Annotated in this window: 97 protein-coding genes, 1 tRNA gene and 1 other RNA gene (2 of these 99 running past the window's edge); 37 read left to right on the forward strand and 62 right to left on the reverse strand. The window is 66.7% G+C overall.

All coding sequences use genetic code 11. From position 1 onward, the window contains the following. From tkt to AC5P6H_RS00815, 13 genes are all read right to left on the reverse strand, one after another. A protein-coding gene (tkt, locus tag AC5P6H_RS00755) for a transketolase (protein WP_014648248.1) crosses the window boundary here: on the reverse strand, window positions 1-1,602 show its 5' portion. It extends 396 nt beyond the left edge of the window; the window shows 1,602 of its 1,998 coding nt (coding positions 1-1,602); its start codon is at window positions 1,600-1,602; its stop codon lies off the left edge, out of view. A 216-nt stretch (window positions 1,603-1,818) separates the two neighbouring features. Continuing rightward, a complete protein-coding gene (locus AC5P6H_RS00760; RefSeq protein WP_014648249.1) occupies window positions 1,819-3,138 on the reverse strand; it encodes a dicarboxylate/amino acid:cation symporter in 1,320 nt (439 codons plus the stop codon). Window positions 3,139-3,195: 57 nt separating this feature from the next. Then, window positions 3,196-4,911 carry a BatD family protein gene (locus AC5P6H_RS00765; RefSeq protein WP_495202228.1) on the reverse strand — a complete coding sequence of 572 codons (1,716 nt, stop codon included), beginning with the start codon at window positions 4,909-4,911 and terminating at the stop codon, window positions 3,196-3,198. Next, window positions 4,908-6,746, reverse strand: coding sequence for a VWA domain-containing protein (locus tag AC5P6H_RS00770; protein WP_495202229.1), 1,839 nt, complete (start codon window positions 6,744-6,746; stop codon window positions 4,908-4,910). Before AC5P6H_RS00770 ends, AC5P6H_RS00765 begins: the two co-directional genes overlap by 4 nt. Beyond that, window positions 6,743-7,747, reverse strand: a complete 1,005-nt coding sequence (locus AC5P6H_RS00775; RefSeq protein WP_197621441.1) for a vWA domain-containing protein — start codon at window positions 7,745-7,747, stop codon at window positions 6,743-6,745. Before AC5P6H_RS00775 ends, AC5P6H_RS00770 begins: the two co-directional genes overlap by 4 nt. Further along, entirely contained in the window at window positions 7,744-8,193 is a 450-nt protein-coding gene (locus AC5P6H_RS00780; protein WP_495202230.1) for a DUF4381 family protein, read from the reverse strand. Before AC5P6H_RS00780 ends, AC5P6H_RS00775 begins: the two co-directional genes overlap by 4 nt. Beyond that, entirely contained in the window at window positions 8,190-9,119 is a 930-nt protein-coding gene (locus AC5P6H_RS00785; RefSeq protein ID WP_032962159.1) for a DUF58 domain-containing protein, read from the reverse strand. The genes AC5P6H_RS00780 and AC5P6H_RS00785 overlap by 4 nt, the downstream gene beginning before the upstream one ends. An 8-nt stretch (window positions 9,120-9,127) precedes the next feature. Further along, a complete protein-coding gene (locus tag AC5P6H_RS00790; RefSeq protein ID WP_014648255.1) occupies window positions 9,128-10,153 on the reverse strand; it encodes an AAA family ATPase in 1,026 nt (341 codons plus the stop codon). 186 nt (window positions 10,154-10,339) lie between these two features. After that, window positions 10,340-12,310, reverse strand: a complete 1,971-nt coding sequence (locus AC5P6H_RS00795) for a type IV pilus secretin PilQ (RefSeq protein WP_495202231.1) — start codon at window positions 12,308-12,310, stop codon at window positions 10,340-10,342. Between the two features lie 21 nt (window positions 12,311-12,331). Further along, window positions 12,332-12,865 carry a pilus assembly protein PilP gene (locus AC5P6H_RS00800; protein ID WP_495202232.1) on the reverse strand — a complete coding sequence of 178 codons (534 nt, stop codon included), beginning with the start codon at window positions 12,863-12,865 and terminating at the stop codon, window positions 12,332-12,334. Then, window positions 12,865-13,521: a type IV pilus inner membrane component PilO gene (locus AC5P6H_RS00805; protein ID WP_005418916.1), complete on the reverse strand. Its 657-nt coding sequence runs from the start codon at window positions 13,519-13,521 to the stop codon at window positions 12,865-12,867. The genes AC5P6H_RS00800 and AC5P6H_RS00805 overlap by 1 nt, the downstream gene beginning before the upstream one ends. Continuing rightward, window positions 13,518-14,399 (reverse strand): PilN domain-containing protein, encoded by an 882-nt coding sequence (locus AC5P6H_RS00810; protein WP_014648259.1) that lies wholly within the window; start codon window positions 14,397-14,399, stop codon window positions 13,518-13,520. The genes AC5P6H_RS00805 and AC5P6H_RS00810 overlap by 4 nt, the downstream gene beginning before the upstream one ends. After that, window positions 14,399-15,457 (reverse strand): pilus assembly protein PilM, encoded by a 1,059-nt coding sequence (locus tag AC5P6H_RS00815; protein ID WP_014038321.1) that lies wholly within the window; start codon window positions 15,455-15,457, stop codon window positions 14,399-14,401. Before AC5P6H_RS00815 ends, AC5P6H_RS00810 begins: the two co-directional genes overlap by 1 nt. Window positions 15,458-15,676: 219 nt before the next feature. Between AC5P6H_RS00815 and AC5P6H_RS00820 the strand changes: the two genes are divergently transcribed. Then, window positions 15,677-18,097 (forward strand): penicillin-binding protein 1A, encoded by a 2,421-nt coding sequence (locus AC5P6H_RS00820; protein ID WP_046432301.1) that lies wholly within the window; start codon window positions 15,677-15,679, stop codon window positions 18,095-18,097. Window positions 18,098-18,309: 212 nt separating this feature from the next. Beyond that, window positions 18,310-18,954: a hypothetical protein gene (locus tag AC5P6H_RS00825; protein ID WP_043034094.1), complete on the forward strand. Its 645-nt coding sequence runs from the start codon at window positions 18,310-18,312 to the stop codon at window positions 18,952-18,954. A gap of 357 nt (window positions 18,955-19,311) precedes the next feature. Here AC5P6H_RS00825 and AC5P6H_RS00830 read toward each other — a convergent pair whose 3' ends face one another. The 15 genes from AC5P6H_RS00830 to gmk form a co-directional block, all read right to left on the reverse strand. Beyond that, on the reverse strand, window positions 19,312-20,058 hold the full coding sequence (locus tag AC5P6H_RS00830; protein WP_164077201.1) for a hypothetical protein: 747 nt from the start codon (window positions 20,056-20,058) through the stop codon (window positions 19,312-19,314). A 69-nt stretch (window positions 20,059-20,127) separates the two neighbouring features. Continuing rightward, a complete protein-coding gene (locus AC5P6H_RS00835) occupies window positions 20,128-24,732 on the reverse strand; it encodes an ESPR-type extended signal peptide-containing protein (RefSeq protein WP_495202233.1) in 4,605 nt (1,534 codons plus the stop codon). Between the two features lie 61 nt (window positions 24,733-24,793). Beyond that, window positions 24,794-25,501 carry a pilus assembly protein gene (locus AC5P6H_RS00840; RefSeq protein ID WP_495202234.1) on the reverse strand — a complete coding sequence of 236 codons (708 nt, stop codon included), beginning with the start codon at window positions 25,499-25,501 and terminating at the stop codon, window positions 24,794-24,796. A 17-nt stretch (window positions 25,502-25,518) separates the two neighbouring features. Further along, window positions 25,519-26,652: a CblD like pilus biogenesis initiator family protein gene (locus tag AC5P6H_RS00845; RefSeq protein ID WP_169412293.1), complete on the reverse strand. Its 1,134-nt coding sequence runs from the start codon at window positions 26,650-26,652 to the stop codon at window positions 25,519-25,521. Then, window positions 26,649-29,375, reverse strand: a complete 2,727-nt coding sequence (locus AC5P6H_RS00850; RefSeq protein WP_495202235.1) for a TcfC E-set like domain-containing protein — start codon at window positions 29,373-29,375, stop codon at window positions 26,649-26,651. Before AC5P6H_RS00850 ends, AC5P6H_RS00845 begins: the two co-directional genes overlap by 4 nt. 60 nt (window positions 29,376-29,435) lie before the next feature. Then, window positions 29,436-29,933, reverse strand: a complete 498-nt coding sequence (locus AC5P6H_RS00855; protein ID WP_046432313.1) for a CS1 type fimbrial major subunit — start codon at window positions 29,931-29,933, stop codon at window positions 29,436-29,438. Between the two features lie 460 nt (window positions 29,934-30,393). Beyond that, complete coding sequence (locus tag AC5P6H_RS00860; protein ID WP_445391887.1) at window positions 30,394-31,458, reverse strand: hypothetical protein; 1,065 nt, start codon at window positions 31,456-31,458, stop codon at window positions 30,394-30,396. A gap of 345 nt (window positions 31,459-31,803) precedes the next feature. Then, window positions 31,804-33,081, reverse strand: coding sequence for a citrate synthase (locus AC5P6H_RS00865; RefSeq protein ID WP_049440467.1), 1,278 nt, complete (start codon window positions 33,079-33,081; stop codon window positions 31,804-31,806). Window positions 33,082-33,377: 296 nt separating this feature from the next. Further along, window positions 33,378-33,620 carry a type B 50S ribosomal protein L31 gene (locus AC5P6H_RS00870; protein WP_010484049.1) on the reverse strand — a complete coding sequence of 81 codons (243 nt, stop codon included), beginning with the start codon at window positions 33,618-33,620 and terminating at the stop codon, window positions 33,378-33,380. A gap of 88 nt (window positions 33,621-33,708) precedes the next feature. Beyond that, window positions 33,709-34,647: a nucleoside hydrolase gene (locus AC5P6H_RS00875; protein WP_495202236.1), complete on the reverse strand. Its 939-nt coding sequence runs from the start codon at window positions 34,645-34,647 to the stop codon at window positions 33,709-33,711. Window positions 34,648-34,967: 320 nt separating this feature from the next. Further along, a complete protein-coding gene (recG, locus tag AC5P6H_RS00880; protein WP_046432316.1) occupies window positions 34,968-37,079 on the reverse strand; it encodes an ATP-dependent DNA helicase RecG in 2,112 nt (703 codons plus the stop codon). A gap of 7 nt (window positions 37,080-37,086) precedes the next feature. Continuing rightward, window positions 37,087-37,473, reverse strand: coding sequence for a RidA family protein (locus AC5P6H_RS00885; protein WP_005418954.1), 387 nt, complete (start codon window positions 37,471-37,473; stop codon window positions 37,087-37,089). A 149-nt stretch (window positions 37,474-37,622) separates the two neighbouring features. After that, complete coding sequence (locus AC5P6H_RS00890; RefSeq protein ID WP_005418955.1) at window positions 37,623-39,785, reverse strand: RelA/SpoT family protein; 2,163 nt, start codon at window positions 39,783-39,785, stop codon at window positions 37,623-37,625. A 106-nt stretch (window positions 39,786-39,891) separates the two neighbouring features. Continuing rightward, a complete protein-coding gene (rpoZ, locus tag AC5P6H_RS00895; RefSeq protein WP_005410877.1) occupies window positions 39,892-40,191 on the reverse strand; it encodes a DNA-directed RNA polymerase subunit omega in 300 nt (99 codons plus the stop codon). A gap of 110 nt (window positions 40,192-40,301) precedes the next feature. Further along, complete coding sequence (gmk, locus tag AC5P6H_RS00900) at window positions 40,302-40,967, reverse strand: guanylate kinase (RefSeq protein ID WP_014648271.1); 666 nt, start codon at window positions 40,965-40,967, stop codon at window positions 40,302-40,304. Window positions 40,968-41,257: 290 nt separating this feature from the next. On the opposite strand from gmk, the gene fdnG reads away from it, so the two are divergent. The 8 genes from fdnG (at window position 41,258) to selD (ending at window position 51,696) form a co-directional block, all read left to right on the forward strand. Further along, window positions 41,258-44,326: a formate dehydrogenase-N subunit alpha gene (gene fdnG / locus AC5P6H_RS00905; protein ID WP_288496530.1), complete on the forward strand. Its 3,069-nt coding sequence runs from the start codon at window positions 41,258-41,260 to the stop codon at window positions 44,324-44,326. 10 nt (window positions 44,327-44,336) lie between these two features. After that, window positions 44,337-45,254 (forward strand): formate dehydrogenase subunit beta, encoded by a 918-nt coding sequence (gene fdxH, locus AC5P6H_RS00910; protein ID WP_346601716.1) that lies wholly within the window; start codon window positions 44,337-44,339, stop codon window positions 45,252-45,254. After that, window positions 45,251-45,898 (forward strand): formate dehydrogenase subunit gamma, encoded by a 648-nt coding sequence (locus AC5P6H_RS00915; RefSeq protein ID WP_049440476.1) that lies wholly within the window; start codon window positions 45,251-45,253, stop codon window positions 45,896-45,898. The genes fdxH and AC5P6H_RS00915 overlap by 4 nt, the downstream gene beginning before the upstream one ends. 231 nt (window positions 45,899-46,129) lie before the next feature. Continuing rightward, window positions 46,130-47,113, forward strand: a complete 984-nt coding sequence (gene fdhE, locus AC5P6H_RS00920; RefSeq protein ID WP_032956068.1) for a formate dehydrogenase accessory protein FdhE — start codon at window positions 46,130-46,132, stop codon at window positions 47,111-47,113. Window positions 47,114-47,117: 4 nt separating this feature from the next. Further along, window positions 47,118-48,542: an L-seryl-tRNA(Sec) selenium transferase gene (gene selA / locus AC5P6H_RS00925; RefSeq protein WP_111206031.1), complete on the forward strand. Its 1,425-nt coding sequence runs from the start codon at window positions 47,118-47,120 to the stop codon at window positions 48,540-48,542. Then, entirely contained in the window at window positions 48,539-50,470 is a 1,932-nt protein-coding gene (selB, locus tag AC5P6H_RS00930) for a selenocysteine-specific translation elongation factor (protein ID WP_495202237.1), read from the forward strand. The genes selA and selB overlap by 4 nt, the downstream gene beginning before the upstream one ends. Window positions 50,471-50,494: 24 nt before the next feature. Further along, window positions 50,495-50,590: transfer RNA gene (locus tag AC5P6H_RS00935), tRNA-Sec, on the forward strand. A 26-nt stretch (window positions 50,591-50,616) separates the two neighbouring features. Then, on the forward strand, window positions 50,617-51,696 hold the full coding sequence (gene selD / locus AC5P6H_RS00940; protein WP_241887081.1) for a selenide, water dikinase SelD: 1,080 nt from the start codon (window positions 50,617-50,619) through the stop codon (window positions 51,694-51,696). A 57-nt stretch (window positions 51,697-51,753) separates the two neighbouring features. On the opposite strand, the gene AC5P6H_RS00945 is transcribed toward selD, so the two are convergent. Further along, window positions 51,754-52,614: a YicC/YloC family endoribonuclease gene (locus tag AC5P6H_RS00945; protein WP_495202238.1), complete on the reverse strand. Its 861-nt coding sequence runs from the start codon at window positions 52,612-52,614 to the stop codon at window positions 51,754-51,756. Window positions 52,615-52,738: 124 nt separating this feature from the next. Between AC5P6H_RS00945 and rph the strand changes: the two genes are divergently transcribed. The 7 genes from rph (at window position 52,739) to pepQ (ending at window position 59,987) form a co-directional block, all read left to right on the forward strand. Continuing rightward, window positions 52,739-53,464 carry a ribonuclease PH gene (gene rph / locus AC5P6H_RS00950; RefSeq protein ID WP_014648280.1) on the forward strand — a complete coding sequence of 242 codons (726 nt, stop codon included), beginning with the start codon at window positions 52,739-52,741 and terminating at the stop codon, window positions 53,462-53,464. Continuing rightward, window positions 53,461-53,850: a VOC family protein gene (locus tag AC5P6H_RS00955; RefSeq protein WP_126411321.1), complete on the forward strand. Its 390-nt coding sequence runs from the start codon at window positions 53,461-53,463 to the stop codon at window positions 53,848-53,850. The genes rph and AC5P6H_RS00955 overlap by 4 nt, the downstream gene beginning before the upstream one ends. Further along, window positions 53,847-54,443 carry an RdgB/HAM1 family non-canonical purine NTP pyrophosphatase gene (gene rdgB, locus AC5P6H_RS00960; protein WP_014648282.1) on the forward strand — a complete coding sequence of 199 codons (597 nt, stop codon included), beginning with the start codon at window positions 53,847-53,849 and terminating at the stop codon, window positions 54,441-54,443. Before AC5P6H_RS00955 ends, rdgB begins: the two co-directional genes overlap by 4 nt. Before the next feature lie 58 nt (window positions 54,444-54,501). Further along, window positions 54,502-55,728: a radical SAM family heme chaperone HemW gene (hemW, locus tag AC5P6H_RS00965; RefSeq protein ID WP_014648283.1), complete on the forward strand. Its 1,227-nt coding sequence runs from the start codon at window positions 54,502-54,504 to the stop codon at window positions 55,726-55,728. 201 nt (window positions 55,729-55,929) lie between these two features. Continuing rightward, window positions 55,930-58,209 carry a DUF1631 family protein gene (locus tag AC5P6H_RS00970; RefSeq protein WP_126411322.1) on the forward strand — a complete coding sequence of 760 codons (2,280 nt, stop codon included), beginning with the start codon at window positions 55,930-55,932 and terminating at the stop codon, window positions 58,207-58,209. Then, window positions 58,206-58,580: a PilZ domain-containing protein gene (locus AC5P6H_RS00975; protein ID WP_014648285.1), complete on the forward strand. Its 375-nt coding sequence runs from the start codon at window positions 58,206-58,208 to the stop codon at window positions 58,578-58,580. The genes AC5P6H_RS00970 and AC5P6H_RS00975 overlap by 4 nt, the downstream gene beginning before the upstream one ends. Window positions 58,581-58,655: 75 nt before the next feature. Next, a complete protein-coding gene (pepQ, locus tag AC5P6H_RS00980; protein ID WP_126411323.1) occupies window positions 58,656-59,987 on the forward strand; it encodes a Xaa-Pro dipeptidase in 1,332 nt (443 codons plus the stop codon). Window positions 59,988-60,508: 521 nt separating this feature from the next. On the opposite strand, the gene AC5P6H_RS00985 is transcribed toward pepQ, so the two are convergent. Continuing rightward, complete coding sequence (locus AC5P6H_RS00985; protein ID WP_495202347.1) at window positions 60,509-61,831, reverse strand: aminopeptidase P N-terminal domain-containing protein; 1,323 nt, start codon at window positions 61,829-61,831, stop codon at window positions 60,509-60,511. 5 nt (window positions 61,832-61,836) lie between these two features. Beyond that, window positions 61,837-62,385, reverse strand: coding sequence for a YecA/YgfB family protein (locus tag AC5P6H_RS00990; RefSeq protein WP_014648288.1), 549 nt, complete (start codon window positions 62,383-62,385; stop codon window positions 61,837-61,839). 154 nt (window positions 62,386-62,539) lie between these two features. On the opposite strand from AC5P6H_RS00990, the gene AC5P6H_RS00995 reads away from it, so the two are divergent. The 8 genes from AC5P6H_RS00995 to AC5P6H_RS01030 all read left to right on the forward strand — a co-directional run bounded on the left by AC5P6H_RS00995 (window position 62,540) and on the right by AC5P6H_RS01030 (window position 66,688). Continuing rightward, window positions 62,540-62,761: a TIGR02449 family protein gene (locus AC5P6H_RS00995; RefSeq protein ID WP_005410898.1), complete on the forward strand. Its 222-nt coding sequence runs from the start codon at window positions 62,540-62,542 to the stop codon at window positions 62,759-62,761. After that, window positions 62,758-63,054: a cell division protein ZapA gene (locus AC5P6H_RS01000; RefSeq protein WP_005410899.1), complete on the forward strand. Its 297-nt coding sequence runs from the start codon at window positions 62,758-62,760 to the stop codon at window positions 63,052-63,054. Before AC5P6H_RS00995 ends, AC5P6H_RS01000 begins: the two co-directional genes overlap by 4 nt. Window positions 63,055-63,207: 153 nt before the next feature. Then, a non-coding RNA gene (gene ssrS, locus AC5P6H_RS01005) (6S RNA) lies at window positions 63,208-63,393 on the forward strand. A gap of 83 nt (window positions 63,394-63,476) precedes the next feature. After that, entirely contained in the window at window positions 63,477-64,070 is a 594-nt protein-coding gene (locus AC5P6H_RS01010; RefSeq protein WP_049440492.1) for a 5-formyltetrahydrofolate cyclo-ligase, read from the forward strand. Continuing rightward, window positions 64,067-64,546 carry an EVE domain-containing protein gene (locus tag AC5P6H_RS01015; RefSeq protein ID WP_014648290.1) on the forward strand — a complete coding sequence of 160 codons (480 nt, stop codon included), beginning with the start codon at window positions 64,067-64,069 and terminating at the stop codon, window positions 64,544-64,546. Before AC5P6H_RS01010 ends, AC5P6H_RS01015 begins: the two co-directional genes overlap by 4 nt. 22 nt (window positions 64,547-64,568) lie before the next feature. Beyond that, the gene (gene rpiA / locus AC5P6H_RS01020) at window positions 64,569-65,216 is read left to right on the forward strand and encodes a ribose-5-phosphate isomerase RpiA (protein ID WP_014648291.1); all 648 of its coding nucleotides are present in this window, start codon (window positions 64,569-64,571) and stop codon (window positions 65,214-65,216) included. 21 nt (window positions 65,217-65,237) lie between these two features. Next, the gene (locus tag AC5P6H_RS01025) at window positions 65,238-65,684 is read left to right on the forward strand and encodes a DUF192 domain-containing protein (RefSeq protein WP_014648292.1); all 447 of its coding nucleotides are present in this window, start codon (window positions 65,238-65,240) and stop codon (window positions 65,682-65,684) included. Between the two features lie 158 nt (window positions 65,685-65,842). Then, window positions 65,843-66,688 (forward strand): SirB1 family protein, encoded by an 846-nt coding sequence (locus AC5P6H_RS01030; RefSeq protein WP_024957828.1) that lies wholly within the window; start codon window positions 65,843-65,845, stop codon window positions 66,686-66,688. A 40-nt stretch (window positions 66,689-66,728) separates the two neighbouring features. On the opposite strand, the gene AC5P6H_RS01035 is transcribed toward AC5P6H_RS01030, so the two are convergent. Continuing rightward, the gene (locus tag AC5P6H_RS01035; protein WP_075076014.1) at window positions 66,729-66,953 is read right to left on the reverse strand and encodes a rubredoxin; all 225 of its coding nucleotides are present in this window, start codon (window positions 66,951-66,953) and stop codon (window positions 66,729-66,731) included. A gap of 34 nt (window positions 66,954-66,987) precedes the next feature. On the opposite strand from AC5P6H_RS01035, the gene thiE reads away from it, so the two are divergent. Together thiE and hemL are read left to right on the forward strand one after the other, a co-directional pair. Further along, window positions 66,988-67,614, forward strand: a complete 627-nt coding sequence (gene thiE / locus AC5P6H_RS01040; RefSeq protein ID WP_126411326.1) for a thiamine phosphate synthase — start codon at window positions 66,988-66,990, stop codon at window positions 67,612-67,614. 16 nt (window positions 67,615-67,630) lie between these two features. Continuing rightward, window positions 67,631-68,920, forward strand: coding sequence for a glutamate-1-semialdehyde 2,1-aminomutase (gene hemL / locus AC5P6H_RS01045; RefSeq protein WP_049407023.1), 1,290 nt, complete (start codon window positions 67,631-67,633; stop codon window positions 68,918-68,920). A gap of 72 nt (window positions 68,921-68,992) precedes the next feature. On the opposite strand, the gene azu is transcribed toward hemL, so the two are convergent. Continuing rightward, entirely contained in the window at window positions 68,993-69,442 is a 450-nt protein-coding gene (gene azu, locus AC5P6H_RS01050) for an azurin (protein ID WP_032956045.1), read from the reverse strand. A gap of 123 nt (window positions 69,443-69,565) precedes the next feature. Here azu and AC5P6H_RS01055 point away from each other — a divergent pair, with 123 nt between their 5' ends. Beyond that, on the forward strand, window positions 69,566-70,168 hold the full coding sequence (locus tag AC5P6H_RS01055) for an HAD-IA family hydrolase (protein ID WP_014648298.1): 603 nt from the start codon (window positions 69,566-69,568) through the stop codon (window positions 70,166-70,168). 144 nt (window positions 70,169-70,312) lie between these two features. On the opposite strand, the gene AC5P6H_RS01060 is transcribed toward AC5P6H_RS01055, so the two are convergent. Then, entirely contained in the window at window positions 70,313-71,539 is a 1,227-nt protein-coding gene (locus tag AC5P6H_RS01060) for an acetylornithine transaminase (protein WP_049440495.1), read from the reverse strand. Window positions 71,540-71,602: 63 nt separating this feature from the next. On the opposite strand from AC5P6H_RS01060, the gene AC5P6H_RS01065 reads away from it, so the two are divergent. Next, window positions 71,603-72,475, forward strand: a complete 873-nt coding sequence (locus AC5P6H_RS01065) for an ion transporter (protein WP_014648300.1) — start codon at window positions 71,603-71,605, stop codon at window positions 72,473-72,475. Window positions 72,476-72,577: 102 nt separating this feature from the next. On the opposite strand, the gene AC5P6H_RS01070 is transcribed toward AC5P6H_RS01065, so the two are convergent. From AC5P6H_RS01070 to AC5P6H_RS01080, 3 genes are all read right to left on the reverse strand, one after another. Further along, window positions 72,578-73,519, reverse strand: a complete 942-nt coding sequence (locus AC5P6H_RS01070; protein ID WP_046432346.1) for a YiiG family protein — start codon at window positions 73,517-73,519, stop codon at window positions 72,578-72,580. Between the two features lie 155 nt (window positions 73,520-73,674). Further along, window positions 73,675-74,667 (reverse strand): YiiG family protein, encoded by a 993-nt coding sequence (locus tag AC5P6H_RS01075; protein WP_495202239.1) that lies wholly within the window; start codon window positions 74,665-74,667, stop codon window positions 73,675-73,677. 93 nt (window positions 74,668-74,760) lie between these two features. After that, on the reverse strand, window positions 74,761-75,579 hold the full coding sequence (locus AC5P6H_RS01080; RefSeq protein WP_014648303.1) for an SDR family oxidoreductase: 819 nt from the start codon (window positions 75,577-75,579) through the stop codon (window positions 74,761-74,763). A 108-nt stretch (window positions 75,580-75,687) separates the two neighbouring features. Between AC5P6H_RS01080 and AC5P6H_RS01085 the strand changes: the two genes are divergently transcribed. Then, the gene (locus AC5P6H_RS01085) at window positions 75,688-76,371 is read left to right on the forward strand and encodes a hypothetical protein (RefSeq protein ID WP_197575046.1); all 684 of its coding nucleotides are present in this window, start codon (window positions 75,688-75,690) and stop codon (window positions 76,369-76,371) included. Between the two features lie 155 nt (window positions 76,372-76,526). Here the strand turns inward: AC5P6H_RS01085 and AC5P6H_RS01090 are convergent, their stop codons facing one another. The 5 genes from AC5P6H_RS01090 to AC5P6H_RS01110 all read right to left on the reverse strand — a co-directional run bounded on the left by AC5P6H_RS01090 (window position 76,527) and on the right by AC5P6H_RS01110 (window position 84,637). After that, on the reverse strand, window positions 76,527-77,033 hold the full coding sequence (locus tag AC5P6H_RS01090; RefSeq protein ID WP_041863781.1) for a hypothetical protein: 507 nt from the start codon (window positions 77,031-77,033) through the stop codon (window positions 76,527-76,529). After that, on the reverse strand, window positions 77,030-78,046 hold the full coding sequence (locus AC5P6H_RS01095) for an RHS repeat-associated core domain-containing protein (protein ID WP_080053011.1): 1,017 nt from the start codon (window positions 78,044-78,046) through the stop codon (window positions 77,030-77,032). The genes AC5P6H_RS01090 and AC5P6H_RS01095 overlap by 4 nt, the downstream gene beginning before the upstream one ends. 7 nt (window positions 78,047-78,053) lie before the next feature. Beyond that, window positions 78,054-83,288 (reverse strand): RHS repeat protein, encoded by a 5,235-nt coding sequence (locus AC5P6H_RS01100; RefSeq protein WP_495202240.1) that lies wholly within the window; start codon window positions 83,286-83,288, stop codon window positions 78,054-78,056. Window positions 83,289-83,471: 183 nt separating this feature from the next. Then, window positions 83,472-83,978: a DUF2867 domain-containing protein gene (locus AC5P6H_RS01105; RefSeq protein ID WP_041863783.1), complete on the reverse strand. Its 507-nt coding sequence runs from the start codon at window positions 83,976-83,978 to the stop codon at window positions 83,472-83,474. Further along, window positions 83,975-84,637, reverse strand: coding sequence for a serine/threonine-protein kinase (locus AC5P6H_RS01110; protein WP_014648307.1), 663 nt, complete (start codon window positions 84,635-84,637; stop codon window positions 83,975-83,977). Before AC5P6H_RS01110 ends, AC5P6H_RS01105 begins: the two co-directional genes overlap by 4 nt. 85 nt (window positions 84,638-84,722) lie before the next feature. Between AC5P6H_RS01110 and AC5P6H_RS01115 the strand changes: the two genes are divergently transcribed. After that, on the forward strand, window positions 84,723-86,720 hold the full coding sequence (locus AC5P6H_RS01115) for a bifunctional DedA family/phosphatase PAP2 family protein (protein ID WP_046432354.1): 1,998 nt from the start codon (window positions 84,723-84,725) through the stop codon (window positions 86,718-86,720). 185 nt (window positions 86,721-86,905) lie between these two features. Here AC5P6H_RS01115 and AC5P6H_RS01120 read toward each other — a convergent pair whose 3' ends face one another. From AC5P6H_RS01120 to AC5P6H_RS01130, 3 genes are all read right to left on the reverse strand, one after another. Then, window positions 86,906-87,484: an LON peptidase substrate-binding domain-containing protein gene (locus AC5P6H_RS01120; protein WP_032956024.1), complete on the reverse strand. Its 579-nt coding sequence runs from the start codon at window positions 87,482-87,484 to the stop codon at window positions 86,906-86,908. Continuing rightward, window positions 87,481-88,845 carry a UDP-N-acetylmuramate:L-alanyl-gamma-D-glutamyl-meso-diaminopimelate ligase gene (gene mpl, locus AC5P6H_RS01125; RefSeq protein ID WP_049440504.1) on the reverse strand — a complete coding sequence of 455 codons (1,365 nt, stop codon included), beginning with the start codon at window positions 88,843-88,845 and terminating at the stop codon, window positions 87,481-87,483. Before mpl ends, AC5P6H_RS01120 begins: the two co-directional genes overlap by 4 nt. 331 nt (window positions 88,846-89,176) lie before the next feature. Continuing rightward, the gene (locus tag AC5P6H_RS01130) at window positions 89,177-89,740 is read right to left on the reverse strand and encodes an adenylate kinase (protein WP_032956019.1); all 564 of its coding nucleotides are present in this window, start codon (window positions 89,738-89,740) and stop codon (window positions 89,177-89,179) included. Between the two features lie 136 nt (window positions 89,741-89,876). On the opposite strand from AC5P6H_RS01130, the gene AC5P6H_RS01135 reads away from it, so the two are divergent. Both AC5P6H_RS01135 and AC5P6H_RS01140 read left to right on the forward strand, forming a co-directional pair. Then, window positions 89,877-91,133, forward strand: coding sequence for a 6-phosphofructokinase (locus AC5P6H_RS01135; protein ID WP_134809255.1), 1,257 nt, complete (start codon window positions 89,877-89,879; stop codon window positions 91,131-91,133). Window positions 91,134-91,250: 117 nt separating this feature from the next. Further along, window positions 91,251-91,640, forward strand: coding sequence for a DUF488 domain-containing protein (locus AC5P6H_RS01140; protein ID WP_014648313.1), 390 nt, complete (start codon window positions 91,251-91,253; stop codon window positions 91,638-91,640). Between the two features lie 74 nt (window positions 91,641-91,714). Here the strand turns inward: AC5P6H_RS01140 and AC5P6H_RS01145 are convergent, their stop codons facing one another. Beyond that, window positions 91,715-92,218, reverse strand: a complete 504-nt coding sequence (locus tag AC5P6H_RS01145) for a hypothetical protein (protein WP_227864230.1) — start codon at window positions 92,216-92,218, stop codon at window positions 91,715-91,717. 355 nt (window positions 92,219-92,573) lie between these two features. Between AC5P6H_RS01145 and AC5P6H_RS01150 the strand changes: the two genes are divergently transcribed. After that, entirely contained in the window at window positions 92,574-94,601 is a 2,028-nt protein-coding gene (locus AC5P6H_RS01150; protein ID WP_495202241.1) for a sodium-translocating pyrophosphatase, read from the forward strand. Window positions 94,602-94,679: 78 nt separating this feature from the next. Here AC5P6H_RS01150 and AC5P6H_RS01155 read toward each other — a convergent pair whose 3' ends face one another. Genes AC5P6H_RS01155 through AC5P6H_RS01175 form a run of 5 tightly spaced genes read right to left on the reverse strand, consistent with a single transcriptional unit; the run spans window position 94,680 to window position 97,635 of the window. Then, entirely contained in the window at window positions 94,680-95,402 is a 723-nt protein-coding gene (locus AC5P6H_RS01155) for an energy transducer TonB (RefSeq protein ID WP_495202242.1), read from the reverse strand. Then, window positions 95,399-95,824 (reverse strand): TonB system transport protein ExbD, encoded by a 426-nt coding sequence (exbD, locus tag AC5P6H_RS01160; RefSeq protein ID WP_053495202.1) that lies wholly within the window; start codon window positions 95,822-95,824, stop codon window positions 95,399-95,401. Before exbD ends, AC5P6H_RS01155 begins: the two co-directional genes overlap by 4 nt. A gap of 9 nt (window positions 95,825-95,833) precedes the next feature. Then, a complete protein-coding gene (exbB, locus tag AC5P6H_RS01165) occupies window positions 95,834-96,562 on the reverse strand; it encodes a tonB-system energizer ExbB (RefSeq protein WP_014648318.1) in 729 nt (242 codons plus the stop codon). Continuing rightward, window positions 96,549-97,016 carry a YbaN family protein gene (locus tag AC5P6H_RS01170; RefSeq protein WP_169412120.1) on the reverse strand — a complete coding sequence of 156 codons (468 nt, stop codon included), beginning with the start codon at window positions 97,014-97,016 and terminating at the stop codon, window positions 96,549-96,551. The genes exbB and AC5P6H_RS01170 overlap by 14 nt, the downstream gene beginning before the upstream one ends. A gap of 31 nt (window positions 97,017-97,047) precedes the next feature. Continuing rightward, complete coding sequence (locus AC5P6H_RS01175) at window positions 97,048-97,635, reverse strand: biliverdin-producing heme oxygenase (protein WP_075076023.1); 588 nt, start codon at window positions 97,633-97,635, stop codon at window positions 97,048-97,050. 105 nt (window positions 97,636-97,740) lie between these two features. Between AC5P6H_RS01175 and AC5P6H_RS01180 the strand changes: the two genes are divergently transcribed. Continuing rightward, window positions 97,741-97,998: a DUF2789 domain-containing protein gene (locus AC5P6H_RS01180; protein WP_053495205.1), complete on the forward strand. Its 258-nt coding sequence runs from the start codon at window positions 97,741-97,743 to the stop codon at window positions 97,996-97,998. Window positions 97,999-98,113: 115 nt separating this feature from the next. Here AC5P6H_RS01180 and AC5P6H_RS01185 read toward each other — a convergent pair whose 3' ends face one another. From AC5P6H_RS01185 to AC5P6H_RS01205, 5 genes are all read right to left on the reverse strand, one after another. Then, window positions 98,114-101,032, reverse strand: a complete 2,919-nt coding sequence (locus tag AC5P6H_RS01185) for a TonB-dependent receptor (RefSeq protein WP_495202243.1) — start codon at window positions 101,030-101,032, stop codon at window positions 98,114-98,116. A gap of 256 nt (window positions 101,033-101,288) precedes the next feature. Beyond that, window positions 101,289-102,224: a FecR family protein gene (locus AC5P6H_RS01190; protein WP_495202244.1), complete on the reverse strand. Its 936-nt coding sequence runs from the start codon at window positions 102,222-102,224 to the stop codon at window positions 101,289-101,291. A 105-nt stretch (window positions 102,225-102,329) separates the two neighbouring features. Beyond that, on the reverse strand, window positions 102,330-102,830 hold the full coding sequence (locus tag AC5P6H_RS01195; RefSeq protein ID WP_495202245.1) for an RNA polymerase sigma factor: 501 nt from the start codon (window positions 102,828-102,830) through the stop codon (window positions 102,330-102,332). 88 nt (window positions 102,831-102,918) lie between these two features. Then, window positions 102,919-103,392 (reverse strand): hypothetical protein, encoded by a 474-nt coding sequence (locus tag AC5P6H_RS01200; RefSeq protein WP_227864224.1) that lies wholly within the window; start codon window positions 103,390-103,392, stop codon window positions 102,919-102,921. Further along, window positions 103,392-103,883, reverse strand: coding sequence for a hypothetical protein (locus AC5P6H_RS01205; RefSeq protein ID WP_126411341.1), 492 nt, complete (start codon window positions 103,881-103,883; stop codon window positions 103,392-103,394). The genes AC5P6H_RS01200 and AC5P6H_RS01205 overlap by 1 nt, the downstream gene beginning before the upstream one ends. 188 nt (window positions 103,884-104,071) lie before the next feature. Here AC5P6H_RS01205 and ppa point away from each other — a divergent pair, with 188 nt between their 5' ends. Both ppa and AC5P6H_RS01215 read left to right on the forward strand, forming a co-directional pair. Continuing rightward, window positions 104,072-104,608, forward strand: a complete 537-nt coding sequence (gene ppa / locus AC5P6H_RS01210) for an inorganic diphosphatase (protein WP_005410935.1) — start codon at window positions 104,072-104,074, stop codon at window positions 104,606-104,608. A gap of 152 nt (window positions 104,609-104,760) precedes the next feature. Further along, the gene (locus AC5P6H_RS01215) at window positions 104,761-105,882 is read left to right on the forward strand and encodes an HDOD domain-containing protein (protein ID WP_014038392.1); all 1,122 of its coding nucleotides are present in this window, start codon (window positions 104,761-104,763) and stop codon (window positions 105,880-105,882) included. Between the two features lie 59 nt (window positions 105,883-105,941). Here the strand turns inward: AC5P6H_RS01215 and AC5P6H_RS01220 are convergent, their stop codons facing one another. The 6 genes from AC5P6H_RS01220 to thiC form a co-directional block, all read right to left on the reverse strand. After that, window positions 105,942-106,151: a hypothetical protein gene (locus tag AC5P6H_RS01220; RefSeq protein WP_014648325.1), complete on the reverse strand. Its 210-nt coding sequence runs from the start codon at window positions 106,149-106,151 to the stop codon at window positions 105,942-105,944. A 169-nt stretch (window positions 106,152-106,320) separates the two neighbouring features. Next, window positions 106,321-109,170, reverse strand: coding sequence for a TonB-dependent receptor plug domain-containing protein (locus tag AC5P6H_RS01225; protein ID WP_014648326.1), 2,850 nt, complete (start codon window positions 109,168-109,170; stop codon window positions 106,321-106,323). A 49-nt stretch (window positions 109,171-109,219) separates the two neighbouring features. Beyond that, the gene (locus AC5P6H_RS01230) at window positions 109,220-110,119 is read right to left on the reverse strand and encodes a helix-turn-helix transcriptional regulator (RefSeq protein WP_032955994.1); all 900 of its coding nucleotides are present in this window, start codon (window positions 110,117-110,119) and stop codon (window positions 109,220-109,222) included. Between the two features lie 115 nt (window positions 110,120-110,234). Continuing rightward, window positions 110,235-112,559 (reverse strand): winged helix-turn-helix domain-containing protein, encoded by a 2,325-nt coding sequence (locus AC5P6H_RS01235; RefSeq protein WP_046432401.1) that lies wholly within the window; start codon window positions 112,557-112,559, stop codon window positions 110,235-110,237. A 259-nt stretch (window positions 112,560-112,818) separates the two neighbouring features. Beyond that, window positions 112,819-113,490, reverse strand: coding sequence for an ion channel (locus tag AC5P6H_RS01240; protein ID WP_014648329.1), 672 nt, complete (start codon window positions 113,488-113,490; stop codon window positions 112,819-112,821). 93 nt (window positions 113,491-113,583) lie between these two features. Continuing rightward, window positions 113,584-115,343: the 3' portion of a phosphomethylpyrimidine synthase ThiC gene (thiC, locus tag AC5P6H_RS01245; protein WP_032955989.1), read on the reverse strand. The gene runs 85 nt beyond the window's last position; 1,760 of the gene's 1,845 nt are visible here — the last part of the coding sequence; the start codon falls outside the window, past its right edge — the gene reads right to left on this strand; its stop codon occupies window positions 113,584-113,586.

Consider the following 115,343-nt stretch of genomic DNA (forward strand, 5'->3'; position numbering starts at 1 on the left):
CTCGGCGCTGCGCGGCTGGTGCGGCAGGTTCTGGCGGCTGAACACCAGGCAGCTCGGGCCGTCCTGGCGGGTGATCGCGGCCTTCCAGCTCACCGCCGACTCGACCGCATCGCACGGACGCCACACGTCGTTGTTCGGGATGTAGCGAAGCGAGGCCAGGTGCTCCACCGGCTGGTGGGTCGGGCCGTCTTCGCCCAGGCCGATCGAGTCGTGGGTGTAGACGTGGATGGCGTGCGCCGGGATCAGCGCGCTCATGCGCACGCCATTGCGGGCGTAATCGCTGAACACCAGGAAGGTGGCGTCGAACGGAATGAAGCCACCGTGCAGGGCCAGGCCGTTGGCAATGGCGGTCATGCCGAACTCGCGCACGCCGTAGTACACGTAGTTGGCGTTGGCGTCGTCGCTGGCAACCGATTTGCTGCCCTTCCAGAGGGTCAGGTTGGAGTGCGCCAGGTCGGCCGAGCCGCCGACGATTTCCGGCAGCAGCGGGGCATAGGCTTCGATGGCCAGCTGCGAGGCCTTGCGCGAGGCGATCGTCGGGCCTTCCGCGGCCACCTGGGCGATGTACGCATCGGCCTTGGCAACGAAGTCGGCCGGCAGTTCGCCATGCGAGCGGCGGGTCAGTTCGGCTGCTTCAGCCGGGTACTGGCTGGCGTACTTGTCGAACAGCTGTTCCCACTCGGCCTGGCGCAGGGTGCCGGCGCCATTGGCGCGCCAACCGTCGTAGATCGCCTGCGGGATCTCGAACGGGCCGTATTCCCAGCCCAGCTGCTTGCGGGTGGCTTCCAGCTCGTCCTTGCCCAGCGGTGCACCGTGGCTGGATTCCTTGCCCGCCTTGTTCGGCGAACCAAAACCAATGGTAGTGCGGCAGCAGATCAGGGTCGGCTTGTCGCTCTGCGACAGCGCGGCCTCGATGCCGGCCTTGATGCTGTCCGGGTCATGGCCATCGACGTCGCGGACCACGTTCCAGCCATAGGCCTCGAAACGCTCCGGGGTGTTGTCGGTGAACCAGCCCTCGACATTGCCGTCGATGGAGATGTGGTTGTTGTCCCAGAAGCAGACCAGCTTGTGCAGGCCCCAGGTACCGGCCAGTGAGGCCGCTTCATGCGACACGCCTTCCATCAGGCAGCCATCGCCCATGAACACCCAGGTGCGGTGGTCGACCACTTCCAGCTCCGGGCGGTTGAAGCGCTGTGCCAGCAGCTTCTCGGCCAGGGCGAAGCCCACGGCGTTGGCGAAACCCTGGCCCAGCGGGCCGGTGGTGGTCTCCACGCCCGGGGTCTCGTGGCGTTCCGGGTGACCGGCGGTGTGGCTGCCCAGCTGGCGGAACAGCTTCAGCTGCTCGATCGGCAGGTCGTAGCCGCTCAGGTGCAGCAGCGCGTACTGCAGCATCGAACCGTGGCCGTTGGACAGCACGAAACGGTCGCGGTTGAACCAGTGCGGGTTGCTCGGGTTATGGCGGAGGTAGTCGTTCCAGAGGACTTCGGCGATGTCGGCCATGCCCATGGGCATGCCGGGGTGGCCGGACTTTGCGGTTTCAACCGCATCGGCGGCAAGGAAGCGGATGGCGTTGGCCAACTGGCGACGGGTAGGCTGCGTCATGGTTCTGTCGGAATCGGGAGGCGGCCGCGGACGTGCGGGCGGCCTATTGTCCCATAGTCGCCGGGCGGGGGGTCAGTTCACCTTGCCCGGTCATGCCGGCCGCTGGCCCGCAAGGACGTGATCTCCGCCGGATTCCGCATGTGAAAAGGGGCCGGAGCCCTTTCCCCTGAGGAAAGGAATCCGACCCCGATCAGGTCGCCAGGAGGGGCGTTGGACTCAGTCCTGCTGCGGACCCAGCGCCGGGCCATCGTGCGACTCGCCCTTGGCCACCAGCGTGGTCAGGGCCAGGTCGCCGGTCACGTTCAGCGCGGTACGGCACATGTCCAGGAAGTGATTCACGCCCAGGATCAGGCCGATGCCCAGCGGGTTCACACCGACCATCGCGCAGATCATCGCCACCACCGGCAGCGATCCCGACGGCACGCCGGCGGTACCGATGCCACCGAGGATGCAGACCGCCATCACCATGATCTGCTGGCCGATGCTCAGGTCCACGCCGAAGAACTGGGCCAGGAAGATCACCGTCACACCCTCGAACAGCGCGGTGCCGTTCTGGTTGGCGGTGGCACCCACGGTCAGCACGAAGCGCGACACGCGCTGCGGCAGGCCCATCTGGTCGGCCACGCGCAGCGCGGTCGGCAGGGTGGCATTGCTGGAGGCGGTGGAGAACGCCATCACCGTTGCTTCCTGGGTATCGCGGAAGAACGACAGCGGCGAGCGGCCGGACAGCCACACCGCGGTACCGTAGGTCACGATCATGTGCAGGCCCAGCGCCAGCACCACCACGCCCACATAGGCACCCAGGCGGATGATCAGCTCGAAGCCGAACAGCGCGGCCAGGTTGAACATGAAGCAGGCCACCGCATAAGGGGCCAGGCGGATGACCAGGTTGATCAGGGTCATCGAGATTTCGAACACGCCTTCGATGGCGCGGCGCAGCGGGGCAACCTTTTCATTGTCGGTCAGCACCATGCCGATGCCGAACATCAGCGCGAAGAACATCAGCGACAGGATCGCGCCGTTGTCCGACGCGGCCTGCAGCACGTTGCTCGGCACGATCGACAGCAGCATGTCCATGCCCTTCGGCGTGCCGTGGATGCCAGCGACGATTTCCTTGCTGCGCTCGGCGTTCTCCGAGAGCATCAGTGCCGCAGTCTGCGGATCGACGCCCGCGCCCGGCTTGAGCAGGTTGACCAGCACCAGGCCGATGCCCACCGCGATGCCGGACAGCAGCACGGTGTAGGCCAGGGTCTTCCAGCCGATGCGGCCGAGGGCGCGGATGTCGCCCATCTCCGACACGCCCATGATCAGCGCCGAGAAGATCAGCGGCACGATCAGCATGAAGATCAGGTTGAGGAACAGGCCCGACGCCGGGGTGGTGACGTAGTCCATTACCCACTTGGCACCAGCCTGCAGACCATCGACGCTGCCACCCAGGGCGTGCACGATCAGTCCCAGGACCAGGCCGATCGCAAAGCCGATGCCCATCTTCCAATGCAGGGGCAACTTCTTCTTGTCGGCAGCAGCTGCTGTCATACGCGGGTTTCCTCGAAAAATGAATGCACTCTAACAAAGCGCGCAAGCGGCGCCGGTTCAGGTTCGCCGCGGCGGATACAGCGGCGCCAGGTCAGTGTCGGCGGTGCCCGCAGGCGCCGACCAGTGCGGTCCGTCACGGAAGACCTCGCGCAGGCGCGTGCGCAGCCGCGCCAGATCCCCCTGCCCGCCCCACCGCGCCTGCTGCAGGTCCTGCAGCACTTGACGCTGGGCTGCATCCCCAAGCCGCGCGATGACCTGCTCGATGCGTTCCACACCAGCCATCGCACACAGCTGTGCTTCCACCTGGTCGAAGCCCTCGCCATCCAGCGCGCGGCGCAGTTCTGCCAGGCCGGCACGCCCGCCCGCCGCAGTCGGCACAGAGGCCTTGCCCGCTACTGGCGCCACTGCGCGCGGGCGCCGACCTCGCTGCCAGCCCCACAGGAGAGTCAGCAGCCACAGCAACGCCAGGCCGATGGCCGCTGCCATCCACGGCCACGGACGCTCGGACAGGCCGCTGGCACGCGGATCGGTCGCGGCGATGCGGCTGTCCTGGCCATCGGCGCCCGGCAGCGCGGCATCGGTGTCGATCGGCGGCAATGGCGCCGGTGAGGCAGTGCCGGTGCCGGTGCCGGCCGCGACGGCCAGCGTCAGGTCCGACAGCTTCGCCTCCTGCGCCTTGCCGTTACGCACATCCCACCAGGGCAGGCGCGGCCCCGGCACCACCAGCGAACCCGGCTGGCGCGGCACGATCGAATAGCGGCGGGTGATCTTCAGGCGCGGCGTGCTGCCGTTGAAGGTCTCTTCGTACTGTGCCGGTTCGGCGAACACCTGCGCATTGGTGCCGACATCCGGCACCGGCAGGTCGGTGAACTGCGCGCGCGTCGCGCCTTCGGCAACCGCTTCGACCACCACGTTGGCGGCCTCACCGGTGCGGGCACTGGTCGGCGCACTGGTGTAGCGCAGCTGCAGGCTCTGCAGGGGCAACCACGGCTGCGGCGCCTGTGCCGGCTGGGCCTGCACCTGCAGCGTGCGGTCTGCGCCGGTGGCATTCATGCGGCCGTCGCCACCGCCGAAGAAATCATCGAAGAAGCCACCCGCACTGCGCCCGCTGAAACGGGCACCGGCCAGGCGCAACGCGCCGCTGCGCTCGGGGATCAGCAGGAAACGTCGTTCGACCACGTTGTAGCGGCGCCCGTTGACCTGGCGCACATCGGTGCGGTCGTCGCCCACACGCTGCAACGACGCGCCCGCCGGGGTATCCAGCACCAGCTCGCCGGAGGCCAGCTGCGAGGCGAAGTACAGCCGCACCACCACGCCCACGCTCTGCTGCACATACGGCGTATCGTCATCGACAACGGTTTCGATGAAGGCCATCGCATTGCTGTCGGGCCCCGCCACGGCGGCCGCATCGACCTGCAGCGTCAGCGGTGCGGTGCGCACACTGCCCACCTGCAGGCCCGGTACCACCAGCGCACCACTACGTCGTGGTGTCAGCGCCACGCCATACAGGTTGCGCTGCTGCATGCTGCCATTGCTCCATTCCACCTGGCGGCTGCTGGTCTGCCCGCTCAGGTCGAAGTCGGTGCGCAATGGCGTGAAGTCAGGGGCGCCCTGGTCGCTCTCGACATTGAGCGTGACCGTGTCGCCCATCGCGATGCGGTCGCGGTCCAGCCACGCGCGCGGCTGCGCCCAGGCCAGCAGCGGCAGCCACAACAGCAGCGCCGCCAGTACCTGTCGAGGCCAGTGCCCGTGCATGTTGATCGACCGCGTCATCGCCCTTCCCTCTTCCTGCGTTCGTTTTCCAGCTGGAACTTGGCCCGCAGCAATGCGCCCGGATCATCCGGCACACGCCGCATCCATGCCTCCACCGCCTGTTGCTCCTCGCGCTGGCGCGGCGTGCGGCCCTCACCACCCGGCACTGGCTTGCCCCCCTTGCCGGCCTCACCCTCGCGTGCCTGCTGCATCGCCTGCTGCATGCGCTGGCGCTGCTGTTCATCGGCCTGCGCCTGCGCCTTGGCATCTTCCACCTGCGGTGGTGCCTGCTGGCCATCGCGGCCACGTTCGCCAGGCTGAGGCTCCGACTGCGCGTTGTTGTCACCCGCCTTGGGCTGGCCCTGCTGGCCCGACGGCGGCTGGCCCTGGCCGGGTTGCTGCTGGCCCTGCTTCGGCTGTCCCTGTGGGTTCTGTTGGCCCTGCGGGCCCTGCGGTTGTTTCTGCTGCCCGTTCTGCGGTGGCTTCTGTTGATCCTGGCCTTGGCCGCCCCCGGATGGCCTGCGCTTGCGTGCGGCATCGACCACGGCGCGGTTGGCCACTGCATCGGCCATGCCCGGATGCAGCGCCAGTGCGCGGTCGTAGGCGGCGATCGCTTCGTCGTAGTTGCCTTCGCGTGCAAGCGTGTTGGCCAGGTTGTACCAACCGGCATCGCTGTCGATGCCTTCGAACTGTCTGCGTGCAGTGGCGAAGTCGCCCTTGCGGTAGGCCTGAACCCCCTCGGCCAGGCGTTGATGCTGCAGCTGGTCGCTGCGCTTCCACAGCGTGCCCTGCGCCGGCTGCGAGACAGGCGTCGCAGGGGCCTGCGCCTGCGCGTCATTCATCCATGGCAGCAGACCCACCGCGAGCACCGCGGCCAGCACCGCGCGACGGCGGAAGGCCAGCAATGCCAGCAGCATCACCGGCGGCAGCAACCAGAAGCCTTCGTCACGCCACTGCTTGCCTTCGCCCGGCCGCTGCGCCGCCGTGCCGTCGCGCGCGTCGAGTACACCGAGCGCACGCAGATCGCCGTCATCGGCAGAGATGCGCGCATAGCGGCCGCCACCGGCAGTGGCGACTGCACGCAGGCTGCCCTCATCCAGCGCGGCCTGGCGGATCTGCCCATTGCCATCGCGGTACGCCGCACCGGCAGGCGTGCCCAGGCCCAGCACCGACACCTGCAGGCCCAGGCTGCGTGCCTGCGCCGCCGCCAGTGCAGCTTCGCTGTCCGCCTGATCGCTGACCAGCAGGATCTGCCCCTGCAACGCGCCGATCTGCCGCATCAAGCGTGTCGCCCAGTCGATGCCGCGGTCGGCACGCTGGCCATCACGCGGCATCACGTCCGGCGACAGCGCATCCAGATACAACGCAACATTGCTGCCGTCGTCGGTCAGCGGCGCCACGGTGTAGGCATCATCGGCATACACCACCAGCCCCACCTGCCCGCCCTGGCGCGCGCGCAGCAGCTCGCCCACTTTCGCCCGCGCCTGCAGCAGGCGCGACGGCGGAAGATCGGTTGCCGTGATCCGGCTGGACAGGTCCAGCACCACCAGCAGCGGTGCGCTGGCCTGGAACATCGGTTGTGCCTGCTGGCGCCAGCTCGGCCCGGCCATGGCCAGCGATGCCAGTGTCCAGCCCAGCAGCAGCGCCCATGGCAGGCGCACTCGCCGCTTCACGCCCGCGGCCAGCAGATGTGGCAACAGGTGTGCGTCCACCGCCTGCCGCCACGCATCACTGCGTCGCTGCCGGTACACCGCGAGCGCGAGGATCAGGGGCAACGCCAGCAGCGCCCACAACCACTCCGGTCGTAGGAAGTGCAATGCGCTCCAATCGGGGAGATTCGAAGCAAACGCGATCATCGGCGACGCTCCGGCCACAGCCAGGCCAGCACGCCCAGCAGCAACGCCAGCCCCAACGGCCAGGCATAGCGTTCTTCGCGCGGACGCAAGCTCGGCCCCTTCGCGGCGACCGGCTCCAGGCGATCGAGCTCGGCGTAGATCCCGGCCAGCTGCGCGGTGTCACGCGCGCGGAAGAACTGGCCACCGGTCATGCTGGCGATCTTCTTCAGGGTGGCCTCATCGACCGGATCCTGGTCGGTGGAAATCGGGATACCAAACAGGCGCATGCTGCCATCGCCGCCGAATGCAACCGTGTGGATGCGCACGCCTTCGGCGCGCGCGACTTCCGCGGCGCGCAGCGGCTCCAGCACACCGGCGTTGCTGACACCATCGGTCAACAGGATCAGCACGCGCTGTCCCTCCGGCTGGCTGCGCAGACGCTTCACCGCCAGGCCGATGGCATCACCGATGGCGGTCTCGCGCCCGGCCAGGCCGACCACGCTGTCGCGCAGCTGATCGCGCACGCTGGCCAGGTCTGCGGTAAGCGGCGTAAGCGTGTAGGCGCGATCACCGAAAATCAGCAGGCCGACGCGGTCGCCGGCACGACGATCCAGGAAGTCGGCCAGCACGGCCTTGGCCGCGGTGAGGCGATCAACCGCCTGGGCTCCCAGCACCATGTCACCCTCGCCCATGCTGCCGGACACGTCCATCGCCAGCATCATCTGCCGGCCCTGCTGCGGCGGCGTGATGGCTTCGCCCAGCTGCTGCGGCCGTGCCAGCGCGATGCACAGCGCGCACCAGCCCAGCCATAGCAGCAGCGTGCGCAGCCACGACACGTCGACGTGGCCCCCACCGGACAGCGCTTCGAGCTCGGCGGCGGCGTAGGGCACACGCAGCGCGGCGCCCGGTTCTGCACGGCGCTTCCACCAGCGCATCAGCAACGGCAACGGCAGCGCGAGCAATGCCAGTGGCCATGCCAGCTGCAGGTCCGGCCATGGCCAATAGGTCGTCCAGAGGTTCATCGGCGGCGCTCCAGCAGCATCGCCAGATAGCGCTCGCGGGCCCAACTGCGCACGGCCGCCACGTCGCTGCTGTCGACGCGTGAGCGATACGCGCCTTCGGCCAGCAGGCTGCGACGCGCATCGGGCAACGTGCCCTGCGGGTCTACACGCTGCCACCAGGCATCATCGCGCAGCGATTCACTGCCCGGCTTTGCACGGCGTGCGGCACGGCGCAGCAATCCGGCAATGGCCGCCAGTTCGGCCGCAGCGTCGGTGGTGGCTGCCAGTTCGCTATCGAACAGCTGCAACCAACGCTGGCGGCGACGGCGACGCCGCCACATCAGCACGGCGATCACCAACAGCACCAGCACAACCGCCGCGCCGACCATCAGGTAACCGGGGGCAGGCGGCCACCATGAAGGTGCCGGTGGCAACTGCACATCGCGCAGCGGCAGCGCGGCGCTCACGCCGGCACCTCGGTCGGTGATGGCGCCAGCCACGCGTCGCTGGGCGCATCGGTGGACAGCACCTGCACATCGACACGGCGTGCGCCGAGCTGGCGCCGCAGTTCCTGCAGCGGTTCGACGAAGTGTGCCTGCCAATGCGCCTGCACTTCACTGCGGCGCAGGTCGAGGCCGATGCGCTGCTGTGCGGTCTGGAACTGCAGCGCCGCCGAGGGGGGATGCAGTTCCAGCGGATCAACCAGCAGCACCAGGCTGAGATCGTGATGCTGGGCCAGCGCGCTCCAGCGCGCGGGCGGAATGCGGATGGCCTGCTGCGGATCGGCCAGCACCAGCATGCGTGCCCCCGGGCGCAGCACGCGACCGGCATGATCCAGTGCACGCGCCAGGCCCAGATCGTCGGCCGGCGGCTGTGCATACCAGCGGGTCAGCGCGTCGAGCACGCGCAGCACGCCGCGTGGCCCACCCGCAGGGGCAATCGGCGCTTCGCGATCGCTGCCGCGCAGCGCACCCACGCGGTCGCCGCGGCGCTGCGCCGACCACGCGGCAACCGCACCGGCACGGGCGGCCTGTACCGATTTGAAGCGCACGCGCGTGCCGAAGTACAGCGCCGGCGACGTATCGGCCACGATCAGGCTGACCCGCTCGCGCTCGGCCTGGAACAATTTGGTATGGGCGCGGCCGGTGCGCGCAGTCACGCGCCAATCGATGTGGCGCGCGTCGTCGCCAGCCACATATTCGCGCGACTCGGCGTATTCCATCCCGCGGCCGCGCAGCTGGGACGGTGCCTGGCCCGCGTTGCCGGTGCGGCCACGGCGCGGCGGCGGCGGACGCTGTGCCAGCCGCCGTAGCGCGACCAGTTCGGCCAGCTGCGGGCGCAGCCCGTCACCTTCGAGCGCGGACGGTGCCTGTTCCAGGGATGGATCGGTCATGCGCAGGCTCAGGGTGCCGGCACCCGGGCCAGCAGCTCCTGCACCAGGCGCTCGCCGTCCCAGCCCTCGGCGGTGGCTTCATAGCTGGGCAGCACGCGATGGCGCAGCACGTCGGCGGCGACTGCACGCACGTCGTCGGGCGTGACGAAGTCACGGCCGGCCAGCCACGCCCGCGCACGGGCACAGCGCTCCAGTGCGATGGAACCGCGCGGGCTTGCCCCCCAGGCGATGCGGCGGCCGAGGCCGGCGTCGTAGCGCGCGGGATCGCGCGAGGCCAGCACCAGTTCGATCAGGTAGCGCTCCAGTGCCGGTGCCATGTGCAGGTCCAGCACTTCGCGGCGGGCGTCGAACACGTCCTGCATCGGCATCTTGTCCGGCGCCGGCGCAGCCTCGCCCAATGCACCACGGGCACGCTCACGGGCCAGCCGCAGGATTTCCGATTCGGCGGCCTGGTCCGGGTAACCGATGCGCACATGCATCAGGAAACGGTCCAGCTGCGCTTCCGGCAGCGGGAAGGTGCCCTCCTGCTCGATCGGGTTCTGCGTGGCCATCACCAGGAACAGCGGCGGCAGCGCATAGGTATGGCGGCCAACCGTGACCTGGCGCTCGCCCATGGCCTCCAGCAGCGCCGACTGCACTTTGGCCGGTGCCCGGTTGATCTCGTCGGCCAGCAGGATCGGGTGGAAGATCGGGCCGGGCACGAATTCGAAGCGGCCCTCCTGCGGGCGCCAGATCTCGGTGCCGGTGAGGTCGGCCGGCAGCAGGTCGGGGGTGAACTGCACGCGGGCAAAGTCTGCTTCCAGGCGCGAGGCCAGTGCACGGATCGCCGTGGTCTTGGCCAGGCCCGGCGCGCCCTCCACCAGCAGATGGCCGTCGGCCAACAATGCAATCAGCAGGCGTTCGACCAGTGCCGCCTGGCCGACGATCTCGGCCGACAGCGCGTCGCGCAGCTGGGTGAACGCCGCATGCAGGCGGGAGGTGGCCGGCGCGGGCGGCGGCGAGACGGTTTCGGGCATCGGCGGTGGCAGGTTCATGGGGGCCTTTGACCGGCGCAGGACGGCACGGGTTCCCGACATCATCGCAGGGTGCCCTGCGATTGGCATCAAGAACCGCTGAACAGCCGTCCACGACGGGCATGGATCTGCTTCGTGCATGTCGCCAGCCCAAACGAAAAAGGGCCGCACGCGGCGGCCCTTCTTCGAAGACTCCGGTGCGACGGCTCAGTTCTGCTTGGCCACGCGCAGCACCTTCGGGGTGACGAACACCAGCAGTTCGGCCTTGTCCTTGTTGCGACCGCGCTTCTTGAACAGGTTGCCCAGGAACGGCACGTCGCCCAGGAACGGCACCTTGCTGATGCTGTTGCGATCGGTGAACTCGTAGACGCCACCGATCACCACGGTCTGCCCATCCTCGACCAGCACCGCGGTGTTGACTTCGCGTCGGTTGATCGACGGCACGGTGCCGTAGCCCTCCAGCTGGATCAGCTGGTCGACTTCGTCCTTCTTCACCTGCATGTTGAGGAACACGCGGTTGTCGTTGGTGATGGTCGGGGTGACCTTCAGCTCCAGCACCACTTCCTTGAACTGCACGTTCGGCGTCGCCACGCCGCCAGCGGTACCACCGCTGATGGTGACGTAGCCGATTTCCTTGCCCTGCTTGATCATCGCTTCGCGCTGGTTGGTGGTGACCACGCGCGGATTGGAGATCACCTCGCCTCGCGATTCCTGCTGCATGGCAGACAGCTCCACGTCCAGCAGGTAACCGGCATTGAGGATCGACAGCGCCAGCGAACCCGGGTTGCTGGCGGCGGCCACCGGCAGGTTCCAGTTCAGGCCGCGGGTGATCGCCGAGCCGGACTTCACCGGCGGCGGGCCGACCCGGCCACCGGCTTCCCAGTCACGCTCGGCCTTGGCATTGGCCAGGTCGGTTGCGACCTGCGACTTGCGGGTCTCGGCATTGGCATCCAGGCTGCCACTGAAGTACACGTTGTCACGGCTGCCGCTGACACCGAACTTCGCACCCAGTTCGCGGGCGAAGGTATCGGTGGCGATGACGATGCGGCTTTCGATCAGCACCTGGTCGACCGGGCGGTCGATCACGTTGATCAGCTCGCGCATGCGCGCGATCTTCTTCGGGATGTCGCTGATCATCAGCGTGTTGGTGCGCTCGTCGGCCACGATGCGGCCGCGCGAGGACAGGAAGCCACTGTCTTCCTGCGAAGAACTGCCCGAACCACCACCACTGCCACCACCGCCGCTGCCACCGATGCCCTTGGCCTCGGTCAGCGCCTTGAAGATCTGCGTGGCGCTGTGGTAGTTGATCTGGATGTAGTCGGTCTGCAGGTCTTCGCGGTTCTCGATGGCGATGCGCGCGTCTTCCTTCTCCTGCTCGAACTTGGCCAGTTCGGCCTGCGGCGCCACCCAGATCACGCTGCCGTCACGACGCTTGTCCAGGCCCTTGGCGCGCAGGACGATGTCCAGCGCCTGGTCCCACGGCACATTGACCAGGCGCAGGGTCACGTTGCCCTGCACCGAGTCGGACGCCACCACGTTCAGGTTGGACTCCTCGGCGATCAACTGCAGCACGGTGCGCACCGGCACGTCCTGGAAGTTGAAGGTCACCGGCTTGCCGGTGAAGCCGCGCTGGCCGACGGCCTTGGCCGCCTGGGTGACGCTGCCGGCGGTGACCGCACCCACGGCGGCCTGGGCCTGGCGCGGGCTGATCTCGACCACGTATTCGTTGCCGCTCTGGTAGGCCAGCGACTCCACCGCGCCACCGGTGCTCAGCACCAGCTGGGTACCGGCGCCCGACGGCTTGGCGTCGATGCGCTGTACCGGCGTGGCGAAGTCGGTGACGTTCATCGGCTTCTGCAGGTTGGCCGGCAGCCGGGCATTGCCGACGTCGACCACGACGCTGTTGCCCTGCGTGCGCAGGTCAGGGATCGCGCCCTGCCCGTCGAACTGCACGATCAGGCGCCCGGCGCCGTCATCGCCACGCTTGAAATCGATCTTGGCCACCGACAGGCCCGCCGGCGCGGCGGCCGGTGCCACGGTGGCGCCCACCGGCTTTTCCCCCGGTGCGGCAGCCAGCGCCGGAGCGCAGGCCAGCATCAGCGCGACTCCCAGCGCGCTGACACGGTTCAAGGTAGAGCGCCGGATGGGACGCAGCCCCTTGGCTTGGTGAAAGGTCATCGTGCTATCCCCAGTAAACGATCATTGATCTTCAAGCGAGAGCGTTGCCGGCCGTTCCAGCCAGCCACCCGCGCCATCCGGCACCAGTTCGATCAGCTCCACGCGGTCTTCGAAGACCGCCGTGACCCGCCCGTCGCTCTGCCCCAGGTAACCGCCCGGGCGAACCCGGTAGGTGACCTTGTCCGGCCCCATCACCAGCGCCACGGTACCTGCGCCGGTACCGATGGTGCCGACCATGTCCAGCGCATCCAGCGGGAAGCCTTCCAACGGCTCCTTGCGCCGGTTCGGGTCCGGTCGCAATCCGCCGTTCCCCTGCTGCGGATTGGTCCAGGCATCGGTGAACGGATCGCGCATGCCCTGCGCGGAGTATTCAAAGGTCTCGAACTGCTGCATCACCGGCAGCGGCTCCAGCGGTTGCGCCGGTCGCGCGCGCTCGCCTTCCACCCACTTCTCAAGGTTCGGTGCGTCGCCGGGCGTGCTGGTCACGCCACGGCCGCAACCAGCCAGCAGCAGCACAGCCAGCATCATCGCACCACGTACGGTCTGCGCGCGCATCACTTCTTGCCCTCCTTGCCAGCGTCGGCCGCCTGCTGCGCCTGCACCTCGGTCTCGTCCAGGTAGCGGTAGGTCTTGACCGTACCGGACAGTTCCAGTGCACCGCTGCGGACGTTGCCGCCGGTCTTTTCCTTGGGCTTGAGGTTGATGTCATGCATGGTCAGGATCACCACCCGCGGCAGCGAGGCCACGCCACTGACGAACGCGCCGAACTGGTGGTAACTGCCCACCATGCGCAGCTTGATCGGCTTCTCGGCGTAGAACTCCTTGATCTGCTCCTGCTCCGGCTCGAACAGCTCGTTGGTCAGGCCGCTGGACAGCGCGGTCTGCGAGATGTCGATGATCAGGTCGGGCATTTCGGTCTTGCTCGGCAGCTGCCGCAGCATCTGCTGCAGCACCTGCTCCATCTGCGCCAGCTGCTGCTTCAGCGGCCCCAGGTTCACCGCGCGTTCCTGCTGCTTGGTGAACTCGGTGCGCAGCTCGACTTCCTTCGATTCCAGGCCGGCCAGTTCTTCGCGCTTGCCGCTGATCAGCAGCATCCACGCCACGAACATGATGACCAGCGCCAGCAACGAGCAGAAGACGATCTTGGCCTTCTGCGGCCAGTTGCCGATGTCGTTGAAATCCAGGTTCTTGATGTCGATCTTCTGGCTCATGCGCGGTCCCCCTGCAGCAGCGCATTGAAGGCCTGCGGCGGCTGCGCCAGGCGGCTGCCCTCAGGCTTCGGGGCAGGTGCCGGGGCCGGCGCGGCGGCCGGAGCGGCCGGTTGGTTCGGCTTGGCCGGCGTGGCCGGTGCAGTGGCCGGTGCGGCGGGAGCTGCTGCCGGCTGGCCCGCTGCCGGGGCCGCAGGCGTCGCGGCATCCGGACCTGCGGCCAACGGTGCCACCGGTGCCGGGGCAGCCGTCGCCACCGAGCCATCGGCGTTCAGGCCCGGCGTCGCCGACACCTCTTCGCTCTGTGCCGGCAGTTTCACCTTGACCACGAACACGTAGGGCAGCGCCTTGATGTCGGCCAGCGGGCCGGCCTTGCCGTCCTTGTCCTTCTCCGGGTCACGCGCTTCGATGATCGACAGCTCCGGGTTGGTCATCCAGCCGGAGGTCTCCAGGTTGCGCATGTAGGCCGAAACGCGGGCGTTGGACTGGGTGCGGCCTTCCAGCGTCAGTACATCCCCTTCCTGCTTCAGCGCGGTCAGCACCACGCCGTCGGGAATGGTGCGCACCAGCGCGTCGAACAGGTGGACCATCTGCGAGCGCTTGGCCTGCAGCTCCTCGATCACCTTCTTGCGCGCCAGCAGGCGTTCCTTCTGCGCGTCGAGGCGGTCGATCTCCTTGTTCTGTTCCTTGACCTTCTCGATCTCGGCTTCCAGATAAGCATTGCGGTCCATCTGGCCGCTCACCTGACGGTCGTAGTAGAACCAGATCATCAGCGACAGCAGCAGGCCACCGACGGCGGCCATGCCCAGCATTGCGTAGAACTCGCGCTGGCGTTGCTTGCGCCGCTCGGCGCGCCAGGGCAATAGATTGATGCGTGCCATCAGTCAAAGCTCCTCAGCGCCAGACCGGTCGCGATCATCAGCGCGGGGGCATCCTGGGCCAACGCATGCGCGTTCACCTTCGGCCCCAGGGTCATCTGCGCCAGCGGGTTGGCGACCACGGTCGGCACGCCCAGCTGTTCCTCGACCATCTCCGGCAGGCCACCGAGCACGGCGCAGCCGCCGGCCAGCACGATGTGATCGACGCGGTTGAATTCGCTGCCTGCGTAGAAGAACTGCAGCAGGCGGCTGATCTGCTGGACCGTGGCTTCCTTGAACGGCTCCAGCACTTCCATCTCGTAGCTTTCCGGCAGGCCGCCCTGGCGCTTGGCCAGCCCGGCTTCCTCGTAGCTCAGCCCGTAGCGGCGCATGATCTCGTCGGTCAGCTGCTTGCCACCGAACACCTGCTCGCGGCTGTAGAGGCTGCGGCCGCCGCGCAGGACATTGAGGGTGGTCATGGTGGCGCCGATATCGACCAGCGCGACCACGCCGTCGATGGATACCGGCAGCTCGCTGGCGACCAGGGCGTAGGCGTTCTCGACCGCGAAGGCCTCCACGTCCATCACCTTGGCCTGCAGGCCACCGAGTTCCAGCGCGGACTGGCGCAGCTCGACATTCTCCGAACGCGACGCGGCCAGCAGCACCTGGACCATCTCCGGGTTGTTCGGGATCGACCCGATCACCTCGAAGTCCAGGTTCACTTCCTCGATCGGATAGGGAATGTAGTTGACCGCTTCCAGCTCGATCTGGGCTTCCATGTCGTTTTCGTCGAGATCGGCCGGCATCGGGATCACCTTGGTGATCACTGCCGACCCCGCGACGGCGGCAGCGGCCAATTTGGCCTTGCTGCCTGAACGGTTCATCGCCCGACGGATGGCCTCACCCACGGCCTCCACTTCAACGATGTTTTTCTCCACCACCGCATTGGGCGGCAGAGGTTCCACAGCGTAATGTTCCACGCGGAAACGATTGCCGCTGCGGGACAGCTGCAAAAGCTTTACCGCAGTCGAACTGATGTCGACGCCTACGAGCGGCGACTGACTTTTTGGGATGAGCCCCACGGTTTCTCCCCTGCCGACGGGCACTTGGACGCAAGACCTGCGCCCAAGCATTAATAACGTATTCTTAGCAAATGGCAACGGCCCTGCTGTGAATTCCTTCACGGATTCACCATGCAGCCCCTGACTGTTCCCCTTGCGCTCCCCGGTGCCGACCCCAGCCGGCACCTTGCGTAATCTATACTCTGCGACCACGAAATTCGCAATCGGAATCTGAACCCGATGACTCGACTCCGCCGCTGGCTGCGCTGGATCTTCTTGATTGTCCTGGTCCTGGCGCTGATCGGCGCGGCCGCCGTGGGCGGTCTGTACTACGCCGTTTCCTCCAAGCTTCCCGACGTGCAGACCCTGCGCGACGTGGAAATGCAGGAGCCGATGTACGTCTATGCTGCCGATGGCAAGCTGATGGCGGTTTTCGGCGAGACCCGGCGGACCCCGATCACCATGAAGGACGTGCCGGAGAAGCTGAAGCAGGCCTTCCTGGCGACCGAGGACGCCCGCTTCTACGAGCACGGCGGCGTGGACTACATGGGCATCGGCCGGGCGGTCTGGCTGCTGGCCACCACCAGCGACAAGCGCGTGCCAGGTGGCTCCACCATCACCCAGCAGGTGGCCCGCCAGTTCTTCCTCAGCTCCGAGTACAGCTACACCCGCAAGCTGGCCGAGATCCTGCTGGCGCGCAAGATCGAGTCCGAGCTGAGCAAGGACGAGATCTTCGAGCTGTACCTGAACAAGAGTTTCTTCGGCAACCGCGCCTACGGCGTGGCCGCTGCCGCCGAGTTCTATTACGGCAAGAAACTGAACGAGCTGGACCTGGATGAGATGGCCTCGCTGGCCGGCATCCCCAAGTTCCCCTCGTCGGGCAACCCGATCTCCAACCCGGAGCGTGCCCGCCAGCGCCGCGACAACTACGTGCTGCAGCGCATGGCCGACCTGAAATTCGTCAGCCAGGCCGAGGCCGACGCGGCCAAGGCCGTGCCGATGCACGCCACCGCGCATGAGCCGCCGGTGCAGGTCGATGCTCCGTACGTGGCCGAGCTGGTACGCCAGGAGATGATCGCCCGCTTCGGCGGCGACGTGGTCAACAAGGGCTATCACGTCACCACCACCATCGACTCCACCCTGCAGACCGCCGCGAACCAGTCGGTGCGCGACGGCCTGCTGCTGTACGACCACCGCCACGGCTGGCACGGCGTGGAGAAACAGGTGCAGGTGGGTGCCGGCGAAGACGCCGCCGCCCTGGCCGAGCACCTGCGCGGCATGTACGGCCAGGCCGGCCTGCTGCCGGCGATCGTCGCCAGCACCGGCGCCGACGGCAGCGCCACCGTGGTGCTGGCCAACCGCAGCGAGATCGTGCTGCCGGCCGGCGCCGCCAAGTGGACCAACAAGACCCCGGGCAAGCTGGTGCAGCGCGGTGACATCGTGCGCGTGCGCGCCGGGGCCAAGGAGGGCGAGTGGCTGCTGGACCAGATCCCGCGCGGCCAGTCCGCGCTGGTCTCGCTGGATGCCCACAGCGGCGCGCTGAAGGCGCTGGTGGGTGGCTTCAGCTTCTCCGGCAACAAGTTCAACCGCGCCACCCAGGCCCGCCGCCAGCCGGGTTCGAGCTTCAAGCCATTCGTCTACGCAGCCGCCTTCGACAAGGGCTACAACCCGGCCTCGATCGTGCTCGACGCCCCGGTCGTGTTCCGCGACCGCCGCGGCAAGACCTGGGCCCCGCAGAACGACGGCGGCGGCTTCCGCGGCCCGATGCGTCTGCGCGAAGCGCTGGTGCAGTCACGCAACCTGGTGTCGGTGCGCCTGCTCGATGGCATGGGCGTGGACTACGCACGCAAGTACATCAGCGAGTTTGGCTTTGCCGAATCGGAGCTGCCGCCGAACCTGTCGATGTCGCTGGGCACCGCCTCGCTGACCCCGCTGTCGGTGGCGCGCGGCTACGCCGTGTTCGCCAACGGCGGCTCGCGCGTGGACACCTGGCTGATCGACCAGGTCAATGACCGCGACGGCAACCTGGTGTTCAAGGAAAACCCGGCGCTGGCCTGCCGCGACTGCGCCGGCAGCAGTGACCAGCCGGTCAACCAGGTGGTGGACGGCTTCAACTTCGGCGCTCCGGCCCCGAAGGTGGACCCGGCCGCCGCCAAGGCCGAAGCCAAGGTCGAAACCCCGGCGGCACCGGCCAACCCGGATGCCCGCACTGCCCCGCGCGCGATCGACGCCCGCACCGCCTACCAGCTGGTATCGATGATGCGCGACGTGGTCCAGCGCGGTACCGGCGTCCAGGCCAAGGTGCTCGGCCGCGAGGACGTGGGCGGCAAGACCGGCTCCACCAACGACCACCGCGACGCCTGGTTCTCCGGCTTCGGTGGCCCGTACGTGACCACCGTGTGGGTGGGCCGCGACGACTTCCGTTCGCTGGGTTACCGCGAATACGGTGGCAAGGCCGCCCTGCCGATCTGGATCGACTACATGCGCACCGCGCTGAAGGACACCCCGATCGCGCAGAACGACCCGCCCAGCGGCATGGTCCAGGCCACCCTCAACGGCGCGACCGAGTGGGTGAAGGTGGAAGACATGGACCGCCTGACCGACTACGACCTGAACCTCAATACGCCGCAGGCCGACGCCGCCGCGTTCGATATCTTCTGAGGAAGGGTCTGGTGGGTGCCAACGGTGAGTTGGCACCGATGCAGCTGTAGAGCCGAGCCCATGCTCGGCTCCGGGCGCCTGCGATAGAGCAGCCGAGCATGGGCTCGGCTCTACAGGATCAACGGCACCCGCTTGCTGGCCTCCATGAAATACCCACGCGGATGTCACATCCGTGCGCTAGTCTGTAGCCAGGTCGCAACAGGAGTCATCGCATGCATCGCGCCCGTCAGCATGCTGCCAGCCAGACCCGCGAGCGGCGCCATCGCCTCGCCCACGAAGCCGCCCGCCTGATGGCCGAAGGCGGCATCCGCGACTACCATCAGGCCAAGTTGAAGGCCGCCAGCCGGCTCGGCATCCACGACGATGCCTCCCTGCCCCGCAACACCGAGATCGAAGACGCCCTGCGCGAGTACCAGCGGCTGTTCTCCGGCCCCCAGCACGGCAACGAACTGCAGCGCCGCCGCGAAGCCGCGATGCGCGCGCTGGAGTTCCTGCACGGCTTCGCACCGCGCCTGGCCGGCCCGGTGCTGGAGGGCACCGCCGATGCCAACAGCCCCGTACAGCTGCACCTGCACAGCGACGACCCGGAAGCCGTGCACCGCTTCCTGGACGAGCACGGCATTCCCGCCGAGTCGCGGACGCGCCGACTGCGGATGGACCGCGAACGGAGCCTGGACGTGCCGGTGTGGGTGTTCAGCGCCGAAGAGCTGACCTTCGACCTGGCCGTGCTGCCGTATGACGCCCTGCGCCAGGCGCCCTTGTCGCCGGTGGATGAGAAGCCGATGCGACGCGCGTCTGTCGCACAGTTGCGGCAGCTGCTGGCCGAGGCGGAGATCACCGCGTATATCGGGGGGTGACGGTTGCGCCGACCTTGGATGGTTCCGGCCTTGGCGGGTGCGGACCGTCGGTCCGCACGATGCATCAGGCGTGCGGACACCTGGCCCAAGAGCAGCCGAGCATGGCTTGGCTCTACAGAAGGCGCGCTGCCTGCTTCCTTCTTCTGGTGGGTGCGGACCGTTGGTCCGCACGATGCATCAGGCATGCGGACACCTGGCCCAAGAGCAGCCGAGCATGGCTCGGCTCTACAGAAGGCGCGTTGCCTGCTTCCTTCTTCTGGTGGGTGCGGACCGTTGGTCCGCACGATGCATCAGGCATCCGGACACCTGGTCCAAGAGCAGCCGAGCATGGCTCGGCTCTACAGAAGGCGCGCTGCCCTACCAGACATCATGGTGCTGCTCCTCCGGCTCATCGCCAAGCAGGCGCATCAGCCACGGTGCTCCCACCCGCTGCGGGTACGCCATCATCATCCGCGCGTGCATGTTCTGCAGATCGCCCAGCAACCAAGTCTGGTTGTAGACATCGCCGAACGGGTCCGACCACGCCGTCTGTATCCGCGCGCGCTCACCGCCGTTGAGGTTGGGCATCCTGTCCAACGGCACCTCCAGCACCGGCTCCAGCCCCCGGTTGATGGCTGCGTTCTCCGCCTCCGCCGCACGCATGAGCTCCAGCCGGTGGCTCACCTGCCAGCATGGGAAGGGGAAGCAGCTGCCCGTGGCTTCGATGTATGCCGCCATGTCGGCCAGCATGTGGGCTTTCAGCTGCCACACCCTCTCACTGTCCAGCAGTTGTCGCACCCGCAGGGTGCGCAGCGTTCCCGCGCGGACGTCTTCCGGCGTGGTGAACGGCTCGCCCGGTGTCGGGCCACCATGCCGCACCAGCACGATGCGATGGATCGCCTCCTGGGTGATGTTCTCCACGCGCAGCGCGGCGGCCTCCGGATGCACGCGCGGTGGCGGCACGCTCGCCACCCGCCAGTGGTACCAGAGCACCAGCGCCATGCCCACCAGGCACAACAAGGTGAACTGCACCCAGCGATCGAGATTGCGGGTGTAGTAGTAGAAACGCGCCCGCCACAGATAGAACGTGCGGTAGCTGATGAATCGGCTTACCCATCGATACATTGCCATCTCCTCGGCAAGGACCCCGGCGCGGCGGGGTTCATTACGCGCACCACGCCGGGGCTGCACGGCTTACCAGCCGATGCCCACGCCGACGCCCATGCTGCGCTCACCGCTGTTGGTGAACGCACCATTGAGGCTGAAGGTGGCCGAACCCTTCTCGTTGAGCACGCGCTGGTAGCCCACCGCCATCGCCGACTCACCCTCGCTGTAACCCACGCCCGCACCCAGGCGGTTGTAGGTGGCCAGGCTAGCGGTGTTCATCGCCATCGCACTCTGTGCGCTGCTCATTGCCGCCATGCGGTTGAAGCGCCTGTCCATCTTGTCCAGGCGGCGCTCGAAGTTGCTGATCGCACCATCGGTGTACTCGTTGGCCCGGGCCAGCATCTTTTCCAGGTCGGCGGTATCGACCTGCGGCTTGGGCGTGTCGTCCTGCTTCGGCTTCGGCTGCGGGGCCGGCTTGTCACCTTCACCGGTTGAGGCGATCTGCGGCGAACCGCTGGTCTCCGGTGTCGGCGCGATCTCTTCGGTGGATGGCGAAGGCGTGGATGCTGCCGCCATGGCGTGGGCCTGCGGCTGACCGTCGATGCGCTGCTCCAGCCCATCCATGCGGCCGTTGATCTGCTGCTGCATCGAATGCAGCTGGCCACCGTTGACCGCATCGCGGCTGCCGGCCGCGATCAGGCCGTTGGCCACGTTGGAGATGACCATGCCGTTGGCACCGGCCAGTGTGAGCTGATGGGTACCATCTGCGCGGACCGAGGGGCTTTCCTGGAACACGGAGCGGAGCTGGGATTCGACCTGGTTCACGCGCGAGGTGGTGCTGACGACTGCGCCGTCGAGCGCTTCCAATGCGCCGTTGAGGGTGGATTGGGACTGGCCTTGGACATTGAAGCTGGGACCGACGATGTTGCCATTGGTATCGACTTCGCCGCCGAGTGCGGACAATGCGCCGCGCAGCTGGCCGACGGTGGCGGCATTATGGTTGGCGGTGCCGTTGGCGATGTTTACGAGGCGGCGCTTCGTACCAACACTGCCAAACGACACAACCCCCGCCTCGGCTGCATAAGAGCTGGTTCCGAGCGCTATAGAACCATGTGCCCCGGGTTCGACTCTCGAACCAGCACCAAACGCTATGGCTCCGATTGCACCAGGCTCGCCGGCCCTACCAACCTCAGCTCCAGTTCCGATGGCAAAGCTGGAATCTGAGCCTTGGTAGACAGTGGACGCCCGTCCGATGGCAATTGAGTTTTTGCCCATTGCCTCAGTGAATGTTCCAATTGCCGTGCCCCCCTCAATGCCCGTCTTTGCCAAGTTTCCAATGGCGAGACCACCCGGACCAGCCTGAGCACCGCCATACTCAGGAGCCGTACCCACACTGACGTACTGGCTGATGCCTTCCATGGCCGAAACACGGCTGTTGGTCTCATAGAGCTGACTTCCGCGAACAACGTCCGAGCTGTCAGCCGACAGCTTCGCCTCGGCCACGCCAGTCAAACGTGCACCGCCAAAGTCGATTGGACCGCTCGCATCCAATCCACGCATGGCCTGCTCACCTATCTCCCGCTTCTTACGCATCGCCTCCAGATCATTCCGATTTTGCGAGATCTTCTGTTCTGCGGCGTGCAACTGACTGCCGGTTACGGCATCACGGCTTCCCGCCGCCACTCGGCCGTCAGCCAGGTTGGTCAGCACCATGCCATTCACGCCGTTCAGCGCGACCTGGTTCATGCCGTCGGCACGGGCCGAAGGTGATTTCTGGAAGATCGAACTCAGCTGGCCTTCCACCTTGTCCGCGCGACGGTCTGCGGTGACGACGGCGCCATCGAGTGCCATCAGTGCGTCCTCGACGGTGTTCTGCGTGCCACCCTGCATCGTGTAGGTCGGGGCGATGATGTTGCCGCTGGCGTCCATGCCTGCGCCGCCGCCGAGGGTGGCTAGGGAGTCCTTGAGCTGAGAGACGGTGGTGGCGTTGTGGTCGGCGGTGCCTCGGGCGATGTTTACAAGGCGGCGCTGCATACCACTGTTTCCGAACGATGCAACTCCGGCTTCATTTGCCTGAGCGCTGCTTCCGAGTGCCAGCGAGCCATGGGCTCCACTCCCGATCTTTGCGCCCGCACCAATAGCAACACCGCCATCTGCTCCACCGCCCGCTGCCCCCACCTCAGCACCGGCCCCCATTGCAAAGCCACTCTCGGATTGCTCAAAAACGGTTGCCCCTCTACCAATCGCAGTCGAACTCCTGCCCATTGCCCTGGCTCGAGTACCAACCGCAGTTCCACTTTCAGAACCTGTCTTGGCTGAGTTACCGATAGCGACCCCTCCTGCCCCCGCTGCAGCAGGCTCACTGATGGGCGCCACGCCAATACTCAGGAACTGACTAACCCCTTCCAGAACTGAGATCCGTGAATTGCTTGAATACAACTGCTTCCCAGAGACTGCTTCGGCGCTGCTGGCGCTCAATATCGCGTCCGCTACACCACTGATCTTCCGATTGACATTGGCACTGTTGCGCACGTCCAACGTCGTGCCGCGGTTCTGCTCACCCAGGCGGACAATCCCCGTGGCCGAAACCTGCCCGACGAGCCCACCCAATACGGTAGCTTCAGCCAAGGCCTTGGTGGCATCAACCTGTGCGGCATTGGCCGTTGCCTGCGCGCCGTTCGCAGCATTCTGTGCAGTCGTTGCCCGGCCGTTGGTTTCACTCAACTGCTTGCCCGTAATGGCCTCGGTACTGCTGCTGCTGACAGCGCCATCCGCAAGGTTGACGATCTTGCGCTTGATACTGGAGCTGCCGACCGAGACCTGATTGATGCCGGTGGTCTGGGAGCCGTTGCCCAGAGCGACACTTCCCGTGTGCGATGCCAGGGCGCGGTCGCCCAACGCAACGGCACTTTCGGCACCCGCCTTTGCAAGATTGCCAAGCGCCGTCGAATACAAGGCCGATGCGGCGGCCTCCCGGCCAATGGCGACGGCCTGATTGCCGCTCGCATCTGCCTTGTAGCCCAGCGCGGCGGCATGGGTCGCCGCGGCCGTCGCATCATTGCCTACGGCCACGGCGCGATCACCCACTGCCGAAGCACGCAGGCCTGCCGCCACCGCGCCATTGCCACCGCGCGTTGCAGCACCGAGAGCAACTGCACCGGTGGCAGCGCTCTTGTCGCCGTTGGCGTCGACACCGGCCCGAGCATCTGCACCAACTGCGATGCTGTTGGTGTTGTAGGCCTTCGCCGAGCGCCTCATCGCTACGCTGGCGGTGCTTCCGCTCCCTTCCGCCTCTGCCGCCAGCCCGATAGCCGGGGCGGATGCGTTCAGGCGCGCGGCTGCCGCGTCTGCGACGCGCTGTGCATCTGCCAGCTTGGTGTTGGTGGCATTCAACTGCTTGCCTGACACAGCATCGGTGCTGGACGTACTCAGCGTGGCATCCGCCACGCCCGTGATCTTGCGATTGGCGCTGGCACTGTTGCGGACGTCCAGTGCGGTGCCGCTGTTGCTTGCGCCTATACGGATATTTCCCGATGCAGACGTCTGGCTCAGAAGGCCGGAGAGCGTATTGGCCTTTGCCAGCGCACTGTCGGCATTGGTCTTGGCGGAGTCGGCGACGGACCGTGCGGCCGTTACATTGGTGTTGGTGGCATTGAGCTGCTTACCAGACACAGCATCCGTACTCGTCGTGCTTAGCGTGGCATCCGCCACGCCCGTGATCCTGCGATTGGCGCTGGCGCTGTTGCGGACGTCCAGCACGGTTCCGCTGTTACTTGCACCTAGGCGAACGTTCCCCGAGGCAGACGTCTGGCTCAGGAGGCCGGAAAGCACATTGGCTTTCGACAAGGCATTGTCCGCATTGGACTTCGCCGTATCGGCAACAGTCCTGGCCGCCCTGGCGGTCGAGTAAGCCGAATCCGCTGTGCTTCGCGCCGATGCTACATTCTGATTGGTTTCATACAGCTGACCACCGGTGACCGCGTCCGCACTACCGTAGGAAATGTTGCCTGATGCGACATTCACGATCCTTCGTTTAATGCTGTTGCTTCCCACCGATACTGTGTTGCTTCCGTTGGCTACCGAGTTGGCACCAATGGCCACCGCATTCGATGCGGTGGCCGAGGCGCCGCTTCCAAGGGCGACAGCATTCTCGGCGCGAGCCGTTGAGCTGTTCCCCAAAGCGGTTGCGCCAATGTAATCGGCAAACGCTCTCGTCCCGATGGCAATGCTGTGACCACCATTTGCGCCAGTACGCGACATATAGCCGATGGCGACGCTGTCGACGTCGGAGGTTGTAGAGTGGTAGCCGAACGCGACACTGTTACGCTTCTCGACTCGCGCACCTTGACCGAACGCGAACGAGTAACTTCCGTACATTCTGGACCCCGCACCGATCGCCATCGAGTTCGTCACATCCAAACCCATGTCAGCATAGCCTGTCGACATGCGAGGGTCCCACGAACCTATGAATGGAATGCAATGCCGGATGTTCCCGTTGTCACCCGAACAACCGACATCGAGACCCGCATTCGCGCTGCCCGCCGCACCGGCCAGTGCGATGAAGACAATCAGTGCGGTCCCGCGACGATGAATCAAGGCGCTTCGTGGCTTTCCACGCGCTGCTACCAGCTCGCCCACGACCACCCAACACTGCTTTGCATTGCTCCAGATACGACGATAGATGTGGTTCATGCTCTCTCCCTTAACAGGACATCGAAAATGAGACCCCGCGAACAGCGCGGGGCCAGAACGATCAGGCGCTTGGCGCCAGGGTGGTTACGTGCTCGCGGTAGCCGTCCTTGGACAGGCGGTAATGCAGCTGCACGGTGTTGCCCGGCTGAGGCTGGAACGGCAGCTTCAGCTCCGCGTCCGGGTACAGGCTTTTGGCAAAGTCGTGGGTCGTGCAGGCACCACTGGCGCTGCACTCGGCCAGTCCGGTGATGCCGACCCGCAAGGTCCCCACGTTGCGCAGGGTGTCGCCCTGCAGTTGCAGATCCACGCTGCCGTTGGCGGGCAGCACGTTCACCAGCGCGCCCCAGACCAGGCTGACACCGACGTTGGCCTGTGCCGCCTGCTCGTCACCCTCGAGCAGGGTCCCGTCCGGTCCCCTGACACCCTCGAAGTAGACGCGGTAGGCCACTTCCTTCTCCACGCTGCGCAGTGGAATGACCCGGATCAGGCGATTGCCTCCGCCAGTCAGTGCGAACTTCCCAGGGGTGATGGCGACCGCGGCGTCGGCCGCCTCCATGTCCACCTCTTCCTCGCCAACCTGCGCAGGATTCGCGATGCGCAACAGGCGTGCCTGCACGTACTGCGGCTGGGTGGAGTGCGAGTAGACGCGGATCTGCGTACCGCGCTTGCCATCGACGGCCGCGCGCATCGGATGGATCGAGAGGTTGGCATGTACCGGCGGCGCCAGCAGCGCGCTCAACGGCAGCAGACAGAACAGCAGCTTCTTCATGATGAGGCTCCGTGGGATCAGGGTTTGGCGGTCGGCACGCGCAGCTCTACCGTCAGCTCGCCGTCGTAAAGACCGGGCCGCTTGCTGGCGATGGGGGTAGGCGGCGTTTCCAGCACCAGCGGCGTGGGCACGCAGTACACGGGTTGATTGATGCCCGGCAGCATCACCAGGCGCAGCTGCGCGCTGTCGATGCCGCGCAGCAGCTGTTCCTCGCCGTGTTTCATGGCCAGCAGGTTTCCGCCGTATTTCAGGCCGACCTGGTAGTCGAGGCGTTGGGTGTCGTCACTGCCGCCATCTCCGTGCCAGACCGCGTAGTCCCGCCCAGGCGGGGGCCGTGGCCCGCTGTCGCGCACGGTGACGCCGAGGAACTCGCTCTGCGAGCCCACGCCGTCGTACAGGCACATGTCCACTTCCTTGTAGCCGCCGACCATCTTGCGGATGGGGTCGTAGCGCAGGTCCATGTTGACCAGCGGTGCGATGCCGTCGAAGCCCGGGAAGTAGATCGAGATCGCGTCGTAGTCGGTGACGGTGAAGTCGAAGTTGAAGGTGGCTGTGGCGACGGGTGCTGCGGCGGGGTCGGCCTTGATTTTTAGGCGCATTGTGGCTCTCCAGTGACCAGCGACGAGACGCGTCAGCTCGGATGATGGAAATACGAGCTGGGAACCTGTGCCGATTGGCTGATCGCTACCACAGGTGTAATAGAACGCTTCATGGAGCGCCCGCTGATTTCTGTCCCAATAATCTGGGTTACAACTCCAATCACTCAGGACTCTCTGAAGGCTCCCGAGCACCCGAAGCTCCGTGCGCAGGCCTGTCCGGCTCTCCACAAGCCGCAGGACAATTTCGGACGGTCCGCTAACTATCGATGAATCTCCTTCCGTCGCGCATCGCCCAAACTCACTATCAGAAGCAGACCCACAAACTACGTGGATCTGCCCATACTTCATCGCCAGATCGTGACTGAACCCCAGCACCGTCCGCGGCGCCCACAGCTCCACATCACCCGGCACCGCCGAGCGATCCCAGCTCAGCACGATGTCACGGCTCTGGTCCGTCGGATGCGTCTCCGGCGGCCACTGCGCCCACGCCCGCGGCATCACCAGCACCAGCGCACACACCAGCATCAACACACACATCCAACGCCGGCTCATGGCGTACCTCCTGCAGCAGCGGTCTGGGGCGTAGCGGCAATCAACGCGCGTTCCTGCAGCAGGCGGGTCACGCGGGCCTGCTGGCGAATCTCGGGCGGCAGCTGGGCCACGGCCAGCGGCTCGCAGTGCACGGCGCCGACCAGCAGCACCACCTGGCGGCGCTCGCGCACCTGCAGCGGGCAGTGCAGCAGGCGGTCGTCCTGCAGCAGGTACAGCGTTGTTTCGCGGCGCGGGAAATCGGCAACGAAGCTGCCGTTGGCGCTGGTGCCGGGCACCGGCGCATTGAGGATGCGGGCGCCGCCCACGGGCGCCCCCGCAAGGTCCTTGGCGTTGCCGATGAAGGTGTAGGTCACTTCGATCGGCACTGGCATGCGCATCAGCTTGCCGGGCGTGAGGAACATCGGCCGTGCACCGCCCACGCCGGTCACGCGGATCGCGGCGATGCTGTCCAGCGTGCTGGCATCCTGCACTTCGGCGCGCTGCGACTGATAGGCCTGCAGCGGCAGCAGCCGGCGCTCGCCGATCTGCAGACGCTGTCGGCGCAGCCCACCCACCTGCAATTCCGCGGCCACGCCATGCAGGTCGGCATCGTCGAAACCGTCCACCTGCACGGCCAGGCCGGCCTCGGCGCCGTTGGCACCGCTCCAGTAGAAACCACGACGGCCCAGTGCGAAGCCGGAGCTGTGGCTGCCGCTGTAGCCGGTCTCGCCACGCCCGCGCTGCTGATAGTGCGCGATGCTGGCGGTGGTGTTGCCGATGCCGTTCTGCAGCTGGCCACTCAGTGACGCGCTGTAGCGATCGTTGTTGTTGGCGCGCAGTTCGGCGTTCAGCTCCCGATAGTGCGTGTCCCGGTCCTGGCGCAGGCTCTGGCCCACGCTGTAGTCGATGGCCGGGCGCTGATGCTGCGGCTGGCGCACGTCCACCGCGTAGCGGCGCTGGCCGCTGCTGTCATGGTTACGCTGCAGGCGGGTCAGGCTGAGGTTGAAGTAGATGCCACGGTCACGCTCGTTGCTGCCGCGCACGCTGTCGGTGCTGCGCTGCTGCCATAGCCCCACGCGCGTGGACACGCTGAAGTCCTGCCAGCGGTGGCTGCGGCTGAAGCTGGCCTGCCAGGTCCGGCTGAGCACGGGCTCGCGGCGCGGCTCCAGCGGACCGGGCGGCAGCAAGGGATCCAGCCCGAACAACGGGTCCTGCTCGAATTCAGGCCGATGCCAGCCGGTGCGCCAGGTCTGGCGCCGGGTGTAGCCCACGTAGACGTTGCCGCCGGCCAGCGGCAGCGATACCGAGCCGCTGAGTGAGTTGGTGCAGCCCAGCTGGTCGCGTGCATCGGCCTCGAACTGGCAGGCCTTGCCGCGCATGCGCTGCTGGTAAAGATTCCACGACGCCTTGCGCCGGTATGACAGCTGGTGCTGCTGACCATTGCTGCCATCGCTTCCACGCATGCCGCTGAGCGAGGCGCGCATTTCCTGGGTGGCCAGCACGCGGCGCAGGTCCAGGCGCAGCTCGCCGTAGCTGTGGCCGCCGAGGTTGGCGGCACCCGCGGTAAGTGCGGCATCGCGGCCCAGCGGCACGCACACGCCGGCCATTGCCACGCTTTCTCCATCGAAACGGTCGCTACGGCGCTCGTTGCGACGGCCACCCTGCACGAACCACTGCCACTGGCTGTTGGTCCAGTCGCCGCCTTTGTCGAACGGCGCCTCCTCGGTGCGCACCAGCACACCGTCCTCGTAGATGCGCATGCGCACCAGGTAGTTGCCGAACGGGAAATTGCGGGTGTCGATCTGGTTGATGCCGGCCTGCAGGTAGAAGGTCTGCAGCAGCCGCTCGCCATCGAACACATCGACGCGAGCGTCGCGCGCCAGCAGCACCGTCAGCGGCGTGGCCTGCACGGCGGCGTCGGTGTCCACGTAGGCCTGGGTGGTGCCCACGCGCGCGCCCTGGAAGCGGTCCAGCGGCAGCATGCTGAAACTGAAGGTGCCGCCCTGCGGGCTGGACAGGTTGCGGCGGTCCATACGCCCGGCCTGCAGGTAGTGCGCCTGGCCCAGGTCATGGCGGTAATAGACGTTGTCGAACTGGAAGTCGTCGTCGCTTCGGCTGCGGTAGCGTTGCTGGGTGTAGTACCAGTCGGCGGACAGGTGAGCGCGATCAAACAGTCCCAGCGTGCCTACGCCGCGCGCGGACAGCGCCTGATGGTCGCGGCCGCCGCTGACGTTGAGCGTCTGCTGGTGCAGGAAGGCGTTTTCGGCGTTGGCCGTGACTGTGTGGTAGCGCTCGGCGGCCGGCTCGCCGGGAATCCACTGCCGCGCCACGAACAGGCGCACCGCACCCTCGCCTTCGTCATACAGCGCGCGCGCGACGGCGGGATCGTCCGGTGGGTCAAGATAGCCGCAACCGGCCGTGGCGCCGCCAAAGCGGCACGCCAGATGGCTGTTGCGCGGCAGCGGCTGCGACAACGCCGGCAGCAGCGCCGCCTGCGCTTCGGCAGGCAGGGCCAGCGCCTGCAGCACGCGCGCGGGGTCTTCCAGCTGCACGTGCTCCAGGGTCACGCGCACCGGCGACAGCCCGGCCGAGCGGCCGAACAGCTGGATGTCGAGTTGTTCGGTCTGGCCTTCGACCAGATCCTCGAAGCCGGCGGGGACGCCGTGGGCCGCTACCGAGGGAGCAGCCAGTGCCAGGGCGAGCGCGACCGCCAACCGTGTAACGGCGGGGGCATGTGGGGTCATGGGGGGTACCGCTGGAGTAGCGGCCGGCCCGGAGTGCGGGCCGGCGCGGGAAGCCGTGGATCAGGGCTTCTGGTTCATGACGATGTAGACCATGCCTTCGTAGCGGCCGTTGACCGTAAGCGGGCCACCGGCACCCGCCTGGGCGATGGTCAGGGGCATCGAGATGGAGGCACCCGGCGTCGAGCTGGCGCCGTTGAACAGGTCAGCCGCCTTGAACTCGGTGACCGCGGTGGTCAGCGCGTCGGTGTTCAGGCTGACGGCCAGCGGCACGCGCGTGGCGCCATTGAGCAGCACCGGATCGTGGCCGAGGCGCACCTCGATGTCCGCGGTTTCGTCATTGGAATGGATGCGCACCTGCTGCGTCGACGGCAGCAGGCCACGCAGCGGATCGTGGGTCAGCTGCACGGTGTCCGGCAGCGGGGTGCCATCGTCGCGCAGCAGCGCCAGGGTCGGGTCGACGTCGGCGTAGACGGTGATCTTGGTTTCCAGCGCGTGCGCGGACAGCGAAGCAGTAGCCAGCGCTGCAGCGAGCGCGGCCTTCTTGATAATGGCGTGCATGATTGTCTCTCTCGGACAAGGGGGAATTTGAAAGCTCCCCTCCCCAAGGAGAAAAGGGAGGGAAGCGCCGCCCGCGGGGATGGGTGCGGGCGACGGAGAGAATGTTAGAAATCCATTGCCATGCAGGCCATTCAAGCATTCCTAAAACGTTGAACGTTAAGGAGAATTTTTGAAGGCGCTCTATGTTTGAGGGTTATGCAATTTCCCTCACTGTTTGAATGCAATAAACCTCATTGCATTGCGTTTGTAGAGTCGGGCATGGCTCGACTCTACTGTGGGGCATCCACGCGTGGCGTGGATCTGCGGGATGGCATCAGGCCGCCTTTCGGCGGCCTGATGATACGGCGCGGTGGTGCGCGATCAGAAGAAGATCGCGTACAGGATCAGCAGCGGAATCGGCACGCCCAGCAACCAGAGCAGAATCATCTTCATGGCAGGTCTCCTTGCATGGAAGGGTGGATTACAGGTCGCGGCGGCGGCCGCCCCAGGTGGCGCTGAGGCTGGCGAAGAACGCGCCGATCAGCAGGGTGATGAAGAGCCACAATGCGGCGTAGGCGGTCGCCTTCCGCGCGTCGTCGGCAGCCTGCTTGGCGGTATTCCTGGCCTTCTGCAGCGCTGCACGCATGCGGGTCTGCACATCGGTCACGCGGGCCTGCGCTTCAGCCGGGCTCATCCCGGTCTCGCGCGCGATCAGCTGTGACAGGTACTGGGTATCGGCCGGATCCAGGCCTTCCCCCTGCAGGCTGTTGACGATGATGCGGTTCACTTCGGCACGCACTTCGCGGCGATCGCCGATCGGACCGTTGCCCGGCGCCGGTCGCGGCGGTGGGGCCATGCGCGCGTCGCGCGGACCGGCGCCCGCTGCCGGCGGTGGCGCGGCATCCGGGTCCATCGGTGCGCCCGGCGGCGGCGCTGCGGGATCGGCCGGCCCTGCGTGGGTCGTGCTGCGGAACAGCGCATCCACCCAATAGTCGAGGTCGCCTTCCGGTGCAGCCGCCACAGCGCCGCTGGCACCGGCTGCAGCCACGCCGACGGTGGACGCAGCGGCACCGGCAGTGGCGCCGGCCACCTTTGCGCCCGCACCCAGCACGCCACCGATGGCCGACGTCAGCAGGCCCGCGGTCAGCAGCGTGGCCACCGCCCACGACACGAAGCCGTGCGCGGTGTCGCGGAAGTAGGTTTCGTCGCCGTGGATCTGCGTCCACTTGGTACGCAGGCGACCCGCCAGATAGCCACCCAGGCCGGAAGCAGCCAGCGCGGTGAAGGTGAGCCAGGCGATGCTGGACCAGCCGAAGGTTTCCTTGCTGACGCCTTCGAACGACCAGGGCGACACCGACGACAACCCCAGGCCCACGCCGAGGATCAGCAGGATGAGAGAGAGCGCAGCGGCGGCGGCGGCGCCAGCGAAGATGGCTCCCCACGACACCGCGCTTTCGCTGGCGGGAGGAACGATGGGGGCAGTGACGACAGCGGCGACGTCAGCGCCGAGCGGGCCGCGCTCGGGTGGGTCGAATCGGGTACTCATCGGGATGGACGCTCCATTTCAGGTGCTGCGGATGCAGCTGGCGTCCTGAGGCTGCGCGAGCGCTTGTGAAGCTGGTGAGACCCCTGAATCACGCGGTCTTGTCGCGTTGAAGAGCGTGCCAACCAAGGTTGGCACCTACCAAAGGCGGGAACGCGGTAACTCCATGCCACGCGTGGATGGGGAGCGTGCCAACCAAGGGCGGGAACAAGTGGATCCACGCCATGCGTGGATGGTTTTTCGCGAGTGTCGAAAGCGTGCCAACCTTGGTTGGCACCCACCAGGGCGGCAGAAAAAAAAAACGCCCCGCGCATGCGGGGCGTTCTCGGCACAACCTACGCGGGGCGATCAGCCCTGGTAGTCGCGCACATCGCTGCCGGTGTAGACCTGGCGCGGACGGCCGATCTTCATTTCCGGATCGACCTGCTGTTCCAGCCAATGCGAGACCCAGCCGGAGGTACGGCCCAGGGCGAACATGACGGTGAACATTTCGGTCGGGATCTGCAGCGCCTTGTAGATGATGCCGCTGTAGAAATCGACGTTCGGGTACAGCTTGCGCGCGACGAAGTACTCGTCCTGCAGCGCGGCCTGTTCCAGCTTCACGGCCACGTCCAGCAGCGGATCCTGCACGCCCAGCTGCTTGAGCACCTTGCTGGTCATCTCGCCGATGACCTTGGCGCGCGGGTCGAAGTTCTTGTAGACGCGGTGGCCGAAGCCCATCAGGCGGAAGCCGGAGGTCTTGTCCTTGGCCTTGACCACGGCAGACTCGACGTTGTCGGCGGTGCCGATCTCTTCCAGCATCTTCAGCACGGCTTCGTTGGCACCACCGTGGGCCGGACCCCACAGCGCGGTGACACCCGCGGCAACCGACGCGTACGGGTTGGCACCGGTCGAACCGACCAGGCGCACGGTCGAGGTCGAGGCGTTCTGCTCGTGGTCGGCGTGCAGGATGAACAGCAGGTCCAGCGCCTTGACCACATCCGGGTTCAGATCGTACTGGCCGTCAGCCGACTCGAAGGTCTGCTTCAGGAAGCGGCTGACGTAGTCCAGCGAGGTGTCCGGCTTGTTGGCGGGCAGGCCCTTGCCATGGCGGTAGATCAGCGCCGACAGGGTCGGCACCTTGGCGATCAGGCGCACGGCGGCCTGGCGGCGCTGCTCGGCGTCGGACAGGTCCAGCGCGTCGTGGTAGATGGCCGACAGCTGCGCGATCGCAGCAGCCAGGATGGCCATCGGGTGGGCGTCCTTGGCGAAGCTGCCGATCAGGGTGTTGATCGAGTCGTCGACATTGGCTTCGGCAGTCAGCTCATCGGTGAAGGCCTTCAGCTGCTCGGCGCTCGGGCGCTCGCCGTTGATCAGCAGGTAGGCCACTTCGACGTAGCTCGACTTTTCCGACAGCTGCTCGATCGGGTAGCCGCGATACAGCAGCACGCCCTTGTCGCCGTCGATGTAAGTGATGGCGGACTTGCAGCTGGCCGTCGCGGTGAAGCCGGAATCGTAGGTGAAGAACCCCGTTTCCTTGGTCAGCTTCGCGATGTCGACGCAGTCGTTGCCAAGGGTGGGTTTGATGACGGGCAGAACGACGGACTTATCGCCGGCGTTGAGCGTGACCTGATCAAGATCGGACACTGTGTGCGCTCCTTCATGGGAAGGCGCCTGCCCAAGCGCATTGGTCAGGCACGTGAATGACGTCCTCGGCCTGTGCCGGGGATCATGCCATTATCGCACAGCAGCATTTGCCCGGCGCTAGACAGAAGTCGTAGACGGCAGGCGGCCAGAACCCGGCCAGCAAGCGGCCCGGATCGGCAAAAGCGTTGTCACACGAACGCAGTGTTCTGTCCATCCAAACGCCCGTTGGGTAGGCGTTGGGGAAAAACAAACGGCCGCGCAGAGCGCGGCCGTCGGTTCGAAGCTGGATCGACAGATCAGCGCGCGTAGCGCTTCTGGAACTTGTCGATACGGCCCGAGGTGTCGATGACCTTGTGCTTGCCCGTGTAGAACGGGTGCGAAGCCGAGGAAATTTCAACCTTCACCAGCGGGTAGTCGTTGCCGTCTTCCCACTTGATGGTTTCCTTCGTCGCCATGGTCGAGCGGGTCAGGATCTTGAAATCGGAGGTGACGTCATGGAAGACGACGTCGCGGTAGTTCGGATGGATATCGGCCTTCATGGGCTCACACCGTAAATGGGCTGGTGGTCAAGAGCGGCATTATAAGCACCGGTTGCCGCCCGGGGCAACCGGTGCCGGTCAATCGGCTTCAGTCCGCGCCCAGGGCCTGGCGTACCAGGGCCTCGAAACGCTGCTGGTCGTAGGTCATCAGCAGATCGCAGTTGTCCGGCTGGCCGGTCTGGCGGTTCCAGTCGACGATGGTGGCGCCGCGGCTGAACGTGCCATTCAGCTCCACGTTCAGCGGACGCGACTCGACCCGCAGCTGCCCTTCCGGGTTCAGTGCCCAGGCCATGGCAACCGCGTCGGCGGTGTACCAGCGGCCACCCTTGCTGTCTTCGGACAGGCCACGGGTCTTGCGCGAGATCAGCTCGTAGAAGCGGGCACGATCGGAGTCGGCCTGCAGCCACTTCTCGGCTTCTTCCAGCGGCAGGCCGTGGGCGACGGTGGCCTCCCAGTCCGACACCAGCAGGTGCTTGAACGAGGTGAACACCACATGCGCCGCTTCCGGATCGAAGGCGATGTTGAATTCGGCCGCCGGGGTGATGTTGCCGTGGCAGGTGACCGCGCCGCCCATCACCACGATGCGCTTGATGCGCTGGGGCAGGGTCGGGTCCAGCTTCAGTGCCAGCGCGAGGTTGGTCAGCGGGCCAAGCATCACCAGCATCAGTTCGCCGGCATGCGCGTGCGACAGGCGCAGGATGGCCAGCGCAGCATGCTCGGCTTCGGCCTGGCGGCTCGGCGGCGGCAGGTCCACGTCGCCATAGCCATCACGGCCATGCACGTGGGCAGCGTCTACGGAAGGATGCAGCAGCGGATCCGGGCTGCCGGCAAACACCGGCACGTCGGTGCGGCCGACGATGTCGCAGAGCTTGAGGGCGTTGCGGACGGTGTACTGCAGGCCGACATTGCCGGCGGCGATGGTCAGGGCGACCACGTCATGCCGTTCATCGGCAAAGGCCATCAGCAGGGCCAGGGCGTCGTCCACACCGGGGTCGGTGTCGATCAACAGGGGGATCTTATGGGTCATCGTTGCCGTCTTCAGATCGGCAACGAAGTGTGGACCGGGATGATGACCGTTGCAAGTATGGGGGGCGGCAGGGCTGCGACCTGCACCCGCGGTAGTGCCGGCCGCTGGCCGACAACTTCAACAGCAACGCCGAAAACGGGTTTCCCGCGGATGGCAGGGAGAGCTCTCTGTAGAGTCGAGCCATGCTCGACTCCCGCGCGCAACGCGCACAGCAGCCGAGCGTGGGCTCGGCTCTACAGTGGATCCACGCCGTGCGTGGATGAGCGTCCCGGGGATGGGGTCAGAGCCCTTTGCTGTGCAAAGGGGCCTGACCCCGCCACTTACGCCGAGGCGTAGCGCACGGCGGTGCCGATCCAGCGCTGCACCACGCGATCGGCCAACGCGGGCTGCTGGGCCAGCAGCCGCTCGGCCAGGTCATGCACGCCGGGCAGCAGGCCGGCATCGCGGGCCAGGTCTGCAATGCGGAAACCGGCCAGGCCGGTCTGGCGGGTGCCCAGCAGTTCGCCGGGGCCGCGCAGTTCCAGATCCTTCTCGGCGATGACGAAACCATCGTTGGTTTCGCGCATGGTCTGCAGGCGCTCGCGCGCCATCTGCGAAAGCGGAGCCTGGTACAGCAGCACGCAGCGCGATACCGCCGAACCACGCCCCACGCGGCCGCGCAGCTGGTGCAGCTGGGCCAGGCCGAGGCGCTCGGCGTTCTCGATCACCATCAACGAAGCATTGGGTACGTCCACGCCCACTTCGATGACCGTGGTCGCGACCAGCAGGTCGATCTCGCCGGTCTTGAACGCCACCATCGTCGCCAGCTTTTCGGCGGCTTTCAGGCGTCCGTGCACCAGCCCCACGCGAACGCCGGGCAGCAGTGCCTGCAGCGATTCGTAGGTGGCCTGCGCCGGGGTGGCATCCAGTTCTTCGCTTTCCTCGATGAGCGTGCACACCCAGTACACCTGCCGCCCTTCCTCGCAGGCCAGCGCGATGCGCTCGATCAGTTCCGGGCGACGGTCATTGTTGAGGGCGACGGTCTGCACCGGCGTGCGTCCCGGTGGCAGTTCATCGATGGCCGACACATCCAGGTCCGCGTACTCGGACATCGCCAGCGTGCGCGGAATCGGCGTGGCGGTCATCACCAGCTGGTGCGGCACGCTGTTGCCGCCCGCGCCCTTGTCGCGCAGCGCCAAGCGCTGGTGCACGCCGAAGCGGTGCTGTTCGTCGACGATGGCCAAGGCCAGATCCTGGAACACCACCGCCTCCTGCATCAGCGCGTGGGTACCGACCACCACCTGCGCTTCGCCGCTGGCGACCTGCTCCATCACCTTGGCGCGCGCCTTGCCGGTGACCTTGCCGGCCAGCCAGGCGATACGCACACCGAGCGGCTCCAGCCAGCCGCGCAGGTTGTTGAGATGCTGTTCGGCCAGCAGTTCGGTGGGCGCTGCCAACGCAACCTGCTTGCCCTGCTCCACCGCCAGCATCGCCGCCAGTGCGGCCACCACGGTCTTGCCGGAACCGACGTCGCCCTGCACCAGCCGCAGCATCGGGCTGGGGCGCGCGAGGTCTTCACGGATCTGCTTGAACACGCGCGCCTGCGCGCCGGTGAGCGCGAACGGCAGCTGCTTCAGCAGCGCCTTGGCCAGCTTGCCAGGACCAGCCAGCGGCGGCGCATGGTGTGCCTGCAAGGCAATGCGCTGGCGACGCAGGCTGAGGTGGTGGGCCAGCAGTTCTTCCATCGCCAGGCGGCGCTGCGCCGGGTGGGTGCCGGCGGCCAGCGCGGCGAGGTCGGCATCCGGCGGTGGCCGGTGCACGGTCAGCAGCGCGCTGCGCAGCGACGGCAGGCCCAGGCCATCGAGCCAACCGCTGGGCAGCAGTTCCAGCGTGCTTTCCTCGGGCAGGCGATCCAGGGCCTGGCCGATCAGCTTGCGCATCGTCATCGGGCCCACGCCTTCGACGGTGGGATACACCGGGTCGAGGCGGTCGCCGAGTTCGGGATCATCGTTGCGGCCCAGCACCTGGTAGCTGGGATGGACGATTTCCAGGCCGAGGTGGCCGGGCTTGGGCGTGCCGAAGCAGCGCAGCCGGTTGCCGACCGCGAACTGGCCGACCTGCTGCTGGCGGAAATGGAAGAAGCGCAGCACCAGGGTGCCCTGCCCTTCGTCCTCCACCGCGACCTTCAGCATCGGTCGGTAGCGCATGCCGCGCTCGACCGCGACCACCCGCCCTTCCACCTGCGCCGGCACGCCGTTGCGCAGGTCTTCGATGCGGGTCAGCCGGGTCCGGTCTTCATAGCGCAGGGGCAGGTGAAGCCAGAGATCCTGCAGGGTGGCCAGGCCACGCGCCTGCAGTTTGGCGGCCACGGCCGGACCGACGCCGGCGAGCATCGCCAGGGATGCTTCGCCGGACGGTGACAGGACCGGGGTGACCGCCGCCTTGCGTGCCACGTGGTGGTCAGTCGATGACCATCACCGCGTCGACCTCGAAGCTGGCGCCCTTCGGCAGGCCGGACACTTCGATGGTGGAACGGGCCGGGTACGGGGCCTGGAAGTAGTCCTGCATGACCGCGTTGACCTTGGCGAACTCGCCCAGGTCGGTCAGGTACAGGCCCAGACGCACGACCTTGTCCAGCGAGCCGCCGGCGGCTTCGGCCACGGCCTTGAGGTTGTCGAAGGCGCGACGGGCCTGCGCTTCGACGTCGCCAGCGCCGACGATGTCGCCGGTGGCCGGGTCAAGCGGGATCTGGCCGGAGAAGTACACGGTGTTGCCGGCGCGCACGGCCTGCGAGTACGGGCCGATGGCGGCGGGGGCCTTTTCGGTGTTGATGATCTGGCGGGACATGGGTCGCTCCGGTGCTTTGGGGGAAAACAGAGCGGTGATTGTACCGGGTGGGCGCGGCATCGGCTGGGGGTCGGATCCGTTTCCCGGCGGGAAACGGATCCGACCCCGTATGTCGTGTGCGCGGAACGTCATCCACGCATGGCGTGGACCTACTGGCGGCGTACCGACTGCACGACCGACAGGCGGCGCAGGCGGCGCATCACTTCGGCCAGGTGGTTGCGGTCGCGCACCTGGATGTTGAACGCCAGCACGGCGGCGTTGAAATCGCGATCCAGGTAGTCCACGCGCTCGATGTTGGAGTGGCTCTGCGCGATGGCAGCGGCCAGCTGTGCCAGCACGCCGGTGCCGTTCTCCACTTCCACCACCAGCGAGGTGTCGTAGTCGCCGGAGACGGTGGTGTCCCAGCCGATCGGCACCCAGCGCTCGGGCGACTTGCGCAGCTCGGCCAGGTTCGGGCAGTCCATGCGGTGCACCACGATGCCCTTGCCGGCGGTGTGGTAGCCCATGATCTCGTCGCCGGGAATCGGCTGGCAGCAGCCGGCGAAGGTGACCACGCCACGCTCGCTGCCGTTGATCAGGATCTTTTCCTGCGAGTGGTGGCGCGAATGCGGGCCACCACGCAGTTCGGCGTAGGCCATCAGCGCCTGCGCGGCCTGGGTCGGCATCCAGTTGCCCAGTGCGACCTCGGCCAGCAGGGCTTCCAGGCGCGGGAAGCGGTGTTCGGCCAGGAACGCATCCAGGCGCCCCTTCGGCAGCCGCTCCAGCGACGAATCCATCGCTTCCAGCGCACGGTCGAGCATGCGGTGGCCCAGCTGCACGGCATCCTCGTGCTCCAGCTGCTTGAGCTGGTGGCGGATGGCGGTGCGCGCCTTGCTGGTAACCACGAATTCCAGCCACTGCGGTTTCGGCGTGGCCGAGCGTGCGGTGATGATCTCCACCGACTGGCCCGACACCAGCTTGGTGCGCAGTGGCACCAGTTTCTTGTCCACGCGCGAGGCCACCGCCATGTTGCCGACGTCGGTATGCACGGCGTAGGCGAAATCGAGCGCGGTGGAATTGCGCGGCAGGGCCAGGATCTTGCCCTTCGGGGTGAACAGGTAGACCTCGTCCGGGAACAGGTCGACCTTGACGTTGTCCAGGAACTCCAGCGAGGAACCGGCGGCACGCTGCGAGTCGATCAGCTCGACGATCCACGCGTGGGCACGGCTCTGTGCGCTGTTGGGCGAATCGCCGCCGAACTTGTAGGTCCAGTGCGCGGCCACGCCGCGTTCGGCGATCAGGTCCATTTCCTCGGTACGGATCTGCACTTCGATCGGCGAGCCATACGGCCCGAACAGCACCGTGTGCAGCGACTGGTAACCGTTGGCCTTGGGAATGGCGATGAAGTCGCGGAAACGGCCATCCAGCGGCTTGAAGGTGGCATGCACCGAACCCAGCGCGTGGTAGCAGCTGGGCACGCTGCGCACGACCAGGCGGAAGCCGAACACATCCATCACCTGGTCGAAGGATTTGTTCTCGTCGCGCATCTTGTTGTAGATGCTCCACGGGGTCTTGATGCGGCTGATCAGCCGATGCTCGATCCCCTCCTTGGCCAGGCGCTGCGACAGCTGCACTTCCACCTGCGCCATCGCCTCGCGACGCACCACCGGCTGGCTGCGGATGTGTTTCTCGATGATGGCGTGGCGCCACGGGTACAGCGCCTTGAAACCGAGGTTCTGCAGCTCGCTCTTGACCAGGCTCATGCCCAGGCGCTGGGCGATGGGCGCGTAGATCTCCAGCGTCTCGCGGGCGATGCGGCCGCGCGCTTCGCGGCTCTGCGCACCCAGCGTACGCATGTTGTGCAGGCGGTCGGCCAGCTTGATCATGATCACGCGCAGGTCGCGCGACATCGCCAGCAGCATCTTGCGGAAGCTCTCGGCGGCCGCCTCCTGGCGGTCGCGGAACTTCAGCTTGTCCAGCTTGGTGACGCCGTCGACCAGTTCGGCCACGGCTTCGCCGAACTCGGCGGCCAGCGCCTCGCGGGTCAGCGGCGTGTCTTCGATGGTGTCGTGCAGGATCGCGGCGATCAGCGCTTCCACGTCCAGGCCGAGCTCGGCCAGCACCTGGGCCACCGCCACCGGGTGGGTGATATAGGGCTCACCCGACTTGCGCGTCTGCCCAGCGTGCGCTGAGGCTCCGACTTCCCAGGCACGGCGCAACAGCGGCAGCTGTTCCGGCGGCAGGTAATGGGCGGCGCGTTCAAGCTGGAGGACGTAGTCGGGTACGGCGGCAGTGGGGGCTGCGGCGACCTTGGCAGTGGGGCCTGGGTTCATGCCCGCAGCCTATTCCAGCGCGACGTTTACGGCAAATCCTGAATGCGAAACAGCCCGCACGGGGCGGGCTGTTCGGTGTATCCAACGATTACGTTGATCGATGCGATCAATCGTCGTTCTTGGACATGTCTTCGTCAGCGACCACTTCGGCGGCAGCCCACTCCAGCGCTTCGCGCTCGGCGCGCTCACGCTCGGCCTTCTCGACTTCGTCGATCAGCGCGTTGTCGATCTTGCGGGCGGCGATTTCGCGCAGCGCCAGCACGGTCGGCTTGTCCTCGGTCTCGCTGTTGTCCAGCGTGGCCTGCACGCCGTTGGCGAGCTGGCGGGCACGCTTGGATGCCATCATGACCAGTTCGAAACGGTTGTTAACGACTTCCAGGCAATCTTCTACGGTGATGCGGGCCATACGGGCTCCCGGCGACCGGTCGGCCGCTCAGTCGAATGAGGGAAAGGGGACGGAGTGTACTGGCAGGAGCTGGACAAAATCAAGCCAACCCCTACCCGATTCTTTTGGAATCAGTCAGTTGCGCCCGGATCGGGAGTCAGCAGGGCCTGGATCAGGCCGGCGTGGCGGACCTTCTGGGCCTCCCGGCGCAGGCGGCTGGCGGTGAAGATGGCGCACAACTCGTCCACGGCGGTGTCGAACACCTCGTTGACGATGACGTAGTCGAACTCGTTGAAGTGCAGCATTTCATCGCGCGCCGCGCCCAGGCGCTGGGCGATGACCGCCTCGCTGTCCTGGCCGCGCTTGCGCATGCGATCCTGCAGGGCCTGCCTGGACGGCGGCAGGATGAACACGGTGACCGTGCCCGGCACCAGCTGGCGCACCTGCTGCGCGCCCTGCCAGTCGATTTCCAGCAGCACGTCCTGGCCGGCGGCCAGCTGCGGCTCCACCGACTGCCGGGCCGTGCCCTTCCAGTCGCCGTGCACCCACGCATGCTCGAAGAAGTCGCCGGCGGCGATCATTTCTTCGAACCTTTCCGCAGAGACGAAATGGTAGTGCTGGCCGTTCACTTCCCCCGGGCGCATCGCGCGCGAGGTGAAGGAGATCGACAGCGCGATCTGCGGGTCACGCGCCAGGGTGGCATTGACGATGCTGCTCTTGCCGGCGCCGGAGGGGGCGGCAACGATGTACAGCGTGCCGCGCGCAACGGCGTCCGACGGCTTCGACGGGGCGCTCATGCGCGGAACCCAACTGGTTGATTTCGCAAAATTTTTCCTCGGTGTTCCAGATCCGGCGCGGAGGATCGCGCCAGGACGGCGGGGGCTGCGCGGAACATCCTGGAACCAGGCCCGGCAGACGCTTCCCCGGGGGGCGGGCACGCAACTTTACCAGAGCGGCCCCGTTGCGCGCCCGCCCCGCCGGCGCCGGGCCTTGTGCCACATGGGCGTGCGGGGGCCTGTGCTATAACCGGGCCGTACCCAACGACAGCCCGGAGGCCCGTGCCTCCCCGCCATCCCAGGAGAACGGCATGCCATCGATGAGCCGCCGCCAGTTCCTGAAAGTGACCGGGACAACCCTGGTCGGCTCCAGCCTGGCATTGATGGGCTTCGCGCCCGGCGTCGCGCTCGCGGAGGTCAGGCAGTACAAGCTGACCCGCGCGACCGAGACCCGCAACACCTGTACCTACTGTTCGGTGGCCTGCGGCATCCTGATGTACAGCCTCGGCGACGGCGCCAAGAACGCCGAGCCGAGCATCTTCCATATCGAGGGTGACCCGGACCATCCGGTCAACCGCGGCACGCTGTGCCCGAAGGGCGCCGGCCTGGCCGACATCATCCACAGCAAGTCGCGCCTGCTCTACCCCGAGTACCGGGCACCGGGCTCCAACGAGTGGAAGCGGCTGAGCTGGGACGATGCGCTGGACCGCATCGCGCGGCTGATGAAGGAAGACCGCGATGCCAACTTCGTGCAGAAGAACGAAGCCGGGCAGACGGTCAACCGCTGGCTGACCACCGGCATGCTGGCGGCCTCGGCCACCAGCAATGAAACCGCGGTGCTGACCCACAAGGTCGTCCGCTCCCTTGGCATGCTGGCATTCGACAACCAGGCACGTGTCTGACACGGCCCGACGGTGGCAGGTCTTGCCCCGACGCTAGGCCGTGGTGCGATGACGAACCACTGGGTCGACATCAAGAATGCCGACCTGATCCTGATCATGGGTGGCAATGCCGCCGAGGCACACCCGTGCGGATTCAAATGGGTGACCGAGGCCAAGGCACACAACAAGGCCCGGCTGATCGTGGTCGATCCGCGCTTCAACCGCTCGGCCGCGGTGGCCGACGTGTACGCGCCGATCCGCACCGGTACCGATATCGTGTTCCTGGGCGGCCTGATCAACTACCTGCTGACCGAGGACCGCATCCAGCACGAGTACGTGCTGAACTACACCGACATGCCGTTCCTGGTGAAGGACGAATTCGCCTTCAAGGACGGCCTGTATTCGGGTTACAACGAAGAGAAGCGCAGCTACGACCGTTCCAGCTGGGACTACGCCTACGGTGACGACGGCTACGTACGCAGCGACCCGACGCTGAAGGACCCGCGCTGCGTCTACAACCTGCTGAAACAACACTACGCGCGCTACACCGTGGAGATGGTCGAGCGCATCTGCGGCACGCCGGCCGACAGCATCCGCCAGATCTGGGACATGATCGCGTCCACCGCCGGCAAGGACAAGGCGATGACCATCCTGTACGCGCTGGGATGGACGCAGCACTCGATCGGCGCACAGAACGTGCGTGCCGGTACCATGGTGCAGCTGCTGCTGGGCAACATCGGCGTGGCCGGTGGCGGCATGAACGCGCTGCGCGGGCATTCCAACATCCAGGGCCTGACCGACATCGGCCTGATGTCCGACCTGCTGCCCGGCTACCTGACGCTGCCGAGGCAGGACGAGCAGGACTACGACGCCTACATCGCCAAGCGCACGCAGAAGCCGCTGCGCGCCAACCAGATGTCGTTCTGGCAGAACTATCCGAAGTTCCACGTCAGCCTGATGAAATCGTGGTGGGGCGATGCCGCCACCGCCGACAACAACTGGTGCTTCGATTACCTGCCCAAGCTCGACAAGCCGTACGACATGCTGCAGGCGTACGAGCTGATGAACGAGGGCAAGATCCACGGCTACATCTGCCAGGGTTTCAACCCGCTGGCCTCGGCGCCTAACAAGGGCAAGCTGATCAGCGCGTTCTCCAAGCTGAAGTTCATGGTCAGCATGGACCCGCTGGAAACCGAGACCATCGCCTTCTGGCAGAACCACGGCGCGTTGAACGACGTCGACCCGAGCACGATCCAGACCGAAGTATTCCGCCTGCCCACCACGTCCTTCGCCGAGGAGAACGGCGCGGTGGTGAACTCCTCGCGCTGGCTGCAGTGGCACTGGAAGGGCGCCAATCCGCCGGGTGAAGCGCGCAGCGACATCGAGATCATGTCCGAGCTGTTCCATCGCATCAAGGCGATGTACGAGAAGGACGGCGGTGCGTGGTGGGAGCCGGTGCGCGACCTGGCCTGGAAGTATTCCAACCCGGAGCTGCCGACGCCGGAAGAGCTGGCGATGGAATACAACGGCAAGGCGCTGGCCGACGTGTTCGATCCCAAGGACCCGACCAGGCTGGTGCGCAAGGCCGGCGAGCAGCTGGCCGCATTCGGCGACCTGCGCGACGATGGCAGCACCTCCTCCGGCTGCTGGATCTACATCGGTGCCTGGGGCCCGACCGGCAACATGATGGCGCGGCGTGACAACAGCGACCCCACCGGCATCGGCAACACGCTGGGCTGGGCCTGGGCGTGGCCGGCCAATCGCCGCGTGATGTACAACCGCGCGTCGTGCGACGTGGCCGGCCAGCCGTTCGACCCGCGCCGCACGCTGCTGGCCTGGAACGGCAAGAACTGGGGCAGCGTGGACGTACCGGACTTCAAGGCCGACGAAGATCCCGCCGGCGGGATGGGCCCGTTCATCATGAACCCGGAAGGCATCGCCCGCTTCTTCGCCAAGGCCGGCATGGCCGAAGGGCCGTTCCCGGAGCACTACGAGCCATTCGACACGCCACTGCGCAGCAATCCGCTCAGCCCCGGCCAGGCACTGACGCTGAACAACCCGGCCGCCCGCGTATTCGCCAGCGATCGCGCACAGATCGGTTCGCCGGACGAGTTCCCGCATGTGGCCACCACCTACCGCCTGACCGAGCACTTCCACTTCTGGACCAAGCACGGCAAGTTGAACGCCATCATCCAGCCCGAGCAGTTCGTCGAGATCGGCGCGGCCTTGGCCGACGAGCTGGGCATCAGCAACGGCAGCCGCGTGCGGGTCAGTTCCAAGCGTGGCCACATCGAAGCGGTGGCGATGGTGACCAAGCGCATCAAGGCCCTGCAGATCGATGGCCGGACCGTGCACCAGGTGGGCGTGCCGATCCACTGGGGCTTCCTCGGTGCGGCCAAGCCCGGATACATCGCCAATACGCTGACCAACGCCATCGGTGACGGCAACTCGCAGACGCCCGAATCGAAGTGCATCCTGGTCAAGGTCGAGAAGGTGTAGGAGACACGCCATGTCACTGCAATCGCTGGACATCATCCGCCGCTCGGCCACCACCACGCCCTCGCCGGAAGCGCGCGGTGCGCACACCGGCCAGGTCGCCAAGCTGATCGATGTGAGCAAATGCATCGGCTGCAAGGCCTGCCAGGTCGCCTGCATGGAATGGAACGACCTGCGCGACGAGGTCGGCAGCTGCGTTGGCAGCTATGACAACCCGCCCGACCTGAGCGACCAGTCGTGGACGGTGATGAAGTTCCGCGAGTACGAGGACGAGAAGGGCAAGCTGGAGTGGCTGATCCGCAAGGAGGGCTGCATGCACTGCAGCGACCCGGGCTGCCTGAAGGCCTGCCCGTCGCCGGGCGCGATCATCCAGTACGCCAACGGCATCGTCGACTTCCAGGAAGAGAACTGCATCGGCTGCGGCTACTGCGTGACCGGTTGCCCGTTCGACGTGCCGCGCATTTCCAAGAAGGACCACAAGGCCTACAAGTGCACACTGTGTTCGGACCGGGTGGCGGTGGGCCAGGAACCGGCCTGCGTGAAGACCTGCCCGACCGGGGCGATCACCTTCGGCAGCAAGCAGGCGATGACCGAGCACGCGGCCGGCCGCGTGGATGACCTGAAATCGCGCGGCTACGGGAACGCCGGCCTGTACGACCCGCAGGGCGTGGGTGGCACCCACGTGATGTACGTGCTGCAGCATGTGGACAAGCCGGAGCTGTATGCCGACCTGCCCAAGGACCCGCGGATCAGCCCGATGGTGGAAGTCTGGAAGGGCGTGGCCAAGCCGCTGGGCGTGCTGGCGATCGCCGCCACCGCCTTCGCCGGCTTCCTGCATTACATCGGCATCGGCCGCAACACGGTCAATGACGAGGAAGAAGAGGAAGCCGAACACGAGGCGAAGAGGATCGAAGAGGAGCAGCGGCCATGAAGTACGCCCCGCACCCGCGGCAGATCATCCGCTACCGCGCGCCGACCCGCATCAATCACTGGATCGTGGCGATCTGCTTCGTGCTGACGGCGCTGTCCGGGCTGGCACTGTTCCATCCCGCGCTGTTTCCGCTGACCCAGCTGTTCGGTGGCGGCCCGTGGACGCGCATCCTGCATCCGTTCATCGGGCTGGCCATGGTGGTCGGCTTTGCGTTTCTGGCGTTCCGCATGTGGCGCGACAATCTGCCGACGGCCGACGATCGCGCATGGATGCGCGGCATGCGCGATGTGCTGCGCAACGAGGATGAGAAGCTGCCGCCGGTGGGCCGCTTCAATGCCGGCCAGAAGCTCCTGTTCTGGGCGATCATTGGTTGCCTGTCGGCACTGCTGCTGACCGGCTTCGTGATCTGGCGGCAATACTTCAGCCATCTCTTCCCGATCGGGCTGATCCGCTTCTCGGTGCTGGCCCATGCGTTGTTCGGTTGGGTGCTGGTGTGCGCGATCGTGGTGCACATCTATGCGGCGCTCTGGATCAAGGGCTCGGTGCGGGCGATGACCCAGGGCAAGGTGACCTATGGGTGGGCGTACAAGCATCACCGGCAATGGTTCCGGGACATCCTGCGCGGACGTCGGGAAGAGGGGTAACGGCAGGGCCTGCGGCCCTGCACCTGCAGAGGCGCATTCGACAGTTCCCCGGTGCTTTTGGTAGGTGTCGACCTTGGTCGACACGATGAACACGGCAACAACCGATGGGGTCAGATCCGTTTTCCTGTGGAAAACGGATCTGACCCCGACCATTTCAAATGGCCTACAGTGCGCTGGACGCCAGCGCTGACAACGGCGAGGATGGAGGCTGGTTCTTCTGGCTGGCCCTGCATGGCGCAACGCATCCTTGAACCCGGTGAGATCGAGACGCTCGCCTCGCGCGACGTGCCGCGCATCATCCTGCCTGATACCGGGTCGCTGTTCGCCACACGCGCGGCGCGCCTGCGCAGCCTGGCCGCGCACAGCGCCATCGGCGGTTACCTGCAGCTGCTGGCGGCATTGGCCGATGCACAGCAGGCGCTGCTGGAGGAATTGACACCCCAGCAACGCGAGGCGCTGCAGGACCACGCGCGCGCGCAGCAGTCCAGCGCGGCCGCCAGTGCCGGCATGCCGTTGCGGCCCGCCAACACACTTCATCTGGACGGGCGCTGGCGCGACTGGCTGCGCACGCTGTGCCGGCACTGCGCCGACGAAGCGGGGCTACCGGCGGAAACACGGCAGGAATTGCTGCGCGTCGCCGCCGCCGACGACACCTGGCTGGATGCGCAGGCCCACGCCGTGCTGGAACGCGCTGACGCGCCCCCGGTCGACGCGGTCGCTGCGCTGCTGGTGATGAATGCGTTGCAGGTGTATTGGGCAGTACTGGCGGCCAGCTTCCGCCCCAGCGACCTGAAGCCGCTGGCCGATGCGCCAGGGCTGTGCCCGCTGTGCGGCACCCTGCCGGTGACCAGCATGGTGCAGGCCCGCCCGCCCTATGCCTCCTACCGCTACCTGTCGTGCTCGTTGTGCGCCTGCCAGTGGCACTACGTGCGCGTGCAGTGCAGCCAGTGTGGCGCCGCTGGCAAGGACATCGCCTATCGCGCCCTGGCTGATGCCGACGGCGATACCGGCCAGGCGGTGCGCGAGAGCGCGGTACGTGCAGAAACCTGCGACCACTGCCACAGCTACCGCAAGATCCTGTATCTGGAAAAAGATCCGTCGCTGGAACCGGTGGCTGATGACCTTGGCACGCTGGCGCTGGACCTGCTGCTGGGCGAGGAAGGCTATGCACGCGCCAGCCAGAATCCGCTGCTGTGGCAATCCGACGGCGAGTGAGGCGATGACAGCCACGCCCCCCACCCCGGCATCGGCTTCCGCGCTGCCCTCGCTGGACCGGTTGCTGCGCCTGCCTGCCTTGGCAACACTGATCGAGGGCCACGGCCGCAGCCGCATCACCCAGTTGCTGCGCGTACATCTGCAGGCGCTGCGTGAGCGCATCAGTGCCACGCAGCTCTCGGCCGAGCAGTTGCATCAGGCCATTGAAGGCCCGGCACTGGTCGCGGCGCTCGATGCCGCACTCATCGCCGATGCACGGCTGAACCTGCAGCCGATGTTCAACCTGACCGGAACCGTGCTGCATACCAACCTGGGTCGCGCCCTGCTGCCCGAGTCCGCGGTGCAGGCCGTCACCCGCGCGATGGCCGCACCGGTTGACCTGGAATTCGACATCACCCGCGGCCGCCGCGGCGACCGCGATGCACGGGTGCAGGCGCTGGTCTGCGAGCTGACCGGCGCCGAAGCCGCCACCGTGGTCAACAACAATGCGGCGGCGGTCCTGCTGCTGCTCAACAGCCTGGCCAACCGCCGCGAGGTGGTGGTGTCGCGCGGCGAACTGGTGGAAATCGGCGGTGCCTTCCGCATTCCCGATGTGATGCGCAGTGCCGGCGCGCGGCTGCTGGAAGTGGGCACCACCAACCGCACCCACCCGGCCGACTTCGCCCATGCCATCGGCGCGCGCACCGCACTGCTGATGGAGGTGCACGCCAGCAACTACGCGATCACCGGCTTCACCGCCAAGGTCGACACCGCGGCGATGGCAGCGATCGCGCACGACCATGGCCTGCCGTTGGTGGTGGACCTGGGCAGCGGCAGCCTGTGCGACCTGGCGGCCTTCGGCCTGCCACACGAGCCGACCGTGCAGGAAACACTGGCGGCCGGTGCCGACCTGGTCTCGTTCAGTGGCGACAAGCTGCTGGGTGGGCCGCAGGCCGGCATCATCGCCGGCCGCGCCGACCTGATCGCGCGGATCAACCGCAACCCGCTCAAGCGTGCGCTGCGCATGGACAAGATGGGCCTGGCCGCGCTGGAGGCGGTACTGGCGCTGTACCGCGAGCCGGAGCTGCTGGCGCAACGGCTGCCGACACTGCGTACGCTCTCGCGCACGCAGCAGGACATGGATGCGCAGGCCCAGCGCCTGCTGCCGCCGCTGCGCTCGGCGCTGCCGACCGGCTACATGCTTGAACAGGCACGGATGCACAGCCAGATCGGCAGTGGTGCGCAGCCACAGGCGCAGCTCGGCAGTGCCGGCCTGCGCATCACCACTGCGCAACGTGGCGGCCTGGACCGCCTGGCCAAGCGCCTGCGCCAGCTGCCGCGACCGGTGCTGGGCCGCATCGGCGAGGACGCATTGTGGCTGGACCTGCGTTGCCTGGAACCGGCCGACGAAGCGGACTTCCTCGCCCAATGGAGCATGCTGCAACCATGATCGTCGGCACCGCCGGGCATATCGACCATGGCAAGACGCGCCTGGTGCGGGCACTGACCGGCATAGAAACCGATCGCCTGCAGGAAGAACGCACGCGCGGCATCTCCATTGAACTGGGCTATGCCTATGTCCCGGTGGAAAGCGCGAACGGCACGGGCCCCGCCGCGATGCTGGGTTTCGTCGATGTGCCGGGTCATGAGCGCTTCGTCCACACGATGGTGGCCGGCGCCACCGGTATCGATGTCGCCCTGCTGGTCGTCGCCGCCGACGACGGCGTGATGCCGCAGACCCGCGAGCATCTGGCGATCCTGCAGCTGCTGGGCGTGGATCGCGGCGCGGTGGCGCTGACCAAGATCGACCGCGTGGACGCCGCGCGCATCGCCCGGGTCGAGATCGAGATTGCCGCTTTGCTGGCCGGAACGCCGCTGCAGGGTTCCCCCGTGTTCGCCTGCAACAGCACGTCCCCCGATGACGCAGGCATCAACGCCTTGCGCGCCCACCTGCACGCATGGGCCGCCGGCGAGGCCGACGCGCGCCAGGCCGCGCTGCGCAGCGAGCTGTTCCGCATGCCGGTGGACCGCGTGTTCTCGCTGGCCGGCCACGGCACATTGGTGACCGGCGCGGTACATGGCGGCGGCGTCACGGTGGGCGAGCACCTGCAACTGATGCCCGCCGCCACCGATGTGCGCATACGCAGCATCCACGCGCAGAACCAGGCCAGTGACCACGCCATGGCCGGACAGCGCTGCGCGTTGAACCTGGCCGCCATCGCCCGCGACGAGATTCATCGTGGCGACTGGATTGCCGACCCGCGCGCGCTGCTGGCCACCACCCGCGTCGATGTGCGCCTGCGCCTGTCCGCACGGGCAGCACCACTGCGTGACTGGGCACCCCTGCACATCCACTGGGGCACGATGCACCGGCAGGCCCATGTGGTGCTGCTGGAGGACCGTGACCAAGGTGATGGGCAGTTGGTGCAGCTGGTGTTCGATGCACCGGTCTGTGCGATGTGTGGTGAACGCTTCATCGCCCGCGATTCCGCCGCGACCCACACGCTGGGCGGTGGCGTCGTGCTCGACCCGGACCCGCCACAGCGGCGCCGGCGCAGCCCGGCACGGCTCGCCTGGCTGGGCGCACTGGAGCAGCTGGCCACAGGTGCGGGAATCGGCCCGCTGTTGCAGCAGGCGCCCTTCGGCATTGCCATGGCCGCGCTGCAACGCTACTGCCGGCGCGCGGCCGACCGGATCGATCTTCCTGCAGACGCACAGCGCATCATCACCCGCGAGGACACGGTGGTCATCCTTGCCTCGCACTGGCAGGTGCTGCACGAGCAGGTGATCACATCGCTGCGTAGCTGGCATGAGCGACGCCCGGACGAACCCGGTGTCGACAGCGGGCGCCTGCAACGCAGCACCCTGCCCGCGCTTGCGACGGGGCTCTGGAATGCGCTGCTGCAGGACCTGCTGGACGACGGCAGCGTGCAACGCGTGGGCGCCTGGTGGCGCCTGCCCGGCCATGACCATGCGCCACCGGAACGCGAGCGCCTGCTGCTGGGACGCGTGCTGCCGCAACTGCACGCCGGTGGCTTCGATCCGCCGTGGGTGCGTACTCTGGCCGCCGACTTCGGACTGACCGAAGACGATGTCCGCGCCGTCCTGCGCCGCGCCGCCGCACGTGGCGAACTGTTCCAGGTGGTGCCGGACCTGTTCTATGCACCCGCGCGCATTGCGGAACTCGCCGCGATGGTCGCGCAGCTGTCACAGGCCAGCGGCGCGGTGGATGCGGCGGCCTTCCGCGATGCCATCGGCCTGGGCCGCAAACGCAGCATCCAGATCTTGGAGTTCTTCAATCGCGTTGGCTACACTCGACGCGTCGGTGACCAGCATCGGCCGCGCGGCGACCTGCAGTGGAACGCAGCCCGCGACTGAGCCCACCGGTACCGCCGTACTTTCGGAAGGCATGCGCATCCGGGCATGCGGCTGGGCTTCAAACCCAGTAGGGGGCGTCGATCGTTCCCTGGTAGGTTCGACTCCTGCTGCCTTCCGCCATTCGTGTTTCCGCAGGAGATGTCGGCATGGCCACGCACGCGCAGTCACCCGCCCCATCCACGGCCGATGCCACGCGACGACTGACCTCTCTCGCGCATGGCGGCGGCTGCGGCTGCAAGATCGCGCCGGGCGTGCTGAGCGAACTGCTGCGCGGCGTTCCAGCACTTCCCGCACCGGCCGAACTGCTGGTTGGCCGCGAGACCAGCGACGACGCCGCGGTGTACCGCCTCGATGACCGGCAGGCAATCGTGGCCACCACCGATTTCTTCATGCCCATTGTCGACGACCCGTTCGACTTCGGCCGCGTTGCCGCCACCAACGCGCTGTCGGACCTGTACGCGATGGGCGCGCGGCCGCTGTTCGCGCTGGCCATCGTCGGCATGCCGATCAACACCCTGCCGCAGGACACCATCCGCGGCATCCTGCAGGGTGGCGAACGCGCCTGCGCCGATGCCGGCATCGTGGTGGCCGGCGGTCACAGCATTGACTCGGTGGAACCGATCTACGGCCTGGCCGCGATCGGCGTGCTCGACCCGCAACGGCTCAAGCGCAATGCCGATGCCCGCGCCGGCGATGTGCTGGTGCTGGGCAAGCCGTTGGGCGTGGGCGTGTACTCGTCGGCGCTGAAGAAAGAAGTGCTGGATGCAGAGGGCTACCGGCAGATGATCGCGTCGACCACCCGCCTGAACAGCGTGGGCGTGCCGCTGGCCGCGCTGGACGGCGTGCACGCGATGACCGACGTCACCGGCTTCGGCCTGCTCGGCCACCTGCTGGAAGTGTGCCGCGCCAGCGGCGTCGCTGCCGAAGTGGACAGTGCACAGGTGCCGCTGCTGCCGCAGGCGCTGGAGCTGCTGCAGCGCGGCTGCGTGACCGGCGCCTCCGCCCGCAACTGGGCCTCGTACGGCGCCGAAGTGCGCTTCGCCGAGCGCTTGGCCGGCCACTGGCAGCCACTGCTGACCGATCCGCAGACGAGTGGCGGGCTGTTGGTGTCCTGCACCCCGGAGGCAGTGAATGCGGTGCTGGCCTGCTTCCACGACGCAGGGTTCGGCCAAGCCGCCGTGGTCGGGCGATTGGGTGAAGGAGCGCCGGGCGTCAGCGTGCGCTGATGCGCTGGAACGACAAGGGCGCCCGAAGGCGCCCCTGCTGTATCGCTGGATGCAACATCATTCGATGTTCTGCACCTGCTCGCGGATCTGGTCGATCAGCACCTTCAGCTCCACCGCGGCATTGGACGTGCGGCTGTCCACCGACTTCGAGCCCAGCGTATTGGCTTCGCGGTTGAACTCCTGCAGCAGGAAGTCCAGGCGGCGGCCGACCGGCTCGCACTGCTTGAGCACGCGGCGGATCTCGACGATATGGCTGCCGAGCCGGTCCAGCTCTTCATCCACGTCCAGCTTCTGCAGCCACAGGACCAGCTCCTGCTCCGCACGGCCCGGGTCGACCGGGTGCGGCAGGTCAGCCAGACGGGCGGCCAGCTTGGCGCGCTGGCCGTCGCGAATGGCCGGAATCAAGGTGCGCACTTCGGTGGCGATGCGTTCGATGCCGTCCACGCGTTCGCTGATGGCCGCAGCCAGCTTGCCGCCTTCGCGCTCACGCGCTTCGACGAAGCCGTCCAGCACCTGGTCCAGCAGGGCCAGCGCCTCGACCTGCAGGGCGGCGGCATCCGTGGCCTCGCCGCGGGTCACGCCCGGCAGCTGCAGCAGATCGGTGAAGCTGACCTGCAGGTTCGGGAAATCGGAGGTCAGGCGGTGGGCCAGGCGGCCCAGCTGGCCCAGCAGGGCCTCGTCCACCTGCAGGTTGGCAGCCGCCTCCGGCGCGCGCAGGCGCATCACCAGATCCAGCTTGCCGCGGCTCAGGCGCGCGGCGATACGCTCGCGCAGCTGCGGTTCGAGCGCCCGCAGTTCCTCGGGCAGACGGGTGCCGACCTCCAGGAAGCGGTGGTTGACCGAGCGCAGCTCGCAGCCCAGCGTGCCCCACGGGGTGACCCGCTCGCCGCCGGCATAGGCGGTCATGCTTCGAATCATGGAATGTGTCCGGTGCGTGCAAAGGGGGAATGGTAACCTAGCGCCCTCACCAGAGCCCCCTTGCCCGCCCCGTGAAGGCCGCGGGCGTGGCGGCGTACTCCCTCGCCATTACGGAACCCGTACCATGTCCGACTCCCGCCCCAGCGGCCGCCAGCCCGACCAGCTCCGCCCGGTCGTCATCCAACGCGGCTTCACCCGCCACGCCGAAGGTTCGGTGCTGGTGTGCTTCGGCGAAACCCGCGTGCTGTGCACCGCCAGCGTCGAGAACCGCGTGCCGGGCTTCCTGCGCGGCAAGGGCGAAGGCTGGGTCACCGCCGAGTACGGCATGCTGCCGCGCGCCACCCATACCCGCAGCGACCGCGAAGCGGCCCGTGGCAAGCAGGGCGGTCGCACGCTGGAGATCCAGCGCCTGATCGGCCGCAGCCTGCGTGCCTGCGTGGACCGCAATGCGCTGGGCGAACGCACCATCACCCTCGACTGCGACGTGCTGCAGGCCGACGGTGGCACCCGCACCGCCGCCATCACCGGCGCCTATGTGGCCCTGGTCGATGCGGTGAACGTGCTGATGAAGCGTGGCGACATCAAGCGCAACCCGGTCCTGGGCGCAGTTGCAGCAGTGTCGGTGGGCGTGTACCGCGGCACCCCGGTGCTGGACCTGGACTACGCCGAAGACAGCGACTGCGACACTGACATGAACGTGGTGATGAACGACGGTGGCGGCTTCATCGAGCTGCAGGGCACCGCCGAAGGCCACGCCTTCCGTCGCGATGAACTGGACGCGCTGCTGGGCCTGGCCGAGAAGGGCGTGGCCGAGCTGCTGGCCGCGCAGCAGGCGGCGCTGTCGGCATGAACCGGCGCATCGCCCTGACCACCCTGGTGGTTGCCGACTATGACGAAGCCATTGCCTGGTACACCGACAAGCTCGGCTTCGCATTGCTCGAAGACATCGACCAGGGGCACAAGCGCTGGGTGGTGGTCGGCCCGACCGACGGCAGCGCCGCCGCCCTGCTGCTGGCCCGTGCCAGCGACGAGGAACAGCGCAGCCGCATCGGCAACCAGACCGGTGGCCGCGTTGCCTTCTTCCTCAACACCGACGACTTCCACCGCGACCACGCGGCGATGCTGGCCGCCGGCGTCGAGTTCCTGGAAGCACCGCGCGAAGAACCCTATGCAACGGTCGCGGTATTCCGCGACCTGTATGGCAACACCTGGGACCTGTTGGAGCCCCGTCAATGAAGAAACTGGTATTGGCCAGCCACAATGCCGGCAAGCTGGTGGAGATGCAGGAGATCCTCGCCGACCTGCCGCTGCAGATCACCTCGGCCGCCGAGCTGGGCCTGGGCGACGTGGAAGAGACCGGCCTGACCTTCGTCGAGAACGCGCTGCTGAAGGCACGCGCCGCCTGCGAAGCGACCGGCCTGCCGGCGCTGGCCGATGATTCCGGCCTGATCGTCGATGCCCTGGGTGGTGCACCGGGCCTGTACAGCGCGCGCTATGCCGGCCACCCGACCAACGCCGCTGCCAACAACGCCAAGCTGCTGGACGCGATGGCCGGTGTTCCCGATGGCCAGCGCAGTGCCCGCTTCTATGCGGTGATCGTGCTGCTGCGCCACGCCACCGACCCGCAGCCGCTGATCTGCGAAGGCCGCTGGGAAGGGCAGATCATCCGTGAGCTGCGTGGCACGAATGGTTTCGGCTACAACCCGGTGTTCCTGGACACCACCCACGGCCTGACCGCCGCGGAAATGGAGCCGGCGCTGAAGAACGCCATCAGCCACCGTGCCATTGCCCTGCAGCAGCTCAAGCAACAGCTGGCGACGCTGTACTGACGCCCGACCTGATCGAACCAGGGAAGCCGGCCAACGGCCGGCACTACCGATGAAGCCCATGCCGCACGCCCACGACCACTGCAACCACCTGCCCGGCGAAGCCTGCTCCGCTGACCACGACAGCGCACCGCGGCTGGTGCCGCCACCGCTGTCGCTGTACGTGCACCTGCCGTGGTGCGTGCGCAAATGCCCGTACTGCGATTTCAATTCGCACCAGGCCAAGGGCGAGTTGCCGTTCGAGGCCTACATCGATGCACTGCTGCGCGACCTGGACCAGGACCTGCCGCTGGTCTGGGGCCGGGTGGTGCACAGCGTGTTCTTCGGTGGCGGCACGCCCAGCCTGTTCCCGCCGGAAGCGATCGACCGCTTCCTGCAGCAGGCCAGCGCGCGCCTGCGCTTTGCCCCCAACGCCGAAATCACCTTGGAAACCAACCCGGGCACCGCCGAGCATGGCCGTTTCGACCGCTACCGCGCGGCCGGCGTGAACCGCCTCAGCTTCGGCATCCAGAGTTTCGACGACGCCATGCTCAAGCGCCTGGGCCGCATCCACGACAGTGGCGAAGCCGAGCGCGCGGTGAAGATGGCGCAGGACGCGGGCTACGACAATTTCAACATCGACCTGATGTATGCGCTGCCGGAACAGACCCTGGCCGGCGCCGAGGCCGACCTGGAGCGTGCATTTGCACTGCAACCGGCGCACATCTCGCACTACCAGCTGACCCTGGAACCGAACACGGTGTTCTTCGCGCGGCCGCCGCAGGGCATTCCCGATGAAGACAACGCCTGGGACATGCAGGAACACTGCCAGGCATTGCTGGCACAGGCTGGTTTCGGCCAGTACGAGGTCAGCGCCTATGCGCGCCCCGGCCGGCAAAGCGCGCACAACCTGAACTACTGGCGTTTCGGCGATTACCTGGGCATCGGTGCCGGTGCGCACGGCAAGATCAGCTCGGGCGCCGAAGAACACGTGCTGCGCCGCTGGAAGCTGAAGCATCCGCAGGCCTACCTGGACAGCGCTGGCACGCCGGCCTCTTTCGGGGGTGACGATGTGATCGCAGCCGAGCGCCTGCCGTTCGAGTACATGCTCAACCTGCTGCGCCTGCACGAAGGGTTCGGCCTTCGCGATTTCGAGTCGCGCACCGGGCTGCCGCGCGGCGTGCTGGACGCTCCGTTGGCCGAGGCCGTCCAGCGCGGCTGGCTGGAGGTGGCGGAGGGTCATGTGCAACCGACCGAGCTGGGCCGCCGGTTCACCAACGATGTGGTGAGCCTGTTCCTGGAGGAATAAGCCTTCCGCCATACCGGGTAGTGCCGGCCGCTGGCCGGCACTCTGGTAAAGACAGCGCTGCCGGCCAGCGGCAGGCACTACCGTTCATCCGTCGGCCCTGCCCGATGAACGTGAGACACGTTCAGCCTAAAGTAGCGCCGACTGCGGCCGACACGGTAGATTCACAGGATCGATCCGCGGGAATCCGGGTACCGCTCGCCGATGTCAGCTGTCTTTTCCATCACCTCTGCCGACAAAGCACGCCTGGCCGCCAGCGACCTGCCATCGCGGGTGCGTGAACTGCTGGGTGCGTTGATCGGCCTGTGCCGGCAAACGCTGGCCGCGCCCCTGATCCTGACCGTCGAAGCGCTGGAGCAGACGCTGCTGCACGACGCCGACCGTGCACGCAATCCGATGCAGCAGGCGGACCTGATGGCCCAGCGTGGCCAGCTGCACGCCTTCGCCGGCCATTTCGCCGACCGCATGCTCGATGCCGTGGCCGAAGCGCTGGCGGGCCTGCGCGAGCCGTCCACCGTCGCTGCGGCCCCTGCTTCGCCGCCGCCGCTACCGGGCGCGCTCGGCCTGTCGCTGGTCGATGAGCACGAGGTGGATCGCGACCTGCTGCTGACCGAAATGATCCGGCGCGAGACCCTGCGTTCAACCAATACGTTGAACCTGCTGGGACAGCGCCTGGGCGTGCTCGCGGCGGCGCCGGCGTTCGAGGCCGACACCCTGCCACTGGCACCGCAGGCCCTGTGCGCGATGGTGCGCCGGATCGCCGAACAGGACGCCCTTGGCGTGGAGGTGCAGCTTGCGCTGTACCGCAGCTTCGAACGGCAGGTGCTGGAACGCCTGGGCGATGTGCTGGACCGCGCCAATGCGCTGCTGGCCCAGCATGGCGTGCTGCCGGGCCTGGTCTACACCCCGTACCTGGCACGCTCGTCGAGCACCCGGCGGATCATCACCCAGTCGGTGGGCGGCGGCCGCACAACCCAGCCTGCCAAGCGTTCCGCCGCGCCGTTGACCGGCTGGAACGGCTCCGCTCCGGCCGGTTCCTGGTCGAACCTGGTGCAGGACGCATTCAACGACGCGGGTACGCCGGGCGCAGCCACCGCTGGCGTGACCACGTCCACCGGCAGTGCGCTGCATGAATTGCTGCAGCAGGCCCGCCATGCCACTGCCCCTCCTGCGGACACCGCTGCCGTGCCCAGTGCGGCCGTCGATGCGGTCCTCGCGCGACTGCAGGCCCAGTCCAGCGCGGCCACCGGCGTCGCCGACCTGCAGGCTGCGGTGGTCGCCCAGCTGCGCAGCGAGCACGGCGCGCAGGCCCAGCTGGGCAGCCACGACCGCGACAACCTCGACCTGCTGCGCCTGCTGATGCAGCAGGTGCAGCAACAGCAGCGCCCCGACCCGGTGCCGGCCGCCCTGCTGGCGCGCCTGCAGGTACCACTGGCGCGTGCGGCGATGGCCGACCCCGGCTTCTTCGTGCGCGATGAACACCCTGCACGCGAACTGCTCAACCAGATTGCCGAAGTCGGCGCCAACTGGCTGGGCGACGATGATGTGGATCCCCAGCTGCTGCAGCGCATGGCGCAGAGCGTGCAGGGTCTGCTCGGCCAGGATGCACGCTCGCCCGAGGCCTTCGCCACCGCCAACGAGGACGTGCAGCAGCATCAGCGCGCGGCGGCCCATCGTGCTGAACTGGCCGAGCGCCGCCACGTCGAGGCCGCGCGTGGCAAGGAACGGCTGGAACTGGCGCGTCGCCAGGCCAATGCGCAGATCGACCAGTGCTGCGACACACAGGCGCCGCCGCGCTTCGTGCAGACCCTGCTGCGCCAGGCCTGGGCCGATGCACTCACCCTCACCCGCCTGCGCCATGGCGAAGATTCGCCGCAGTGGCAGGAACGCCTGCTACAGACCGAGCGCATCGCCGCGGTGACCGCGCAGGCCGTCGATGCCAACGGTGGCACCGATGCAGTGCTGGCCAACGAGGTGGAATCGGCGCTCGTGCAGGTCGGCTATCACGCCGAGGAAGCCGCCGCCGTTGCGCGCCGCCTGGCCACGCCAGGAGGCGAGGATGAAAGCACCTCGCGCACCGAGCTCAGTGCGCGCCTGAAGGCACGTGCACGACTGGGCGAACATGCTGCCAGCGGCAGCGCCGACGCCCCGCGCACGCCGCGCAGCAGCGCCGAAGAGGCGGCCTACCAGCAGCTCGTGACCCTGCCCTTTGGCAGCTGGTTCGACATCGACAACGGTGACGGCACCCTGCGCCGCCAGCGCCTGTCCTGGTACAGCCTGCTGACCGGCCACGCCCTGTTCGTCAATCCGCGCGGGCAGAAGATCGCCGATACCGACCTTGATACGCTGGCCCGGCAGCTCAGCGCCGGACGCGCGCAGCTGGTCACCGAAGACAAAGGGCGGCTGGTCGATCGCGCATGGCAGGCCAGCCTCGGTGCGCTGCGTGCGCTGGCCGGCGGCCGTTACAGGGAGGCGTCCGTTTGAACGTGCAACCGCCGCAGGACACCCGCCGCGCGCCGCGTCGCCAGGTCTCGGACCTGGTACCGGTCACCGACCAGATGCGCGAATGCGTGGTGGGCCGGCTCGGCAATGTCTCCGAGACTGGCATGTTGATGCTGGCCAGCACCCCGCTGCGCGAGGACGCGCTGTACCAGTTCCGCTTCCCGTTGCCGATCGGTGACGGCCGCCACGAGGCCATTGACGTGGGCGTGCACCTGCTGTGGAGCGAGCCGGCGCATGTGCCCGGCCAGAGCTGGACCGGCTTCCGCTTCCTCACCCTGTCACGCGAACATCGGCAGCTGCTGCGCCAGTGGATAGGCGAAGACAGCGACGAGGCACCGGTTTCGACGGCCTGAGTGCCGGTTCCAGCACAGCGGTTTTTCCCGGTATGCGGCAGAATCTAGGGCCGTTTTCCGTGTCGAGCCACCGCAATGATCCAGCAAGACCCCGGCGCCCTGTACCCCGACCACCTGGCCGTGCTGTGCCGACGTGCCGAACAGGCGTTGGCCCGCGGCGGCTTCGACCATCTGGTCGTGCCCAGCGGCACCCTGCACTACCAGGTGTTCGACGATCGCGACTACCCGTACGCGGTCAATCCGCAGTTCAAGGCCTGGCTGCCGCTGACCCGGGTGCCCAACAGCTGGATCGTGTTCACCCCGGGCAAGCGCCCGGCGGTGATTTTCCACCAGCCCTTCGATTACTGGCACGTGGTACCGGACGCACCGAGTGGCTGGTGGGTGGAGCACTTCGACATCCACATCATCCGCAAGCCCGAAGAGGCGCTGGCCCTGCTGCCGGCCGACCCGTCGCGCTGCGCGATCCTCGGCGAGCCGCAGAGCGCGCTGGGCAGCTACGTGCCGAACAACCCGGCACCGGTGGTGAACTACCTGGAATGGTACCGCGGCAGCAAGACGCCGTATGAGATCGCGCTGATGCGCCAGGCGCAGGTGCCGGGCGTGCGCGGCCACCGCGCCGCCGAAGCCGCGTTCCGCAACGGCGCCGACGAATTCAGCATCCACATGGCGTACTGCCAGGCAGTGGGCCAGGATGCCAACGAGCTGCCCTACGGCAACATCGTGGCGCTCAATGAACATGCCGCCGTGCTGCATTACACCGAGCTGGGCCGCAAGGCGCCGCAGCCGCTGCGCAGCTTCCTGATCGATGCAGGCGCCAGCGCGCACGGCTACGCCAGCGACATCACCCGTACCTACGCCGCGCAGGGCCACGACGAATTCGCTGCGATGATTGCTGCCGTCGACGCCGCCCAGCAGCAGATGTGCGCAGCGGTGCGCCCGGGCTTCGACTACAGGCAGCTGCACGTGGACGCACATCTTTCGCTGATGGGCGTGCTGAAGGACTTCGGCGTGATCAAGGTCTCGCCGCAGACCGCGCTGGAGACCGGCGTCAGCGCCGCGTTCTTCCCGCATGGCATCGGCCACCTGATCGGCCTGCAGGTCCACGACGTGGCCGGTTTCGCGGCCAGCGACGAGGGCGGCCGCATCGAGCGCCCGGCGGGCCACCCGTACCTGCGCCTGACCCGCGTACTGGAACCGGGCATGGTGGTGACCATTGAACCGGGCCTGTACTTCATCGACATGCTGTTGAACGAAGTGAAGGATGCCGGCCATGGTGATGCGATCAACTGGGACCGCGTGGATTTCTTCCGTCCGTATGGTGGCATCCGCATTGAAGACGAAGTGCTGTGCACCGAGGGCGAGGCGGACAACCTGACGCGGCCGGCGTTTGCGGCGGCGAACGGCTGAGCCCCTCGTGGTTGGGCGCTGATATCAAAGGCCGCGCTTGGCCGGGCGGGGTGGGTTTGCAGGACACGCCGTAAACCCATCCATGGGGGCTCGATGGCGCCATCCATGGCGCCAACGGTCCTGCAAACCCACCCCGCCCGTCCTTTGACAGTTTCCTGCTGCGTCCAACCACGGAAAAAGAAGAAAGAAAAGCAGAAGCGGGTCGCTCGCTGCGCTCGCTCCGTGTCGACCAAGGTCGACACCTACCAACAGCCGCGCGTGCCAATAACCGCGGTTGCCAACAGCCGCGTGAACCTGTCGAAGGCGGGGTACTGTGGGTTTGCGGGGTGTGAGCGGCATGGATGCCGCGACCAAGCCCCCATGGATGGGTTCACGGCGTCCCCGCACACCCACAGTGCCCCGCCATCCCACGGAATGCGCGCTGTTGCTGTTGCTGTTGCTGTTGCTGTTGCTGTTGCTCTTGCTGTTGCTCTTGCTGTTGCCTCTGCGGGTGCAGGGCTGCAAGCCCTGCAGAACACCCCTTACCCCGCCATCACCGCTTCAATCTCGTCGGCGCTGCGCGCCAGACCTTCGGTCAGCACGCGATGACCGTCGTCGGTGATCAGCACATCATCCTCGGTACGGATGCCGATGCCGCGCCAGCGCGGTTCCACCGTCGTATCGTCCACGCCGATGTACAGCCCCGGCTCGATGGTGAATGCCATGCCCGGCTCCAGCAGCCGCGAATCGCCCGCCAGGCGGTAATCGCCCACATCGTGCACGTCCAGCCCGATCCAGTGCCCGGTCTTGTGCCGGTAGAAACGCTGGTACAGGCCTTCGGACAGGTTCTTTTCCAGCGTCCCCTTCAGCAGGCCCAGCCGCAGCAGGCCCTCGGTCAGGGTCTGCACCGCGGCCAGGTGACCGGCCTCGTACGGCACGCCCGGCCTGGCCTGGGCCAGCGCTGCGGCCTGCGCATCGCCGACCAGGTCGTGCAGTGCACGCTGCTCGGCGCTGAAGCGGCCATTCACCGGGAACGTGCGGGTGATGTCGCTGGCGTAGCCACGGTACTCGGCACCGGCGTCGATCAGCACCAGCTCGCCGTCGCGCGAACGCGCGTTGTTGTCCCGGTAATGCAGGATGCAACCGTTGCGGCCCGCACCGACGATGCTGCAATACGCCGGCACCGCATCGCTGGCGCGGAACACGCGTTCCAGCTCGGCCTGCAGCTCGTATTCGTGGATGCCGGCCCTGGCAGCCTTCATCGCCGCCAGATGCGCACGCACGCTGATCTGCGCAGCGTGGTGCATCAGCGCCACTTCCGCGCCGGACTTGAACAGGCGCTGCTCGTGCAGCAGATGGCCCAGTTCAAGGAATTCATGCGGCGGCTGCGCGCCGTGGCGCACCTGCGAACGCACGCGGTTGACCCAGCCGATCAGCTTCAGGTCGAAATCGGCGTCGCGACCGAAGTGGTAGTAGACGCGCGAACGGCCTTCCAACAGGCCCGGCAGGATGTCGTCCAGATCATCGATCGGGTACGCATCGTCCATGCCGTACTGCGCCACCGCGCCTTCCTGGCCGGCACGGCTACCGTCCCAGGCTTCGCGCTCGGCATCACGTTCGCGGCAGAACAGGATGGCCTCGCCGTGGCGCCGGCCCGGGATCAGCACCAATACCGCCTCCGGCTCCGGGAAACCGCTCAGGTACCGGAAGTCCGAGTCCTGGCGGAACGGGAAATGGGTATCGAGGCTGCGCACCTTCTCGGCCGCGGCCGGCAGCACCAGGATCGCGTCCTCGCCGGCCATGTCCATCAGCTGGCGGCGCCGACGCTTGTATTCGCCGGCCGCGATGCCGGTGCGCTGCTTGATGTCCATCAGTTCAGGCGCTGCCGATGGCGCGAGGCCAGCACCACGTCACCGTGCAGCAGCAGTACCGCCACGCGGATGAACTCCTCGATCTCCGACAGGGCTTCGTCGTCATCATCGCCACCCGCTTCGAAATCCTCGCTGGAGGCGCGTGCCAGGCTGGCCATGTCGGTCAGCGCTTCTTCACCCTCTTCGGACAAGGTCGGGCGGCGGCCGCCGCTGCCCAGGCCGAAACCACCCAGGAACGAGCGGGTCCAGCTGAACATGGCATCGGCCTGCGCGGACACGTCGTCGCCGTCTGTCAGCAGCAGTTCGAAGGCGAAGTCGCGGTCTTCCAGCTGCTTGATGGTCGCCTGCAGCAGCTGCCCCAGCACGCTGTCGGCAGCCACCGGCGGCAGGTTGTCGTCGGCCAGCACCCGTGCCGGCCAGTCGTTGCCGGGGGCGCCACCGGCGGCCAGCCAGCCACACAGCGCACCGTGCAGCTCGGCAGCGGTAGCGCCCAGGCCCAGTTCCTGGCTGGCGCGGGTAACGTCGTCGACGGAGGGAAGTTCGGTCATCGTGCGGCTCGTTCGGAGAAGGAAACCCGGGGCGCGCACGCGCGCGCCCGTGAGACCCCGTAGTGTAGCAACCCGGCGGCGTCCTCTCTGCGGCCGCCAGGCCTTGCTGCGACAACGCTTGACCGCCCTTGCCCGGCTTGCCTATCGTGCCCGCATGGAACCCGCCGATCCCCTTGCCCAGCTGCAGGACTTCGCCGCCCGCGTGGAAGCGTTGCTCGAACGCAACCAGCGCCTGGCCGAGGAGAACCGCAGCCTGCGCCACCAGCAGGAACAGCTGGTGGCCGAGCGTTCCACGCTGCTGGCCAAGAACGAGCAGGCACGCTCGCGGGTGGAAGCAATGATCAGCCGGCTCAAATCCCTGGAGCAGCACACATGAGCGCCGAACCGGTCAGTGTCCGCATCCTCGATCGTGAATACACGGTGGGTGTCGGCGGCGATGAACGCGACAGCCTGATGGCCGCCGCGCGCCTGCTCGATGCGCGCATGCGCGAAATCCGCGGCAGCAACCGCATGGCCGCCGTCGACCGCGTCGCCGTGCTGGCCGCACTGAACCTGGCCCACGAACTGCAGCTGCTGCGCGACGAGAACGCCCGCCAGGCCGTGGCCCTGCAGCAGACGCTGGCCGACCTGAACAGGCGCCTCGACCGCGCGATCGACGGCACCCCCTAGAAAAAGGGGACGGAGGGGATTAAGGCGCATTCGCCCCATCCGTGCCGGAAACGTCTTAATCCCCTCCGTCCCCTTTTCGCATATCTGAATTGGCACGGACTGTTGCCGACGAACGGCCTATCCAGATCCTGCACGCTGGCTATAATGGCCACGCGTTCTCTGCGGTACTCGACGGCATGTGCAAACATTCGCCTTGTCCCTTAAGAACGACACCGGGAGCGCGACAGCGCCGGGAGTGCAGGTCCGCCTTGTAGCGGGAAGCCCGATGGTTCTCCAGCGTTCCCACTTGAGCCCCCGGGTTCAAGGTCGTTTCGCATGCATCGACATTGCGGAGAATGCAATATTCCAGCAAGGGCGGCGTCTTCGGGCGTCGCCCTTGTTCTTTCCGGCACAATGGCGGCTGATCCTTGCCGCACGCTGCCATGACCGACCCGCGCCAGGCCCTGCGCCACGACCTGCGGCAACGCCGCCGCGACCTTTCCGCCGGTGAGCGCATTGCTGCCGCCGAATCCCTTGCCGATGCCCTGCTCGCCCTGCCGTTCGCCCCACGCGAAGGCGCCGTGGCCGGCTACTGGGCGCTGGATGGCGAAATCGCCCTGCACCGCTGGCAGCTGCAACTGCCCGAAGGGCTCACCTACTGCCTGCCGGTGCTGGCCGGCGACGTGCTGCGCTTCGCGCCGTGGCGGCCGGGACAGGCGCTGACCAGCAACCGCTACGGCATTCCCGAACCGGACGTAGCGCTGGACGATACGCTGGAACCGGCGCAGATGGCGCTGGTGGTGGCCCCGCTGGTGGGCTTCGACGCACAGTGCCGGCGGCTGGGCATGGGGGGCGGCTGGTATGATCGCAGCTTCGCCTTCCGCCATGACCGGCCGGCGCCGCCCTGGCTGGTCGGTGCTGCGTTCGCGGTGCAGCAGGTCGAGTCCTTGCCGGTGGCGTCGTGGGACGTGCCGGTGGATGCGATCTGCACCGAAGACGGCACCCTGTTCCCCTCCGCTGCCCCCGTGAACGCATGACCGCCCGCAAGCGCTACTGGCTGATGAAGTCCGAACCGGACGCCTTCTCCATCGATGACCTGGCCAAGGTCAAGGTCGAACCCTGGAACGGGGTGCGCAACTACCAGGCGCGCAACTTCATGCGCGATGGCATGCAGGTGGGCGACGGCATCCTGTTCTACCACTCCAATACCAAGGTGCCGGGCATCGTCGGCCTGGCCACGGTGGCCAGCACCGCCTATCCGGACGACACCCAGTTCGATCCAAAATCCGACTACTACGACCCCAAGAGCACGCGCGAGAACCCGCGCTGGATGCTGGTGGACGTGGCCTTCGACCGCAAGCTGAAGCAGGTGATCGCGCTGGACGAGATCAAGCTGCACGCCGAGGAACTGGGCGAAGGCTTCCCGCTGGTTGCCAAGGGCAACCGCCTGTCGGTGTTCCCGGTGACCGCCGCGCAGTGGAAGCTGCTGCTGTCGCTGGAAAAGAAATCCTGATTCCCTGCCTGAGAGTTCTCCCATGTCCGAAGCCAAGCGCCTGGCCGCCGAGAAAGCCATCGAATACGTCGAAGACGGCATGATCGTCGGTGTCGGCACCGGTTCCACCGTGGCCTATTTCATCGATGCCCTGGCCCGCATCCAGCACCGCATCAAGGGCGCCGTGTCCAGCTCCGAGCAGAGCACCGCGCGCCTGAAGCAGCACGGCATCGAAGTGATCGAGCTGAACCACAGCGGCAACCTGTCGCTGTACGTGGACGGCGCCGATGAGTGCGATCCGAACAAGTGCCTGATCAAGGGCGGCGGCGCCGCACTGACCCGCGAGAAGATCATCGCCGAGGCCAGCGAGCGCTTCATCTGCATCGTCGACCCGAGCAAGCAGGTGCCGGTGCTGGGCAGGTTCCCGCTGCCGGTGGAAGTGATCCCGATGGCGCGCAGCCTGGTCGCCCGCCAGATCCGCGACATGACCGGCGGCCAGCCGACCTGGCGCGAAGGCGTGGTCACCGACAATGGCAACCAGATCCTGGACATCCACAACCTGCAGATCACCGATCCGGAAAAGCTGGAGCGCGAGCTCAACCAACTGCCGGGCGTGGTCTGCGTGGGCCTGTTCGCGCGCCGTCGCGCCGACGTGGTGATCGTCGGCGGCGAGCCGCCGGTCGTGCTCTGACCCTTCCGAAGGATCCTGACGATGTCGCTGTTGCGTTCGCTGCTGATGCTTCCGCTGCTGGCCCTGGCCGGCTGTGCCACCGACGCGGCCCGCCATTGGGTCGAGCTGGATGGCGCCCGCTACCAGGTGGAGCTGGCCACCAATGACGAAACCCGCGCGCGCGGGCTGATGTTCCGCGACCAGATGGCGGCCGACCACGGCATGCTGTTCATCCACGACCGCGAAGAAATGCAGGCGTACTGGATGAAGAACACCAGGATCGCGCTGGACATCCTGTACTTCGACAGCCAGCGCAGGCTGGTCAGCCAGCAGCGCGACGTACCGCCGTGCTCGGCCGGCGACATGTGCCCGCCCTACCCCAGCGGTGGCCCGGCGCGCTACGTGCTGGAACTCAACGCCGGCCAGGCCGAGAAGCTGCAGTTGAAGGACGGCACGGAGCTGAAATTCGGCCCGGGCATCGAAAAGTAAGGTACGGCCGGGCTGCGCCCGGCACCCGCAGTAGTGCCGGCCGCTGGCCGGCAACCCTGCAGGGGTCAGATCCCTTTCGCGTGCGAAAGGGATCTGACCCCTGCATTTTTCACGCGGCACCGCTTGAAACGGCCTGCGAATGACGCCAGTCTGTGGCCATGCAGGACCGGATCACACTCCCCGACTGGGATGCACTGGCCGACCTCGAAGACGAGGCGCTGCCACTGTTGCCGACCGCGCTGCTGATCGCGCGCGATGAATACCCCGATCTGCAGCCGTCGACCTACGATGCGCTGATCCAGAGCCACGTCGACCACCTCCGCTCGGAAGTGGAGAGCATCGACAACAGTCCATTGAAGATGGCGGCGATCAACCGCCACCTGTTCGACGAGCTGGGCTACAGCGGCGACCACGACGAGTATTACGACCCGCGCAACAGCTACCTCAACCAGGTATTCGAGCGCCGGCTGGGCAACCCGATCTCGCTGGCGCTGGTGCAGATGGAAGTCGCGCGGCGGCTGGGCATTCCGCTCGACGGCGTGTCCTTCCCCGGCCACTTCCTGGTGCGCCTGCCGGTGGACGACGGCGTGCTGGTGATGGACCCGTTCAATGGTGGTCGCCCGCTGGACGTGGACGAACTGCGCGAACGCGCCAAGTCACACCTGGGCGGGCAGATGCCCGACGACCAGGTGCTGGCGCAGATTCTGGACCCGGCGCCGGCGCGCGCGATCCTGATGCGCATGCTGCGCAACCTGCACGGCGTGTATGCCGAAGCCGGCGAATGGGACCGCGCCGCGCGCAGTGCCGACCGCCTGCTGAAGCTCGCCCCGGAGCAGGACGATGCGCTGCGTGACCGCGGCCTGGCCTACCTGCAACTGGAGTACCTGGCCGGTGCCCGCCACGACCTGGGGCAGTACCTGAAGCGCAACCCGGAAGCCAGTGATGCGCAGTGGCTGCGCGAGAAGCTGATCGACCTCGGCGGACCGATGCCGCGGCTGCATTGAGGGTGTCGGTGTGTGGACCAACGGTCCACACCTACCCTCATCAATCGACCTCGACCATCTCGAAATCGGCCTTGGTGACCCCGCAGTCCGGGCAGGTCCAGGTCTCCGGAATGTCCTCCCAGCGCGTCCCCGGCGCGATGCCCTCCTCCGGCAGGCCCTCCGCTTCGTTGTACAGGAAGCCGCAGACCACGCACATCCAGGTGCGCAAGGTGGTGGGGGTGGCATCGCTCATCGGATAATCAGGGCTGGATTCACGGGCCGCCATTGTCCCATCGCGGTCCACTCACCGGTAGCCATCGATGACTTCTGCTTCCCCGGCGCCCCGCGGCGTCTACCTGATCACCCCGGACGAGCCCGATACCGCACGCCTGCTGGCCCGTACCGCGCCGCTGCTGGCCGCTGGCGCCACCTGGCTGCAGTACCGCAACAAGACCGCCAGTGACGCGCTGCGGCGGGAGCAGGCCACCGCCCTGCAGGCGCTGTGCGCGGAACACGGCGTGCCGCTGATCGTCAACGACGACCCGGCGCTCGCCAAAGCCGTTGGCGCGGCGGGGGTGCACCTAGGCGGCACCGACGGTGACATCCCCAGCGCACGCGCCCTGCTCGGTGCCGAGGCCATCATCGGCGCCTCCTGCTACGACCAGCTGGCCAATGCAGAGAAGGCCGTGGCCGCCGGCGCCAGCTACGTGGCCTTCGGCGCGTTCTTCCCCACCACGACCAAGGTCACCAGCAGCCGCGCGCATACCGGCCTGCTGCGGCAAAGCGCCGCACTGGGCGTGCCGCGGGTGGCGATCGGCGGCCTGACGCCGGACAATGTCGGTCCCATCATCGACGCCGGCGCCGATCTGGTCGCCGTGGTCAGCAGCGTGTTCGCCGCCGAAGACCCGGTCGCGACCCAGCGCGCCTACCTCGCCCAGTTCGCGTAACGCCCAGGAAAGCCCCATGAACCACGACCAGTCCCACGCCCTGTTCTCCCGCGCCCAGCAACTGCTGCCGGGCGGCGTCAATTCGCCGGTACGCGCGTTCAAATCGGTCGGTGGCGAACCGTTCTTCGTCGAGCGCGCCGACGGCGCCTACCTGTACGACGTCGACGGCAACCGCTACATCGACTACGTCGGTTCCTGGGGCCCGATGATCGTCGGCCACAACCACCCGGCCGTGCGCCAGGCGGTGAAGAAGGCGATCGACAACGGCCTGTCCTTCGGCGCGCCGTGCGCAGCCGAAGTGACCATGGCCGAGACCATCACCCGCCTGGTGCCGTCGTGCGAGATGGTGCGCATGGTCAACTCCGGCACCGAGGCCACGCTGTCGGCGATCCGCCTGGCGCGTGGTGCGACCGGCCGCAACCGCATCGTGAAGTTCGAAGGCTGCTATCACGGCCATGGCGACTCGTTCCTGGTCAAGGCCGGCAGCGGCATGCTGACCCTGGGCGTGCCGACCTCGCCGGGCGTCCCGGCCGGGCTGAGCGAACTGACCCTGACCCTGCCCTACAACGATTTCGAAGCGGCCACTGCGCTGTTCGCGCAGCAGGGTGACGACATTGCCGGCCTGATCATCGAGCCGGTGGTCGGCAACGCCAACTGCATCCCGCCGCGCGAGGGCTACCTGCAGCACCTGCGCGAACTGTGCACGAAGCATGGCGCACTGCTGATCTTCGACGAGGTGATGACCGGCTTCCGCGTCGCCCTCGGCGGTGCGCAGGCGCACTACGGCATCACCCCGGACCTGACCACCTTCGGCAAGATCATTGGCGGCGGCATGCCGGTCGGGGCCTACGGTGGCCGCCGCGAGCTGATGCAGCAGATCGCCCCGGCCGGCCCGATCTACCAGGCAGGTACGCTGAGCGGCAACCCGGTGGCGATGGCCGCCGGCCTGGCGATGCTGGAACTGATCCAGCAGCCGGGCTTCCACGCCGACCTGGCCGAGCGCACCGCGCGCCTGTGTGCCGGCCTGGAAGCGGCCGCCGCCGAAGCCGGCGTGGCCGTGACCACCACCCGCGTGGGCGCGATGTTCGGGCTGTTCTTCACCAGCGAGAAGGTGGAGACCTATGCGCAGGCCACTGCCTGTGACATCCCGGCGTTCAACCGCTTCTTCCATGCGATGCTGGACCAGGGCGTGTTCCTGGCGCCGTCGGCGTACGAAGCCGGTTTCCTGTCCAGCGCGCACGACGATGCGGTGATCGAGGCCACCCTCGCCGCTGCACGCGTGGCGTTCAAGGCCACCAAGGGCTGATCGCAAAAAGGGGACGGAGGGGATTAAGTCGTTTGTGCACAAACGACTTAATCCCCTCCGTCCCCTTTTTTTCTAACCGAAGAGGAACTTGCCCTTCATCATCGCGAAGTGGCCGGGGAACGAACAGAAGAAGGTGTAGTCGCCACCTTTCTGCAGGCCCTGGGTAGAGAAACGCACGCGCGTGGTCTCGCCGCCGCCGATCACCTTGGTGTGCGCCAGCACGCGCTTGTCGGCCTTCGGCAGGTAGCTGTCAGCCAGGGTCATGCGCATGCCCGCCATCGCCACCGGCTGGTAATCAGCGCTGCGGGTCAGCACCCAGTTGTGGCCCATCGCGGTGACCGCCAGCTTGCCGGTATGGCGCAGGGTCAGGTCCACGGCGGTGCAATCAGCGGCAACCTTGATCTCGCGGCTGCTGAAGCTCATCTGGTCGGTGCTGTCGATGCTCACCGCACACACCCGCGCCATCGCCGACGGCGCCAGCATCAGCGCACCCAGTCCCACTGCCACCCTCCAAGCCTTCATCATTGCATCTCCTGCGGATTCAAGCGCCATTCTAGGCAGCCCCCTGCGGCGCCGTCTGCGACCGTCTGTCGCATGCCAGCTCCAGGGTTTCCCGCGCACTCATCGCAATGGCATGCTCAGCCGATGCGGATCGACCTGTTGCTGCTGGATGTGGATGGCGTGCTGGTGCAGTACCAGCGCGGGCAACGCGTGCTGCATCTGGCCCGGACACTGCAGGTTCCGACGCACGCCGTACAGGCCGCGCTGTACGACAGCGGCCTGGAAGCAGCGCATGACAATGGCACGCTGGATGGCCCGGCCTATCTGGCGCAGCTGGGAGAGCTTCTGGGCACGACTGTCGATGTGGCTGCATGGACCGCGGCGCGACGGGCCGCCAGCCATCCTCAGGCGGCCGTGTTGCAACGATTGCAGGCCCTGCAACTGCCAATCGCGGTGCTGACCAACAACGGCGCGCTGATGCAGCAGGCATTGCCCACCCTGCTGCCGGAACTGTTTCCTGCCCTGCAGGCGCGCGTGTTCTGCAGTGCGGATTTCGGCCTGCGCAAACCGGCGCCGGCGGTGTTTCTGCGCACGCTGGAAGCGCTGGGCGTGGCACCTTCGCGCACGCTGTTCGTCGATGACCTGTTCGCCAATGTGCGTGGCGCGCGCGCTGCCGGCCTGCACGCGGAAACCGTGCGCGATGGCCGGGGATTGGGCAAGGTGTTGAAGCGCTACCGGATTGCGTGAACCACTGTAGAGCCGAGCCCATGCTCGGCTGCTGTGGCCTGGCATCGCGATGAACCGAGCATGGGCTCGGCTCTACGGGCATTCCTCAGCAACGGGGTCAGAGCCCTCTCCGCAGGAGAGGGGTCCGACCCCGGCATGATGGCCTCAGCGCGCGGCGATGAACGCGGCAATCGCCGCGCGCAGGCGCTTCAGGCCTTCGGCCACTTCTTCGTCGGTGATGTTCAGCGACGGCACGAAGCGCAGCACGTCCGGGCCGGCCTGCAGGGTCAGTAGGCCCTGCTCGGCGGCGTGGTCGAGGATCGCACCGGCCTGGCCGGCGAAGTCCTTGCTCAGCACCGCGCCCAGCATCAGGCCACGACCACGCACGTCGCTGAACACACCGAACTCGTCGTTGATGCGGGCGAAGCCATCGCGCAGCGCCTTGGACTGGCGACTGACGTTGGCGGCGATCTCCGCCGAGGCCAGCTTGCGCAGCGCCACGCGGGCCACCGCAGCAGCCAGCGGGTTGCCACCAAAGGTGGTGCCGTGCGCGCCGAACTGCATGGTCTCGGCCACCTTCGGGCCGGCCAGCATCGCGCCGATCGGGAAGCCGCCACCGAGTGCCTTGGCCAGGGTAACCATGTCCGGCACCACGTCGTCCTGCCAGTGCGCGAACAGCGTGCCGGTGCGGCCCATGCCGGCCTGGATCTCGTCCAGCACCAGCAGTGCGTTGTGCTGGTCGCACAGTTCGCGCACGCGCTTGAGGAAACCGGACTTGGCCGGCATCACGCCGCCCTCGCCCTGGATCGGCTCCAGCATCACCGCCGCCACGTCGCCGGCGGCCATCGCGGTTTCCAGCTGTACTTCATCGTTGAAATCGATGTAGCGGAAGCCGCCGGGCAGCGGCTCGTAGCCTTCCTGGTACTTCGGCTGGGCAGTGGCGGTCACCGCGCCCAGGGTGCGGCCGTGGAAACTGCCACGGAAGGTGATGATCACCCGCTTGTCGGCCGGGCGGCCCTGGCTGGAGGCCCACTTGCGGACCATCTTGATCGCCACTTCGTTGGCTTCGGCGCCGGAGTTGCACAGGAACACGCGCTCGGCGAAGCGGCTGGCCTTCACCAGCTCCTCGGCCAGGTGCAGCGGCGGCGCACTGTAGAACACGTTGCTGGTGTGCCAGAGCTTGCCGGCCTGCTCGACCAGTGCGGCCACCAGGTCCGGATCGTTGTGGCCCAGCCCGCACACGGCGATGCCGGCAGCCAGGTCGATGAACTCACGGCCCTGGCTGTCCCACACGCGGGCGCCCTGGCCTCGCTCCAGTACCACCTGGCGGGGCTTGTAGACCGGCAGGTAATAGTGCGAAAGGGAGATCAGCGGATCGGTAGCGGCGGTCATGGCAGTCGGCAGGGTTCAGGAATCCCCATTCTCGCGCCGGAACCCCTGCGGCACAATGCGCCCATGCGACCGTTTTCTGCCCCCCAGCTGAACCCCGCCACCGAGACCGGCTGGCGCCGCCGGTGGTTCGACATCATCTACCGCCACGACTCGCGGCCCTCGCGCAATTTCGACCTGATCCTGGTGGTGGCGATCGTCGCCAGCATCCTGGTGGTGATGATCGACAGCGTGCAGCACCTGCATGCCGAATGGTCCACCGGCCTGTACATCCTGGAATGGGCTTTCACGATCATCTTCACCGCCGAGTACCTGCTGCGGCTGGCCGTGGTCAAGCGCCCGCTGCGTTACGCGGTGAGCATCTGGGGCATCATCGACCTGCTGTCGATCCTGCCCGCCTACCTGTCGATGTTCATTCCTGGCGCGCAGAGCCTGCTGGTGGTACGCGCGCTGCGCATCCTGCGCGTGTTCCGCATCCTCAAGCTGACCCGCTACATCGAGGAAAGCGGCGTGCTGATGACGTCGCTGTGGCGCAGCAGGCGCAAGGTGCTGGTGTTCCTGTTCACGGTGATCACCATCACCATCATCGCCGGCGCGCTGATGTACGTGATCGAGGGCCCCGAACACGGCTTCACCAACATCCCGGCCAGCATGTACTGGGCGGTGGTGACCATGGCCACGGTCGGCTTCGGCGACATCGTGCCGCAAACCGTGCTTGGCCGCTTCGTCACGTCGGTGCTGATCCTGATCGGCTACAGCATCATCGCCGTGCCCACCGGCATCTACACCGCGGAGCTGGCCAGCACCATGCGTGAAGCCGAGCTGGCCGCGCGCCGCGATGCGCGTGGCTGCCCGCACTGCGGGCTGGAAGGCCACGAGCCGGATGCACGGCATTGCCGCAAGTGCGGGGGTGAACTACCGGATGCATTCAGCCATTGAGGCACATGCCGGCCAGCGGCCGGCACTACCAAACCCGCAGGGTGCGTGCCGGGCGTGACCCGGCACTACCCTCGGTAGCTCCACGCCATGCGTGGATCCTCCTCAACGCATGCGGTTGCTGGTGGTCACCAGGTCGTTGTAGGCATCCAGGATCGTCGACTGCGCGCCCTCAGGATCGGTGGTGAGCCAGCTGCCCGACGCCTTGCGCTCGGCGGCCAACGCATCGGCGGTGATCGGCTTGCCCTGCTCCAGACGCTCGACACCGCGACCGGCGGTACGCACCAGCTTGTCGGCCGAACGCTGCACATGACCCCACATCGGGTCGTCCTTGCCGACACCACTGTTCTGGATTTCCGTCACCAGCGCCTGATAGTCGGCCAGCTGGCCGCGCAACGCCGCAACGTCCGGTGCGTCGCTCTGGAACGCCATCGCCAGCTGCTTGCCATCGCCGACAAGGCGCAGGTGGTAATAGGCCAGCGAGCGGCCTTCGCTTTCCTCGATCTGCTTCAGCTGGGCGGCGCGGCGATCGTTCTCGTTCTTTTCCAGCGCAGCATCCATCGCTTCGCTGGCCTTGAAGAAATCAGCATAGGCCTGCATCAGCGGGGTATGCTGGCTGCGCATCCCTTCGCCACCATCGCGACGATAGTCCTCGCGGGTGAAGTACCCATCGGCACGCTCGATCAGGGTGTTCAGTGCCTGGAATGCCCGCTGGTACTGTCGCGCTGGTGCATCCAGCGGCGTGGCAGGGGTCTTTGCCAGCGCATCGGTCAGCGGCTGGCCGCAATGGTCGACCCGGTGCGACAACAGCTTGCCGGGTGAACGCGGCTGCGCTTCCTTGCCGGTCGGGCCGGCCTCGGGATCCTTCATCCAGCCCGTATAGGTCTGGAAACCCTCGCGGATGGGCTGTTCGACGCCGTTGTAACACTCGATGTAGGCGTTCACCTTCCCCAGCCCGGGGTCGGCGACCGCCAGCCCCGCCGGGTTGTTGCAGCCGGCCAGCGCGCCAAGCAGGAGAACAGGAATCAGGCGTGTGGATGCGTTCAAATCAGTTCCTTGCACCAGTGAAAACTGCAGGCATCTTCATGCATGGCGCGGGCGCGCGCTCCAGCACCTCGGGAAGGTGCTGGCATTCGGGGCTGCGGGGCGCGTCATGTCGCAATCATCCTGCTCGATCGCGACAAAAATAACGTTGAGCTTCGCTACTGGCGGTTGCTCTGGAAAACCAGCGAGTTGTATTCCTGCATCAGCTTGTTGGCGGAGCCACGCGGCGCCATCGAGGGCGAATCCAGCATGCGTCGTTCGAAATCGCTGTAAGGCTTTTTCTCGCTGACGCGCTGCAGCCGCTCCTTGCCTTCGCGACGGAAGTTCTCGGCTTCACGCTCGAAGCTGTTCCAGTCCAGCTTGCCCGGCTCCTGATCAGCCACCTTCGCATGCGCTTCGTCGGAAATGCGGTTGAACGCATCCAGGCGCTCGCGCGCCTTGGCCTGATCGAAGTCATCCTCACTCATCAGATCCATGATGGCCTTGGCTTCCAGCATCATTGCCAGACGGTAGTACTCGCGCGTGCGTCCCTCGGCCTGTTCCAATACCTTGAGCTGCTCGCGCTGGGCGGCGTCGTTCTGGCGCTCCAGCTCGGCGTTGAACGTTTCGCTGGCAGTCACGAACTCCTTGAAGGCAGCCATCAAGGGCGCGTGCAGCTGCTTTCCCTTGGCGAACTGGTCGTCTTCGTAGTCCTGGCGATCGTAATAGTCGTGCGCGTCCTTGCTGAGCGGCACCAGTGCCTTCAGCGCCTGCTGGTAATGGCCAGCAGCGGCATCGAGCTCAGCCAGCGCCGGCTTGGCAGCCATCGCCTCGGTCACGGGGCCATCGCACTGTTTTATGTCGTAATCGCTGATCTCGAACGGACCGTACACCTGGGTCTCGCGCCCGCTCGGGCCGGCCTCGACGTCCTTGATCCAGCGCGTATAGGACTCGATGCTGCCGTGGGTCTTCGAATCAAGCGTGTTGAAGCAGCCGATGTAGACGTTGAGCTTGGCGGTCAACTGCTGCTGTGCGTCGGACGGCGCCGCGCTGGCGTCGGGCGTGCTGGAAGGGCCGGCGTCGCCAGTGGTTGCGGGTGCCTTGCCGCCGCAGGCAGCCAGGACAATCGACAGCGAAGCGGCCAGCGCCGCGACGGAAAGAGTGCGTGACATGGGTTCACGTCCTTGTTGAAAACGATTACAGCCGCGCATTCTAGCGCAGCAGGCCGAAGGTCGCAGCCCTCGGCCTCTGCCGGCGACGCGCGATCATTCCAGGAACAGATCCGGCAACAACGGACGCGATGGATCCACCGCATAGCCGGACAGATCGGTGATACCCGCCTGTGCCAGCACGTCATCGTCGATCAGGAACTGGCCGTGGAAACCCGCCGCCTCGCGCACCAGCACCGCGTGCGCAGCATCGGCCATGATCTGCGGCGTGCGGCAGCCGGCCGCATCGACGCCCGGAATCATGTTGATCGCATCGGTGGCGATCACCGTGCGCGGCCACAGCGCGTTCACCGCCACACCCTGCGGGCCGAATTCCGCGGCCAGGCCGAGCGTGACGAAGCTCATGCCCATCTTCGCCAGCGTGTAGCCGGTATGCGCGCCCCACCACTTCGGTTCCAGGCTCGGCGGCGGCGCGAGAGTGAGGATGTGCGGGTTCGGCGCCTGCAGCAGGTACGGCAGGCAGGCCTGCGCGCACAGGAAGCTGCCGCGCGAATTGACCTGCTGCATCAGGTCGAAGCGCTTCATCGGCGTATCCAGCGTGCCACGCAGCCAGATCGCGCTGGCATTGTTGACCAGGATGTCGATGCCACCGAAGGTATCGACCGTGGCCGCAACTGCGGCGTGTACCTGCTCCTCCTCGCGGATGTCGCACTTCAGGGCCAGGCCCTGCCCGCCTGCCGCCGTCACCGCTTCGGCCGCGGTATGGATGGTGCCCGGCAGCTTCGGATTCGGCACCGACGACTTGGCCGCAATGGCCACGTTGGCGCCGTCGCGCGCAGCGCGCAGTGCGATGGCCAGGCCGATGCCACGCGAGGCACCGGTGATGAAAAGCGTTTTGCCCTGCAGACTGCCCACGTCCCACACTCCAGCGTATGCAATGAGCCGCTAGTATGCCGCGCCGACGTGGAGTTCACCCGGCCTTGACGATACTTGGGCCTCCAGACAACGCACGAGGTCCACGCCATGCGCCGTTCCCGCCTGTTGCTGCCTGCCCTGGGGCTTGCGCTGCTGACCGCCTGCCAGGGCCGTTCACCGGAACCGGGCAAGGAGCCACCTGCCGGTGACACGCCCAGCGCAGAGAAGGCCGCCGCCGACGGCAAGCTGCGCTGGAGCGAGGCCGCGGTGTGGGATGGCGACCTCAACGCCTGCCGCCAGGGTGAGAACGCCGCCACGCGTGATTGCCTGCGCGATGCGATGCGCGCCGGCGGCGCCAGCGCCGATGCGATCACCGCCGCCGAACAGCTGTCCACCGGGGGCGAGCTGGCCTACGTGACGGCCTGGCACGAGAACGAAGGCCTGGGCATTGCGACGGTCGAGTATCCGTTCCGCGCCAACACCAACGAGGGCACCCGCCTGGTCGACGCCACCGGCAAGCGCATCGATGTGGATGCCGTGCAGCTGGACGACACCCTGCGTGCCGACCCCGCCGTGCAGGCCCTGCTGAAGGACCACCCGCAGGCCACGCCGTTCGCACCGGCGCAGTCGGCCGGGGCCACGCCGCTGGAGAACGGTGGCGTCCGCCTGCTGTACCGCACGCCGCTGCGCGACTGCCACGCCTGCCCGGATGTGGGCCAGCTGCAGATCGCGTACGACTTCGACGCCAAGCGCAACTTCATTGGCCAGCAGGTGGTGCCGGCGACGCCGTAAGGCATTAAGCGTTAGCGTTAAGCGCCGAGATGCTCTGTGGACCGGGCCATGCCCGGCGACATCAACCGCGCGAAGCATACATATCGGCTTTGCCCTGACCACAAAGCCGAACGACGACCGCAGCAGCAGTTTCTCGCATCTCGCGACAGAGAGAATCAACGGGATCGCTGATAGAAGGAGTCAGTCGTCAGCCGACTTTCAATTACCGATCGAACATAGGCAGCCCGCGCCTTGCGGGACTGCGAGTATTCGGCAAAAATCGTCATTGCTTCGGACCTCATCTCAGTGCCGCCGGTGGTCGTAAATACGAAAAATGAAGGCTCAAGATAACCAACAGTCTCTCGCATAAACCGCTTGCACTCATCAAGCGGAAAATCTGCGGCGTAGTCCGCCCAATCGATATAGCGCCTCCAGAAAGCAGGCGCCCCCCATTCCCCGCATCTCTCATCAACAAAGAGCTTCAACTCAGAGAGCATGTCGGCGCATGCATCTACAGTTTCATCATCTAAATCCAGCGAAGCAACGCGACCGGGATCAACCGCCTGCCAACAAAAAACCATAAAATCCGCAACAAAGCTCTCTTCACAGCCCTCGAAGAAATTACTCTTGTACCAGGCAAGAGTTTTCGCCACATCAGTCAATTCATCAGAATCAATCATCATCTTACCTTTCCGGCGGCATTAACGCCTGCGTTGACTATCTCACCATTCCGCACATGAACCCAAACCTGCGCCCCTCCCCTCATCGTCTGAGTGTACGTACTGACACCGGCAGAGGCTGCATCTTGCGTCATTAGCCGCGCGGCAACCGCATCCACCCTTAGGTTCGCCGGGTTTGAGCTGACACGCTGGAAAAGACCAACAAATCTCATTTGTGAAGCAACCGTAGTGGGATTCACATGCCCTGCGGCGCTTCTAAATACATGCTCTGCTCGTACCGCAAAATTGAATCGAGCAAGCATTGGAATTGCAGCAGGAACAGAAGCCAGCCCTCCGCCGCCCCGCGAGTACATTGCGGGTATCGCGATATCATGAAAAAGGGCACCGACGTCAAAGATGTTTCCATTCTTTGTCAAATCTCCCGACAAGCCAAGACGCGACTTTATCTCTTGCCAGTTGGAGTTTGATTCTCCGCCAGATGCCACGCTCGGAGATGAGCCAGAGGATGGCGCCCTCGGAATCGCGGAGTCAGATGATGTCGGCCCAGTGGCCGTCGTGTTCCCACCGGTACTCTTACAAGTACCGTCACTATTCGTGATTCTAGAGCCAGTGCAGCGGCCATCTGGATCAACGAAAGTATAGGGGTTCAGTGCCGAATACATGTATCGATTAAATAGGGCTCCGTTGTCCAAGCCCACGTCGACCGGATCTGTCGATAGGAATATCCCGACCAACGGATCGTAGTACCGCTGCTGCATGTACGTCAGACCCGTCGCCGAGTCCGACACATGCCCGGTGAATCCCGGGCGATCCCCCTTCGCATCACCTACGGTCGCACCATAGGGCTCATAAACGGTGCGCTCGACGATCGCGCCGTTGGCATCAGAGATGGCAACCGGGGAACCCAGCGCGTCGGTATGCACATACTGGACGATCTCCTGCGCCGAAACACTCACTGTGCCCAGCAACAGTCCCAACAGAACAGCGACACCAACCAGAATTTTCTTGATCTTCATTTTCAGGTCACCGAGGGTTGGTCAGGTCGCCGTAATCCACAACGCTCTGCGGATACGGGTTGGACCAGGCTGAACAACCGCTGGCATTGCAGGCGCGCACAATCTGTACTTCCGCGCAGTAGACCGCGCCCTGAGCTTCGATTGAGCTCTCCGGACCGGAATACTCGAGCCTTCCGCCGTAGGCCATCATCTCGTAGTTGGTTGCACCCGGCATGCTGGTCCACTTCACCTCGCAGGAGATTTTGGTGGCGCGCCCTTCCTTCCATTGCGACTTGATGGAATGAATGAACTGCGGCGTACCCGGGGGCGGATTGGAAGCGACGACCACCGTGTTGGAGAAGTCACTGCAGCCAGAGATGTTGCATGCCCTTACGCGATAGGCGTAGTTGCCGAACACCAGACCATTGCGCTGCGACTGGGTCGAACCGTCGTTCTGGACCGCCGTCCAGGTTCCGCCATTGACACTCTCATCCAGCAGGTAGCTGGCCGCCATGGCAACGCCCGTCCAATTCAACGTGACACTGCCCGACGAGGTTCCTGCGGGCGCACTCAGGCTGGGCGGTGCCGGTGGCCGGATCACTGAAACAACACTCGTCGCCGAGTACACGCCCCACCCCGCATCGTTGCCGGCCCGGACGCGGTAGGCATAGTTGCCGGTCCCCTTGCCACCGAATGCCTGACTGGTGCTGGCCAGTGAGGCAACCTGTGCCCATGCACCATTGTTGAAGCTCTCCTCCAGTGCATAGCGCAATGCGCCGTCGACGCTGCTCCACGCAATCGTATAGTTGCCATCGAGACTCTGCCCCGGCACGTTGAGCGAAGGTGCCGCTGCAGGCGGATAGATCACCTGGGTCCGGGCAACATCTGATTCAGGACCACAGCCCGCTGGGTTACAGCCAAAGACCCGGTACCCATACGTCCCGGCCGGCTTGCCGGAGACCGCGAGACTGCGCGCCGCGCTCTCCTGCACCGTCTGCCAGGCGCCCGCTCCCACCTGCTCCTGCAGGCGATAGGTTGCCGCGCCCGCCGCTTCCGTCCAAGTAATGCTGTAGCTGCCATTGAATGCCGTTGCGGGCGCGCTTACAGCAGCCTTTGCCGCAGGAGGACGCTGCACCACGACACTGGCCGTCGCCGACCAGCCACTGCAGCTGTCCTGTTGGCAAGCGCGGACAGCATAGCCAAACGTTCCTTCCGCCTTCGCGGACGTGTTCCAGCTACGTTCGGCGCCGTTGTAGATCGTGGCCCAAGCTCCGCCAGCTGCCTGCTCTCGCAGTTCATAACGGCTGGCGTAAGACACCGCCGTCCACTGCAGTGCATAGGCACCGTTGTTGCTGAACGCGGGCGCGGTCAGGACCGGCGTAACCGGCGCGACGACCTGGATGGCCTGCGCCACCAGGCTGCCATTGAGGTGGATGTACTCGGTATTGCGGCCCTCCCGGGCATTTTCCTGCCGGCGCAGCACACCGTCGTTGCCGTACAGCGATCGAATGGTGGCACCGTCATTGGCGCCCGCCGACAGGATGCGCCGGCCATGTGCGTCGTATCGGTATCGCTCCGCGCTGGCCACACTGCGCAGGCGATTGCCGAAGTCGAAGCTGTAGCCGACGCCGTTGCGGCTGGAGAGGTTGCCCTGTGCGTCGTAGCTCAAGCCCAGAGTGGTGGCGCCTCCACTGTTCTGTACGTTGGTAAGCCGGTTATGGGTGTCGTACCAATAGACGTGATCCTTGACACCGGTCAGCGCGGCCGAACGCAGGTTGTCCACAGCATCGTAGGTGTAGCGGTACACGCCATCTCCGCCAAACGAAGGCGAGGTGGCCTGAATCAGACGATCCAGTCCGTCGTAGGCCATGGTGCGCGTGCGCTGCCCGTCCAGATTGTCGACGATACGCGCGACGTTGCCATTGGCGTCGTACTCATAGGTCGTGTCCAGCGCTCCGGCACTGTCGACCACCCGGGTAGGCAACTGGCGCTGGTTCTGCGCCATCGTGTGCACGATGCCATTGCCATAGGTGAATTGCTTCATGCCCCCATTGGCGTAGTAAGTCACCCCTGAGGCGTAGCCTCCCGCCTTGGTCGGCTGGCCCAGCGCGTTGGGCGCATAGTCAACGAAGCGCCCACTCGGATAGGTCAGGCCTGAAAGTGCGCCATTGGCGTTGTAGGCATATCCCAGCGACTGGATGCCGAGGGTACTGTCACTGGAGGTTTCGGCCGTCAACAACCCACGCTTGTTGTAGGTATAGGTGTTGATCGCCTGCGTCGTCCCCGCATCGTTTGCCGTGGTCACCGTGGCCGGCTTGCCGTCCCTTGTATACGTCAAGCCCTGGTTGCCATTCCCATCCGGGAACGCAAGTGTCGACAGCCGATTGCGCGCATCGTAGCCACGAACGATCCTGCGGGCCGCAACCGGTCCAGCATCAGCGTCGCATGCCGTGGTGCTGGAAAGGTCCAGGCCAGCTGCGCTCCAGGCAAGATTGCCCGCTGCGTCGTAACCCATCAGCGTTGCGCCGGTCTCCGGCTCCACACTCTTGCAGAGCTGCTGATGACCGTCATACACATAATTGCGGGCAATCCGGGCGCTGCCGTCCTGGTTGCGGCGCACGATCGAGCGCGGCTTGCCGAAGATGTCGCGATCGATATCGGTGAACGCGCCCGCCGGGTGAATGATCGACACCGGGGATTCCGTCGACGGCGCACCGAACGCCTGGAAAGTGGTCAGCGTCGTATTGCCCTTGGGGTCGACCACTTTCAAGCCGCCACCCGCCAGATAACTGGTCAGCGATGTCAGCAGACCGGCCTCGCTGTCGACGGACACCGAGGTCTGTCGCCCCAGCGCGTCGTAGCCGGTCCATGTACCTGTACTCAGCACAGCAGACTCGCCAGGGTGCGAGGCGAACACCTGCCGACCCGCTTCGTCGTAGGCAAACCTCTGGTAGCGCTGGGTCACGCCACGCGAGGACTCGTCATATTCCTCAGTCAGCAGCGGACGCCAGAAGGCATCGAAATAGACGTTGCGCCGCGCGTTTCCGGTTGCGACGGTCTGCCGCCAATGACCCGCTCCGATACCGTACTCGTCGCCGTTGATGGCGGTGAAACTCTGTGTCGTACGTGCCCAAGCCACACTGTCGCCCGCCGGCCAGTCGATGGTGGCCATGCGTCCCATTGCGTCATAGCCGTACTGGGTGGTTGCACCGTTCTCATCGGTAACGCTGCTGACCCAGCCATTGTCGTCCACCACCGCCGACTGCACAGCGCCGTCGGCAAACTGGATCTGCTGTGGCGTGCCGCGCTTCCAGCCGGAAAGCGTAGTGCGATTGCCACGACCGTCATCCACCATGGCCACGGTTCCGTCAGGGTTGTAGCCCAGTACCTGCTTCAACAACCCATACGAACGCACTTCCGTGGGCCGCATCAGGCCATCGAACGTCGTCTGCTCGACCACCACGCCGGTATTCTCGTTGGTGACCTTCGCGATCGCGCCCAGAATCCATCTGCTTCGGTCGTCCGCATACTGAGTGGCATCGGTGCGGCCGCCCAAAGGACTGGCGCTATTGACACGCAACGGGCGAGCCAGATCATCGAACAACAATATGCTGGTCTGGTAGGTCACGCCATCCTGCTGGATGGCCTCGGCCACGACCGGCCGCACCTGAGCTGTGCTCGGCTCGTCGCCACTGTAGATCATCCCGTGAAGCGGGGCGAATGGCTGTGATTTCACTTCGTCTTCGGTCATGTAGACCGAGGTGCTGCTCTTGACCACATTCCCGGCCGCGTCAATGACGCTGCTACCCAGCAGCCGCCCTTCATTCAGCGCGTACTGCGAGCCATAGCGGTAGGCCGTGCGGGTTCCGTCGGGATTTGAGATCGTGACCTGCTTTTCCTTCTTGCAGGTCGTGCAGGGGTAGATGGCTGCACCGCCCACGCCGCCCCAGAGCGGCTCGTAGCCGCTGCCATAGTCATAGCTCCACTGCAGCACCTTCGGCAGGCCCGGTCCCCAGATCTTCTTGGCTCTCAGCGAGACTACGTCGTAGAAAAACGGGGTGACGATTTCGTAGTAGTACGCCGACTGTGCGATCCGGCGGATGCACTCGCTGGCATGGACGCCACTGCGGTACTGGCGACCATTCGAAAACTGGAACTCACCCATCGCACCGGACGGATGCTTGATGGTCATGACCAGCGTACCGTCACGCTCCGGCGGCTGCTCCTGACAGGTCTCGTTGCTGTTGCCGTCCCAGTTCACCTTCTCCCAGGCGCGCAGCGCGCTGGAGTAGGCGTAGGACCAAGTGCTTCCATCGGGCTGGGTAACTGCGGTGAGGCGGTTCTGGCCTTCGACCTGACCGTAGCCATAGTTCCAGGTACGGCCCGCGGCAGTCACCGATACCAGAAGCGTGCCGCTGTAGGCCAGCGTGATCTCGCGGCCATCGCTGGACCAGATCCGGGTCGGGTGACCGTTGCCGTTGTACTCGTACTGTACCCAGTTGCCCGACCGGTCCTCTACACGGCTGGCCATGAGGTAGATGCGCGTGCGAGCGATCTTGGTCCTGTCTCCTTCGCCGCCCGAGCGCTCCAGCGTGCCGCCAAAGCGCGTGAACGCGGTATCGAAGAAGTACGACTCGCCCGAGGTGGTCCTGACCCGATAGCCCTCGCCAGCCAGACCCGACTTCATTGGAATACAGTCGATGGCATCGCGATGCGAGGTGCTCCACTTGCGTGCAACGCCGTCTGTCGGCATCGGCGTGTTGTTCCAGGCCCCCAACATGGTGCGATCACCACCACCCGGGACATGGATCATGTTGCCCTGCCAGACTTCGTTGAGCCGGAAGGAAATGGGCCACTGAGGCACCATGTCGCCACTGCAACGATTGTTCAGCCAGGCGCTCGCGCCGGGGAACATGCCGGTGATGTACGGCGTGTCGACCTCCCAGCCGCCCACACCATCGAGACTGGCGTTGAAGCTGCCACTCCCGACCAGGTCCATCTCGACACTGAACCGGCGCCGCATCTGCACCGGCAGGGCGTTGTTGCCTGGCAGGCTGACGTCGGTGACGGCAAACTCAGTCTTGCCGTTGTAGAGGCTGACGCTCTCGCCGAAAAGATCATCCTTCAGCGCCGTCAGGTTCTGGGCGGACTCAATGAGCTTGCGGTATTCTTGGTAGGGCTCGACTGCCGAGACCGAACCTGCGACCACGCACAGCGTCAGTGCCGTAGCAACACGGCACTGCCAAGCAGCAACTCGCTTCACAATTTCCCCCTCGCGTCCGCATGCGTAGCCGCGCCAGGACGGCGCGACGTTGCTTCCATGCGACTCTCTCGTTCCTGATTCTAGGCGAGCGCTGCGAACAGATGGAAGGGGTCGTCAACGGCAATCATCTGGCACTTGCACGCGACCATTGAATTGCTTAATGCACCCACGCATGGCGTGGATCTACCGGTACGCCTGCACCTGCTTCCTCAGCAGATGCGGCACGATCAGCCGATGCACGGGTGCAACCGGCAGCATGTACACGCGCCCGAACGCGTTGTGCGTATGGACCACCGTCGCCACTTCCAGCACATCGCCCTGCCACTGCAGGGCCAGCTGCACACGCAGGTGGCGGTCGTCGTCTTCCAGCACGATGGCATCGTCATCCAGCGACTGCAGGGTGAAGATGCCCAGCCGTTGCCCCGGACGCGGCTGCGCGATGTCCTGTACCGCACGCAACGAGCCCAGGTGCTTCATGCCGAGCAGGCGCATGCCGCGATTGCGCAGTGCCATCAGCCCATCGAACCAGCCGGGAATGGTCGCCGCCATGTCGCGATAGGCCTGCAAGGCCGAGCGCCCATCACGACGGGTCGTCGCCTGGCAGGCGTGCACGAAGTCGGCGCCAGCCAGCTGTGGGCGCAGGATGCTGCCTGCACTCGGCGGGCCGGTCACCACCTGCGTACGGCTCACGGCTTCGGCCCCTGCCCCTCGTTGTCTTCCCAATGCAGGATGCGGCGGGTGACGAAGCGGTAGACCGGCTTGCCGGTGGCGAACCACAGCTCGCGCACCCAGGAGGTGCGCTTGAGCACCCGCTTTTCCACCGGGGTGAGCGACTCGCGGCAGTACATGCGCTTGTGCTTGAGCAGGTGGCGCAGGTCCTCACGGGCCAGCAGGCGCATCCAGCGCGAGCGCGGGTTGCCGATCACCGCCAGCTGGAAGTCGATCAGCGCCGGGCGGCCATCGTCGGTGACCAGCCAGTTGGCTTCCTTGGCCAGATCGTTGTGGGCCACGCCATTGCGATGCAGCTGCTGCAGCAGGCGACGCGCGGCGCGGAACCAGGCCAGGTCACCGCGAGGCGGACGCTGGTACATGGCGTCGCCGGCCATGAAGCTGCGGTCGAGATGACGTCCATCCCACGCCAGCAGCTGCGGCACATCGGCCATGCCGTGGATGTGGCGCAGTGCGCGTGCTTCACGGCGGGCCAGCCACCAGGCCGGCAGCCGCAACCACAGTGGTGTGGCGCCCAGATCACGGCGTACAAAGGAGCCGGCCGGCCCTTCCACAAGGAGGATGCGACCGAAGCTGTCGGCCTTCAGGGCGTGCGAGGGCGTGTCTGACGAATGCGGCATGTGCCCATTCTAGGCGATGGCGCCCGTTGCAAACGGTCACCAAGCGGCCGGGAACCAGTCACCTTCACGCCCCTATAATCGGGCAATGGACTCTTCATGGATCGACGCCACCCTCGCGTGGATTGCCGCTCACCCCGTGCTGGCGGGTGCCGTTATCTTCCTCATCGCCTTCTGCGATGCGGTGATCATTCTCGGCGCCATCGTGCCGGCCCTGCCGCTGCTGTTCGCGGTGGGCGTGTTCATCGGGCTGGGCCAGATCTCCGGGCCGTATGCGGTGGCGGCAGCCGCACTGGGCGCATTCGCCGGTGATGGCATCAGTTACTGGATCGGGCGCCGCTGGGGTGACCGCCTGCGTGGCGTGTGGCCCTTCAGCCGTTACCCGCAGCTGCTCGACCGCGGCGAAAACCTGTTCCGCCGCAATGCCTTCAAGAGCATCCTGGTAGCACGCTACGTGGGCGCGATCCGGCCGTTCGTGCCGGCCATCGCCGGCATGATGAAAATGCCGGCCAGCCGCTACATGCAGGCCAGTGGCATCGCCAGCATTTCGTGGGCGGTGCTGTTCCTGGCACCGGGCTGGGTGCTCGGCGAGGCCTACGACGCGGTGGCCGCCGTCGCAGGGCGCCTGGTGGTGGTGGTCGGCCTGCTGGCAGTGATCCTCGGCCTGGTCTGGGCCATCGTGCTGTACGGCTACCGCTGGTCGGCCGCGCGCATGGACAACTGGCTGGCGCGGCTGCTGGACTGGTCCAACCGACACCCGACGCTGGGCCGCTACACCGTCGGTGTGCTGGACCCGAAGCGCCGCGAGTCGGTGCCGCTGGCGATGCTGGCGCTGATGCTGCTGGTGCTGGGCTGGGGCTGGTTCGCGCTGCTGACCGTGGTGGTCGCCCATGGCGAGCCGCTGGCGATCGACCTGCTGGTGCACCAGGCCATGCTGGCGCTGCGCAATCCGCTGGCCGATTACCCGATGGCCGCGCTGGCATCGCTGGGCGCCTGGCAGGTGTTGTTGCCGGCCACCGCTGCAGCGATGGGCTACCTGATCTGGCGCCGCCGCTGGATGGCAGCCGCGCACTGGCTGGCCGCGCTTGCCTTCGGCCTGGCGTTGACCATGCTGCTCGGCGCAACGGTGGATGTGGTGCGACCGGTCGATGCCAGCAGTGGCTTTGGCTTCCCGTCGGTGTCGGTGACCATGGCCACCATCACCTTCGGCTTCTTCGCGGTGCTGATCGCCCGCGAGATGCCTGGCCGCACCCGTGTCTGGCCGTACCTGGTGTCGGGCATCGTGGTCAGCCTGATCGGCTTCTCGCGCCTGTACCTGGGCGCGCACTGGCTGAGCGATGTGATCGGCGGCATGCTGTTCGGTACGTTCTGGCTGCTGGTGCTGGGCATCGCCTACCGCCGCCGCTTCAACCGCTCGTTCTGGGTGAAGCCGGTGGCGTGGCTGTTCTACGGTGTCTTCGCCGTGGCGGCGATGTGGTACGCGCCGCGCCACATTCCGGTGAAGCTGGAACGCTTCGAGCCGACCCTGCCGGCGGCGCAGGCGATGGACATGCAGGCCTGGTGGCAGCACGACTGGGCGACACTGCCGGCGCGCCGCAACGAGTTCGACGACGACCAGCGCTGGCCGCTGGACGTGCAGGTGGCGGGCCCGCTGGCCCCGCTGCAGGCGCAGCTGGAAGCACGCGGCTGGAAGCGGCAGGAACAGGCCGGCTGGCAGGAGGCGCTGCTGATGCTGGACAAGAACACGGGTGCCGACGAACTGCCGGTGCTGCCAGCCACGCTGGACACGCGCGTGGAAGCGCTGTTGATGGTGCGCCCGGGTACACACCGCGATGAGCGCTATGTACTGCGCCTGTGGCCAGCCCCTGCGCAGTTGCAACCGGGCAATACGCCGCTATGGCTGGGCAGTGCGCAGACCCTGCGCTACGAGCGTCATTTCGAGTGGATCGGCATGTGGCACCCGCTGCGTGGCGTCGACCCGGCGCTCAACGCAGTGAAGGACGCCGTGCAGGACCTGCCGCAGCGCGAGGATGTGCACAGCGAAACCGGGTTGCCGGTGCTGCGGTTGAAGACCACGGCGCCCTGACCGGCACCGGTGCGCGATCACCCACTGAAGAGCCGAGCCCATGCTCGGCCGCTCTTCGCGGGAACCATCAAGCCGAGCATAGGCTCGGCTCTACAGTAGATCAGTAGATCCACGCCGTGCGTGGATGGCATTCCACGCATGCCCCAGCGTGTGCACCAAGGTGCACACCCACCCAAGGCAGGCTGCTACGGCATCCAGCCCAGCAACTGCTGCAATCGCTGGTGCGGGTCGTCCATCTGCAGCAGCTGCAGGCGCTGCTGCTCGCTCAGCGGCAACAGCTCGGCCAGCCGCCAGCCGACCCAGCTGGCCTGGTCCAGCAACGCCGGGTTGGACGGCGCATAGGCCTCGCCGGCCTGTTCGATGATGTGCCCCAGCACCGTGGCCAGCAGCGCGTGCTGTGGTCGCAGTTCGTCGTCCGGGTCTTCCTCGCACCAGCGCACGTCGGCCACCACCAGGCCGTTGTCGCGCACGCGGGTACGCTCCACATGGAAACGGCGGGTGCCGCGCAGGCGCAGCTGCAGCACGCCATCGGCGCCGACATCGAAGTCTTCGATGCGCACCTGCACGCCGTAGGCCGCTGGCGTCGCCGGTGCGCCGACTTCCTCGCCATCGAGGATCAGGCAGACACCGAACCCCTCACCACTGCGGCCGCTGTCGCGGACCAGGTCCAGATAGCGGCGCTCGAAAACACGCAGGCCCACCGCCGCACCCGGCACCAGCGTGGTGTGCAGCGGAAACAGCGGCAGCGGGCTGTCGACGCTCATCGGGCCTGCAACGCGGCGAGGAAGCGGCGCGGGGCGCCGTCGAAGCCACCGTTGGACATGAACACCACGTGGTCGCCACTGCGCACGCTGGACTGCAGCTGCGCCAGCAATGCGTCGGTATCCGGCACCGCGTGGGCGTCACCACGTACCGCAGCGATCACCGCAGCGGCATCCCAGGCCAGTTCCGGGCGATGCAGGAACACCACTTCATCAGCCAGCGCCAGCGACGGTGCCAGTGCCTGCGCATGTGCGCCCAACCGCATCGAGTTGCTGCGCGGTTCCATCGCAACCACGATGCGCGCATCGCCGACCCTGGCACGCAGGCCCTCCAGCGTGGTGGCGATCGCGGTGGGGTGATGGGCGAAATCGTCGTAGACGGTGATGCCGCCATGGCTGCCGATCACTTCCATGCGGCGCTTGACGCTGCGGAAGCGCGCCAGCGCCGGGATCACCGTGGCCGGCGCCACGCCCACTGCATGCGCAGCGGCCAGCGCGGCCAGCCCGTTGAGCACGTTGTGGCGGCCCAGCAGCGACCACTGCACGTCGCCCAGCGCCTGCCCACGATGGTGCACGCGGAACGCGCTGCCATCGGCGGCCAGCAGCTCGGCATGCCACTCCAGCGACGGATCGAAACCAAACCGCTCGACCGGGGTCCAGCAGCCCATCGCCAGCACTTCGGCCAGGTGCTGATCCTCGCCGTTGACGATCAGCCGCCCACGTGCGGGCACGGTACGCACCAGGTGGTGGAACTGGCGCTGGATCGCCGCCACGTCCGGGAAGATGTCGGCGTGGTCGTATTCAAGATTGTTGAGGATGGCCACCAGCGGCCGGTAGTGCACGAACTTGCTGCGCTTGTCGAAGAAGGCCGTGTCGTACTCATCGGCTTCGACCACGAACTCGCGGCCCTGGCCCAGGCGCGCGGAGACTCCGAAATCCTCGGCGACGCCGCCGATCAGGAAGCCGGGCGAGCGCCCTGCACTTTCCAGCAGCCAGGTGAGGATGGTGGTGGTGGTGGTCTTGCCATGGGTACCGGCCACGGCCAGCGTGTCGCGGCCCGGCAGCACCTGCTCGGACAGCCACTGCGCGCCGGATATATAGCGCTGGCCGGCATCGAGCACGGCTTCCACGGCGGCATTGCCGCGCGACAGCGCGTTGCCGATCACCACCTCGTCGGTGCCGGCCGGCACGCTGTCGGCACGGTAGCCCTGGTCCAGGGTGATGCCCAGCTGTTCGAGCTGGGTCGACATCGGCGGGTAGATGGCCTGGTCGCTGCCGCTGACGGAATGCCCGAGTTCCCGCGCCAGGGCGGCCACGCCGCCCATGAAGGTGCCGGCAATTGCAAGGATATGTACGCTGCTCATGACCGAGGATTGTGACCGATGACGGCTGTATAGGGCCAATGTCCGCTATCGGGTAAGACAACCCCTACACGGGATGTGAGAAAACTCCAATCAGCTGTCAGGGAATTCCCGATAGCGATGTTCTGTGAACCCGGACACAATTCGAACTGCCAGCCGCAGTACCCGAACCGGTCCTACTCCCCAAGAGGCCATCCCCAAGGGAGCTCATGCTGCGGGGCCCTGAGCAAGCCCTTCGCTGGCGCCTGTCAAACGACACAGGCCTGATCCTCGCGGACCAGGCCTGTGTTTTTTTGCGCCCGGGGAGCCGGCAATTCGCGCCGGCCCGGCCGGATCAGGCCTTGATCGCCGCCAGGATGCGGGCTTCGATCTCGTCCAGCTCACCGACGCCATCGACGCGGGCCAGGGTGCCACGGCCGGCGTAGAAATCGACCACCGGGGCGGTCTGCTCGTTGTAGACCTGCAGGCGCTGGCGCACCGCTTCCGGATTGTCATCGGCGCGGCCCTGCTCCTTGGCACGACCGGCGATGCGATCCACCAGCAGCTCGGTGGCCACGTCCAGCTGCACCACGGCGTCCAGCGGCTGGCCGATCTTGGCCAGCAGGCCGTCCATCGCATTGGCCTGGGCCACGTTGCGCGGGTAGCCATCGAGGATGAAGCCCTTGGCGACATCAGCCTGGGTCAGGCGCGACTCCAGCATGCCCAGCAGGATGTCGTCCGACACCAGGTTGCCGGCATCCATCACCGTCTTGGCCTGCTTGCCCAGCTCGGTGCCGGCGGCGATTTCCGCGCGCAGCATGTCACCGGTCGAAATGTGGGCGATGCCCAGCTTTTCCTTCAGGCGCGTCGCCTGTGTCCCCTTGCCCGAACCGGGCGGTCCCAACAGAACCAATCGCATTGACCTGACTCCAACGTGTTGAAAACAAAGAAGGTTCGCGTCCCGGACGGTCCGGTATCGCTGCACCGCAATAGCGCCACTTTACCGCATCCGGGTAATGTCCCTGCAATGTCCCCTCCCCCGAGCAGGTAGAAGCATGCGCAACGGTACTCTCCTTTATGCCCAGTCCGGCGGTGTCACCGCCGTCATCAACGCCACGGCGGCGGCGGTGATCGAGCAGGCGCGGGCCAAGGGCATCAAGGTCCTGGCCGCCCGCAACGGCATCCTCGGCGCCCTGCGCGAGGAGCTGATCGACACCAGCAAGGAGAGTGCCGCGGCCATCCGCGCGCTGGCCCATACCCCGGGCGGTGCCTTCGGCTCGTGCCGGGTCAAGCTGAAATCGCTGGACGCCGACCGCGCCCGCTACGACCGCCTGCTGGAGGTGCTGCGCGCGCACGACGTGCGCTGGTTCCTCTACAACGGCGGCAACGACTCCGCCGATACCGCGCTGAAGGTCTCGCAGCTGGCCAAGGCCTCCGGCTACGACCTGACCTGCATTGGCGTGCCCAAGACCATCGACAACGATCTGGCGGTGACCGACACCTGCCCCGGCTTCGGCTCGGCGGCCAAGTACACCGCCGTCTCGGTGCGCGAGGCGGCGCTGGACGTTGCGGCGATGGCCGAGACCTCCACCCGCGTCTTCATCTACGAGGCGATGGGCCGCCACGCCGGCTGGCTGGCCGCGGCCGCCGGTCTGGCTGGCAACGGTGATGACGACGCACCGCACATCATCCTGCTGCCCGAGCGCGCCTACGACGAGGCTGCATTCCTGGCCAAGGTGAAGGCCGTGGTCGAGCGCGTCGGCTACTGCGTGGTGGTGGCGTCGGAAGGTATCGCGACCGCAGATGGCCGCTTCGTCGCCGACGCAGGCGGCGGCAAGGACTCGTTCGGTCACTCGCAGCTGGGCGGCGTGGCGGCGCACCTTGCTGCACGGGTCAAGGACCAGCTGGGCCTGAAGGTGCACTGGGCGCTGCCCGACTACCTGCAGCGCTCGGCCCGCCACCTGGCCAGCAGGACCGACTGGGAGCAGGCACAGGCGGTCGGCAAGGCCGCCGTGCAGCTGGCACTGAAGGGCCAGAACGGCGTGATGCCGGTGATCGTGCGCAGCAGCGATGCGCCCTATCGCTGGAAGATCGAAGCGGCCCCGCTGTCGAAGATCGCCAACCACGAAAAGAAGATGCCGGCCGGCTTCATCCGCCGCGATGGCTTCGGCATCACCGCCAAGGCGCGCGCCTACCTGTCGCCGCTGATCAAGGGCGAAGCGCCGCTTCCCTATGGCACCGACGGCCTGCCGAAGTACGTGACACTGAAGAACGTGGCGGTGAAGCAGAAGCTGCCGGCCTTCGAGGGCTGACCTGAAAAAGGGGACGGAGGGGATTAAGTCGCATACGCCCCTCTGTCATCTCCAACAGCATCAGCAGTGGGTCGGATACGACTTAATCCCCTCCGTCCCCTTTTCATGGAGGTCATCATGGCACTGCGTGTTGTTCGTCTCGGCAGCCCGCGCCAACCCGGTGAGGGCCTGCGCATCGGCACCGTGCGGCGACCACCGCGCGGCGTGCCCCGCAGCGAATTCGCGAAACGGGACTGGTACGACGTCTGGTTCCCGACTCTGTCACCCAGCGCGGAGCTGGTGAAACAGGCCCATGAGGCGAAGACCGCCGCCGACTGGACTGCGTTCTTCCGCCACTACAAGGCCGAGATGAAAGCGCCCGATGCCGCGCACGCGCTGGACCTGCTGGCCGCGATGTCGCAGCACAGCGACCTCAGCGTGGGCTGCTACTGCGAGGACGAAGCGCATTGCCATCGCAGGGCGTTGCGCGAGCTGCTGGTGGCGCGCGGGGCGACGCTGGCGGAGTGAGATCAGCCGGATGCCGGCCAGCGGCCGGCACTACCACCCGTGGACGACTGCGTGGGCGCAGCGCACGCATCATCTCAATTGCAGGCCTTTCCTTCCATCTGCAGCTGCGCGGCGAACATCGTCACCTGCGGAATCTGGCCGGCTGCCGCCTGCTTCTTGGCCTCTTCCAGATAGATGCGCGACTGGCCCTGCCCATCCAGCTCGACCTTGTTGCTCGACGGCAGGCGCCACACCCGCACCACCGCCTGCTGCGCCGGGCATGCCGCGTTGGGCACGCGGATCACATCGTTGAGCTTCCAGCCCTTGTCGGCACTCGGCTGTGCCTTGGTGTAGTCGACGAAGCGCGCACGTGGCTGGCACTGCTCGCTGGTACGCACGGCGGAGAAGCGGTACGGGGCGGCGGTATCGCCGGTGAACGCACCTTCCAGGCGTGCGCAGGCCTCGGGAATCTGCCGCAGCGTATGCACCGCGCCCACCGCCTGGGGTGCGCCCACGGCACGCTGCAGCTCCGGGGTTTCCGCAGCGAGTGCCGGCACGGCCGGGGCCAGGGCGGCGAGCATCAACAGGGACAGGCGCATGGGGGATCTCCATCGGGACTCCGCGCAGGCTTGCAGAGGCTGGCTTAACGGGGTGCAAAGGCCGGTGGCTCGCAAATCATGCCCTTGCCTGGCGGCGGGTCCGCGCGCATGTCGACGCGTTCATTGGCAGGGCGCCCACGGGTCATGCGGCGCGGCTCCCACGGGCCAGTCGAGCATGGCTCGACTCTACAAAGAGCGGCACGCATACTGCGGGCACCAGGGAATGCTGAACACCGCCATACGTCGGACGACCACCAAGGTCGGTACGGGTTGGTTCCAGGCTGCAGCCCGTCGTCCCCCTCGTGGTGCCGTTCATCGCCACTGGATGCCTACATCCATTCTGCGGAGGGGTCTAATGCTGGAACGTCACGGGCTGTCACTGGCGCTGGGCTGCGCCATTCTCGCGATCCTGTTCGGAATCGTCTCGGCGCGCTGGATCCTGCGCCAACCCACCGGCAATGAGCGCATGGTTGCGATCGCCACCGCGATCCAGGAAGGTGCGCGTGCCTACCTCAACCGTCAGTACCTGACCATCGGCATCGCCGGCGTGGTGCTGTTCGTGCTGGTCGGGGTGTTCCTCAGCTGGTACACCGCGATTGGTTTCGCGGTCGGTGCGGTGCTGTCCGGCGCCGCCGGCTACATCGGCATGAACGTGTCGGTGCGCGCCAACGTGCGCACCGCGGAGGCGGCGCGCCAGGGCATCAGCGCGGCGATGGACGTCGCCTTCCGCGGCGGCGCGATCACCGGCATGCTGGTGGTCGGGCTGGGCCTGCTGGGCGTGGCAGGCTACTACGCACTGCTGCTGCGCATGGGCCTGCCGATGGAGCAGGCGCTGCACGCGCTGGTCGGGCTGGCGTTCGGTTCGTCGCTGATCTCGATCTTCGCGCGGTTGGGCGGCGGCATCTTCACCAAAGGAGCCGACGTCGGCGCCGACCTGGTCGGCAAGGTCGAAGCCGGTATTCCCGAAGATGATCCGCGCAACCCGGCGGTGATCGCCGACAACGTCGGTGACAACGTCGGTGACTGCGCCGGCATGGCCGCCGACCTGTTCGAGACCTACGCGGTGACCGTGATCGCCACCATGCTGCTGGGCAGCCTGATGCTGGCCGAGGCCGGCGCCAACGCGGTGCTCTACCCGCTGGTGCTGGGCGGCGTATCGATCATCGCCTCGATCATCGGTGCGCTGTTCGTCAAGGTGAAGCCGGGCGGCTCGATCATGGGTGCGCTGTACAAGGGCGTGATCGTCTCCGGCGTGCTGGCGGCGATTGCGTTCTATCCGATCACCACCAGGCTGATGTCCGACAACGTGCATGGGCCGATGGCGCTGTATGGCTGCGCGTTGATCGGGTTGGTGCTGACCGGGCTGATCGTGTGGATCACCGAGTACTACACCGGCACCCAGTACAAGCCGGTGCAGCACGTGGCGCAGGCCTCGACCACCGGCCATGGCACCAACATCATCGCCGGCCTAGGCATTTCGATGAAGTCCACCGCGCTGCCGGTGGTGGCGGTGTGTGCGGCGATCTGGGGAGCCTTCGCGCTGGGCGGCCTGTACGGCATCGCCATCGCCGCTACTGCGATGCTGTCGATGGCCGGCATGATTGTCGCCCTCGATGCCTACGGCCCGATCACCGACAACGCCGGTGGCATCGCCGAAATGGCCGAGCTGCCCTCGGAGATCCGCGACATCACCGATCCGCTGGATGCAGTGGGCAACACCACCAAGGCAGTGACCAAGGGCTATGCGATCGGATCGGCGGCGCTGGCCGCACTGGTGCTGTTCGCCGACTACACCCACAACCTGCAGGCGGCCAATCCCGGCCAGGAGTTCCGCTTCGATCTCAGCGACCACACGGTGATCATCGGCCTGCTGATCGGCGGCCTGATTCCCTACCTGTTCGGTGCGATGGCGATGGAAGCGGTCGGCCGCGCCGCCGGTGCGGTGGTGGAGGAAGTGCGCCGCCAGTTCCGCGAGATCCCCGGCATCATGCAGGGCACCGGCAAGCCCCAGTACGACAAGGCGGTGGACATGCTGACCCGCTCGGCGATCCGCGAAATGATCGTGCCGTCATTGCTGCCGGTGGCGGTGCCGGTGGTGGTCGGCTTGCTGCTGGGGCCACGCGCGCTGGGCGGCCTGCTGATCGGCACCATCGTGACCGGCCTGTTCGTGGCCATTTCGATGACCACCGGCGGCGGTGCCTGGGACAACGCCAAGAAGTACATCGAGGACGGCCACTTCGGCGGCAAGGGCAGCGAGGCGCACAAGGCCGCGGTGACCGGCGATACCGTCGGTGACCCGTACAAGGACACCGCCGGCCCGGCGATCAATCCGCTAATCAAGATCATCAACATCGTGGCGCTGCTGCTGGTGCCGCTGCTGTAGATCCGCGCCATGGGTGGATGACGGCCTCGATGGGGTCAGAGCCCTTTCCTGCGGAAAGGGATCCGACCCCACCGTCAATCACCGCCCACGCAGGAAGAACGACACCGGCACCATCACTTCCACCGGGTCGTCGGCCATTTCGGCCGGCGGCGCCGGCAGCGGGCTGGCCCGCTGCACGGTGTCCAGCGTCTCCTGGTCGAGCAGCGCGAAGCCACTGCTGCGGCCCAGTTTCAACCCCGAGACCGCGCCATCGCGGGCCACGGCAAAGCGCACGTAGACCACGCCCTGCTGGCGCAGCCGCTCGGCCTGGCGTGGATAGCGCCGGTGCTTCTGCAGGTGCCCGAGCAGGTGTCCTTCCCAGGTCGCCTCGGCACGACTGCGCTCACCCGCCGTGGTCTGCGGCGCGGTGTAGCGTGCGGCAGCGTCGGCGGCCACCTGCGGCGGTGCGCTGGTCTGCGCGACGTTGGCATCGGCGCTGTCCGGCGCGGGCGCTGGTTCCGGCGCTTCTGGCGGAGGCAGCTCACCCTGCGGCTGCACGGGTGCCTTGGGTTGCTCACGCACGGCTGGCGCTGGCGCCTGCTGCCGCTGCTGTTGCTGCTGCAGCGGCCCGGTGGCGACCTCGCGCGGCGGCGCCGGCGGTGCCTGCGCCATCGGCGCCAGCTCCAGCGTCAGCGCTGCCGGGGGAGCCGTTGCAGCCTGCACCGGTGCGCGCGCCACCCACCAGCAGGCCGCGCCGATCAGCAGCGCGTGCACCAGCAGTACGATCGCCAGGCTGGTCGCCCAGCGCCGCAGTCCGCTCATTGCGTGCGCTGCTCCAGGCCGACCAGTGCCACCTTCAGGTAACCGGCCGCACGCAATGCATCCAGCGTGGCCATCAGTTCGCCGTAGGGCACGTGGGTATCGGCGCGCAGGAAGATACGCTGCGCGGTGTCACTGTGGGTGGCCGCCTGCAATGCAGCCGCCAGCCCGTCGCGCGCTACGGCCTGTTCGCCAACGCGAAGCGACAGATCGGCCTGCACGGTCACATACACCGGCGCCTGTTCGGGCGGCGTGGCACTGGCGCTGCTGGCCGGCAGCTGCACCGGCACCGACACGGTCGCCAGCGGTGCGGCCACCATGAAGATGATCAACAGCACCAGCATCACGTCGATGAAGGGCGTGACATTGATCTCGTGCGCTTCTTCGGGGGCATCGTCGCGGTCGGACGCGGTCCTGATCGCCATCGTCGCGCCTCAGTGCACCGCGCGCAGCGGCGCCGCAGCGGCACGCGGGACGGCACGATCAAGATCGCGCGACACCAGCTGCTGCACGGCGGCCGACAGATCGCCGAGCAGCCCCCGCAGGCCGGCCAGCACGCGGCTGAAATGGTTGTAGACCAGCACCGCGGGAATCGCCGCGACCAGGCCGAGCGCTGTCGCCAACAGGGCCTCGGCGATGCCGGGCGCAACCACCGCCAGGCTGGTGGTGTTGCTGTGGGCGATGCCGATGAAACTGTTCATGATCCCCCACACCGTACCGAACAGGCCGACGAACGGCGCCACCGCGCCGATGCTGGCGAGCGCGCCGATACCGCGCCGCTGCACGCGCGCGGTTTCCAGCTCGATGCGTTCCAGGCGCGAGGCGACGCGCTCCTTGATGCCGTCGTGGCTGTCCAGCTCCTGCGACAGGCGCAGTTCGGTGCGTGCAGCGTCCAGCATCGTCAGTGCGGCGCCCTGTTGCAGGGTCGCTTCTTCGCTCTGCGTCGGCAGCTGTGCGGACTGCAGCAACAGCGCGCGTGCCGCACGCAGCTGCCGGGCCTGCCGCGCCAGCTCCCAGCCCTTGGCCAGCAGCACGGTCCAGGTGGCCAGCGACGCCAGTGCCAGCGCGATCATCACGGCCTTCACCACCACGTCGGCGGCCAGGTACATGCCCCACGGGGTCAATGCGGGGGCGGCCACAGGGGCCAGGTCAGCAGGCAGCATCGTCTCGGTTTCCATCAGCATCAGGGGTCGCTGCGCGACGGCGGGTCGCACGCGGATCATTGGCGTCGTCCACTTCCACGACCGGATGGGGCTGCAGCCGCGGCGCGGGTCGGCTGAGCACGTAGCCGGCGCTGACCGCGAAGAACAGGCCCACGCCCAGCAGCAGGCGCCACGACGGGTGCGCTCCCCAGCAGAACAGCGCAAAACCGACGGCCATGCCGGCACTGGCGAATGCCTTGCCCTTGCGCGACACCGCACCCTGCTCACGCCACAGCCGCAGTGACGGGCCGTAGCGCGGATGCGCCAGCAGGCGCCGCTCGAACTTCGGCGAGCTGCGTGCGAAGCAGCCCACGGCGAGGATCAGGAAGATGGTGGTCGGCATCACCGGCAGCAACGCGCCGATCACCCCGAGGCCGACCATCAACCATCCCAGCGCGAACCAGAGCCAACGCATCAGCGCTGCATCCGCAGGCGGGCACCAGGCATCAGGCGAATTCCACTTCGACGTGGCCGTGCACGCTGCGGAACGCGGCGTCGGCCGCATCGATCACCTGCTGCTCCTGCCTGGCACTCAGCGGTACCGCGTCCAGCGCAGCGGTGAACTCGCGCCAGTGGCGCGCCGCGCCATCCGGATGCGCGGCCAGGTGGCGGGCGCCGAAATCACGATCCAGGCCGAGCCTGGCGGCCATCTTGTACAGCACGGTGCCGCCCAGGTTGGACCCTTCGGCCACATACAGCCACCCCAACGCGGCGGGCAGTTCCAGATCGGACGGCAACGCCGCGATGTCGGCCCCGGGCAGCGTCTGCTCCAGATCCTGCAGGTCGCGCGCCACCTGGGCCAGGCGGCGGCGCTCGCCCAGGTCCGGCAGCAGTGCGTCCAGCGCAGGGTTGGCATACAGCGCATCGATGCTGCGATGGAAGCGATACTGCACGCGCAGGAACCGGGCGAAGTTGCTGCGGTCAGCGAAGATGTCACCGGCCATGATGCGCTTGTCCAGGGCGCCATGGCTGTCGCGGGTGGCGGCCTTGAGCCGCAGGCTGCGGCTGTCTTCAGGGGCGATGTGTGCGTTCATGGGGGATGCCAGGGGGTCGTCCTGCTGTAGACGTTCGCCACGGGGCTTTCCCCAAGGCTATGTGCGCCGATAATGGCGCATCCCTTCTTACTGCAGGAACCGACGATGATCACCACCGAACCGCGCATGACCAACCTGTTCCTGCAGCTGGGCCTGGACGCCAGCGCCGAGGGCATCGCCCGCTTCATCCGCGAGCACCAGCTGGCCACCGATGTGGAAGTGGTCGAGGCACCGTACTGGAACGATGCGCAGCGCCAGTTCCTGTCCGAGTCGCTGCAGGCCGATGCGGCATGGACCACCGTGGTGGATGAGCTGAACGAGTCGCTGCACGAGGACGCGGTGAAGGCGGCGACGGGGCAGTAAGCGGGGTATCCCCCGCTGGTGGGGTCAGAGCCCTTTCCGCAGGAAAGGGATCCGGCCCCGCCGCTCATCCTTTCCGGAGGAAAGGGATCCGACCCCAGCGCTCATCCGCGACCGATCAGTACTTCCAGGTCAGCGCCAGCCGCGCGGTGCGGCCCGGTGCCGGCATCACGCCCAGGGCCAGCGGGTCCAGGTAGTAACGATCGGTCAGGTTGTCCACGCCGGCTTCCACCGAGAGCTGGTCGTTGAAGCTCCAGCTGGCGAACAGGTCGACCAGCGTGGTCGGCCGGTACAACTGCTGGATCGCCGACAGGCCCACGTTCCAGTCCTTGTCCAGCTTGCTGATCGGGCCGGCGTTGTGGACCACGCGGGTGCCGAAGGCCAGGCGCTCGTCGAACAGGCGCGAGCCCAGGGTCAGGTTGACCATGTAGCGCGGCGGGTTCTGCGTGTTGGTGTAGGAGCCTTCGAAGCCGCCGTCCACGCAGTCGGGCGTGTTGGCCAGCTCGTCATTCTTCCGCTGAGCACCATAGGCACGGCGTTCGGCGGCAATGTCCGACGCGCAGGTCTTGGCCTTGAAGTAGTAGTGCGCGGACAGATCGGCAAATACCTTGCCGCTGTCATAGCTGGACTGGAACTCCATGCCCGAAACCTTGAACTGGTCGACGTTGCGGATCAGGCCGGCCGACAGCGTGCGGTAGTCACGGGTGATCAGGTCGTCGATGCGGGTATCGAAGTACGCCAGCTTCAGCGCCAGGCGGTCGCCGGCGGTGAACAGGTCGTAGCGGAGGGTGCTGGCACCGATTTCCCAGCTGCGCGCGCGCTCCGGCTTCAACTCGCCCACCGGCTTGGCGGCGGTGAACAGGCCCAGCGTGGTCTCGAACAGGCTCGGCAGCTTGGTGCCTTCGGCGTACTTCACGTAGACCAGGGTGTCTTCGCTGAAGCGGTAGGCCACGCTGGCGGTCGGCGAGAACGCGGTGTCGCGACGGCGGATCGGCTGCGACCAGGTCCAGCTGACCGGCACCTTCAGGTCCTGCGCCTTGCCGGCGTTGTAGAAATTCCAGCCCGCGATGTCCGCCACCGTGCCCTTCTTGTACGGCGAGGCCAGCAGCGATTCCTGGGTGAAGTTGCCGTTGGCATCTGGATACCAGTTCAGCAGCGCGATGCGCTTGGCCCGCCACGACGGCAGCGCCGGGTTGCCATTGAGCAGCTCGGTGTAGCGGTACTGGCCCTGCACCTCATAGGCATCAGGCGTGGCCAGGCGGTTGCGGTCATGCACATCCACGCGGTTCCAGCGGCCACCGGCCAGCAGCTCCCAGTGCTCATCGGGCTGCCACTTCAGCGAGGCCACCGCGCTGTATTCCTTGCGCTCGGCGTTGCGCAGGAAACGGTTGTTGACCAGATCGTCGTGCATGACCGGCCCCGAACTGCCCGGCGCGATGTCTTCGTCGCTGTAGGACAGGCCGTAGTCCAGCGTGAACACGCCGGCCCGGGTGTCGAACTTCGAGGTATTGCTGACATCCAGGCCGAAGCGCTTCTGTCGCAGCGGATTGCGGTAGGCATCCTTGTAGCCGGGGTCGCCACTGAAGCTGGGCGCGTCGTACCACTCGGTGCGGCGGTCGAAGTACCATGGGGTGATGCCGGTCAGGCCGTTGTACATCACGCTGTCGGTGTCGGTGTACGCGGCGTTGACGCGCAGGTCGATCAGCTCGCTGTCCGGATTGAAGCGGTAGCGCAGGCTGTAGCTGTCCATGTCGACGCGGCCCGGATCCCACTGTGGAACGCGGTCACGATCCACGCGGATGATCTGCGAGGCCATGATCTCGCCGGCAGTGCCTTCATAGCGGCGATAGCCGGCTTCCAGCGTCTGCGTGTCGTCGATGCGCCAGGTACCCTTGAGCAGCGCCGACTTCGAGCGCGAAGAGGTATTGAAAACCTCGGTGCGCGGCGGATTCAGCGGCGCCAGCGTGCGCCGATCCTGCGGGAAGTCGTCGTAGCCGTGGCGGCCGGAGAAGTAGTTGCCGTTGTCACGGTAGGCGTAAGCGGCGACCAGATCGAAGCGGTCCCAGTGCCCTGCGGCGGCCACGTTGAAGAACTGGCTGCCGGTGGCGCTGCGATCGGTGCGCGGTGCCGCACTGTAGGACGGCAGGCTGTTGGCACTGCCATTGGCCAGGCCGCCGCGCACGCGCACGCCGACGTCGCGGCCCTCGCGCAGCACGTCACCGATCTTCAACGTCTCCATCTCGACCACGCCGCCGATGCCACCGGACGCGTCGGCCTGCAGGCTCGGGCCCTTGGTGATGGTCAGGCTGGAGATCAGGTCCGGGTCGAGGTAGGTGCGCTGCGACTGGCCGGCGTAGCCACGGTAGGTATCCATGCTGGACTGGCCACCGTCGATGATCACCGGCACGCGGCCCTGGCCCTGGATACCGCGGATGTTGACGTCGAAGCCGTTGCCCACGCGCGGATCACCGGCGGTGACACCGGCCACACCCTTGACGATGTCGCCGTTGGAGGTGCCGCGGAAACGCTCCAGATGCGTGCGATTGAGCGTGGTGGTCGAACCCACGCTGCGATAGCTGTCGAGCAGGCGTGCTTCATCACTGGTCGCGCCGCTCCCGACGCGGTCGCCGGCCACACTCAGCGTGTCGGTGACGATCACACCACTGTCGGCCTGCAACGGCGTTGCCGCTTCCAGGGTGACCGCATCGGCGCTGACCCGGCGCACTGCCAGGCCACTGCCCTGCAGCAGCTGCTGCAGCGCCTCGTTGGCCGACAGGCTGCCGCCGACCGCGCGAGAAGTTACGCCACGTGCCAGCGATGCGGGATAGACCACCTGCACACCGGACTGGCGCATGTAGCTGCGCAGCGCGTCATCCAGCGGTTGCGCCGGAATATCGAAGCGCAGCACGGCCGCGTGGTCGCTGCTGGCGCTCTGCGCCAGTACGGACGGCGCGGCACTGGCCAGGCCGGCGGCGAGCAACGCGATGCACAGGCGGGACCGGCGCAGCACGCGGCCCGGGCGATGGAAGTCGAACATGGGGGAACCTGTCAAGTAATCGGTGCCGCGAACGCGGCGTCATCCGCAACACGGGCGGACACGGCGACGTACGTGGCGGCGGCGGGTACGTTCGCGGAGTAAGACGGATGAAAGCGTGGCAACCCCAAGGGGATTTGCAGTCGAAGCAGGTGCCGACGGTTGCGCGCCCGGTTGCAGTGGTGGGTGCCGACGGTTGCGTGGCTGGTTGCAGTGGTGGGTGCCGACCGTTGGTCGGCACCGGGGCAATGGCGTGGATCTACCGATGGACGATGGCGACGCCGAGCGGCAGCCGGGTCACCTGCAATCCAGCCGTCGCGGCCAGCGCATCCAGCGCCTGTTCCGGGCGGTCGATGCGCAACGCCGCGCTTACCGCCGGCAGCTGCGATAGATCACCACGCACGAAGGTCGGGCCAGCGCGATAGCGCCCCACCCATTGCACCGCGTCAGCGACGCGGGCCTGTTCCAACAGCAGCTCGCCCTGACGCCAGGCGCCGACGCTGTCGGCCGCAACCTCCCCCAATCGCCTCACACCACTGTGTTCACCGTAGGCCGCGCGCTGGCCCTGCTGCAGGTAGGTCCAGCCACCGTCAACCGGGCTGGCCATCCGTACCCTGCCCTGCCCGACCTGGGTTTCCACCTGGTCGTGGCCCCGCGCCACGGTGAAGGCGGTCGAGATGTCCTCGACCACGCCATTGCCGGCGCGCACGCTGAAACGTCGCTGCGCATCCGGACTGACCTCGAACCAGGCACGCCCGCGCAACAGCTCGACCTGGCGGGCGTTCGCATCAAAGTGCACGGCAATCGCACTGTCGGCGTCCAGCACCGCACGGCTGCCATCAGGCAGCAGTACGTTCTGCACCTGGTGCGTGCTGCGGTGATCGGACTGCAGGCGCAGCCACGCCTCCGGCCATGCCACCAGCATCGCCAGCATTGCCGCCGCAGCCATGGCCCAACGCCGTCGACGCGGGCGTCGACCAGCCACGCGGGCCGGCTGCGCTCGCGGCCCGACGCTGCGCCACAGCGCGCGCTCGTGTTCGAAGGCCCTGCGGTGCCCCGGCTGTTGCAGCCAGTGTTCGAACGCCTGCATGCGCGCGTCGCTGATATCGCCCGAGGCCAGCCACGCGATCCAGTCCCGGGCCTGCTCGGCCAGGGCATCGTCATTGGCGGCAGGCAGCATGTTCGGCGGGCTCATCGGCTGGCGGACAGGCGCATTCAAGCGCGGGGCGGAGAAACTGGGCCGCATCCACGGTCCAATGATCAAGACGTTTGCGCGAAGGCCAGCCCCAAGGCGGCGCGATCATCGGCCGCTGCGGGCCCAGGCCAGGCGCTGCAGCGCGGTGCGTACGTGATTCTCCACCGTGGTCACCGATACCCCAAGGCGGCGTGCGATCTCGGCCTGGGTCAGGCCCTGAAGGCGGTTGAGCCGGAAGATGGTGCGGGTCGGCTCCGGCAGATGGCCGGCCGCGTCGAGTACCCGCTGCAGCTCGTCCTGCGCCATGGCCTGCTCTTCGGTCGAGATCACCTCGTCCGGCCCCCACAGGTAGTGATCGGCCAGCAGGCGGTTGCGCCGGGTCGACTCGCGGCCGTGGTCGGTGGCGAGGTTGGCGGCCAATCGATACAGATAGGCGCGTGGGTTGTCGATGGCTTGGCTGTCATCGACCCCACGGACCTTGAACCACACCGCCTGGATCACGTCCTCGGCGCCGTTGTCGCCCCCCAGAATACGTTGCACCCGGCGCAGCAGCGCTGGCCGCTCGCGGATCAGCAGTTCGGTGAGGGAGGCAGCATTGGAGGACATGCGCGGAGCCGGGACGACAGACGGGAGGCGCCGCGCATGCTACTCCGCAAATGCGAATCAGTCACGTTTGCATTGTCGAAAAAAATGGTCACAGGCAATCAGTCAGCCCCTCGTAAACGTGGGTGCTGGTTCCGGGCAGGGTGGCATGCAGGGCTTCATGCCCGGCGCGCTCCCACGCTGCCAGCAGCTCGTCCAAGTGGGTTCCCGCCGCCAGTGGCAGCATGCAGGCATAGCGTCCCTGGTCAACATCGATCTGCCCGGTCTTCTGGACCCAGGTGTAGCTCCCGGCGAACGTCCAGACACAACGGGCCACGACACCGGTGGCCCGCTGCACTGAGCAACGCAAGCGCATCGCCCGCAGGTTGTAATACTGCCCTTCGCAGAAGGTATCCCCACAGATATCGTCAAAGCCGCGCACCAACAGACGTTCGGCCGCCAGGAAGCGCTCGCGCCCGGTCGCCGGATTCGGGTAGTCACGGGCATCGACAAATTGAGGGGTCGCCTGGGCGTTGGCTGCCATCAGCAGCGCGCAGACCAGCCATCGTGCCGGGAAGACGCGCATCACCCCACCCTCCCGGTCTTCCGGAGGCAGTCCGGCAGCGCGTCGAACAGGCCATGGTCAAGTCCAGGCAGGTTCGCCGTCAGGCCATCTGGTGCTTCCAGTGAAGCATGGAAGGCGTCAACAGGTACCCCTGGCCCCAACTCCAACGGACAGACCCAGCGGCCATTGTCGACCTGCACCTCCCCGGTATCGGCCTGCACGGCCAGCTCGCTGGCCACCACCACCCAGGCACAGCGCTGCACCGTTCCGCGATGGGCCAGCACCGCGCAGCGGACCTCCATCACCCGGTAGTTGCTGTACTCACCTTCGCACCAGGTATCGGCACAGAGCCGGTCGAACTCCCTTGCCAGGGCGGCCTGCAGCCCGTAGGCGCGCTCCCAGTTGGCCTCGGGCCGGGGGTAATCGATCAGGTCCACGTGCAGACCGCGGGCGGAGACAGGCAGGGACGCCAGCAACAGCACGACCCCCATGCATCGGGCATACCAGGACATCGGCGGAACTCCTCGGGAATGAGCGTCCAGCCTGCGCCGGCAGACCCTCCTGGCCCATCGGCCAAGGGCGGCGCCCCCCGTCAGGCCTTGCCGCGTCGGCAGGTCGGCCACCCGCCCGCTGCACAGCGCCCGGCAAAGGCATAAAATGGTGAGCTATCCGTCTATATCCCCCCCACCTGGAGCACACCATGGGTCTGGAACTCGTCTCGCCCGGCAAGAACCCGCCGGAAGAAATCAACGTCATCATCGAGATCCCGAAGGACTCGGAGCCGGTGAAGTACGAAGTGGACAAGGAAACCGGCGCGATCTTCGTCGACCGCATCCTCTCCACCCCGATGCGCTACCCGTGCAACTACGGCTACGTGCCGAGCACGCTGTGTGGCGACGGCGATCCGGCCGACGTGCTGGTGGTGCTGCCGCTGCCGCTGGTGCCGGGCTCGGTCGTGCGCTGCCGTCCGGTCGGCGTGCTGAAGATGAGCGATGAGGCGGGCAGCGACGAGAAGATCCTGGCCGTGCCGGTCTCGAAGATCTTCAGCGGCTACGCCCACGTCGAAGACATCGCCCAGGTCTCGAGCCACTGGCTGGAGCGCATCGGCCACTTCTTCGAGCACTACAAGGACCTGGAGAAGGGCAAGTGGGTCAAGCTGGACGGTTGGGGCGGCGCCGCTGAGGCCAAGCAGATCCTGATCGAGGCGCACCAGCGCCATCTCGACAGCAAGGCCTGAGCCTGAACCGGATCGCTCCGGCGGTACCCTGCCGGAGCGATGCGGGTCACGTTTCATGACGACGGCACATCACTCTTGCTGCCGTATTAGGTAAATTGCGTCACTTCACACGTCATCGACATCCATCGTCGAGACAGCCAGGGGAATGTGTCGTGCGTATTCTGCTTGTTGGGGATGCAGCCAGCCTGCCGGCCGAGCTGACCGAATTCATTGCCGATCTTGGGGAAGACTGGCAGCCGTTGACCGCCACCGATGGCCAGGCCGCGATGACCGCGGTGGCCACGCAGGGCGTGGACGCGGTGATCGTCTGCCCGCAATTGCCGGATCTCAATGCCACCACGCTGCTGGGGCAGATCCGGACCTTGCGCCCGGAGACCATCCGCATCGCGCTGGTCGATGCGCAGCATGGCAACCGGCCGCCGCCGGCGCGCCTCATTGGTGTCGCCCACCGCTTCCTGCCGCTGCCGCTGGCGCCGGAAGTGCTGCTGGAGGCACTGACCAGCCTGGAAGAACTGCGCGAAGTGCTGGACAGCCCGCGCCTGCGCGATGCCATCGGCCGTATCGAGAAACTGCCCTCGCCGCCGCACCTGTACCTGAGCCTGACCCAGGCCCTGGAACATGACGACGACGCCGACAGTGCCGATGTCGCCAAGCTGGTCGCCGCCGATCCGGCGATCGCCGCCAAGGTGCTGCAACTGTCGAACTCGGCCTTCTTCAGCCAGGGCCGCACCATTGCCGACCTGCGCACCGCCGTGACCCGGCTGGGCCTGGCCACGCTGCGTGACCTGGTGCTGGCCAGCGAAGTGTTCTCCGCACCGACGCTGTCGGCCGCCGAGCGCAACTCGCTGCAACAGCGCGCACTGCTGGCCTCGCGGCTCGCCGCACGCCTGCTGCCCGAATCCAGTGCCGAACTGGGAGCGACTGCCGCGCTGCTGGCCGACATCGGCCTGCTGCTGCCGGGTGTGCGCAACGAGCGCAGCGAGCCCTCGCTGGCCGGCGACACCCGCCCTGGCCATGCCGAGGCCGGCGCCTACCTGCTGGGCCTGTGGGGCTTGCCGATGCCGATCATCGAAGCGGTGGCCTTCCACCTGCAGCCGCAGCGCGCCAACACCCGCAGCTTCTGGGTGACCGGTGCGGTGCACGTGGCCCTGGCGCTGGTCAATGGCGATCCGGTGGACGAGGACTACCTGCAGCGCGCAGGCGTGCTGAACAAACTGCCGCAATGGCGCGAACACGCCAATGCGCTGATGGGACTGGTGCCCAGCGACGCCTGAGCGCGTTGCATGATGTCCGGATGACAGAGGGCGCACCCACAAGGTGCGCCCTTTCCATGTCAGCGGGTACCGCAGGCGTCCTGCACGCAGCGACGGTACTGCGACTCGCAGATGACCGGTGACTTGCCACTGGCCAGGCACTGCTGGCGGAACTCCTCACAGTAGAGCCCACCGCCGCAGACCCCGAGGCCCTGCGCGAACACTGCGCCCACCAGCGTTGCGTAGATCAATGCAGCGGCGGATGCCTGCCGCAGCAACGTGTTCTTCATATCCCTCTCCACATGCAAGCGTCCGGTAGTGGACCTCCTGACTGTGTTGATTACGACACGACGGGACCGTGACTGCGCTCACCTTCCAACAATTTCCGGAATTCCCCTACAAGAAAAAGGGCGGACCTTGCGGTCCGCCCTCCTTCTGTTGCTACCGCACTTCGATGGATCAGAAGCGCTGGGTGTACTTCATGTACAGGAAGCGACCCACGTCGAAGCCGCCGTAGTAGGCGAACGCCGAGTTCGGAGCCGAGTACTGCAGGGCACCCTTGTGGTCGAACACATTGTTCGCGCCCAGGGCGATGGTCGCATCCCACGGCGCCTTCCAGCTGACCTGCAGGTCGTGGAAGGTGTTGGAACCGGTGTGACGCAGCGGATCGGTCTCACCGTTGGCCATGTGGTTCGGAGCATCGCACCAGCCGTCAGCCAGCGAGATGCAGCTTTCCTTCATGCCCGAGTAGTAGCGCGCGGTGTAGTTCACACCGAAATCGCCGTACTGCCAGTTGACGCCCAGGTTCGAACGCACGCGGAACAGGCCCGGCTCGCTGACGCGGCCGACCATGATGTTGTCGCCCGCGCTGTTCTGGCGCTGCTCGTCGTACTTGGCGGTGTAGCTGGTCTGCCAGTCGATGCTGAACTGACCAATGGCCAGTTCCGGCAGGCGGTACTTGATGCCCAGATCGTAGCCCTGGGTTTCCATCTTGCCGAGGTTGGCGGTGCCGTAGGTGATCGCACTGACGTGGCCGTCAGCCGCACGGGTCACGCTCGAGCAGCGCGAAGCGTTACCCAGCACGTAGCAGTCACGCAGGATGCGGTCGACGCTGTCAGCGATGATCATGTCGCTGATTTCGTACTTGTACCAATCCAGCGACACGTCCAGGCCCTGCACCCAACGCGGGCTCCACACCAGGCCGAAGGTGGTGCTCTTGGAGGTTTCCGGCTTCAGGTTCGGATTGGCACCCGAGATGAACTGGTCACCCGACTGGCACGGCAGGGTCGAACATTCCTTGCCTGCCTGGCCCAGCTGCACGTAGTTGGCCGGCACGCCTGCGCCGGAGCACGCGGCATTGCCTGCAACGCTGCCCGGAGCCTTCACGCCGCACGGATCGATGTAGGACTCGAAGCTCGAGCTCAGGCCACCGTACAGGTCGCTGATGGTCGGAGCGCGGAAGCCCTCGGCGTAGGTGCCGCGGACCAGCAGTTCATCCAGCGGACGCCAGGTCAGGCCGAACTTGCTGTTGGTGGTGCCACCGAAGTTGCTGTAGTCCGAATAACGGCTGGCAACGTTCAGGGTCAGTTCCTTGGCGAAGGCCATGTCGGCCAGCAGCGGCACGTTCAGTTCGAGGTAGACCTCGTTCAGATCGTACTGGCCGCGGGTCGGCTTCTGGCCCAGGCCGGTGGACTGGCCCGACTGTGCGAAGGCGTCCGGCACGTAGCTGCCTTCTTCCTTGCGGTGCTCGACACCCAGGGCGAAGCCCAGGTCGCCGGCCGGCAGGGTCACGATGGCGCCCGACAGGTTGGCGGTGAAGCTGGTGGTCTTGGTGACGCCACGGGTGGTGAAGGTCGGGAACAGGAAGTCCTGCAGCTCCTGGTTCGCCAGCGAGCCCTGACCCTCAACGCCGTACGGCAGCAGCGGGTTCCACGGACGGCAATCGCCCAGGATCGGGTTGGCGGCGGTGCCGCAGCGGGCAACGCCACCGGCATCGATGAACGACGGGCCCAGCGCCTGACGCGCGCCGATCAGGCTCATGTCACCGCGGTTGCTCTTGATCGACTCGTTGCGGTTCCACAGCGCGCCGACATCCCAGTCGAAGGTCTTGCCACCCAGCTCGAAGAAGCCGGTCAGGGTCGGAGCGAAGCGCAGGGTCTTCAGCTGGCTGTCAGTGGTACGCGGCACTTCCCACAGGCGGCGGCGGAAGCTGACGTCCTGGCCAACCGGGTTGAAGGCGCTGTCTGCCGACAGCGGGGTGTTGATCGACTTGGAAGCGGACTGGTACGGATAGCCGGCGATCTGCTGGAACGTCTGGCGCTCGTTGTAGAGCACGTCGGTGTTCAGGCTGATCGAATCGGTGAAGTCGTAGGTGCCGTTGATGTAGACCGACTTGCGCTTCACACCGGTCAGCAGGGTCATCTGCTCGTTCGAGTTGGCGAACTCGTCTTCGGTGATCGCGTGGTAGTCGTTCGGGTTCTTCGGATTGCCACCCGGGTTCAGGGTCTGCCACACCGCGCTCGACTTGCTGCAGTCGTACAGCTTCGGGTTGCACCAGCTGCCGTTCTGGCTGATCGGGCTCCAATCAGCCGAGGTGGAGTTCGGACCCAGCGAGCCGTCACGGCTGTACCAGCGGTCCTTGGCCCACACCGGATCCTGCTTCGAGTACTCGGCCGACAGGGTCAGGCTGCCGCGCTCACCGCGGGCACCGAGGGTCATCGAATAGGTTTCGCTGTCGCCGTCGCCCTTGCCGTACTGGCCGACGTAGACATTGGCTTCGCCGCCGTCGAAGTTCTTGCGGGTGATCACGTTGACCACGCCGGCAATGGCGTCGGAACCGTAGATCGACGAGGCGCCGTCCTTCAGGATCTCGATGCGCTCAACGGCCGACATCGGGATCTGGCTCAGGTCCTGCAGACCCGAGGTCGAAGCGCCCAGGCGCTTGCCGTTCATCAGCACCAGGGTGCGCTCGGCGCCCAGGTTGCGGATGTCGACGTAGTAGCCGCCCACGTTCTCGCCCGAAGCCAGCGACTCCGAACGCGAAATGGCCGGGGAACCGGCCGAGGTCAGGTTGTTCAGCACGTCGGCGACGCTCGAGAAGCCCTGCTTTTCCAGGGATTCGCGGGTCATCGTCAGGATCGGCTGCTGGGTCTCCACCGAGGCGCCGCGGATGCGCGAGCCGGTGACCGAAATGCGGTCCAGGTCGGTGGTGCCCTTTGCTTCCTGAGCCGAAGCAAAGGCCGGCGCCAGCGCCAGCGCAATGCCGGCCGGCAGCAAGCCGAACCGCACTGCGGGATTACGAACGTTCATCTATCTCTCCAAGGTACGTGTTAGCAGCGTGTTAAAACACCCCAGCACGTTACGATTGCGTTGCAGCGCTGTATTTGCGCGAACCAACCGGAGACTTTGCGGATTGTGGCGGGAGCAAGCCGCCGTTCTCCCTGAAGCGCGACGCGGACTGGCCGTAGCGGGCGCGGAACGCACGCGCGAAGCTGCAGCAGTTGTCGAAACCGCTGGCGGCAGCGACCTCGCCCACCATCATGTCGGTGTCGCGCAGCAGATCAGCGGCGCGTTCGAGGCGCAGTCGTGCCGAAAGCGACTGCGGGCTTTCCTCGTACAGGCTCTGGAAGGTCTTGGAGAGGTACCAGCTGGAGAAGTTGGTCAGTTCGGCCAGTTCGCCGATGCGCACCACCCGGTGGCTGTTGCCTTCCAGATAGAGGCGCGCACGCTGCATGCGGCCGAACACCTGGCGCTTGCGGCTGCGCGAGCGGCCTGGGCAGCGCTGCACGTTGTCGGCCAGGCCACGCTGCAGGCCAGCAAGGTGCAGCAGCAGCGGACGCAAGGCCTGGGCCGGCTGGCCGCTGGCCAGCGCATCGCGCCACAAGCGCAGCGCAACGCGGGCGTCACTGCGGTTCATGCGGCCACGACCGGCATACAGGCCACAGTCGGCCATCTCGGTCAGCACGCGAAGCGCTTCAACGTTCAGGTTCAGGCCAACGCACAACCCGTTGCGACCGGCCTGCACCAACGGCCGCGATTCCTTTTCGAAGGCGATCCACTCGCCCTGGCGCAGGCGGAATCGTCCTTCCTTGGCCTCCACCCACGAACTGCCACGCACCTGCATCCAGACAGTGAAGCTGGAGCCGGCGGTCTGCAGGCTGCCCAGCCGGGCCACGCCCAGGCAGGTCGGCGTGACATCGTCGAGCGACCGGTCCAGGGAGACGGTTTGGCCGCGATCGGCCAGCGAGAGTTGACGCATGGGGGCACCACGGATTTGCCTAGTACAGGACTCCGTTTTGCCTAATCAGGCGGCACCGCGTCAGGAAAGTCCGACGAGATCGCCACGAATTCGCGACGAGATCCAGACGAAGAAATTACGAAGGCCCATTTCCACTGAAAAACAATAACTTGGAGAACGCCGGAAACAGCGCGGGGGGGCGTTCGGGCAACCGCATCACACCGATGTCGGCACCATCGCTGACCGCCATCGCCACGAACAGGTCACGCCCGTCAGCGCTGGCGCTGAGTCCGTTGCCGGCGCTGAGCCGTTCCGCATCCAGGCAGCGTTCCGGCTCCGCGCGGCCGGGCAGGATGCGCACGAAGGTGGTGCCACACGTGCTCGAAGTGCCGAGGTAACCGACGCCAGTGTTGCCGGCCACGGTCCAGGCCCGGTATCGCCAGCGGCTGGGCCGGTCATCGCTGATCTGCTGCACGCTGCCTGACGACAACGCGGCGTCGGCCGACCACAGGCCACCTGCGGCCAGGCGGGTGAACAACACGCGGCCACTGCTGCGGTCGAAGCGCGCCTGCGACACCCCTTCGATGCTGGCCAACCGGCGCCAGGGCTGGGTGCTGCGGTCGAACAGACTCAACCGGGTGCGCTGGTCGGCATCGCGCTCGACCACAAACAACTGCTCCGGCGACGCGCCATACAGGGCCTGCAGCGGCTGTTCGGCCGGGACCGGCAAAGGTTGCAGGCGTTCATCGCGTGGCGCGATCTCGTAGACCACCGTGCGCCCATGCGCGTCGCGGCCGACCACGAGCAGCTGGCGGCTGTCGGCCGACCAGTCCGGTGCCTGCCGCGCTTCCGGCCGCAGCCCTTCAATGGGGCGCAGCGAATCCGGCCGCTGCATGTCCGCCCACCACAGGGCGAAGCTGCCGGAGCGATCCGAGGTGAAGACCAGCTGGCGGCCATCCGGCGCTGCCATCGGCTGCCCATCGCGGCCACTGGATGCAAACAGGCGTTCGGGCGCGCCGCTGCCCTGCACCGGCACCTTGAACACGCCGAACTGCGCGCGCCGGTGGACGAAGGCCAGCATCCCGCCACGTCGCGACACGGCGGGCCACTGCGCATCATCCAGGCCGGCATCGCGCAGCGTGTGCCGCTCGACGTCCAGATAATAGAGCCGCGCCTCGCTGTCGACGCGGCGACCGAACACGATGGTGCGGCCATCGTCCAGCCAGGCCCATCCGCGCAGCTCTGCCGCCTCGTTGGTCAGCTGCTCGGGCTTACCGCCCGCGGCCGGCACCCGCCACAGATCGCCCAGCTGCGGATTGCGCACGAACACCAGCCATTGCCCATCGGGCGAGTAGCGCGGTGCGTAGTCGAAGTCGTCCTGGTCGACGCTGTACGCCAGCGCGCGCCACTGACCACTGGCCAGGTCCAGCACGCGGATGCCACGGTGCGCGTAGCGCCCGACCATGCTGCCGAACACCAGGCCGCGACCATCGGGCGTCCAGTCGAAGCTGAGCAGCTCAGTGCCATCGCAGCGCGTGGCCTGGCGCAGGGCGCCACCGGTTGCGCTGGCGATCAGCACCTGGCAGCCACCGTCGGCGGAGAACCGTGCGAAGGCAATTTCGCGACCATCCGGCGACCAGTTCGGGAATCGATCGACGGCACCGGCCGGCGGCGCCAGCAACTGGCGCGCCGGCGCGTTGCCGGAGGTCTGTACCTTGATCGCACCACCGCCGTTGCCATCTTCGTTGGCGCCTTCATAGGCCACCAGCGAACCATCCGGTGACAGCGTGGGATAGGTTTCAAAGCCGCTGGTTGCGGTGATCAACCGATAGGGACGCTGGGGGCTGCCGATCACCCGCGTGCCGTTCTCCACGGCGGCCTCCACCGGCGAACTGCTGGCCGGTGCGCGGCGCAGCAGCAGCGTGGTCATCACCAGCAGCGTGGCCAGCATCAACACGCCCAGCGCCAGCAGCACGCGGCGGCGGACATGGCGCCAGCGGCGGCGCGATTCCTGCGCGCGCGCGGGCAGCACCGCAGCGGCGGCGAGTGCGGGCTGCACGTCCACACCTTCGTCGTCAGGCAAGCCCGCAGCCGACGGCTCCGCATCGTCCAGCGCCTGTACCGGTACCAGAAGCCGATAGCCGGTCTTGGCAATGGTCTCGATGTAGGCCTGGCCGCTGTCGTCGTCGTTGCTGAACGCCTTGCGCAGCTGGGTAACGGCCTGCGTCAGCACATCGTTGGTCGGCAGCGTGTCCGGCCACACCTCGGCGAACAACTCGTCGCGGGTGACCACACGGCCCGGCTGCCGCAGCAGCACGCGCAGCACGCCCAGCGCCTTCGGCGTCAGCCGGCGCGGACGACGCGCACCGACGACCTCGACTTCGCGCGAGGACAGAGTGACGATGCACTCTCCTATCCGTATCCGATCGGACACGGGTGGCTGTATTTCGCTGCTGTTCATTTTCTGCTACACAGTAGAGACAGGTCCCGGGCAGTGTTTGCCTTCGTTACGGTCCCGTCCTGGGAACAGCGAAAAGCCAGACTCCGCACAAAGCATCGGCGCATACCGCAAAAACAATCGAGCGCGCGAATACTAGCCTATGCAAGTTACCTCGCCTATCGCGTGGTCGACATCAGGCTCTCTCTCGCCGACGCATTCACATAATTCGCGACATCATTCGCGCCCTCTTGGGCGCGAAATTTTTATCTGGCGTTCATTTTCACATGCGCCGCAGCATGGTCAATCCGACCAGCCGCGAGACCACCAAAGCCACGTACATCACGCCGGAAAACTGCTCCAGCATGACCAGTGCTCGTGCCTGTGGATGAAGCGGCACGACATCACTCAAGCCGACTCCAGACAGCAAGCTGAAGCTGAGATAAAGCAGCTCCATCCAACTGCGCTGCGCCTGCCCGCCGGTGCCCTGGAAACTGCCCGGATACCACTGCTGGCACACCGCGAACGCGAAGGCGAACGCCCACGCCAGCAGGGTGAAGGTTGCGCCAGCTGCGAACAGTTCGTCGCGGGTGACCTTGTGGTCCTGGAGCATGTAGGCAATCAGGGCGCCAGCCGTGTAGAAGTACAGCAGGCTCTCCAGCACCTGCGCGGTGGTCAGCAATGCGGTGCGCTCGAGCAATGCACCTGCCAACGAGAACACCACCGAGGGAATGGCCAGCAACAGCGCCAGCCAGGTGCCCAGCGGGCTGCGCTGGACCACCCACAGCGCCAGGCCGAGTACCGCCATGCCGAACATGCCAAGTGCCGCGCGGCCGGCGGCGGTGTCATCCAGCGCGGGATACAGCAGCACCGCCAGCAGCTGCGCGCCCAGCAACCAGGCCGAAGGATGCCGGCGGGCAATGGCCAGCCAACGGGTGGTCATGGCAACAGGCATGGTGTCCTTTCCCCGGGATGATGGGCGGAGGATAGCCGGGAGCGGCGTGATGAGCGGTAGTGCCGGCCGCGGGCCGGCACCACCGTCTGCGCATCACCCCTGGTGGTAGACCTCGGCACCCGCGGCGCGGAACTCCTCCGACTTCTCCTTCATGCCGGCCTCGGCGTAGTCACGCACATCCTGGGTGATCTTCATCGAACAGAAGTGCGGGCCGCACATCGAGCAGAAGTGCGACAGCTTGTGCGCATCCTTCGGCAGCGTTTCGTCATGGAACTCCCTGGCCTTCTCCGGATCCAGGCCAAGGTGGAACTGGTCTTCCCAGCGGAACTCGAAGCGCGCCTTGCTCAGTGCGTTGTCGCGTACCTGCGCGCCCGGATGGCCCTTGGCCAGGTCGGCCGCATGCGCGGCGATGCGGTAGGCCATGATGCCGTCACGCACGTCCTGGCGATTGGGCAGGCCGAGGTGTTCCTTCGGCGTCACGTAGCAGAGCATCGCCGTGCCGAACCAACCGATCATCGCCGCACCGATCGCGCTGGTGATGTGGTCGTAGCCCGGCGCGATGTCGGTGGTCAGCGGCCCCAGCGTGTAGAACGGCGCTTCGCCGCATTCGCGCAGCTGCTTGTCCATGTTCTCCTTGATCAGCTGCATCGGCACGTGGCCGGGGCCTTCGATCATGGTCTGCACATCATGCTTCCAGGCGATCTTGGTCAGCTCACCCAGCGTCTCCAGCTCACCGAACTGCGCCGCGTCGTTGGCATCGGCGATGCAGCCCGGGCGCAGGCCGTCACCCAGCGAGAAGGTCACGTCATAGGCCTTCATGATCTCGCAGATGTCTTCGAAGTGCGTGTAGAGGAAATTCTCCCTGTGGTGCGCCAGGCACCACTTGGCCATGATCGAACCACCACGGCTGACGATCCCGGTCACGCGCTTGGCGGTGAGCGGCACGTAGCGCAGCAGCACGCCGGCGTGGATGGTGAAGTAGTCCACGCCCTGCTCGGCCTGCTCGATCAGCGTGTCGCGGAAGATCTCCCAGGTGAGCGCTTCGGCGCGGCCGTCGACCTTCTCCAGCGCCTGGTAGATCGGCACGGTACCGATCGCCACCGGCGAGTTGCGGATGATCCACTCGCGGGTTTCGTGGATGTGCTTGCCGGTGGACAGGTCCATCACGGTGTCACCACCCCAGCGGATCGCCCACACCAGTTTCTCCACCTCTTCGGCAATGCCCGAGGACACCGCGCTGTTGCCGATGTTGGCGTTGATCTTGGTCAGGAAGTTGCGGCCGATGATCATCGGCTCGCTTTCCGGATGGTTGATGTTGTTGGGCAGCACCGCGCGGCCGCGCGCGATTTCATCGCGCACGAACTCCGGCGTGATGATCTTCTGGATCGAGGCGCCGAACGCCTCGCCCGGGTGCTGCTGCAGCAGGCCGGCATCGCGGATCGCGTCCAGCCGCTGGTTTTCGCGGATGGCGACGAATTCCATTTCCGGCGTGATGATGCCGCGGCGCGCATAGTGCATCTGGGTGACGTTCGCGCCTGCACGTGCACGTCGCGGCAGGCTGCGTGTGGGGAAGCGCACAGCATCGAGCTTCGGATCGTGCTCGCGGTCGCGGCCGAACGACGAACTCAGGCCGTCGAGCTGTTCGGTATCGCCGCGCTCCTCCACCCAGCCACGACGCAGCGCCGGCAGGCCCGCGGACAGATCGATACGCGCGTCCGGATCGGTGTACGGGCCCGACGTATCGTAGACCGTGACCGGTGCATTCTCCTCGCCGCCGAACAGCGTCGGCGTGCGGGTCAACGCGATCTCGCGCATCGGCACCTGCAGATCCGGACGCGAACCGGGTACGTGGA

This window comes from Stenotrophomonas sp. YJH_SMC_110 (genome assembly GCF_059369255.1).

Bases quoted from the DNA above. Each gene is read 5' to 3' on its own strand.
- AC5P6H_RS00760 (WP_014648249.1), bottom strand. From the start codon at position 3,138: ATGACAGCAGCTGCTGCCGACAAGAAGAAGTTGCCCCTGCATTGGAAG.
- AC5P6H_RS00765 (WP_495202228.1), bottom strand. From the start codon at position 4,911: ATGACGCGGTCGATCAACATGCACGGGCACTGGCCTCGACAGGTACTG.
- AC5P6H_RS00770 (WP_495202229.1), bottom strand. From the start codon at position 6,746: ATGATCGCGTTTGCTTCGAATCTCCCCGATTGGAGCGCATTGCACTTC.
- AC5P6H_RS00775 (WP_197621441.1), bottom strand. From the start codon at position 7,747: ATGAACCTCTGGACGACCTATTGGCCATGGCCGGACCTGCAGCTGGCA.
- AC5P6H_RS00785 (WP_032962159.1), bottom strand. From the start codon at position 9,119: ATGACCGATCCATCCCTGGAACAGGCACCGTCCGCGCTCGAAGGTGAC.
- AC5P6H_RS00790 (WP_014648255.1), bottom strand. From the start codon at position 10,153: ATGAACCTGCCACCGCCGATGCCCGAAACCGTCTCGCCGCCGCCCGCG.
- AC5P6H_RS00795 (WP_495202231.1), bottom strand. From the start codon at position 12,310: ATGACCTTTCACCAAGCCAAGGGGCTGCGTCCCATCCGGCGCTCTACC.
- AC5P6H_RS00800 (WP_495202232.1), bottom strand. From the start codon at position 12,865: ATGCGCGCGCAGACCGTACGTGGTGCGATGATGCTGGCTGTGCTGCTG.
- AC5P6H_RS00805 (WP_005418916.1), bottom strand. From the start codon at position 13,521: ATGAGCCAGAAGATCGACATCAAGAACCTGGATTTCAACGACATCGGC.
- AC5P6H_RS00810 (WP_014648259.1), bottom strand. From the start codon at position 14,399: ATGGCACGCATCAATCTATTGCCCTGGCGCGCCGAGCGGCGCAAGCAA.
- AC5P6H_RS00820 (WP_046432301.1), top strand. From the start codon at position 15,677: ATGACTCGACTCCGCCGCTGGCTGCGCTGGATCTTCTTGATTGTCCTG.
- AC5P6H_RS00825 (WP_043034094.1), top strand. From the start codon at position 18,310: ATGCATCGCGCCCGTCAGCATGCTGCCAGCCAGACCCGCGAGCGGCGC.
- AC5P6H_RS00830 (WP_164077201.1), bottom strand. From the start codon at position 20,058: ATGTATCGATGGGTAAGCCGATTCATCAGCTACCGCACGTTCTATCTG.
- AC5P6H_RS00835 (WP_495202233.1), bottom strand. From the start codon at position 24,732: ATGAACCACATCTATCGTCGTATCTGGAGCAATGCAAAGCAGTGTTGG.
- AC5P6H_RS00840 (WP_495202234.1), bottom strand. From the start codon at position 25,501: ATGAAGAAGCTGCTGTTCTGTCTGCTGCCGTTGAGCGCGCTGCTGGCG.
- AC5P6H_RS00845 (WP_169412293.1), bottom strand. From the start codon at position 26,652: ATGAGCCGGCGTTGGATGTGTGTGTTGATGCTGGTGTGTGCGCTGGTG.
- AC5P6H_RS00850 (WP_495202235.1), bottom strand. From the start codon at position 29,375: ATGACCCCACATGCCCCCGCCGTTACACGGTTGGCGGTCGCGCTCGCC.
- AC5P6H_RS00855 (WP_046432313.1), bottom strand. From the start codon at position 29,933: ATGCACGCCATTATCAAGAAGGCCGCGCTCGCTGCAGCGCTGGCTACT.
- AC5P6H_RS00860 (WP_445391887.1), bottom strand. From the start codon at position 31,458: ATGAGTACCCGATTCGACCCACCCGAGCGCGGCCCGCTCGGCGCTGAC.
- AC5P6H_RS00870 (WP_010484049.1), bottom strand. From the start codon at position 33,620: ATGAAGGCCGATATCCATCCGAACTACCGCGACGTCGTCTTCCATGAC.
- AC5P6H_RS00875 (WP_495202236.1), bottom strand. From the start codon at position 34,647: ATGACCCATAAGATCCCCCTGTTGATCGACACCGACCCCGGTGTGGAC.
- AC5P6H_RS00885 (WP_005418954.1), bottom strand. From the start codon at position 37,473: ATGTCCCGCCAGATCATCAACACCGAAAAGGCCCCCGCCGCCATCGGC.
- AC5P6H_RS00890 (WP_005418955.1), bottom strand. From the start codon at position 39,785: ATGAACCCAGGCCCCACTGCCAAGGTCGCCGCAGCCCCCACTGCCGCC.
- rpoZ (WP_005410877.1), bottom strand. From the start codon at position 40,191: ATGGCCCGCATCACCGTAGAAGATTGCCTGGAAGTCGTTAACAACCGT.
- gmk (WP_014648271.1), bottom strand. From the start codon at position 40,967: ATGAGCGCCCCGTCGAAGCCGTCGGACGCCGTTGCGCGCGGCACGCTG.
- fdxH (WP_346601716.1), top strand. From the start codon at position 44,337: ATGTCACTGCAATCGCTGGACATCATCCGCCGCTCGGCCACCACCACG.
- AC5P6H_RS00915 (WP_049440476.1), top strand. From the start codon at position 45,251: ATGAAGTACGCCCCGCACCCGCGGCAGATCATCCGCTACCGCGCGCCG.
- fdhE (WP_032956068.1), top strand. From the start codon at position 46,130: ATGGCGCAACGCATCCTTGAACCCGGTGAGATCGAGACGCTCGCCTCG.
- selA (WP_111206031.1), top strand. From the start codon at position 47,118: ATGACAGCCACGCCCCCCACCCCGGCATCGGCTTCCGCGCTGCCCTCG.
- selB (WP_495202237.1), top strand. From the start codon at position 48,539: ATGATCGTCGGCACCGCCGGGCATATCGACCATGGCAAGACGCGCCTG.
- selD (WP_241887081.1), top strand. From the start codon at position 50,617: ATGGCCACGCACGCGCAGTCACCCGCCCCATCCACGGCCGATGCCACG.
- AC5P6H_RS00945 (WP_495202238.1), bottom strand. From the start codon at position 52,614: ATGATTCGAAGCATGACCGCCTATGCCGGCGGCGAGCGGGTCACCCCG.
- rph (WP_014648280.1), top strand. From the start codon at position 52,739: ATGTCCGACTCCCGCCCCAGCGGCCGCCAGCCCGACCAGCTCCGCCCG.
- AC5P6H_RS00955 (WP_126411321.1), top strand. From the start codon at position 53,461: ATGAACCGGCGCATCGCCCTGACCACCCTGGTGGTTGCCGACTATGAC.
- rdgB (WP_014648282.1), top strand. From the start codon at position 53,847: ATGAAGAAACTGGTATTGGCCAGCCACAATGCCGGCAAGCTGGTGGAG.
- hemW (WP_014648283.1), top strand. From the start codon at position 54,502: ATGCCGCACGCCCACGACCACTGCAACCACCTGCCCGGCGAAGCCTGC.
- AC5P6H_RS00970 (WP_126411322.1), top strand. From the start codon at position 55,930: ATGTCAGCTGTCTTTTCCATCACCTCTGCCGACAAAGCACGCCTGGCC.
- pepQ (WP_126411323.1), top strand. From the start codon at position 58,656: ATGATCCAGCAAGACCCCGGCGCCCTGTACCCCGACCACCTGGCCGTG.
- AC5P6H_RS00990 (WP_014648288.1), bottom strand. From the start codon at position 62,385: ATGACCGAACTTCCCTCCGTCGACGACGTTACCCGCGCCAGCCAGGAA.
- AC5P6H_RS00995 (WP_005410898.1), top strand. From the start codon at position 62,540: ATGGAACCCGCCGATCCCCTTGCCCAGCTGCAGGACTTCGCCGCCCGC.
- AC5P6H_RS01000 (WP_005410899.1), top strand. From the start codon at position 62,758: ATGAGCGCCGAACCGGTCAGTGTCCGCATCCTCGATCGTGAATACACG.
- AC5P6H_RS01010 (WP_049440492.1), top strand. From the start codon at position 63,477: ATGACCGACCCGCGCCAGGCCCTGCGCCACGACCTGCGGCAACGCCGC.
- AC5P6H_RS01015 (WP_014648290.1), top strand. From the start codon at position 64,067: ATGACCGCCCGCAAGCGCTACTGGCTGATGAAGTCCGAACCGGACGCC.
- rpiA (WP_014648291.1), top strand. From the start codon at position 64,569: ATGTCCGAAGCCAAGCGCCTGGCCGCCGAGAAAGCCATCGAATACGTC.
- AC5P6H_RS01025 (WP_014648292.1), top strand. From the start codon at position 65,238: ATGTCGCTGTTGCGTTCGCTGCTGATGCTTCCGCTGCTGGCCCTGGCC.
- AC5P6H_RS01030 (WP_024957828.1), top strand. From the start codon at position 65,843: ATGCAGGACCGGATCACACTCCCCGACTGGGATGCACTGGCCGACCTC.
- AC5P6H_RS01035 (WP_075076014.1), bottom strand. From the start codon at position 66,953: ATGGCGGCCCGTGAATCCAGCCCTGATTATCCGATGAGCGATGCCACC.
- thiE (WP_126411326.1), top strand. From the start codon at position 66,988: ATGACTTCTGCTTCCCCGGCGCCCCGCGGCGTCTACCTGATCACCCCG.
- hemL (WP_049407023.1), top strand. From the start codon at position 67,631: ATGAACCACGACCAGTCCCACGCCCTGTTCTCCCGCGCCCAGCAACTG.
- azu (WP_032956045.1), bottom strand. From the start codon at position 69,442: ATGAAGGCTTGGAGGGTGGCAGTGGGACTGGGTGCGCTGATGCTGGCG.
- AC5P6H_RS01055 (WP_014648298.1), top strand. From the start codon at position 69,566: ATGCGGATCGACCTGTTGCTGCTGGATGTGGATGGCGTGCTGGTGCAG.
- AC5P6H_RS01060 (WP_049440495.1), bottom strand. From the start codon at position 71,539: ATGACCGCCGCTACCGATCCGCTGATCTCCCTTTCGCACTATTACCTG.
- AC5P6H_RS01065 (WP_014648300.1), top strand. From the start codon at position 71,603: ATGCGACCGTTTTCTGCCCCCCAGCTGAACCCCGCCACCGAGACCGGC.
- AC5P6H_RS01075 (WP_495202239.1), bottom strand. From the start codon at position 74,667: ATGTCACGCACTCTTTCCGTCGCGGCGCTGGCCGCTTCGCTGTCGATT.
- AC5P6H_RS01085 (WP_197575046.1), top strand. From the start codon at position 75,688: ATGCGCCGTTCCCGCCTGTTGCTGCCTGCCCTGGGGCTTGCGCTGCTG.
- AC5P6H_RS01090 (WP_041863781.1), bottom strand. From the start codon at position 77,033: ATGATGATTGATTCTGATGAATTGACTGATGTGGCGAAAACTCTTGCC.
- AC5P6H_RS01095 (WP_080053011.1), bottom strand. From the start codon at position 78,046: ATGAAGATCAAGAAAATTCTGGTTGGTGTCGCTGTTCTGTTGGGACTG.
- AC5P6H_RS01110 (WP_014648307.1), bottom strand. From the start codon at position 84,637: ATGCCGCATTCGTCAGACACGCCCTCGCACGCCCTGAAGGCCGACAGC.
- AC5P6H_RS01115 (WP_046432354.1), top strand. From the start codon at position 84,723: ATGGACTCTTCATGGATCGACGCCACCCTCGCGTGGATTGCCGCTCAC.
- AC5P6H_RS01120 (WP_032956024.1), bottom strand. From the start codon at position 87,484: ATGAGCGTCGACAGCCCGCTGCCGCTGTTTCCGCTGCACACCACGCTG.
- mpl (WP_049440504.1), bottom strand. From the start codon at position 88,845: ATGAGCAGCGTACATATCCTTGCAATTGCCGGCACCTTCATGGGCGGC.
- AC5P6H_RS01130 (WP_032956019.1), bottom strand. From the start codon at position 89,740: ATGCGATTGGTTCTGTTGGGACCGCCCGGTTCGGGCAAGGGGACACAG.
- AC5P6H_RS01135 (WP_134809255.1), top strand. From the start codon at position 89,877: ATGCGCAACGGTACTCTCCTTTATGCCCAGTCCGGCGGTGTCACCGCC.
- AC5P6H_RS01140 (WP_014648313.1), top strand. From the start codon at position 91,251: ATGGCACTGCGTGTTGTTCGTCTCGGCAGCCCGCGCCAACCCGGTGAG.
- AC5P6H_RS01145 (WP_227864230.1), bottom strand. From the start codon at position 92,218: ATGCGCCTGTCCCTGTTGATGCTCGCCGCCCTGGCCCCGGCCGTGCCG.
- AC5P6H_RS01150 (WP_495202241.1), top strand. From the start codon at position 92,574: ATGCTGGAACGTCACGGGCTGTCACTGGCGCTGGGCTGCGCCATTCTC.
- AC5P6H_RS01155 (WP_495202242.1), bottom strand. From the start codon at position 95,402: ATGAGCGGACTGCGGCGCTGGGCGACCAGCCTGGCGATCGTACTGCTG.
- exbD (WP_053495202.1), bottom strand. From the start codon at position 95,824: ATGGCGATCAGGACCGCGTCCGACCGCGACGATGCCCCCGAAGAAGCG.
- exbB (WP_014648318.1), bottom strand. From the start codon at position 96,562: ATGCTGCCTGCTGACCTGGCCCCTGTGGCCGCCCCCGCATTGACCCCG.
- AC5P6H_RS01170 (WP_169412120.1), bottom strand. From the start codon at position 97,016: ATGCGTTGGCTCTGGTTCGCGCTGGGATGGTTGATGGTCGGCCTCGGG.
- AC5P6H_RS01175 (WP_075076023.1), bottom strand. From the start codon at position 97,635: ATGAACGCACACATCGCCCCTGAAGACAGCCGCAGCCTGCGGCTCAAG.
- AC5P6H_RS01180 (WP_053495205.1), top strand. From the start codon at position 97,741: ATGATCACCACCGAACCGCGCATGACCAACCTGTTCCTGCAGCTGGGC.
- AC5P6H_RS01185 (WP_495202243.1), bottom strand. From the start codon at position 101,032: ATGTTCGACTTCCATCGCCCGGGCCGCGTGCTGCGCCGGTCCCGCCTG.
- AC5P6H_RS01190 (WP_495202244.1), bottom strand. From the start codon at position 102,224: ATGAGCCCGCCGAACATGCTGCCTGCCGCCAATGACGATGCCCTGGCC.
- AC5P6H_RS01195 (WP_495202245.1), bottom strand. From the start codon at position 102,830: ATGTCCTCCAATGCTGCCTCCCTCACCGAACTGCTGATCCGCGAGCGG.
- AC5P6H_RS01200 (WP_227864224.1), bottom strand. From the start codon at position 103,392: ATGCGCGTCTTCCCGGCACGATGGCTGGTCTGCGCGCTGCTGATGGCA.
- AC5P6H_RS01205 (WP_126411341.1), bottom strand. From the start codon at position 103,883: ATGTCCTGGTATGCCCGATGCATGGGGGTCGTGCTGTTGCTGGCGTCC.
- ppa (WP_005410935.1), top strand. From the start codon at position 104,072: ATGGGTCTGGAACTCGTCTCGCCCGGCAAGAACCCGCCGGAAGAAATC.
- AC5P6H_RS01220 (WP_014648325.1), bottom strand. From the start codon at position 106,151: ATGAAGAACACGTTGCTGCGGCAGGCATCCGCCGCTGCATTGATCTAC.
- AC5P6H_RS01225 (WP_014648326.1), bottom strand. From the start codon at position 109,170: ATGAACGTTCGTAATCCCGCAGTGCGGTTCGGCTTGCTGCCGGCCGGC.
- AC5P6H_RS01230 (WP_032955994.1), bottom strand. From the start codon at position 110,119: ATGCGTCAACTCTCGCTGGCCGATCGCGGCCAAACCGTCTCCCTGGAC.
- AC5P6H_RS01235 (WP_046432401.1), bottom strand. From the start codon at position 112,559: ATGAACAGCAGCGAAATACAGCCACCCGTGTCCGATCGGATACGGATA.
- AC5P6H_RS01240 (WP_014648329.1), bottom strand. From the start codon at position 113,490: ATGCCTGTTGCCATGACCACCCGTTGGCTGGCCATTGCCCGCCGGCAT.